The organism is Streptomyces sp. NPDC051738 (assembly GCF_044453205.1).
In the GTDB taxonomy this organism is placed as follows: domain Bacteria; phylum Actinomycetota; class Actinomycetes; order Streptomycetales; family Streptomycetaceae; genus Streptomyces.
Genome location: NZ_JBITCM010000015.1, coordinates 57,672 through 161,015, shown reverse-complemented (window position 1 = coordinate 161,015; position 103,344 = coordinate 57,672). Strand labels below are relative to the sequence as shown.

The window sequence follows — 103,344 nt, the reverse complement described above, 5'->3', positions numbered from 1 at the left end:
AGCTCGACGACCTGCCCACCGCCCCCAACGCCAGGCCCGACGCCCTGCCCAACACTCCCACCGCCGGGCCGGGCACCCAGCCCGACGTGCCCACCAGCAGGCCGGAAACCCAACCGACCACCGACACCACCCAGACCGGCACCCCACCGACCACACCGGCCACCCAACCGGAACCGTCCACCACCACCCAGCAGGAACAGCAGCTCCCACGCCAAGAGCCCGACGAGCGCGCCTCGTTCACCCTGGACGAGCTCGACGACCTGCCCACCGCCCCCAACACCAGGCCCGACGCCCTGCCCAACACTCCCACCGCCGGGCCGGGCACCCAGCCCGACGTGCCCACCGGCAGGCCGGAAACCCAGCCGACCACCGACACCACCCAGACCGGCACCCCGCCGACCACACCGGCCACCCGACCGGAACCGTCGACCGCCGGCCGCCCCGATCCGCTGTCGGACATGCCTGGCACCGGTGCCAGGCCCGATACCACGGTCCCCTCCGAGCAGCGCCCCGTCGGGGACGAGCCGCGCGTGCCGTTGTCCGACGAGGCGGCCGACCGGATCGCCTCCGAGATCGAGGGTCTGCCCAGCGCACCGGTGAGTCCCTTGGCGCGTACGGGCGATGGCCCGGCCGTCCAAGGGCAGTCGGAGACGTCCCGGCAGGCGCAGCCGCAGCGTGGCGAGCCCTCCGCGCCTCGTCCCGGGTCCGACGTGACTCAGACCCAGCGTTCCCGTCCCGCGGCCGAGACGGAGTTGCCCGCCGCGCCGACATCCGGTCCACGCGTCGACCGGGCCACCATGCCCTCGCGTGTCCCGCAGATCGAGGACCTGGAGCGGACCCTCGCGGAGATCGAGCAGCAGGACTCCACCTCTACGCCCGCCCAGGACTCCACTTCTACGCCCGCCCAGGACTCCACCCCTACGCCCGCCCACGACACGTCGACGACGCCGTCCGCGGCTCGGCCCGGTCCGGAGACCGGCGATTCCTTGGATCAGCGGCAGGCCGACGGGGTACGTCCCACGACGCAGGCCGAGGAGCCCTCGACGACCGAGCTGCAGCAGAACGCCTCCGACGTGCCGGGCGTGCAGGACGTCCAGGGCGGAACGACGGAGCAGACGGAACAGGACGTCCACGACGTCGCGCCCGACGCATCCCTGCGCCACTTCGCCGACCAGCAGTTCGGCAAGCTGGAAGAGCCGACGGCCCGTCAGCTCTGGACGGAGGCCTCGCGCGTCACCGCGCAGCACAACCCCTTCCCGCCGACCTTCGGCCGCCCCGGCGAAGGCATGCGGCAGCGTGATCCCCAGCAGTTCTGGTCGATCATGCGCGTGGCGCAGACCCTGCACGAGAACGAGGGAGCGCCGGACCGCATCGCGCAGGCGGTCGAGGTCGCCAAGGGCCTGGCCGCGGAGCGCGGCGTCGATGTCGTACGGGAGATGCTGCGGGGTGGTGCTTCCGCCCGCCCGACGGTGGATCTGACGCTCCCGGGCGACGGCCCGACCCGGCTCGACGAGGCCGGAACGCCCACGGGACAGCGGGTTGACCCCCTCGGCGCCCCTGTCGAGTCCGGGTCGTCCGGGGAAGGCTCGACCGCCGACGCGTCGGGTGCGGCCACTCTCGGCGGTCAGACGCGCACGTCCGAGGGGCCGGCGGAGATGCCTCTGCTCGGGGCCGGGGCATTGTCGGAGCAGGCGGCGCGGATCACGCGGATCCCGGGTGACGCGACCTCCGCGACCCCGGATCGGCTGGAGCTCGTGGGCCCCGACGGTCTGCGGCTCCCCGACCGCTCGGTGCGGGCCGGCGCGGACGGAAGCTTCATCGTGACCCGCACCACCACCGACACCCTCACCGGCACCAGCACCGACACCCTCACCAGCTCCGGCACCAGCACCAGCACCAGCACCAGCACCAGCACCAGCACCAGCACCAGCGAGGAACTGCATTTCGCGGCGGACGGCGGTTTCAGGTACCGGGACGTGCCGCTACCGGGGATCCCCCATGTCGCGCGGTTCGACACCCCGTCCGGTGTGGTCAACGCGCCGCAGCTGATCGACAGTAACGGTTCTCCGGTGCCGGGAGCGGACATCCGGCGCATGGGTGACGGCGGGATGGCGGTGACCCTCCCGGTGCCGGGGCAGGAGGAGACGCGGCTCCGCTGGGAGTTCGGCGAGGACGGAGCGCCGCGCGGCCAGTCGCTGATCGTGCCGGACCGGCTCGCCGCGGCCGTCGACCGCACTCTGGACCTCACGGCTCTGCGTCCGGAGGGCGTCGTCTGGCGCGACTCCTACGAACCTTTGTGGCGGTACGACCTGCGGCCGCCCAAGGTCGTCTTCAAGCACGGCTTCCCGCCCAAGAACACCGGGAACGCCGACATGGCGAGGTACGTCGTCGCCTGGGGCCCTTCGATGTTCGTCAGCACGTCGAAGGACGACAACTACACCCACCCCGCGAAGTTCAGGTACGAGATCCACGCGCCGGGCGGCATCGACGTCAACGAGACGCTGAAGGACCACCGGTTCGACGATCTGCCCGAGGACTTCGGTGCCGATGCGGAACGCGCGAAGGCCGGGAACCCGCACACCGAAGAGCACGAGATCGCGTTCCCCGGTGGTATCCGCCCGCAGTTCATCAAGCAGGCGCAGTACATCAAGGACGCGCAGCACAAGCACATCAGGGGCAAGTGGGCCGCCAATCCCAGGTTCGACCCGACCTCCGTCAACACCGAGGTGACGAGGCCGGTGACCGTCCAGGAGGTCGAGCAGATCCTGGAGCGGGGCAGGACCGCCATGGCCGCCGAGACACCGGTGTCGGGGCCGGTGGAGGTGCCGGAGGAACTGCGGCGGTTCGCCGAGCAGTTGGCGGAGATGACGCTCCGGAAGTCTCACCGCCTCTGGGACAGCGCCGTCTTCATCACCCGAAACTACAACCCGTTCGATCTGGTGGTCGACGAACCCCTGAACTCCGTGGCCGGGCACCGCCTGATCAGTCCGACGCTGCTCAAGCGCGATCCCGAACAGTACTGGCACACCATGCGGGTGGCGCAGGAGATCCACCTGTACGGCGGTCCCAGCCGGGGGGACTACGAAGGCGTGAAGCTGGCCGAGAGGCTGGCCAAGGGCCGGCGCGAGGGCGGTACGACGGAGAGTCTCCTCGGCACCGGGGGCGGACGGACCTCGCAGGCGCCGGTCGGGGCATCGGCCGAACGCAGCGGGGTCGGTCACCCGTCGCAGCAGCTGGTGTTCCCGGCGGCGGATCCGGTGCGGCCCGATCAGTGGCGGCACCGCCGGGCCGACGCGGTCGGCAGCGAGCTGCGGACCGAGCGCTTCGCCCCCGAGCGGGGCCGGCCGGCCGGCGACGGCACGCTGCCCGGCAGCAGCACCCTCATCCGGGCGTGGGTGCGCCGGATCCAGGCCGAGGACAGCCGCTGGGTGCGGAACCTGAGCCTGCATCTGCCGGTGCGGTTCGGCGACGGCTTCGACCAGGACATGCTCAGGGAGTTCGAGGCCCGCTGGCGGCAGGCGCTGGACGGCCACTTCAACACCGGCCTGCGGCTTCCCCGCTCCGGCGACCAGCTCCACATCGACCTCGACCTGAGCCATGTCCCGGACCACCCCGAGGCGATCGAGCTCAGCATGTCCCCCGAGCCCGGCCGCTCCGACCAACTGCACCTGCGGATGCACAGCGAGGCGACCGGGCTCGGCCCCGACGAACTGGTCCGGCGGCAGCGGCTCAACGACCTGCTGGGTCTGCACGAGTTCGGTCACTTCACCGGTCTGCCGGACACCTACTACGCGGCGGACTCGGTCTTCCGCAACAGCGCCGCGAAGTCCAGCGGCAGCGGCATCATGGCCGACGTCGTCGAGGCACCCTCCCCGGGCGTTCCGGCGGGGTACCTGGCAGCCATCGAGAACACCGTGGACTCCGGCCCGGTCGTCCGCGACCACCCGCTGACGGGTCCGACCGCCGCGAGGACGACGGCGGCGAGGACGACGGCGACGAGTGCCCGCCAGACCCCGGTGGACCCTGCGGAGCACCAGCGGTTCGGGCAATTCCGCGACGAACTGAAGAGCATGGTGGTCAGGCCCCACCCTGATCCCGAGCGACTGCGGCAGAGCATCGACACGTTCCTGGACGGTGTCGCTCCGCAGCGCCGGGCGGACTGGGTCCGGGAGACCCGGCGATTGATCGACACCCTGCCCGAGACGCAGTACGCCGACGAGTCGGTCAACGCGGCGCACCGGGCTCTGAACGCCTTCGACACCGACCGGCCCGCCATGGCCGTGCCCGGCACGGAGTACGTGAGCGCGAGCCGTGTCACGGCTCCCAGGGGGGCCGGTGTCGTCCACCGCGACATACCCGAAGTCGTCGTGGTCGAGGGCGAACCGTATGTGCCCATCTACACGGCTGTGTTCGGCGACTCACTGGGCGTCGACAAACCGCCGTTCAAGGACGTCGGTCTGGACGGGAACGGCATCGTCCAGATCCACACCGGCGCCCTCAAGGACACCGACAACGTGTTCTGGGTGAGCATCGGCCAACCCCTGCGCCAGATCAAATGGATCGACAAGTACAGGACCGACCCCGCGGCGACCGAGCCGATGATCCGGTCCTTCCTGGTGCCGCTGCGCACCGCCAACGAGATCTCGCGTGGCGCGGTCACCGAGCACCAGGCCGCGTCCTCCGCGTACCAGGACGGCGAGGTCCCGGACGACCTCAACGTCGACAAGCCGTACGCGTCCAACCAGTTCGGCATCAGGAACCCCCGCTCCCTCGAACTGCTCCGCCAGACCGCGCTGCCCAACTCGCTGCGCACGTACACCGACGGAGAGCCTCAGGGCCGTCCGGATTCCTGGGGCGATGTGCGGCCCCTCGGCGAACTCCGCGCCAGGCTCGGCGTCCCGAGCGAGGGCATGCCCGACTACCCCGTCTTCGTCGAGGGCAACAACTTCCTCGATCCCGCCAGGTACGAGGAGATGGCGAGGACGCTCCGAGAAGTCGTCGCGGCCCACTACAACAACCCGAGCCTGCGCGACCGCGGGGACAGGCACCTGTCGAGGAAGCAGGTGGAGGCGTTCTTCGACCGGCACGCCCCCGAGCGCCTCAAGGCAGGTGTCGAGGGCCGAGCCGACAAGCGGGGGGCCATCGACGCGTTCGTCCGCGACTACGTCAGCCCCTCGGCCACCCAGGTGCGTATCGCGCAGGCGATCCACGACGAGTACCGGCACCTCGACGAAGGCAACCCGTCGGACCGGCCGGTGGCGTACCGCCTCACGGGGGCGCAGCCCACCCTGCGGGGCCAACGCAGGACCGCCGACCGGCAGCTGGGCCAGTTCCACCGTGAGCTCATGGAGGAGCGGTTCGTGATCCGCTCCGACTACGACGCCCTCAAGAAGGGGCTCGTCAATGCCGCGTTGAAGGAGGACCCGCCGCGCGAGGTCCGCCTGGCTCTGACCGAACTGCGCGACAAGCGCGAGGAGATAGTCAACGACTACGAGTTCAAGATCGGCGACTTCTCCACCACCCCGGCCAAGACTGAGGAGTACCGCGGCTTCGCCACCGCCGTACACGGCCGGATCACTGAGGCGTTGGGCGCGCGGCAGCCGGGTCCGCAGCTGGCTCGGGTCCTCGACTCGCTCGACCGGATCCGGTCGGCCTCGACGCAGGAGACGGGTGCCCTCGATCCCGTCTCCAGCCGCTCGGACCTGCCAGACCGCCCCGTCGCCTCCGCACCGGTCGCGCAGGCCACCATGCGCGGTGCAGTCTCGCGACTGGAACCCGTCGCCGAGCACGAGGACATCGCACTGCCCGGCACCGACCACGTCATCCGGGTCGACGCGGAGTCGGGACAGCTGTTGTCCGTGGTGTCCGGCGGGACCGAGGCCGGCACCGACGTACAGGTCGAGCAGACGGCGGACGGCGGGCTGGTGGTGCACGCCGACGGCCTGGCGGACGGCCCGGTGACCTGGCACTACGACGCCGACCGGGTGCTGGAGTCGATGGAACGGCCGCTGACCGCGTACCGGGGCAGTCCGCTCGCCGGTCAGCGCGTACGGCTCCGCTTCGCACCGGACGGCGCCCTGCGCGCGGCCCGGCTCGTACCGCAGGGCGACGCCGGGGCCGGGGCGCACGCCGAGGTCGTGCGCGGTGGCTTCCAAGTGACCGATCCGGACACCGAGGTGACGTACCACTTCGACCGCGCGGCCCGGCAGGTACGGACTCCGCAGCCGGTCACCCGGCACATCCGCTTCGACGGCGGCTCGCACCACCTGTCGGCCGACGCGCGGCGAGACGTGGACGCGCTCGCCGCGAGCACGGCGCAGGAGGGTGTGGCGGCCTTCGAGCGGGGACGGGCGCTGCCTGTCGTATCGATCAGCGGTCACGGCAACGGCACCGTGCTCGGACGGCCCCACTTCGGCCGGGCCATCCGGCGGGGCGAGGAGCGGGCGGAGGCGGTGGCCGAGGCCTTCACCGAGCGCCTGCGCGAGCACCTGCGGGCGGCGGGAGCACCGCCCGAGCTGCACGCCGCCGACTTCCCCGTCGTCGTCACGTCACGCGGCCGCGAGTACCCGCTCGGCACGAGCCCCGCCGACGGCGCGGCCGCCCTCCGCCGCGCGGTCATCACCATCAGCCACCCGAGCCCGACGCTGGCCGACCTCATCGCGACCTCACCCCCACGGGAGGCGGCACAGCCGGATCCGGCCGAGGAGGTACGCGACTCAGGGCACCCTTCCGCCGCCGCTGAGCAGGTCAGGGCCACGGAAGAGCCGAGCGCGACCGAGGCGACGCCCACACCGGGGGACGTACGGGACGCAGAAGATGTGCGTACCGAGGGCGATACGACGGCGGAGCCCCTCGCACCGGTCGGGGTCGGTGCGCCCGCGTCCGAGGAGACGCCCGCCGCCGAAGTGCCGTGGTACGTGGAGCGGGGCGCTCTGGGTGAGGTGACCGTCCACGACGCCCAGGCGTTCGACGAGGACACGGCGCGGCACTGGGCGGAACGGCTCACCTATGAGGTGACACGGCCCGGGGACAGCACCGAGCTGATCGACGGCATCCACAACGCGATACGCAAGCTGCTGGCCGGCGAGGACGCGCACTCCGCCACCCCCGCCGCCGTCTGGGACCGGGCGCTGCAGCAGGGCCTGATGGTGGCGGCCGGTGATCAACTGGTGTGGGTGCGGCCGGTGTTGAAGCAGCTCGCGCCCGCGCCGGCTGACCCCGGGGCGGATACGGCGGTGCGCGAGTACAAGGTGTCGTTCGCCGGGCAGTCGGCCACGACCAAGGCCTCGGTCGAACGGCCGCACGGCGCCGACGTCGTCCCGCTCACGGCCCTGTCGCTCGCCCAGGGCGCCGGCTCCCTGCTGCCCGCGATCCCGCTGGTCGGCGGCCAGTGGAGCCGCCAGCAGGCCACGGAACTCGAACGCAGCGTGGTGGCGGGCCGCAAGGTCTTCGTGCGGGACATGCTCCGGTTCCTGGCCGGCGGGGCGCACCTGCGCGTCTACGTCGACGGCCAGCCGCGCCCGTACCTCTCCGGGGACGAGTCGTTGGTCGTACCGGACGCGGTGACGGTGGACCTGCCCTCGGACTTCACCCGGCCGGGCGGGCCGCGCCCGGAGACGGCGGACGAGCCCACCTCGCGGGGCACCGGTGTGTCCCACCCGCACCACGCACGCGAGGTGCTCAACGCCGTCGACCTGGAGCCGGTGGCGGCCCGGCTGCAACGCAACCTGCGTTCCGCGGGGTTGCCCGCCGAGGCGGTGCGGCAGATCGCGGAGACGGTGCTGTCCCGCCTCAACGAGAAGTCGGCCCGCAACCGCAGCCGGTACCTGCTCGGCAACGGCGTCCTGACCAGCCGGGTGGACGTCCGCGCGGGCGGAGCCCGGTTCCGTGGCCGCTTCAGCATCCGGGCGCGGATCCACGACCTGCAGTACATCGGTGACGCCCCCGGGGTCGCGGTGCGCGAGGACTCCGGTATCGGCATCACCGCCGCCCGTTCGCGGATGGACAAGGGTCGGCTGTCGCTCGGCGTGGCCGGCGGCGGCGGGACCAGCGGCGACGTCCGTTTCATGCCCTCCGCCGCGCTCACGTACGACCGAAGCCGCGACGCCGGGCACGGTCTGGCCGAGGTGGCGATGAGCCACACCGTCCTGAACGCGACCAGCGAGCAGGCCCGTTACCGGGCCGGGCTGCGGGTGACGGTGGAGGCGGAGGTCGAGTCCGGCAGTCACCGCATCGTCCCCGTGGAGCAGGTCGTCGATGCGGAGCTCGGTGTCCCCGGCCGGGAGGCCGCCGACTTCGAGCAGCGGCTGCTGGGCGAGGACGCACCACCGCTGCGCCGGCAGGCGCCCGCCCTGGACGGTCCCGTCGACGCGCAGCCGAACGTGGTGCGGCTGCTGGTCCTGGCCGCGGACCACGGGGTCGGGCTGCCGGAGTCCGCGTATCAGAGGCCGGCCAGGCTGGACACCTGGCGGGATGACGCGCCGCCGCCGCATCCGCGCGAGCCGGTCGCGCTGGCGTCCCGGCTCGGTCAGGGCTTCGGCATGGCCATCGCCCTGCCCGGCTCGGAGCTGGTGCTCCCCCAGGTCCGCACCGCGCTGGCGACGCTGCACCGGCAGCTGACGGGCGGCCGTTCGCCCGACTGGTCGAAGGCGCAGGACGAACTGGTCGCGTGGTTCGACCGCCCGGCGTTGGAGGGCGACCTGCCGCGGCTGCTGGCCGGCGTGACGCACGACATCAGCCTGGGCGGCCGTACGTACACCGTGTCGGTCGGAGCGCGGCTGCTGGAGCGGGTCCACGGCCGGACCGACGTGGACGCCTACCCGATGATCGTCAACGCGCGGGCGCTGGAGAGCGCAGCGACGACGGGCAGCCGGGCGACCTCCTGGAGCGTCGACTTCCAGCTGGGCGGTCGGCTGGCCGTGCAGCTGAAGAAGATCCTTCGCCTGCAACTGGGCAACTTCGGCTTCTCGATCGGCGGTGGGTCCAGCCGGAGCAGCCAGTTCGCCGGTGGCGCCAAGTCGTATCGGCGTACGGAGACCGTCGGCTCCGTCGACGAGCACGACTACAACGTCGTCTACGAGCTGTCGGTGCGCTCGGCCGCCCACTCGCCGCAGCGGTGGTGGATTGACCGGCCCGGCGACGTGGTGGCGCGGATCGTCGTGCCGCACCAGCACGTCCCGGCGCAGCCGGTCACCGCGGACACCGTGGGCGCGGTCGGTCAGGTGCGGGAGCTGGACGCGTTGCCGCAGCCGACGACCGGCTTCCGCCCCGGCAACGTCGCCGGCGTCTTCCCGGCCTTCCTCGCCCCCCGCGACCTGCCGCTCGCCGCGGCGCGGCTGTTCCAGCGGGCCGACGGGCTTCCCGAGAGCTGGCTGGAGGACTGGGGGAACTGGCCCGCGGAGCTGCTCCGGACCTTCTCGTCCACGGAGCTGGCGGCCCACCTCGCGGACCTGGTCGGACCGAGCGGCCTGCGGGTAGACCTGCCCAGCACCGCCGGCGGCTGGCACCACATGCTCCGCGTCCGGATGGTCGTCGCCGAGCCCAGGCACCTCACCGCCCATGCCGAGCAGGGCGAGGAGGTGGAGATCGAGCAGTACTCGCAGGGGCAGGCGCAGCACGAGAGCGGCAGCGGCCAGGAGCGCTCGGTCGGCCTGAACGCCGGTGCCGGGCTGCGTATCGACGCCGGTGACAAGGACGCTACGTGGGGGCATGCCAGGGTCACGACCACCGGCAAGGCGGGCTGGGAGTGGGGTCGCGGCAGTGAGCGGAGCACGAGCGCGGGCCCGGTGGGCATCACCCGTGCCACCTACGGCGGTACCACCCACACCTACCGCGCGGACCCGGTGTTCGAGCTCACCGTGTTCCGGTGGAAGAGCCCCGACCTGGTCGACCGGGTCACCGGTGCCGGCCGCCACATGTCCAGCACGACGCAGGTCGTCCATGTCGCGGACGGAATGGAGTTCCTCGTACCCGAGCGGCGGATCGCGGATCTGGGCCTGCCGGAGCCGGCGGACCTGACCGGGGCGGCGCCGCAGGAGCCGACGGGCCACGTGGACCCCGTACTCCTGCCGGGGGTGGCGCACGCCGAGGTGCTGCGTGCCGACGGTGTGCTGGATCTGATGAAGGGGTGGCTCGGCGAGCAGGGCCTGATGCGGGACCGCGGCGACGGGTACCGGCCGAACCTGCTGCTGCGCGAACTGGAGAAGTCCTTCTCCTCCGAGGCCCTGCTCAGCCAGTACGCGTTGCTGACGGGCGGCGGCGTGTCGCGCTGGCTCGCCGTCCCGTCCGCCTTCGGCGCCCGCTACCTGTGGGTGCACGCCACCGCCGAGGCGGGACCGCCGCGGGAACAGCTCGACCGGCCGGACGTACGGCTGACGCTGCGCAACCAGGCGGTGCGGGCGACCGGCACGTCGACATCGACGTCCTTCGGCTGGCAGGTCGCCCTCGTGGGGCGTGCCCTGTTCGGCGAGGGGATCCATGTCGGCCCGGAGGTCGAGGCCGGCTACAAGCGGGCCACGGAGACCGGGCACGAGAAGTCCGAGAAGGAGATGGAGATCTACCGGGCGCAGACCCGGGAGGGCTCCGTCGAGTTCGCCCACGAGCTGACGTTCCACCTGCAGATGGGTCTCGCGCACGAACTGCCCGACGTACTGCGCGCTCCCCTCGGCCTGGTGCGCGGCGCCGCGCTGACGGTGGCCGGCTGGACCGGGCACCACCAGGACGCTTCCGCGTGGTGGCAGGCGCAGCAGACGTTCGTCAAGAGCTTCCCGGAGCCGGAGAACGCCGACGCCGGTGCCGGCACCGTTTCCGGCGAGGTGCGCCTGCTGGTCCCGGGCCACCTGGTCACCCCCGGCGAGCTGCCGCCCGCACCGGCCCGCGCCTATGGCACCGACCCGGAGTGGTTGCCGGCCGTCGGCGGTCAGCGGCCGTCCACCGGTACGACGCCCACGCCCCTGCTGGACCAGCTGCTGGAGGACGGCCACCCGTGGGCGCTGCCCGCGCACGCGGCGGTGCACCAGTGGGCGGCGCTGGCCGCGGCCCCCTCGCGGGTGCAGCGCGAGAACCTGGCGGCCCTGGCCCCGGCGACCTGGAACGTGCCCGGGCCGCAGATCGCGGCCGGTGTGGAGTACGCCCATTACACGGGCGAGAACATGCTGCGGGCGAGCTTCGAGAAGCTGCTGAAGCACCAGTACATGATGCGGGTCGGCAAGCACGGCGTCACCGTCGGCATGGACGTGCGAGACGTCGCGCGCATCGGCCCGGCCGACCCCGCCGTCTTCAAGGCCCGTCACTACGTCCAGAGTCACGAGGCGCAGAAGGATCCCGTCAAGGAGTCCTCCGGGTGGTTCGTCGGGGCCGGTCTGGAGAGTGGCAAGGACCCGGAGGAGGGCCCTCGGTTCATCAACCGTGCCCCGTACACCTACGGGTGGAACAGCAGCCAGGAGGCCTCGGGTGAGGCCGAGGACGTCGACGAGACCAACCGGGAGCGGGCGAAGCAGCCGTATTACTACTACAAGGCCACGGTCGGCCTGGTCCTGACCGGACGCGACGGACAGCTGCGGGTGACCGTCCCCGACGGCCTGTACTTCATGCTCCCGTCGGACGCGGACCTGAGCGAGTGGCTGACGCCGACCGAACAGCCCGACGCCATGCGGGAGTTGGTGACCGATGCGCCGTCCGAGGGGGCGGTGGACGTCGTACTGCCGCCGCACGAGGAAACGGCGCACGAGGAAACGGCGCAGGAGGAGACGGCACACGAGGCAACGGCTGAAGCGGACTTCGGCCGGGCCGGCGAGGCCCTCGACGCGGTCGAGCGACTGGTCGTGGACACGCGGTCGGCTGGGGCCGGCGTGGATTCGGGTGACCAGGACAGGGCGCTCCAACAGCGGGATGCCGTCTACGACCAGCTGCTCCAGGACGCGGCCGACGCGGCGCGGAAGTGGCTCGACACGCCCAACGGGTCGCGGGGGGCGGATGTCGACGGCGTCACCGTCTCCGCGCTGGAGGGCGGCGGCGTCGCCGCGGTGCATGCGGGGCTGCGTACCACCTTCGACCTGGTCGACGGCAGGCTCGAATGGACGTCGCGCGAGTTCCGGCTGGTGGACGCGCCGCCGGAGATGGCCGCCCTGAAGGTCGTCGTGCAACGGGAGTTGGACGAGGACGGACAGGAATCACTGCGCAACGTCCTGGCGGGTGAGCCCGGAGAAGGGGCGAACGTCCGGTTCTTCGCCCGACTGCAGGAGGAGAGCGAGCTCCCAGGGGGCTGGCTGGAGATCGTCGACGATGCGTACGGCCACCGCTACACGCTCGACCACACCGCTGTGGTGATGGATCGTCAGATCAGTGTGGCTGGCGGACTGGGCCGTCTCGTCCACGACGCGACGCGCCCCGGCGAATCCCCCGAGGTGTGGGAGGAGGACGGTTCGCCGTCGCAGAACTGGAGCGCGACCCTCCTGGACGGCGGCAGGGTGGGCCTGATGCGTTCCGGCGCGCCGGCCGACTCGGCCGAGCACCTGGAAGTCGACGGGCTCACCGGCAAGCTGCTGACGGAAACCGTCGCGATCCGCGGCAAGCACGGGCAGATCACCGGCTTCTGGGAGATCGACCACCAGCGCACCTCGGCCGTGCACCGGGACCGGACCGGGCATCCGGTCACCGCGGACGGCTCCTCGAACGTATCGGTGGTGACGGACCGGGAAGGCGGCCTCAAACTGATGGGGGGACCGGACCAGGCCCTCCTCTTCGAACGCGATCCGCTCGGAGACGTCGCGACGACAGGTCGCAGACTGCCGGTCGGCCCCGGATCGTTCGGCTTCCCGCTCGGCCTGCCGGGCGGCGACCGGATGGTGCGGATCGACGCGCCCCTGGGCGAGCCGGAGGCGCTGCGCCTGGTGGACCAGGACAGCGGTGAGCGGATCGACCTGCCGGTGACGATCCGGCGGGAGCTCGACGTGACCGTCGAGGTCGCCGTGCCCGGCTCGCGGAGTGACGCGACGGCGCTGTACACCTTCCAGCTGAACGGCAAGCCGGTCCACGAGAGCCTGCCGCTGGCGGGCATCGGGGACGCCGACGAGGCGGGCGAGCTGCGGCTCGTCGTAGGCAGCGCCTCATCGAGCCGGCCCGAACTGGACGGCTCCCCCGCCGCGCTGGAACGGTTCACCATCGGGCCGGTGCCCGCGGACCTGGAAGGTGACGCGGAGGCCGCCGTCACGGTCTCCGACTCCCGAACGGGCATGCGCCATCACTACAGCCGCGGTGCCCGGCTCGTGGCGCGGGACATGCCCCTGCGGCTGGGGACGGCCGACGAGCGCGTGCCGAACGAAGGGGACCCGCTGTTCCTGAGGCTCGGTGAGAACGGGCAGGTGGACCTCTTCGGCTCGCAAGGGCCGCTGGACCTGCGGCTGAGCACCGAGACCCTGGACAACGGCCGGATGGCGCTGATCCGCACGGATCACTCAGGGCGTGAGGAGGCCCGGCTCACGGTCGACACCGGGAGTCAGCGCGTGCTGGCGGAGACCGTCGCGGCGCCGCGCGAGCGCGGCGAACTCCTTGGCTACCGGGCCTGGAACCTCGACTACCGGTCGGGGACGGCCGTACGCCTGGGCGAGGACGGAAGCCCTGCCGGCGGTGCACTCGACGACGGCCTGCTGGAGGTCTCCGACGACGGCAGGTTGCGCGTCGTGCGGCCGGGTGCCGACGGCGAGGCACCCGTGGTCCTGTTCGAGCGGCCCGGTACCGGGGACCGTTCTGTCGCCTGGCTGCACCCCGAGCACGTCGGCGCGCAGGCCGGCGACGAGGGGGTCGCGCACATCCCGCCGAACCGGGCCGACCGGGAGCGACTGGCCTTCCAGCGGGAGGCCGAGCGCTTCGAACGCAGGCTGGGCGACTATCTGGTGCAGCACTCCGAGGTGCGGGAGCAGGTCGCTCAGTTCGTCCGTCTCGCCTGGGAGCACGCGGATCCCGCACAGCGGTTCGAGTTCGCCACCCATCGCCGGACCTCGGTCGGTGCCGTGGGCCCGGGTGCGGACCTCGCGGAGCAGGTCGTGCTGCACGGCAATGTCCGTGAGCACATGGGCTTCCTGATGAACGGCAGCTACAACGGCGTCATCCCGCACAGCCTCGACATCGACTTCGAGGACATCCGGGGCGGGAAGGAAGCCGAGACGCGTTGGGAGGACAAGAACCCCACGGTGCCGGATCCGGCCCACGCCGCGTACCGGGAGACCGTCCCGCTGAGCGAACTGGAAGACGCCTGGTCGAGCGGCGGCACGTCGTGGAAGAGCGGCGCCGAGAAGACCGGCATACGGTTCCTGCCGCTGGGTGAGGACGGCGAGCCTGCGCCCTTCGACGACAAGGTGTTCGGGGAGGGGCTGCACGCGGCGGCCCAGCGCAGCGGTGGACTCGTCTCCACCGGGATCTCCGGTACGACCCAGATCTTCCTGAAGGAGGCCGATGCGGCCAACCGTGCCTGGGGCGCGGACCTGGACCTGCGGTGGATTCGGCTCGCCATCGTCGGCGACATGCTCTCGGCCGGTCACCACACGCTGCACGAGATCCTCTTGGGAGCGGACCAGTGGGCGCGCCGGGCGGGTCACCGTGCGCTCGGCTTCCGGTACCAGGACAACTGGGAGCGCTACCGGCACCTGGCCCCGCTGACCGAGCAGGAGCTGCGCGACCACATCACCCCGGACGGTCTCTTCCCGGACGAGCTGGTGCGCGGCCCGGGAGTCGCGGCCTACGACCCGGTGGACGACGCGCGTCAGGCCCTCACCGACCACTTGGGCACCCGGCGACGCGGCCGCTCGAACCCGGACTTCACGATCACGGCGCTGGACGGCGGCGGCCATCAGGTCGTGCACCGGCCCACGGGCCTGGTGACACGGTTCCGTGGCGAGCGGCACGAGGTCGCATACCACGAGGCCGTCCCGGGCTTCGGATCCAGGGCGTTGCGCGGGCTGAAGGTGGCCGTCGAGCAGGTCCGGCAGGAGGACGGCCGGATCGCCACGCGCTACCGACTCCTCGGCGACGACGCGGCGACGGATCGATTCGAGATCCGTCAGGCCCCCGCTGACCTTCGGGAGGGCCGGCAGGCGGAGTTCAGCGTCCTGGAGAAGGACAGCGGTCGGTGGCTGCACTACCTCTCCGACGGCAGGGTGATCGCCAGGGACCTGCCGCTCGCGGACGGGCTCGGGTCTTTGCGGTTCGACATGTTCCGGCCGGGCACGGAGCCGCAGCCGCTGGACGCGGCGGGCGCGCCCTCGGTGCGGTACCGGGCGGAGGACCTGGGCGGCGAGCGGGTGGCCCTGGTGCCCACCTGGGCCGACGCCGCGCCGCTTGAGCGAATCGTGGTCGATGCCGAGACCGGGCGCCGCCTGGAGGAGATCGTCGCGGCACCGGACGCCAACGGCGAACTCCCCGGCAACTACTGGAAGTTCGACCACCGATCCGGAATCGCCGTCCGTGTCGGCGACGACGGCAGGACGGTCGCCTTCACCGGTGGCCGGTTCGACCATGCGGTGTTGGAGACCACCGAGAGCGGCGTGCGGGTGGTGCTTCCGGGGCAGGAGGGCGTGGCGCCCCGGGTGCTGTTCGAGCGGGGCGGCGCGCGGCAGCCGGAGTCCGTGGCGGTCGAGGCCGGGCCCGAGTCCGGGCACGCGACCGCTACCGCGACTCCGGTCGCGGAGCACGAGGACGAATCGCCGCGCACGGAGGACGATGACGCCGCCGCCGATCCGGCGACGCGGGCACGGGTGGTGGAGGAGCCGCTGCGCAATGCCGGACCGCTTGCCGGGTACCGGCTGCGGCGGACCGACACCCCGGCGACCGAGACGTCCCCAGTCTCCTCCCGCCTGGAGCTGCTGGACGCTGCGGGTGAGGTCGTCCCGGACCGGACCGTGCTGCCGCGTGAGGACGGCGGGTTCGTCATCCAGGGCCCCGAGGGCAACCTGTACCTGGACTCCGCCAACCGCTTCGAGTACCGCGAACTGGAACTGCCGGGCCCCGACCACGTGGTGCGACTGTCGGTGCCGACGGGCATCGAAGGACCGCTTCAGCTCCTGGACCGTCAGGGCGACCCGGTCGAGGGCGGACGGCTCGCCCGCTTCCCGGACCGCCTCACCGTCACCGTCCCGCTGACCGGCCCGAACGAGGGCACCACGGCCGAGTGGCACTTCAACAACCGAGGCGCACTGGTCCGTCAGGTCCTGCCCCAGACCGGCCAGCCGTCCGGCAGCACGGTCACCGGCCGCGGAAAGGCACCGCTGGACACCGCGGAGACGGCGGAACGGGCGGGAGAACAGGCTGCAGAACGGGCTGCAGATCGGGCTGCGGACGAGTCGGCCGACACGGGTGACCGGCCGGCGGAGTCCGAGGCGGATTCGATCCGGTCCGACAGTGGGTCGGCGGCCCAGGTCGACGACCAACTCCCCCACTCCGACACGGAGTCGACCGAATCGGACACGCACTCGGCAACCCGGGCCGACGACCAACTGCCCGAGTCCGACGCCCAGGCGTTCGTTGCCGACGACGTCCCCGACCAGACCGCAGCGGACGCACGCCTCCTCGCCCTCAGCACCGGGTTCCCTCAGGTGATCGACATGTCCCTGGCGTCGGTCGGGCTCCCCGGCGTGCGGCTCGTGGGCATGATCGATCCCTCGCCCACAGCGACGCCGACGGTCGAGCTGACGTATGTCCATGCGCCGACGGACCTTGACATGCACGAACGGGCCAACGGCGGGATCAGCATCATCGACCGGGCGGGCGAGTCCCGTTGGTACCTGGACGCGGACCTGCGCCTGGAGGTCCGGGACGTCCGGCTTCCCGGAACGGGCTGGTTCCTGCGCCATGGACGGGACGGCGAACCGCTCCCCCGCGTGGTGCGCGGCAACGGGGAGGCGATCGGTCCCGAGTCGATCGTCGTCGAGCCGCTGCGGGACGCCTCCGGTGACCTGACCGGCTACACGGTGCGCATGCGGCAGACCGACCCGTCCGGGCAGAGCATGCCGCCCGCATGGCGCTACGACGCCGCCCGCACCCCCGACGACGCCACCCCCGCCCCCGGTGAGCTGCGCGAGGCGCTGCTGCCGCTGCGCAGTACCACGTACCGGATGCAGCTCCAGGTGAGGAGCAGCTCCCCGTACAGCATCGGCCACTCGTGGCTGGCCCTGTACAAGTCGGGGCCGCGAAGCGACCAGTGGAAGACGTACACCTACGGGGCCGTGACGAACCCCATGGGCGACGGCGGTTTCCTGAACGTGGTGCGCGCGCCCTTCAAGACCGTGGAGGGGGGAGTCACCGCCCAGGGCTACGATCCGGAACGGGCGACCAGCAAGTTCACCGTGGACCTCACGCGCGAGCAGGTCAACAACGCTGAAGCCTTCATCGCCGAGATCGGGAACCACGACTACAACGCGATCACGTACAACTGCGCCACGTTCGTGGGGAGCGTCTACGAGACGGTGACCGGAGAACGGCCTCCGGGGCGGCCGACCCTTCCGATTCTCGACACTCCGCTCGCCATGCAGCGCGCGATCAGAAGGCTCAACCGTGCGGCAGGCAAACCGGCGGCGGGCGAGGACATCGAGGCCACGCAGGGCTGGAGCGACGACGAAGCCGACACGGGCACGAACGGTGACGCCGCGGCGCGGCTGCCGCAGGGGTTGGCAGTCAGGGTCCTCCTCGAACCCGGCACCGGTTCCAGGCCGCCCACGCGTACGGTCCAACTGGAGGGCCCCGACGAGCTCATCGGGCATCTCGCCGTCGACGAACTGACCGGCGAGGGGCCACAGGGCCTGCCGGCCGGCTTCGGCCTCACGGACGTCTCCACCGGAAGGCGGTGGGAGGCCGACTCCGACGCCTTCGTCCGCCGCCCGGCCGACGAGCCCCTGGCGGACCCGACGACCGGGACACCGGAGAGGGAGTCGGAGGCCGAAACCCAGGACGTCACCGTTCCGGACGAGGAGCGAGTCCCGGAGATCACCGCCGCACAGCAGACGCCCGAGCCCACTCAGCAGCCCACGGCCGAAGGCAGCCGACCGACGTTGAGCGACCTGTTCGCCGCAGCCGACCTGGAGGACGTGCTCGGCCACGGCGACACCCCGCTCGACCCCGCCGAGTTGGTACACCGGGCGCGTGCCGAGCAGCCCAAGGTGACCGGCGAGGTCGACGGCTTCGAGGTGCGCACGGCGATCGTCCGGATGGTCGGGCGTGCCGCCGCCGAGCGCGGTACGTACGCGCTGATCGACAACGCCTTCTCGGACGAGCAGCTCAAGGCGAACTTCCACCGCGCCCTGGACGGCGGTCACATCGTCGACTTCAGTGGCCGGGCGAAGGGCGGGCCACAGGTGGTCGTGGAGGCCGTGGGCCTCGGCACACCGCACGGTGTGACGGACGGCAGCGACGACTTCACCTTCAACCGGACCCAGGTGGTGGAGGAGCACAGTTCGTCGGCCACCCGCCAGCCGCCGTCCCTCGAACCGGCGGCGGGCCGCGTCCCCATGCCGTGGGTTCAGGTCCAGGCGAAGATCGCGGGGATCTTCAACGCACGGGACTCGAATCAGTCCGCGAAGACCAAGCGCAGCATGAAGACGAAGGTCGTCGAGACCGGGGTGCCGGTCACGAAGGCCGGGCACGACGTGACGTACCGCGTCTCGGTGCGCAAGCCCGGCCGCTGGCCCTGGAGCAAGGCCAGGGTCCAGGAGGACATCGTCCACGTACCGGTGCAGCTCACCTGGCCCAAGCCGGCCGAGGACACCGCCACGCGGAGCGACGGCCCGCAGGGCACCGAGCGGCTGCGCGCCGAGGAGGTGCTGCACGCCGAGTTCACCAGTGTCGAATCCGGTGTCGTCCGCGAGGTGGAGAAGGCGCTGGGCCGTGAGTTCGACGTGACCGACCCCGTGGCGCGGGACCTGCGCACCTGGCTGGACCGGCTGCCCGAGCACGCGACGGAACTGTTCGGCGGTCAGCCCGTCCGCAAGTCCTTCCCGTTCAAGGGCCGTTGGGGTCGGACCCAGGTCATGCTGGCAATCGCCCAGGATGTCGTCGTACAGGACCTCCCGGACGCGGAGGGCACCGTCACCCGCACCCACGAGATCAGCGAGGAGAACACCTCGGGGCAGGGCGTGACCCAGCGCTGGGGTGCCGGCGTCACGGTGGGCGTGGGCAACACGACCCACGCGACGGGCACGGTCGGCCCGGTCGTCCTGGGCTACGGACTGACCAAGAACACCACCGATGTCACCGACAAGCGCGAGCGCACCGAAGCCGAGAAGCACAGCGGGGCGATCCACAAGCGCCGGGCGGAGTTCACCCTCGTCGTCCGGGTGGGCGGCCCGGACGGCCAGGCGCAGCGGGTCGACGGCGGTGTGGCGACGCTGTGGACGCGCGAGCGCGACGCGGTGGCGCCGGCGGACGACGCCCAGGACACGACGGCCCCGGCGGACGGCGCCCAGGACGCGGTGTCCACCAACGACCCCGCCGAGACGGAGGAGTCCGGCACGCCGCGTGCTGCCGTCGAGGAGCCGGCGGGGGTGAGCCGGTTCACCGTGGCGGACCGCCTGGACTCCGTGTACCGGCTCGCGGACGAGACGGTCGAGGACATCGCCGGCCGGGTGCTGCACCGTCTCCACGCGGAGGGCCTGCTGGACGCCGCCCGGTTGCCCAGGACGGCGACGCGGCTGCGCACCTTCCTGCGGGAGCACGCGCGGGAACTGACGAACGGCGGGGACGGGGTGCGGTTCCCCTTGAGCGCGTGGTCGAGCGGCGCCCCGGATGTGTTCGTGCGCGGTGTGCTGCGCCCCGCGGACGGCCGGTACGTGCCCGGCGGGGCGGCGGACGTGACGCTGACCGGTTCCACCTCCGCGAGCCACGCCCAGAGCACCTCGCTCACCAGGCGCCGGGACAGCTCCGTCGGCGTGGCGGCGGGCGGGTACCTCGTCGACGGCGATGAGATCGAATACGCCTCGACCGGGCTGGCGTACAAGTCCAACCAGGTCGACACCCACAAGGTGACGCAGCTGCTGGGGTCCGAGCGGTCGCTGGGCGGCGGCACGGGCGCCCACCGCTTCGACTTCCCGGTCGACTTCGAGGTCCGGGTGGGTGGCCGCTGGTCGTTGCCGGGTGAAGTCGAGCGGTGGCGGGACACCGCGGGCGACGGGTCGCCGAGGATCCACGGCCGGGTCGAGGTGGCGGTGCCCGAGCGTGCCGCGGTGCCGTTGGCGGAGCCGTCGCGGGACACGGCCGAAGCGTCCGCCCCTGTGTGGCAGGACGGGAGCGCGCCGGAGTCCGACCAGCGCGTGGGACACCTGCCGGCCGACTACCAGCTGGACTCGCTGAAGCCGGTGCCCGGGCTGCAGAGCACGATGGCCGAGATGCTGGCGGCACCGCCAGGAACGAGCTGGCGGGAGTTCTACCGCCGGCCTCTGACGGGCAGCGCCCCGGCCGACTTCGATCAGCACCAGGGCAAGAACTGGCTGGAGCGGAAGCCGGACGAGATCAGCGAGCGCAACGCCGCGCTGGACGTCCTGGAGAGCTTCGCCGGTCCGACGGCCCGGCTGGCCGGTTTCCAGCAGACGGTGGGACTCGGGGACACCGTCCCCCTGAAGAGCCACAACCGGGCGGGACTCGCCGGCAACCGCGAACTGTTCGCACGCGTGGGCCTGTCGGCCCGGCTCGGTGACCCGCGGATCGTGGCGGTCGACGAGGAGCACCGCTTCGGCGGCACACGCCACGGGCAGGTCGAGGGGGCTACGGACGCCCAGCAGGGGTGGGCCGTCAAGTTCAAGCTCGGCGGCGGCATCCTGACGCCGATCCCCGACGCGCACATCAACGTCGGCGGCGAGATCGGCGGCTCGCTGAGCTATGTCGCGACGGAGGGCACGTCCGCCGGGCGTACGGCCAAGGATGTGGCCGCCGAGGAGTGGGTCGCGCGCGGCTACCTCGTGAGCTTCGACGCGACCTACCAGGCACACACCACCAGGGACCAGGCCTGGCAAGACCTTGCGAAGCGGCTCCATCGGGACCCGACCCAGGAACGGACGTCCTGGGTGCAGGTGCCCGACGCGGTCACCGTGTGGGTGCCGGCCGACGAGATCCACCGAGTCGGCGAACTGACCGAGTCGGACATCGCCAAGCTGGCGGCGCGCGAGGCGGAGCGCTACCGCGCGACGGTGGCCGAGGCCGAGGCCGACGTGGACACCGAGACGCGGCAGGATCCGGACACGGCGGTGGAGGAGTCGCCGGAGGCGGACTCTCCGGTGGCGGAACCCCCGGCTCAAGAGTCCCCGGCACCGACCGAGACGCCGGATGTACCGGCGGTGCGGGCGCCCGCCAACGTGGGCCGGGGCAGCGGCAGCGTCGACCTGTACCGGCTGGAGGCCGGCGGAGAGCTGGTCCAGCAGATCGCGCGTCGGCTGGACGAGTGGTCGGTGGCGAACGGGCGGCCGACGAGGTTCGACCGGATCAACGAGCGGCTGGTGCACGACGTGTTGGGCCCGGTGCTGTCGGGGCCCACCTCCGGTACGGCGATCGAGCAGATGCTGAACGGCGGGCGGCCCGTGTTCCTGGAGGGCGACACGGCCTTCGGCAAGGTGGAACAGCTGGTGGTGCTCAAGGCAGAGCTGGGCGAGGGGACGTACCACGCCACGCGCTCCCGCCACACCTCACGCGGCGGCCTGGACACGACCGAGCGCACGGCCGACACGACCCAGTCCGGCGTGTCCGCTCTGTGGGGCGGGTACTTCGTCGCCAATCCGGGCGCGACGGGCAAGCCGGGCGCGATGTTCATGGCCGGAGTCGGCGGTTCCCACTCCTGGACCACGAAGGGCGAGGTGTCGAAGGAGCACGCCGACTCGCTCACCGGCTCCGAGTCCGGGGTGAGTGTGCAGTTCCTCCACGATCTGCGGGTGACGATGGAGGTGCATCCGCACGCGAGTCCGGGCACCTACAGCAGGCGTCTGCCGGACTGGATGCCCAAGCCCGGCGGCCGCTCGTACGACGGCTCGTGGACCGAGCGGTTCACGCTGCCCGGTGCGGCTCGCTCCACCGTGCCCACGGAGGAGGTGCTCCCGGCGGACGAGGCAGGTCCGTCGACCGGGGCGCCGGTCCAGGGTTCGCTGTCGCAGTGGCAGCGGGACGCCGGACTGCCGGTGGGCCTGCCCGCGAAGACGCTGGTACGTCCGTTCGGCGCACCGCAGCTCCACGAGGTGCTGCACGACCTGGCCTTCCAGGGCCGGGACGGGCGGCCGGTGCTGGGTCCGAACGCGGGCTTCAAACTGCTCTCGCAGACGGGTTCCGAGCTGCTGCGGTCGAGGTTGCCGGAGGCCCTCTCCGAGCAGGGCCAGGTGATCGACGTCGCCGGGGACGCGCTGGCGCAGGTGACGGTCAAGGCCGACGTGGTGGATCGGGAGGTCGTCCGGGTGATCCAGGGCGGCTCCCTGACCAGGACCGCCACCGACACCTCGAAGTCCGAGACGACCTGGACGAGCGCGGGCGAGCTGGGCCCGGAGTGGATCGCGGACTTCCGCCAGCCGACGATCGAGGTCGAGGACGAGACCGCGGCCAACCGGCCCAACGTGCTGCTCGCCGATCCGTACAGCACCTGGCTGACGTACGGGGAACCGAAGTCCGTGGCGGCGGACACGACCCGCGAGGTTCCGAACCCGGCGGAGGAAGCCGAAGCCGGCCCCCACTACCTGGTGCGGCTGACTCCGAAGTGGACGGTCACGCCCGCCTACCGCGAGAAGAAGATTCCTGCGCGGAGCCGCCCCGCCCTCGCGGAGTGGCAGACACCGATCACCACCGAGCCGGACGAGCCCATCCTGGTGGTGGTCGACCAGGAGGGACTGGCCCGGCTCGGCCTGCGCGAGCCCGGTGACGACGACACCCGGACCTCGTTGCCGACGGTTCCCGAGGAGTTCGAGGAGCCCGCGGAGCACGCGAGCGACGTCGCGGAGCTGCGGCGGACCGACACCCCGGCGGAGCAGCCCGCTCAACAGGCCGAGCAGACCGAGCAGGACCAGCAGACCGAGCAGGACCAGCAGATCCAGCAGATCCAGCAGGCCGAGTTTGACGATGTCACCCAGGAGCCGGAGGAACTGGCAGAGGAGCCCGAGCAGACGGTAAGTCGTGGCAGGGAGCGGCGGGCGCGGTGGCAGCCGGGGCTGCCGACCGTCTCCGAAGGGCTGCACGCGACTCCCCCGTTCCGGCTGCTGGTGCCGTCGCCGGAGGTGATCGCCCGCTACGAGCTGCTGGGCCTGCCGGCGGTCCCGGAGGTCGTGGACGCGGGCGGGAAAGCCATGCCGGGCTGGACCGTGACGTCGCGAGCGGACGGCGGATACACCGCGTCCGACGCGTCGGGCGAGACCCGCTGGCAGTTCGGTGCGGACCGAGTGCCGCAGGCGCTGGACGTGCGGTTGGCGGGGACGGCGGACTTCGTGCGGTTCGCCGCCGGTGCCGATGGTTCCGAACTGTCCGTGGTGGACACGGAGGGCGCAGAGGGCACGAACCAGTACGAGATCGGCGAGGTCCGCGACGCGGCGGGCGCGCTGACCGAGGTGTGGGTCAGCACTCCCAGCGACGACCTGGGATGGCGTTTCGACGGAACCGGCGTACCCCGCGATGTCGAGGTGCCGCTGACCGGCGCGGGGCTGCCCGATCACCTGGCGGGTGCGCTGATCCGCAAGCTCCGGGTCCCGGTCTCCGAGACCGCGCCCTCGGGCTGGGTCGCCGAACTCGTCGCCGACGACCCGTGGGTCGTGGCGTCCCATGGCCTGGAGACGACCTCGGATGCGTTCGTCCTCACGGACCGGGTGACCGACGAGGCGCTCAGCTTCGGCGCGGACGGGGTCCTGGTACCGGTCCGCGCCCACAGTGATGCACCTTGGCGGGCGTTGCTGCACCGGCTGAACGAGGGGCTGTTCGCGAAGCGTCCGCCCCGGGTGGAGCCACAGAACCACCTGGGCACCATCGGCTTGGAGTACGACCCCGAGCTGGCCCGGATCTTCGACGAGACGCTGCCCAAGGCGCGGCAGAGCGGCACGCGCGGTGCGACGCCTCCGTTGCTGACGTCGTTGATCGCCGGCGATGCCACGGACTTCCTGCAGCGGGCCGGACTCGACCCGGCGGCTGACCGCGAGGAGCTCTCCGAGCTGCGGGCATCGGTCCATGAGGCGCTGTGGACGGACGCCCGGCGCGCCCTGGACGAGGCCGGGCCGGTCACGGACGCGGCCGGACGTTCCGTGAACGGATTCATGGTGCTGCCCGCCCGGCAGGACGGTCTGCGCCCGGTGGTCCACGAGGCCACGGGGCTGGAGACCGTGTTCGGGCGCGCGGGCCAAGTGGTTTCACACCAGATCTACTTGCACGAGGCCTCCGAGGAGCTGGTGGGCCGGCGGATGCTGGTCACCCACGGTCCGAGCGGGGAGTTCGTGTTCGAGTGGGCGGACGGGCCCGAGGGCGCGGACCACCTCACCGTGGCCTGGGCGGGCGACGAGAACGAGGCGAGCACGGACGACCCTCTCCGTCAGTTCCTCATCGGGAACGGGCGTACGGGGGCGACGTACTACTTCAGCGCGGACGGCACGCAAACCGAGGCTGTTGGCGAGCCGGAGGTCTCGTCGCCACGGGCGGACGAGACCGAGCAGCCCCAGAGGGCGTCCGGCGTATCCGAGGTATCCGAAGTATCCGAGGCGTCCGAGATCGCCGTGGAGTCGCCCGAGAACGAGCAGTCCCAAATATCGACCGACACCGACACCGACACAGACACCGACGCCACCGACACCGCACAGCCGCACGAGCTGCAGCACGAGCAGCAGCCGGACACCCCCACGGCCCCTCCCGAGCCGCAGCCGCAGCCACAAGCTCAGCCCTCACACGCCGAAGCCCCTTGGTACATGGGCCAGGACGACATGGACGCGCACGGTGAGCTGAACGTCATCGCCGTCGACCCCTGGGACGAGGCGCTGATCCGGCAGTGGGCCAACAACATCGCCTACGCGGTGAGCAGCGACGGCGACAGTGCCGAGCTGGCGACGGGCATCCGCGAGGGGCTGCGCACCCTGCTCCGGGACGGGACCGTACCCGAGGCGTTGTCCGCCGCGGACAAGGACAAGGACAAGGAGCGGCGCCTGGACTTCTGGGAGGCCGCCCTCCAGCGCGGGCTGCGTCTCACCGCAGGCAGTCATGTGGTGTGGCTACGGCCCGTGCTGCGCGATGTCGCGCCGTTGCCGGCGACCACGCCCGCCGTCGAGCAGTACGCCCTCAACTGGACCAAGCCGGCCACCACGCACAAGTCGGCGTGGGAGCAGGGCTGGGGCGGCGGGACGTCCGTGCTGACGGCGATCTCCACGGGCGCGAAGGTCGCGTCGTCCGTCACACCGGCGCCGGTACTCGCCGTGGAGGCGCACCGCACCGGCGAGACGCAGACCAACCGCACGGTGGTCTTCGACCGCAAGGTCTTCATGCAGCAGAGCACGCCCTTCGGCGCGGGTCTGAAGCTGCGGATCTTCGTCGACGGCGAGGAGCGTCCCCACGACGTGGTCACGCCTGCCCGCCTCACCGTGCAGCTCCCCAAGTCGCTGACCGCGCCGGGCGCTCTGCGGCACGTCCCCCACGACTCGTCGCGCGACGGCGAGCCCTCGGTCGCCGGGTACCAGCGGGCCCGGACCATCATCAACGCGATCGATCTGATCCCGTCGGCCGCCGAGTTCGAGCGTCGGCTTCACTCGGCGGGGCTGTCGGCCGATGTCGTACGAGCCCTGATGGACCGGACTCTCACCCAGTTGAACGAGCGGTCCGCCATCAACCAGAGCAAGAACCTGCTGACCAGCGGGCTGGTGACGGGGCAAGTGTCCGGCTCCCTGGGCATCGGCAGCTCCTTCAAGGGCCATGTGGCGATCCACGCGACGGTCGAGGGCCTGCGGTATCTGGGCGACACGAGCAAGGTCCCCGTACGTGAGGACGCCGCGAACACGCTGGTCGTGCACCGCAAGCAGGGCGCACGCACCGGTTTCTCGCTGGGCGCGCGGGTCACCGCGGGGCCGGCGGAGTTCTTCTCGCTCACCGGCGAGATCAACCGAGGCACCGGTCACGGTCTGACCCTCGCGACGGACACCCACACGATCGTCCAGACCTCCGAGGACCATGCGCGCTACCGCGCCTCGCTCAACGTCACCATCGAGGTGCGTTCCACCACCCACCGGATCGAGCCGGTCACCGTGACCGTGCCGGCCGAACTCGCCGTCCCCAGCCATGAGGCCGCCGACTTCGAGCACCGCGTGCTCGGTCCGGACGCCACGCTGCTGCGGCAGCCACTGCCGATGCCGGACGGCCCGTTGGAGGCCCACCCGTATGTGCGAGCGCTGCTCGCCGAGGCCGCCGAGCTGGACGTAGGCCTGCCGGAGACGGCGTTCCGGCGCCCTGAGCGGCTGGACGCGGAGCTGCCCGATCCGCACGAGCGCGAGCCGCTGGCCCTGGCGGCGCGCAAGGGCCCGGGCTTCGGCGTCCTCTTCGGGCTGCCCGGCGCCGAACTGGTCCACGACCAGATCCGGACCGTCATCGAGCTGACGCACCAGCAACTGACCGGTCGCCGACCGAAGTTGACGTTCGAGCCGCCCTTCGTCAAGCTGCGCCGCCCCCGGGTGAACTGGGCGGGCGCGGACGCGGACCTGCTCACCTCGTTCGGGCGGGCGTCCCTGGAGACCGACCTGGCGCAGCTGATGTCGGGCATCGAGCACTCGGTGCGGCTGGGCGGCCGTACGTATCACGTGTCGATGGCGGCCCGGCTGCTGGAGCGCGTCGGCGGCGTCACCGGTGACGCGGCGCGGCCGATGTCGCTCAACGTCCGCACCAATCAGGGTGCCACCGTCACGGGAGAGCGGAAGAACAGCTGGAGCGTGCGGGGCTTCCTCGGTGCGCGCGGCCGGGTCGAGCTGGCCGAGGTGCTGCGACTGCAGCTCGGGCAGGCGGGTCTGACCGGCGGGATCGGGAGCGGAACCAAGCACGCGTTCTCCGGTGGAGCGGCGTCCGGCCAGCGCGCGGACATGAGCGGCAAGGTCGACGAGCACGTCTACAACGTCGTCTACGAGCTGTCCGTACGCACGGACGGTCACCCGGAGCAGAGGTGGTGGATCGACAAGCCGGACCAGGTGGTGGCCCAAGTGGCTGTGCCGCACCTGCATGTGCCGGTGGAGAGGATCTCGCGGGAAGCTCTGCGCGAGGCCTACGGGACGCGGCCGCTGCCGTCGCTGCCGGCCGTGGACCGGCAGGTGAACTTCGCCGGCCATGGCGCCACCGCCGTGTTCCGGTCGGTCATGGCCCCGCCCGAGGTGGTGCGTGCGGCGGCGGAGTTGTACCGGAAGGCAAACGGCCATCCGGACACGTGGCTGGCGGACCCGGCGAACTGGCCCGCGGAGATCAGGGCGCTGTTCTCCCCGAATGAACTGGTGGCGCGTTTCCCGTCGTTGACCAGCGCTCAGGGACGGCTGATGGAGCTGCCCGACGGCGCCGACGGGTGGCACCAGGCCCTGCGGCTGCGGATCGTCGCGGTCGACCCGCACCATGTGCGCGCCCACGGCGGTTCCGACTTCAAGTTGTGGCAGAACAGCAGCGGCTCCGCCAAGTACGCGCACGCCGACGACCGCACGCGTGCCCTGGGCCTGGCGGGCCGGCTGGGTCCGGTGCTGCACCTCGGCCACGGTGCGGATGAGGGCGAGGAGTCGGCAGCGGCAGGCGGGGAGTCGGCCGCGTCCGGCGGGGAAGGGTCCTCGGCCGAACAGCACCAGGGCCTGACCGCCCAGCTCGGCGGCACCCTCGGCGGCGGGTTCCAGTGGGGCTGGGAGACCGGCGACAGCACGGCCGTCGGGCCGATCGGCATCACGCGCGGCACATACGGCGGGCCCAAGCACACCTACCGGGCCGACGCGGTGTTCCAGATCACTCTCGACCGGTGGCGGGGGCGCCATCTGACCGACGCCGTGACCCGCGGCACCTCCGGCACGACCAGCGACGAGCTGACCCTGGAGGTCAGGCACGGCCTGGACTTCGTGGTCCCCGAGCGCCGGATCTTCGATCTGGACCTGCCGGTACCGGACGGCGTGGGCCACGTCGGACCGCACGCGCCGACCCACCACTTCGACCCGGCGCTGCTGTCCGGAGGGAGCCACCCCGAGGTCCTCAAGTCCGACGGCGTGCTGGACACGATGAAGCAGTGGCTGACCGAGCAGCGTCTGCTGCGGCCCGGCCCCGACGGCGTCGGCCACCTGCCGAGCCAGCTGCTCAGCGAGATCGAGGCCTCCTACTCGCCCGCGGCGCTGCTCGACCAGTTCACCCTGCTCAACACCACCGGGGTCGTGCGGTGGTGGCCGATTCCGTCGGCCTTCGGTGCCACCCGCTACCTGTGGACCAAGGTCACCGCCGAGACCCTGGAGCCGATGTCACAGCACGACCGGCCCGAGATGACGATGCTGCTGCGCGGCAAGGCGATCACCGAGAACACGACCAGTACCTCCCGCTCGACCGAGGTCGAGGCCCACGCCGAACTGCACGGCAGGGCCGGCACCTCGACCACCGGTGGACTCCAGGTCGCGGGCGGCTGGTCCCGCGAGGCGAGTACGGCACACGAGCAGCACGCACAGGGCGTGGGCGTCTACTGGGGCCAGACCAGCAACCCGTCGGTCGAGTTCCAGCTGCGCCAGCGGTTCGACATCGAGATGGCCATTTCCAAGGAGATGCCCGAGATCCTCGCCGCACCCGTGCGGGGCTACCACGGCGTCACGCTCGCCACGTCGAGCCTGTTGGGGCACCGCCGTCACGCGGCGGGACGCATCCAGCGGCATCCGTCGTTCGTCGCCCGGTTCCCGCGACGGCCGGAGGACGGCTCCGTCGACGGCTGGGTCAGGGTCGTCATCCCCAAGCACACCGTCCGGCCGCGCCGGGCCCCACAGCCGACCGCGCAGCCCTCCCAGAACACCGTCGCGCGGTGGGAGTCCGAGGAACGGCCGTCGAACGACGCGTTGGTGGACCTGATGGCCGAGCACGGGCATCCCTGGGCGCTCCCCGCCGCGGCCGCCGTGAACCGCTGGGCCGTACTGCCCGCTGCCCCGACCACCTCGCGTCCCCAGCCGACGACGCCGGAGGCCTGGCGGCCGGACGGCGCCACGCTCTTCGGGATGCTGTACGACCACCTCACCAACGAGGTGCACATGCGGCTCAGTCTGGAACAGCTGCTGCGGCACAAGTACCAAGTGCTGGTCGGCGGCGAGAAGGTGACCGTGGGCATGCGGATCACCCGCGCCTCCGCGCTGCCCGGGTCCGAAGTGAAGATCCTCTCGCGCCACTTCAACCAGGGCCGCGACACCGAGGAGCACGTCAGCGGCACGGCCAGTGCGTGGTTCGCCGGCATCGGCCCGACCGTCGGCGGGGAGGTCGACGGCCAGTCGCTGCGGGACTCGCTGCCGCTGCGCTACGAAAGCCATGACTCCGGGGAACAGGCCGGGGAGTCCGAGGAGATCCTGGAGCGCAACACGGCCTCCACCCGGCAGTTCCGCTACTACCGGGCGGACGTCGAACTCGTCCTCTCCGGCCCGCACGGGAACCTGCTCGTCGACGCCCCCGGCGGCCTGTACCTCATGCTCCCCACGGACCTTGAGGACTCCCCCGCCCTGCGGGACATCCTCGTCACCGAGCCGGAGCCCCAGCACGCGGACACCGGCGACGGAGAAACGCCGCACACCGACCCAACCTCCCGCGCCGAGCGCCCGGTTGATCCCCAGGTCGAAGCGTTCCTGACCCGCATCAACGGTGATGCCGCGTCGGACGGCCGCCGACCAGGACCTGCCGTTTCTCCAGCTCCGCCCCAGACATCGGCACCCGAGAACGAGTCCGACGTGGTGGCGCACCAGTCGGACGGAGCGGAGAGCGCCGAGGCCAGCGCGGAAAGGTTTCTCACGCTGATCAACGATGACCGACGCGCGGCCGACACAGGCAGCCGTACCGATACCGACGAGGAATGAAGAAGGGAACGAGGCCCAGATGAGACCAGGAGAACACGCCTCCGAGGAAGTTGGCGCAACGGCCGCTTCCGCCGGGCAGGCAGGAGCGCAGGTCGCGGTCGCGCCGGCACCCGCCGCTCAGGGGGACGACGGCAAGGCCGGTCAGCCGGGCGGCGCCGTGTGGGACCAGCCCCTGCCTTGGGCCACGCCGCAGGTCGTGGGCGAGGACCGGAGCTCCGAAGAGCCCACGTCCTCCCAGGCCGCCGAGTCGCCCGCGGCCGAGGCAGGCCCGGCAGCACAGGCGGCCGCCGTCCGCGAGGAGGGCGGAGACGAGGCGAAGGGCGAGGCGGAGAGCGACGCGGAGCAGAGCGCGGAGCAGAGCGCGGAGATCGCGGCGAGCACCGAGGCCGCCGCCGCCAACGACTCCTCCGTCGCACTGTGGCAGGCCGCTGCCGCCGACCAGCAGCGCGGTGCGCACGCGGCGCCGACTCCCGTGGGGGCCACCGGCGTGGCCGGCCACGCCGTCTCCAAGTGGCTGCTCGGCGCGGCCGTCGCGGTCGGCGGTCTGGTCGCGGCCGCGGGAGCGGTCAAGGGAATGAGTTCGCCACCCGCCGCGACGGCCAAGGAGAAGCCGGAGCCGATTCTGGCTCCCGGCCAGGGCCTCGACGAGGACGGCAGCCCGACGCCGAGTTCGACTCCGACGACGCCTGAGAAGAAGCGCGCCGCTGGGGCCGGGAAGGCGGCCGCGCCTGCTGCCGCCGCGGCGGCCCACGTCCCCGGCACTCCCACCCCCACGCCGACGCACACCTCCGAGGGCGCCTCCCAGCGGGCGGGCGCCAAGGCCTCGGTGGCCGGGCAGAGCAGCTATGTCTCCGTCCAGACCGCCCTGAAGTCCCCGAACGACTACTGGAGCCAGAGCTCCGTCACCGTCACGACCACCAAGAAGGTCACCGCGCTCAAGGTCGTTCTGCATGTGGCGCAGACCGGTGGCGTGGCGAACACGGGTGTCTGGACGTCGCTCGGTGACCAGGTCACGGTGCACACCGGAAAGGCCTCGGACGGAGGAGCGGACTACGTCGTGGTGCTCAACGAGGGCATCACGCTCAACGCGGGAACGTACGTCTTCCAGTTCGGGTACAACCACGACAAGGGCGCCCGTGAGACGGTCCATGACATATGGGGCGTGGTGACCACGGCCGTCGGTGACAGCGCCGAGGTGTACCGGAACGGACGTTACTGACGTCACCTCGGTCCAGGCCCGCCCAGGCCTGCCCGAACAGTGCGAGTGCCCGTCCAGGCCGGCCTGGACGGGCACTTGCATGAGGGCGTCGAAGCCGACCCCTCAACAGGCACCGGCGGCGCACGCCGTCAGCCACTCGTCGAAGTCGGCGTCGTAACGGGTGCCGATGTCGGAGGTGTAGACGGCGTAGCCACCCTCGTAGTCCCCGACGCGGAAGCGGGCCAGCATGCGCTGGATGTCCGCCGGGTGTCGCTCGACCATGTACCGGACCGCGAGGTAGCCCCACGGGTAGGTGCGGGTCACGTCGCTGTTGGCGTACGTGTTCTGGAACAGCGTGCTCAGCCGGTACGTGTGCCTGCCCGCCTCCGTGACGGCCTGGTCGTAGGTGATGCGCCGGTAGCCGTAGGAGACGTACTCGGCGACGCCCTCGATCCACCAGACGTCCGGCACCGACGTCTGCTGCCCGAAGTCGCCCTTCAGGTTGTAGCGGGCGTCGAGGTAGTGCGTGTACTCGTGGTTGAGGTTCCAGATCCGGGCGGCGTGTCCGGTGTCCTGGCTCTTCTGGTACATGACCGCGAAGGGTTTGTTGGCGGGGTCCGTCGGGTCGCCGATCACGGTCATGCCACCGTTGTCCGTGTTGATGCCGAAGATCGCTCCGGCGTACGTCCGGTAGTCCTGAGCGCTGGCGAAGACGGCGAGGTCGAGGGTCGACAGGTACTGGCCCGGGATGGGTCCGTCGTCCTTGACGACGTCGTGGACGTATGCGTCCTGGCCCAGCACGCTGGCGCACGCCGCGGCGAGGTCGGCCGAGGTGAGCGACTGGGCGTGGATCGTGCGCGTGGTGTCGCAGTCGTGGGTGATCGGCAGGGCCGCGCGCGTGAGTTGGCCGGTCAGGTCGCAGACGCCGTAGTAGGCGCAGTCGGCCCGGTCGTAGGCGTCGGCCTGCGTCGCCACGGCCACCCAGAGGCCTGCCGTGGGTCCGGTGATGCGGGACGAGTCCAGGAGGTCCTTGGCCTGAGGGCGGACCGTGGGCCGCAATTCGGCGTGCTCGACGTAACGGGCCAGGTTCATCCCGGCGTTGGAGGTCAGGTAGGCGTGGTCGGTGCCGAGCAGGTCGAGGTGGGCCAGCGCGAAGGCGTGCAGGGTCCGGGTGACGGACGGGTCGGCGGTGACCGCCTTGACGTACTCCGGGTTCCAGTTGCCGCGCCACAGCGGGGTGTGGACGGCGTTGACGGCCGCCAGCATGCTGCGGATGCCGTCGTAGGAGCTGTCGTAGTCCTGCAAGGTCCGCTGGTAGACGCCGAGATAGCGGGCCTGCTGGTCGGCGCTGTCGGTCAGGACGACGACCTCGCCCAGCACGTCGCCGTTCTCGGCGGTGACGTCCCTGGAGTGCGGGCGGGCGAAGAAGGTGTCGAGGCCGATGGTGGTGGCGCGGGCGAGCGATGTGCCGTAAGGGCCCACGTCGTCCGGGTAGTTGGACTGCACGTAGTACCCGGCGCGCAGGAACAGCACGAGTTGCAGCACCTGGGACGAGTTGTCGCCGTCGTAGGTCTGGGCCGTGCTCGTGAACGCCTGCGCGACGGTGATCATCTGGGGCTCGCGGAAGACGGCGTGGGCGTCCGAACCCGTCACCGCGAACAGGGTGTTGACGCATTCGGTGGTCGACGCCTTCACGAACGTCACGAGTTCCGCGCCGTTCCGCCCGCCGAAGTCACCCGGACTGCACGCCTTCGCCTTGGCGGCGGCTCCCTTGGGCGGCGGGTCCTGGGCGGGCGTCGGTGTCAGGGGCGGGAGTCGGTCCGGGGTGAGTGCCTGCTTCTGTACGGCGGTACGGGCGGCGGGGTCGGTGAGCGAGGCGGTCGGCGGTGGGGGTGGGGTCGTCGTGCGGGGCGTGGTCACGGAGGGCGTGCCGTCCGGGCCGGCCGGTGGTGCGGCGAGCGCGGGCGTGGACAGGAGGCCGGAGAGGGTGGCGCAGACGGCGAGCGCGCCGAGCATGCGTCTGGGCAGCACGAAGCGGTAGCGCATCGGGATTCCTCCAGGGAGTTGATGCGCCTCGATACGGGTGCTGAGGCGTGTGAGGCACTGTCTCAGCGCCACCGCGCGCCAACAATGCCGTGTGACATAGCACATGGCACCGGCCGGTCATAACACCGGCCGCAGCGCCACGGCGAGGCGGCCCTACACCCCGGTCGCACTCCACGTGCGGGCGGCCCAGGTCCTCAAGTGCGGGGACTGGCCGACCAGTTCACGATAGGAGGCGGTGGCGCACTGCGTCAGCGTCTCCACCACGCCCTCGGCGACGGCGTCCCGCCGCCACGCCAGCACATAGCGGCACCACAGCGGTGTGCCGGTCAGCGGTTTGACGACGACCTGCGGGATCGGCCGCAGGGTTCCCTGGACGACGGACACACCGAGGCCGTCCGCGATCATGCCCTGCAACTGCAGCCGGTCGCCGAGGAACTCATGCACGGCCACCGGCGTGAATCCGGCCGCCGCACATGCCGTGTAGAAGACGCCCGGCCAGCCGGCCCCGTCGTCCGGCGTCACGAACCAGGCCTCCTCGGCGAGATCGACGAGCGCGACCTGGGCGCGGTGCCGGAGCGGATGCCGGGCCGGCATGGCCACGAAGTTCGGCTCGGTGACGATGCCGCGATGGGCCACCGCATCGGAGTGCTCCAGCTCCCGTCCGGGGTAGTCCGCGGCGATCGCCGCGTCCACGGCCCCCTCCTCCAGGAGTTCGACGATGCGCGAGGAGGCGTACACACTGCTCACCGCGAGCGACACATCCGGCAGCCGGGCACGGAGCCTGGACACCATGCCGGCCAGCACCGGGGAGTTGGTCGCCGCCACGCGCAGGGTCCGCCGGGCCGGCCCGGCACCGGCGGCGGGGCGGCGCCCGATCGCCTCGGCGCGGGCCAGCACGTCGCGGGCCTGCGCGAGCACCTCGACGCCGTACGGAGTCGGCCGCGCCCCCGTCGCCCTTCGCTCGAACAGCGGCTCACCGAAGTGGCCTTCGATGCGCCGGAGTTGGGTGCTCACGGCGGGCTGCGTGTACCCCAGCTCCGCCGCGGCCCGGCCCACGCTCCCCGCGTCCGCGATCGCGCACAGCACCCTCAGGTGCCGTAGCTCCAGCTCCATCCACCCCTCCAGTCCGGCAAATCACCTCAATACGGGGTATTCACGTACCCCGAGACCCTGCTTGAACGATCGTCGCACCCTGCGGTTAGCATATGAGCGCCTCCTAGCTCGAAAGATAGGCCCGTGACTGTCAACGACGACTCGTTCACCAACTGGAAGAACCGCGAGGAGATCGCGGAGTCGATGATCCCGCTCATCGGGAAGCTGCACCGGGAGCGGGACGTCACCGTCCTCCTCCACAGCCGCTCCCTGGTGAACAAGTCGGTGGTCAGCATCCTGAAGACCCACCGGTTCGCCCGGCAGATCGCCGGTGAGGAGCTCTCGGTCACCGAGACGCTGCCCTTCGTGCAGGCCCTCACCTCGCTCGACCTGGGCCCGTCGCAGATCGACATCGGCATGCTGGCCGCGACGTACAAGGCCGACGACCGCGGTCTGTCCGTGGAGGCGTTCACCGCCGAGGCCGTCGCCGGTGCCACCGGCGCCAACAAGATCGAGGGCGGCGAGGGACGCGATGTCGTCCTCTACGGCTTCGGCCGGATCGGCCGCCTGGTCGCCCGCCTGCTGATCGAGAAGTCCGGCTCGGGCAACGGCCTGCGGCTGCGCGCCATCGTGGTCCGCGGCGGCGGGGACGAGGACATCGTCAAGCGCGCCTCGCTGCTGCGCCGTGACTCCATCCACGGCCAGTTCCAGGGCACGATCACCGTCGACGAGGCGAACAGCACGATCTTCGCCAACGGCAACGCCATCAAGGTGATCTACGCGAACGACCCGTCGGAGATCGACTACACGGCGTACGGCATCAAGAACGCCATCCTGATCGACAACACCGGCAAGTGGCGCGACCGCGCGGGCCTGTCCGAGCACCTGCGCCCCGGCATCGACAAGGTCGTGCTGACCGCACCCGGCAAGGGCGACGTCCCCAACATCGTGCACGGCGTCAACCACGACACGCTCAAGCCGGACGAGCAGATCCTGTCCTGCGCCTCCTGCACCACCAACGCCATAGTGCCGCCGCTGAAGGCGATGGACGACGAGTACGGCGTGCTGCGCGGCCACGTGGAGACCGTCCACTCGTTCACCAACGACCAGAACCTGCTGGACAACTACCACAAGTCCGAGCGCCGCGGCCGGTCCGCGCCGCTGAACATGGTCATCACCGAGACGGGCGCCGCCTCCGCCGTCGCCAAGGCGCTGCCCGACCTCAAGGCGAAGATCTCCGGCAGCTCGATCCGTGTGCCGGTGCCGGACGTCTCGATCGCGATCCTCAACCTCCAGCTGGGGCGCGAGACGACCCGCGAGGAGGTCCTCGACTACCTGCGCGACGTGTCGCTGACCTCGCCGCTGCGCCGCCAGATCGACTTCATCACGGCGCCCGACGCGGTCTCCAGCGACTTCATCGGCTCGCGCCACGCCTCGATCGTGGACGCCGGCGCCCTCAAGGTCGACGGTGACAACGCGATCCTCTACCTCTGGTACGACAACGAGTTCGGCTACTCCTGCCAGGTCATCCGCGTCGTCCAGCACGTCTCCGGGGTGGAGTACCCGACCTTCCCGGGACCGGCGGTCTGATCCCGCCGACGTCGACCCGCCTGCCCACGGCGCATGTGAGGGGGCGGGCGGGTCGACGTCGCGGGCTTCGAGCCCGTGCTCAGTGGCCGCGGAACGCCTCCTCAAGCCACCAGGACCCGCGATCGGCGACCACCTTGGCGTCGATGAGCAGCGGCGCGGAGCGCGGCCCCGCGACCCAGTCCACCACTGCCTTCAGATCGGCCCGCGTCCGCACGGTCACCGCCTCGAAGCCATAGCCCCGGCCCACGGCTGCGATGTCCGTCGGAGGGAAGCGGACGGTGTCCAGCGGGTGCCCGTCGGGTCCGAAGTGGTGCACTTCGGCGCCGTACGCCTCGTCGTCGTACACGACGACCACCATCGGCAGCCCGAGCCGCCGCACCGTGTCGAGCTCGGCGGCGCCCATCAGCGCACCGCCGTCCCCGAGCGCGGCCACCGGCAGCCGGTCCGGCTGGGCCAGCGCCGCGCCGATCGTGGTCGCGAGGCCGAGGCCGATCGACTGGAAGGCCTGCGTGAAGCAGAAGCCCTTCTCGTCCGGCACCGACAGGTACGCGCTCGGGTAGCCCATGAAGTTGCCGGAGTCCACGCCGACGACCCGCTCCGCGGGCAGGATGTCGTCGAGCGCGATGCTCAGCGTCCGCGGGTCGATCCGCTCGCGCGTGCTCGTGTCCTCGTGCCGCACGTCGCGCAGGCGCGCCCGAGCCGCGATCGCCGCCCCGGTCTCCGGGCTCCGGTAGCCCTGCCGCTGCTCGCCGCCCGCGTCGAAGACCTGGCGCGCGGTGAGCCGGACGTCGCCGGTGACTCCGAGGTGGACCGGCCGGTGCGCGCCGAGTGCCGACGGGTCGTCGTCGACCTGCACGACGGTGGCGTCGGCGCCGATCAGGTGGCCGTGCCGCATCGTCCACATGTTGAGCGCGCAGCCCCAGCCGACGATCAGGTCGGCGCCCTGGATGAGTTCGGATGCCAGGGGCGAGGCGAAGCCGCCGGAGATGTCCAGTGACCAGGGGTTGCCGTGGAAGAGGCCGCGCGCGACGGTCGAGGTCGCGAGCAGGGCGCCGTACCGCTCGGCGAGTGCCTCCAGTGCCGCCCGGCTGCCGGGACCGCGTGATCCCCGGCCGGCCACGAAGACCGGCCGCCGGGACTGCCCGAGCAACTCCGCCAGGGCCGCCACGCCTTCGGCCTCCGGCTCGACGGCGGCCCGTTCCGCCGGTGGCGCCGCCTGCGCCAGGGCGCCGTCGGGGACGTCCAACGCCTGCACCGGCAGCGGGAGGTTGAGCAGGACGGTACGCCGCTCCCGCACCGCCAGCCCCACCGCCGCGCATGCCTGCTCGACGGCGTCCTCCGCCGACGTAACCCGAACCGTGACCGCCCCCACCGCGCGCGCCAACGCCTCTTGGTCGACGTAGAAGTTGGACCTGGGCTCGGTCACCTCGGCGGCGAGCACGACGAGCGGCGTACGGCTCTTGGCCGCCTCCGCGATCCCGGTCATCGCGTTGGTCAGCCCGGGACCCTGGTGCACGCTCACCACGGCGACCGTGCCGCTGGTCCGGGCGTACGCGTCGGCCATCGTCGCCGCGCCGCCCTCATGGCGTGCGGCGACGAACCGTGCCCCCGCCGCGACCATCGCGTTCGTGACGTGGAAGTTGCCCGAACCGACGACCCCGAAGACCTGGCCGACCCCGGCCGCGCACAGCGCCCGGCCGACCGCTTCCGCGACCTTCATGAGCGCTCCACCAGCGCGAGCACGCGCGCGGGGGCCCCGGAGCCGGTGACGATCGGCAGCGGTCCCGCGACGACGACGGAGCCGGTGGGCGGCAGTGCGGCGAGGTTCCGCAACTGCGTCAGGCCGTACTTGTCGCTGCCCATGAGGTAGGAGTGGCAGGGATAGGCGGGGTCGAAGGAGTGCGCGCCTCCGGCGTCCGTGCCCACCGTCTCCACGCCGAGCCCGATCACCGGTGACTCCTCGGCGACCCAGCGGGCGCACTCCGCGGACAGACCGGGGGTGTGCGGGCCGTTCTCGTCGGCGTTGAGGAACGCCTCCTGGGAGTGCGAGTGGGTGTCCCAGCCGGTGCGCAGCAGCAGCCAACCGCCTTCGGGCAAGGGGCCGTTCTCGGCTTCCCACGCCTTCACATGGTCGATCTCGACGACGAAATCGGGGTTCTTGGCCACCTCGGCGGTGAAGTCCAGCACGGCCGCCGGTGCGATCAGCCTGCCGGCCGGCACCGAGGCCACGTCGGTGAGGTCCTTGCCGGTGACCCAGTGGTTCGGGGCGTCGAAGTGGGTGCCGGTGTGCTCGCCGCTGCGGAAGTTGTTCCAATACCAGGCGGGGCCCCGGTCGTCGTACCGGCTGATCTCCTCCAGCTCGAAGACGGCGGTCTGCCCGAACTGGGGCGGCAGTTGGATCACCGGTGTCGACGACGACAAGGGCGACGTGAGGTCGACGACTTCGATCGATCCACCCCGCAGACCGGACACCAGCGCGGCAAGGACGGACGGCTCGGACATGGGCGTCTCCTCGGTCGGACGGTGCTCGCACTCACAGCATCTCAGTCCCGCCCCCACCTCTTGACGCGTCAATGACAATATGGGCTTGATGTGTGCATGGGAGCGCTCCCACCACGCTCGGGAAAGGTGGCGAGGTCACGGTGACCAACGCGGACTGGAACGGCGCCCTCGCGCCAGGTGCGAGCGCCTCGTTCGGATTCATCGCCGGTACCCCGGCAACGACCAACGCCCCGTCGGCGACTGTCACTTGCACGGCGCGCACCACGTTCTCCTGACGCATCGTCACCCCATCGAATCTTGGGAGCCGCCATGAGATCCCGCACCCGCACCGCCCCACGAGTGGCCGCCGTAGTGGCCGCCCTCCTGGGCCTGCTCCTGCCGTTACTCTCCTCCGCCACGCCCGCCCAGGCGGCCGCCACCGGCATCCACATCAGCGACGGCCGTCTGGTCGAAGGCAACGGCAACGACTTCGTCATGCGGGGCGTCAACCACGCCCACACCTGGTACCCGAACCAGACCCAGTCGCTGGCCGACATCAAGGCGCTGGGCGCCAACACCGTCCGGGTGGTCCTCGCCGACGGCCACCGCTGGACCGCGAACAGTGCCTCGGACGTGGCGAACGTCATCGCCCAGTGCAAGGCCAACCGGCTCATCTGTGTCCTGGAGGTGCACGACACCACCGGCTACGGAGAGGAGGCCGCGGCCGGGACCCTCGACCAGGCGGCCGACTACTGGATCGGCCTGAAGAGCGTGCTGGAGGGCCAGGAGAACTACGTCGTCATCAACATCGGCAACGAGCCCTGGGGCAACACCAATCCGGCCGGCTGGACCGATCCGACCATCGCCGCGATCAAGAAGCTGCGCAACGCCGGCTTCGCCCACACGATCATGGTGGACGCGCCCAACTGGGGCCAGGACTGGCAGGGCGTCATGCGGGACAACGCCAAATCCGTCTACGCCGCCGACCCCACCGGCAACCTGATCTTCTCGATCCACATGTACAGCTTCTACGACACGGCCCAGGAGATCACCGACTACCTGAACACCTTCGTCAACGCCGAACTGCCCATCCTCATCGGCGAGTTCGGAGGCCCGCCCGACCAGTACGGCGACCCGGACGAGGACACCATGATGGCCGCCGCCCAGCAGCTCCGGCTCGGCTATCTGGCCTGGTCCTGGAGCGGCAACACCGACCCGATCCTCGACCTGGCGGTCAACTTCAATGCCGACCAGCTGAGTTCCTGGGGTCAGCGCGTCTTCAACGGCGCCAACGGAATCGCCGCCACCTCGAAGGAAGCCACGATCTACGCCTCGGGCGGCGGCGACACCACTCCCCCGACCGCTCCCGGGACACCGACCGCCTCGGAGGTGACGTCGTCGTCGGTGAAGCTGGTGTGGGCCGCCGCCACCGACGCGACGGGCGTCACGGGCTATGACGTGGTGCGCATGGACGGCACGAGCGAGGTCGCGGCCATCAGTACGACCGCCGCCTCCGCCACGGTCACCGGCCTCGCCCCGGCGACCTCGTACACCTTCGCCGTCTACGCCCGCGACGCCGCCGGCAACCGCTCGCAGCGCTCGGGCACGGTGAGCGTCACGACGTCCTCCGGCGGCTCGTCCACGGCATGCGGTGTCGCCTACCGGGTGACGAATGAGTGGCCCGACGGCTTCCAGGGCGAGATCGTCCTGCGCAACACCGGCAGCTCGGCGATCAACGGCTGGACGCTGCGCTGGACCTTCCCGGACGGCCAGCGCGTCAGCAACCTGTGGGGCGGCACCGCGGCCCAGAGCGGCGCCGAGGTGAGCGTCACCTCCGTGTCGTACACGGCGTCGATCGCCCCGGCCGGTTCGGTCACCCTGGGCTTCACGGCCACCAAGAGCGGCACGAACCCCGGCCCCGCGGCCTTCACGCTCAACGACTCCGCCTGCTCACTGACTTGACCCTCGCCGGCACCCGACCTCCTTGGCGCCCTGTCGGCACAGGGCGCCAAGGAACCGCACGTCTGCACCACAGGACCGTGACAGGGACCACACAGACTCACATGTAGGGCACACGAAAGATCCGGATAAGGTGAGGCTGGCCTAATGGCCGACCCATGTATCTCCAAGGGAGCCTTGCCATGCTTCACCGGCGCCGCGGCACTGCCGCCGTCGCTCTTGCCGTCGCCGCCGCCCTGTCCCTCGCGGCCTGCGGCGGTGCCAACGACAGCGCGGACAACAAGGGTTCCGCGGCCGGAGCCGCCGACAAGAAGGACGTGGCCAAGGGCGGCAAGGACTTCGCCTCCGCCGCGAAGAAGACCGCGGCGATGGGAACCGACGCCAAGCCCGGTCAGTGGCCGCGCACCATCGAGCACGCCATGGGCGAGACGGTCATCGAGGCCCAGCCCAAGCGTGTCGTGGTCCTGGACGTCGGCGAGCTCGACAACGTCGTCTCGCTCGGCATCAAGCCGGTCGGCCTCGCCCCCACCGAGGGCTCCCCCGAGCTGCCTTCCTACCTGAAGAAGGACGCGGGCACCCCGGCGAACGTCGGCACCATCAACAACCTCAACCTGGAGGCGATCGCCGGCCTCAAGCCGGACCTGATCCTCGGCAGCCAGCTGCGCGCCGCGGACAAGTACGACGAGCTGTCCAAGATCGCGCCCACCGTCTTCTCCATCCGCCCGGGCTTCACCTGGAAGGAGAACTACCTCCTGAACGCCTCGGCCTTGGACAAGACCGCCGAGGCCAAGGCGAAGCTCGCCGCGTACGACAAGAAGGTCGACGCACTCGACGCCGAGCTCGGTGCCGACAAGCCGAGCGTGTCGATGGTGCGGTTCATGCCCGACGGCGTGATCCGGCTCTACGCCAACGCCTCGTTCATCGGCACGATCCTCAAGGACGCCGGCATCCCGCGCCCGAAGAACCAGGACATCGAGGACCTGGCCGCCGAGGTCAGCGCCGAGAACATCGACCAGGCCGACGGGGACTACATCTTCACCGGCGTGTACGGCGACCCGAAGGCCACCGACAAGTCCCGCGCCCAGGGCAACCCGCTGTGGAAGAACCTCAAGGCGGTCAAGGCCGGTCACGCGTACGACGTACCGGACGAGACCTGGTACCTGGGCCTGGGCGTCACTGCGGCCGACGAGGTCGTCGCGGACCTGGAGAAGTATTTGGCCGAGTAAGGCCAGAGCGAGCGACCGGCAAGAACGAGAAACAGCAGAAGGAACCGCATGTCCCGTGCCACCCGGCGACGCCTCGCCTGGACGGTCGCGGGCATGCTCCTGCTGCTCCTGGCCGTCCTGCTCAGCCTCGCCCTCGGCAGCCGCCAGATCGCCCCGGGCGAGGTGTTCGACGCCCTGCTGCACGGCGGCACCGGTGACAACGCGCAGGTCGTGCGCGCACTGCGCGTGCCCCGCACGGTCATCGGCGTGATGGTCGGGCTCGCCCTGGCGGTCGCCGGGGTGGTCATGCAGGGCATCACCCGCAATCCGATCGCCGAACCCGGCGTCCTCGGCGTCAGCCAGGGCGCCTCGCTGGGCGTCGTCTGCGCGATCGCGTTCCTCGGGGTTCACACGCCCGCCGGCTACGTCTGGTTCGCGTTCGCCGGTGCGGGGCTCGCCGCGGTGGCCGCCTACGCGGTGGCGGGCAGCGGACGCGGCGGCGCCTCGCCGGTCAAGCTGGCGCTGGCCGGGGCCGCGATGAACGCGTTCATCGCCTCCGTGGTCTCCGCGATCGTCACGACCGACGCCCGGGCCCTGGACGAGTTCCGCTTCTGGGACGTCGGCTCGATCGCCGGACGGGACGGTGCGATCGTCGCGCAGACCTGGCCGTTCCTGCTGGTGGGGCTGGTGCTGGTCGCCGCCGTGGCCCGGGGTCTGGACGCCCTCGCGCTCGGCGACGACGTGGCCAGGGGGCTCGGTCATCGGGTGGGCCTGGTGCGGGCCCTGGGCGCGCTCGCCGCGACCGTGCTGACCGGGGTCGCCGTCGCGGTCGCCGGTCCGATCGCGTTCGTCGGGCTCGCCGTCCCGCACATCGCGCGGGCGCTGGTGGGCGCCGACCACCGCTGGGTCCTCGCCCTGTCCGCGCTGCTGGGTCCCACGGTGATCCTGGTGTCCGACGTGCTGGGCCGTCTCGTCTTCGCGCCCTCGGAGGTGCCGGTGGCCGTGATGACCGCGTTGCTCGGCGTGCCGTTCCTGGTCGCGCTCGTACGCAGGAAGGCGACGGTGGCGACGTGACCCTGCCTCTTGAGCGAACGAGCCCCGCGCCGGGGCGGCTGCGCCCCTCCGGCTACAGCGTCGTCCGCGTCGGGGACCGCAGTTTCCTGCTGCACCGCCGGGCGGGTGCCGTCGTGGTCCTGCTTGCCGTCGTACTGGCGGCGACGGTCGTCGTGTCCCTGTGCGTCGGGGAGTCGTACGTCTCCCCGACGGAGGTCGTCCGTGTGCTGCTCGGGCAGCCGAGCCCCGACGAGCTGGTCGTCGGCACGTTGCGTCTCCCCCGCCTGGTGACGGGTCTGCTGGTCGGCGCGGCCTTCGGTGTCTCCGGTGCGCTGATCCAGTCCGTCGCGCGCAACTCCCTGGCCAGTCCCGACGTCATCGGCGTCACGCATGGTGCGGGCGCGGCGACGGTGACGGCGATGACCTTCGGGATCACGTCGTACGCCGCCCTGCCGTACGTCTCCGTCGTGGGCGGGCTCTCGGCCGCCGCGCTCGTGTACGTCTTCGCCTGGCGGGGCGGCCTGCACGCCACGCGTTTCGTCCTGGTCGGCATCGGTGTGTCGATCGCGCTGGGTTCGCTGACCCGGCTGTTCCTCACCAAGGGCGACTATCTGGTGGCCCAGCAGGCCAAGGTCTGGCTGACCGGTTCGCTCAACGGCCGGGGGTACGACCAGGCGGCGCCCCTCGCCTGGGTCCTGCTGGCGCTGGTCCCGGCCCTGCTGTGGGCGGCGTACGCCCAGCGCATGGTGTCCCTGGACGACAGCATGGCGACCGCGCTGGGCGTACGGCTCGGTCCGGTCCGGCTGGGGCTCACCGCGGTCGGGGTGGTGCTGGCGTCGGTGGCGACCGGCGCCGCGGGCCCGGTCGACTTCGTGGCGCTGCTCGCCCCGCAGATCGCCCACCGGCTGACCCGTACCGCCCAGATTCCGCTGCTCTCCTCCGCGCTCACCGGCGCCACGATCGTCCTCGTCGCGGACCTGCTGGCCCGCCGTCTGTTCTCCCCGGTCGAGCTGCCGGTGGGCGTGCTCACGGCGGCGGTCGGGGCGCCGTATCTGATGTGGCTGATCGCCCGGACCCGGGCTCGCTCGGGCAGGGGTGCCTGACCTTCGGGGCGGCCACCGGCCGCTCGGCGGATGACCTGCGGCGTGGCCGCCCATGGAGGCAACCTGTAAGAGTGCGGAAGCGTCTTCCGTGGGGAGCGGGGTGGGTCGGCCGCCTGCCGACATCAGGAACGAGGGTGGCACGATGAGTGAGAAGGCCCGGAAGCTGTTCGAGGCGCTCGACCTCGACCACAACGGGACCCTGACCCGCGCAGAGGTGATCATCGCCCTGCGCACGAAGGGCCCGTCCCTGGCCGCGTCCGGCGACCTGCCGTTCTGGGCCGTGGGAGACGAGAACGCCTCCTCCGCGTTGTTCGACGCCGCCGACCAGAACGGGGACGAGGTACTGACCCTGGAGGAGTTCACCGCCGTGATCGACCGCCGGTTCGGCTGGCACTGACGCCCGGCGTTTCCCAACACCCCGCTCGGGCGGGGATGTGGCGCGGCCCCATGCGGAGTGACTTATTCAGGTAGTGCGAATGATCTTGCCCTGACTAGGGTCGGATGCCGGTACCGGGCGACTGCCCGCGTGCCGCCGACGCAGCCGATGCAGTTCAGGCCAGAGAGTGAGCAAACAGATGCAACCGACCTTCGTCCTGGTGCACGGTGCCTTCGCGAACTCCTTCTCCTTCGCACCCCTCCAGGCCGAGCTCGGCCTCCTCGGGCACCGCTCGGTCGCGGTGGACCTGCCCGGTCACGGATTCGCGGCGACCTACCCGCGCGCCTATCAGGCGCCGCAGGATCTCGAAGGACTCGCCACCGCGCCCGGCGCGATCAAGGGCATGACGCTCGCCGACAACGCGGCGCACCTGATCGGGATCCTGGAGCGGGCCAAACGGAACGGCCCGGTGATCCTCGTCGCGCACAGCCGCGGCGGTGTCACAGCCACCGCGGCGGCCAACGCGCGACCGGACCTCATCGACCGCATCGTCTATGTCTCGGCCTGGTGCCCGGTCGCTCTCGACGTCGGCGACTACTACGCCGAGCCGGAGATGGCCACGGTCGACCCCGCCTCCCTGGCTCTCGCGATGGCCGGGAACCCGGCCGAACTCGGCCTGCTCCGCGTCAACTTCCGCACCGCGGACCCGGCAGCCCTCGCGGCGTTCAAGGAGGCCTTCTTCGCCGACGGCACCGACGACGAGTTCCTGACCTTCCTCAACACCTTCCAGCCCGACGAGAACCTGGACGTCGGCACCTCCGCCGACCGGGCGCAGGCCGCGACCTGGGGCCGTATCCCGAAGACCTATGTGCGGCTGGCCGGCGACACGAGCCTGCCGCTCGCCCTGCAGGACCGGCTGATCCGCGAGGGTGACGCGCTCACCCCGGACAACCCGTACGACGTCCGCACCCTGGAGGGCAGTCACCTGAAGTGGCTGGTCGACCCAGCACCGGCGGCGCGGGTCCTGGGCGACCTCGCCGGGCTCCTGACGGACGCGGAATGACCCGAAGAGGCCGAGGTCACAGCCATGGAGAGGGCAAGGTCACAGCCGTGCCCTCTGCTGCTCCTTTGCGCCCGCCGACTAGCATCCGAGCATGACGGTCCTGCCTGACGACGGGCTTGAGCTGGCCGCCGAGTTCCCTGACGTGTCCCACGAGCAGTGGCAGCGCCTTGTTGCGGGCGTGCTGCGCAAGTCGGGCAAGGACGTCGAGGGAGCTCAGGCCGAGGAAGCCCTGTCCACCGCGCTGGAGGACGGGTTGCGCACCCGTCCTCTGTACAGCGCGCACGATGCCGCGCCCGATCCCGGCCTGCCCGGATTCGCCCCCTTCGTACGCGGCAGCCGCGCCGAGGGGAACACGGTCGGCGGGTGGGACGTACGCCAGCGGCACACGACGGCCGACGGCGCCACGGTCCTCGCGGACCTGGAGAACGGCGTGACGTCCCTGTGGCTGGCCGTCGGCGAGGGCGGCATCCCGGTGTCGTCGCTCGGCGGGACCCTGGACGGCGTCTACCTCGACCTGGCCCCCGTCGTCCTCGACGCAGGGCGTGAAGTCGATCCCGCCGCCCGTGAGTTGCTGCGGCTGTACGAGGAGCGCGGCGTCGCCAAGGACGCGGCGCGCGGCAACCTGGGCGCCGATCCGCTCGGCCACGAGGCCCGTACGGGGCAGTCGTACGACTTCTCAGCGGTGGCCGCTCTCGCGCGGCTGTGCGCCGAGGAGTACCCGGGGCTGCGGGCCCTGACGGTGGACGCGCTGCCGTACCACGAGGCCGGTGGGTCGGCCGCGCAGGAGCTGGGCTCCTCGCTCGCGACCGGTGTGGCGTATCTGCGGGAGCTGACCGAGGCCGGGCTGAGCGTCGAACAGGCCTGTGCGCAGCTGGAGTTCCGGTACGCGGCGACCGCCGATCAGTTTCTGACGATCGCCAAGCTGCGGGCCGCGCGCAGGCTGTGGGCGCGGGTGGCCGAGGTCTGCGGGGCCCCGGGCGCCGGGGCGCAGCTCCAGCACGCCGTGACCTCGCCGGTGATGATGACGCGCCGCGACCCGTGGGTGAACATGCTGCGCACGACCATCGCCACGCTGGCCGCCGGGGCGGGCGGCGCCGACTCGGTCACAGTTCTGCCCTTCGACCACGCCCTCGGTCTGCCGGACGCGTTCGCGCGGCGCATCGCCCGCAACACCTCGACGATCCTCATCGAGGAGTCGCACCTGGCCCGGGTCATCGACCCCGCGGGCGGCTCCTGGTACGTGGAGCGGCTCACCGACGAACTCGCGCACGCCGGCTGGGAGTTCTTCCAGCGGATCGAGCGCGGTGGCGGCCTGGCCACCTCCCTTCGCTCGGGGCAGCTGGGGCAGGACCTCGCCGACACGTGGCAGGCCCGCAGCGGCAGGCTCGCCAAGCGGCGCGAACCCATCACCGGCGTCAGCGAGTTCCCGCACCTGGCCGAGAAGCCCGTGGTGCGGGGGCCCGCGCCCGAGCGCCCGTCCGGCGGGCTGCCTCGCGTCCATCGCGACGAGGCGTACGAGGAGCTGCGCGCCCGCTCCGACGCCCATCTCGCCGCGACCGGCTCCCGCCCGCGGATCTTCCTGGCCGCCCTGGGACCGGCGGCCGCCCACACCGCCCGCCTCACCTTCGCTTCGAACCTCTTCCAGGCGGGCGGCATCGAGCCCGTCACCGAGGGCACCTTCGAGGACAGCGGTGCCACGGAGGTCTGCCTGTGCTCCAGTGACGCCCTGTACGAGGAGCGGGCGGAGACCGTGGCCGCCGAGCTGAAGGCCGCCGGTGCCTCGCACGTGTTCCTGGCGGGCCGTCCCGGGCAGTACCCCGGTGTCGACGCGTACGTCTTCGCGGGCTGCGACGCCGTCGCCGTCCTGTCCGCCACCCTTGACCGCATGGGAGTGTCCTGATGTCCGCCCTCTCTGGCCCCTCCGTCCCCGACTTCTCCGGGATCGAGCTGGGGACTCCGGCCGTCGACGGCGGAGCCGACGAGTGGCGTACGGCCGTCAAGAAGGCGGCCGGCGGGGACGACCTGCTGTGGGAGACCCCGGAGGGCATCCCGGTCAAGCCGCTCTACACCGGGCAGGACCTGGAGGGCCTGGACTTCCTGGGCACCTACCCGGGCGCCGCCCCGTATCTGCGCGGCCCGTACCCCACCATGTACGTCAACCAGCCGTGGACGATCCGCCAGTACGCGGGCTTCTCCACCGCCGAGGAGTCCAACGCCTTCTACCGGCGCAACCTCGCCGCCGGCCAGAAGGGCCTGTCGGTCGCCTTCGACCTGCCCACGCACCGGGGTTACGACAGCGACCACCCGCGCGTGACCGGTGACGTCGGCATGGCGGGCGTGGCCATCGACTCGATCTACGACATGCGCCAGCTCTTCGACGGCATCCCGCTGGACAAGATGACCGTGTCGATGACGATGAACGGCGCCGTGCTGCCGGTGCTCGCGCTCTACATCGTGGCGGCGGAGGAACAGGGCGTGCCGCCCGAGAAGTTGGCCGGGACCATCCAGAACGACATCCTCAAGGAGTTCATGGTCCGCAACACCTACATCTATCCGCCGAAGCCGTCGATGCGGATCATCTCCGACATCTTCGCGTTCACCTCGCAGCGGATGCCCCGCTACAACTCCATCTCCATCTCCGGCTACCACATCCAGGAGGCGGGCGCGACGGCCGACCTGGAACTGGCGTACACGCTCGCGGACGGCGTGGAGTACATCCGGGCGGGCCGGGAGGCGGGCCTGGACGTGGACGCGTTCGCGCCCCGGCTGTCGTTCTTCTGGGCGATCGGCATGAACTTCTTCATGGAGGTCGCCAAGCTGCGCGCGGCGCGCCTGCTGTGGGCCAAGCTGGTCAAGCAGTTCGACCCGAAGAACGCCAAGTCCCTCTCCCTGCGCACCCATTCGCAGACCTCGGGCTGGTCCCTGACCGCGCAGGACGTGTTCAACAACGTCACGCGCACCTGCGTCGAGGCGATGGCGGCGACGCAGGGCCACACCCAGTCGCTGCACACCAACGCCCTCGACGAGGCGCTCGCGCTGCCCACCGACTTCTCCGCACGCATCGCCCGCAACACCCAGCTGCTGATCCAGCAGGAGTCCGGCACCACCCGGGTCATCGACCCGTGGGGCGGCAGCGCGTATGTGGAGAAGCTGACATACGACCTCGCGCGCCGGGCTTGGCAGCACATCGAGGAGGTCGAGGCGGCGGGCGGCATGGCCAAGGCCATCGACGCGGGCATCCCCAAGCTGCGCATCGAGGAGGCCGCGGCCCGCACCCAGGCCCGCATCGACTCCGGCCGTCAGCCGGTCATCGGCGTCAACAAGTACCGCGTCGAGACCGACGAGGCGATCGACGTCCTCAAGGTCGACAACTCCTCCGTACGCACCCAGCAGATCGAGAAGCTACGGCGGCTGCGCGCGGAGCGGGACGAGCAGGCGTGCCAGGACTCGCTGGACGCGCTGACCCGGGCGGCCGGCGGCGAGGGCAACCTGCTGGAGCTGGCGGTGAACGCGGCCCGCGCCAAGGCCACCGTCGGCGAGATCTCCGACGCCTTGGAGAAGGTGTACGGCCGGCACGCGAGCCAGATCCGTACGATCTCCGGCGTGTACCGCAACGAAGCAGGCGAGTCCCCGTCCGTGGAACGCACCCGCGCTCTGGTGTCCGACTTCGAGGAGGCCGAGGGCCGCCGCCCGCGCATCCTGGTCGCGAAGATGGGCCAGGACGGCCACGACCGCGGCCAGAAGGTGATCGCCACCGCCTTCGCCGACCTCGGCTTCGACGTCGACGTCGGCCCGCTGTTCCAGACCCCGGCCGAGGTGGCCCGCCAGGCCGTCGAGGCGGACGTGCACATCGTCGGGGTGTCGTCGCTGGCGGCCGGCCACCTCACCCTCGTACCGGCGTTGAAGGAGCAGCTCGCCGAGGAGGGGCGCGAGGACATCATGATCGTGGTCGGCGGGGTGATCCCGCCGCAGGACGTGCCGACGCTCCTGGAGATGGGTGCGGCGGCCGTCTTCCCGCCCGGGACGGTGATCCCGGACGCGGCGTACGACCTGGTGCGGCGGCTGTCGACCGGACTCGGGCACGACCTGTGATCGATGTCGACGCCTATGTGAAAGGCGTGCTCGACGGGAAGCGGGCGATCATCGCACGCGCCATCACCCTCGTCGAGTCCACTCGTCCGCAACACCGGGCGCTGGCACAGGAGTTGCTCACCGAGCTGCTTCCGCACAGCGGCCGGGCGCGGCGGATCGGTGTCAGCGGGGTGCCGGGCGTGGGCAAGTCGACGTTCATCGACGCGTTCGGCTCGATGCTCACCGCGCTCGGGCACCGGGTGGCCGTGCTCGCCGTCGACCCCTCCTCCAGCCGTACCGGCGGCTCGATCCTCGGCGACAAGACGCGTATGGAGCGTCTGGCCGTGGATCCGGCGGCCTTCGTGCGGCCGTCCCCCACGGCGGGCACGCTGGGCGGGGTCGCCAAGGCCACGCGCGAGTCGATCGTGGTGATGGAGGCGGCCGGCTACGACGTGATCCTGGTGGAGACGGTCGGCGTCGGCCAGTCCGAGACCGCGGTCGCGAACATGGTCGACTCCTTCCTGCTGCTCACTCTCGCCCGTACCGGCGACCAGTTGCAGGGCATCAAGAAGGGCGTCCTGGAACTGGCCGACGTGCTGGCCGTCAACAAGGCGGACGGCCCGCACGAGCGCGACGCCAGCGCCGCGGCACGGGAGTTGGCGAGCGCACTGCGGCTGATGCACGGCAAGGATCCCGTCTGGACGCCGCCGGTGCTCAGTTGCAGCGCCCGCGAATCGACCGGTCTGGACACCGTCTGGGAACGCCTCGAACAGCACCGCACCCTGCTGGACTCGACCGGGCGCCTCGCCGCCAAGCGCCGCGACCAGCAGGTCGACTGGACGTGGAGCATGGTCCGCGACGAACTCCTCGGCCGGCTGCACGCCGACCCGGCGGTGCGGGCCCTCGCACCGGCTCTCGAACAGCGCGTCAGGGACGGCGAGTTGACGCCCACGCTGGCTGCCGAGCGCATCCTGCGGGCACTCGGGAGCACCGAGCCCTCCTGAGCACCCGAGGTGGGCCCCACCTGGGAGGTTGAGGCGCCTGTGGTAGCTTGCCGAGGCCAGTCGTACCCGTGTGCGTACCCGTACGTACACGAGTCAGGGAATCCGGTGGGAATCCGGAGCTGACGCGCAGCGGTGAGGGCGACGGGCGGGGCAACGGCCACTGGACGGTGAACACGGTCCGGGAAGGCGCCTCGTCCGGGCGACCCCGAGTCCGAAGACCTGCTGGCACCCTCCGGCAGTGTCAACGGCCGGAGGGAGCACCGTACGACCGGGCTTCGCGCATGAGCCCTCGACGCCGAAGGAAGTCCCGTGCCGTTCGCACGCCCTGTCCGTCCTGCCGCCGTTCTCCTGACCGGTGCCCTCCTGCTGACCGGTTGCGGCGGCTCCTCCGACTCACCGACCGGGAGCGCGACCAGGAGCAAGCCCGCCGGATATCCGGTCACCCTCGACAACTGCGGGCAGAAGGTCCGCGTCGAGGCGCCTCCGCAGCAGGCCGTCTCCCTCAACCAGGGCACCACCGAGATCATGCTCTCCCTCGGTCTCTCCGACCGCATGGTGGGCACCGCCACCTGGACGGACCCGGTGGCGAAGGGGCTGGAGAAGGACAACGCGAAGGTGCGGCGGCTGGCGGACAACGCCCCGTCCTTCGAGAAGGTCCTGGACACCGAACCCGACTTCGTCGCCGCGTCCTTCGCCTCCACGCTCGGCAAGGGCGGGGTGGCCACCCGCGAGCAGTTCGAGAAGCTCGGCGTGCCCACCTACCTCTCCCCCTCCGACTGCGTGGGCAAGGACAACAGCGGCGACGGCGACGGCTCGCGCACGGAACCGCTCACCATGGACGCGGTCTACGGCGAAGTCACCGACCTGGCAAGGATCTTCGGCGTCGAGGAGCGGGGCGAGAAGCTCGTCGCCGACCTCCGGGCCCGGGTGAAGAAGGCCACCTCCGGACTCGACGCCAAGGACGTGACCCTCCTGTACTGGTTCGCCAACTCCCAGTCCCCGTACCTCGCGGGCTGCTGCGGCGCACCCGGCGTCATCACCCGCGAACTCGGTGCCGAGAACGCCTTCGACGACACCCACGAGGAATGGCCCCAGGTCAACTGGGAGACGGTCGCCGACCGCGACCCCGACGTCCTCGTCATCGGCGACCTGTCCCGCAAGCAGCAGACAGCCGAAACGGCCGCGCGGAAGATCGAGTTCCTGGAATCCGACCCGGTGACGAAGAACATGTCCGCGGTGCGTGAGAAGCGGTATGTGCTGCTGTCCGGGCAGGCCATGAACCCGACCATCCGGACCGTCGAGGGCGTGGAGAAGGTGGCGGCGGCCCTGCGCAAATACGGCCTCGCCGGGTGAGCACCGCCCTGTCGGAGGTCGCCCCGGCGGCACTGCGCGGCCTGCGCCGCACGCTGCTGTGGGCGGCCGGTCTCGTCCTGCTGGTCCTCTCCGTCGCCGTGGCGATCACCATCGGTCCTGCGGACATCGCCGTCGGGGACGTCTGGGCGACGGTGGCCGCGCATCTCGGCTGGGGCCAGGGCGAGTTGACGCCCATCCGGGACGGCATCGTCTGGAACCTGCGCCTCCCGCGCACGCTGCTCGCCGCGGTGTGCGGTGCCGGGCTGGCCGTGTGCGGGGCGGTGATGCAGTCCCTGCTGCGCAACCCGCTCGCCGACCCCTTCGTCCTGGGCGTCTCCTCGGGCGCCTCGACCGGCGCGGTCGTGGTCGTCGTCCTCGGCGCGGGCGGCGGTCTGCTGTCGGTCTCCGGTGGCGCGTTCCTGGGCGCGGTCGTCTCCTTCGGGCTGGTACTGCTGCTCAGCCACACCCTCGGCGGCACCACGGACCGGGTGGTGCTCGCCGGGGTCGCCGCGATGCAGTTGTTCTCCGCGCTCACCTCCTTCGTGGTGATGACGGCGGCCGACGCGGAGACCACACGCGGTGTGCTGTTCTGGCTGCTCGGCTCGCTCAGCGGGGCCGGCTGGACCGATGTGGGCGTGGGGCTTGCGGCCCTGGTGGTGACCCTGCTCGTGTGCGCCGGTTACGCCCGCGCGCTCGACGCGTTCGCGTTCGGCCAGGACGCCGCCGCCTCGCTCGGCGTACACGTGGCCCGCTCCCGCATGGTGCTGCTCTGTACGACCGCCCTACTCACGGCCGCTCTGGTCAGCTCCGCCGGGGCGATCGGCTTCGTCGGCCTGGTCCTCCCGCACGCCGTCCGCCCATTGACCGGCCCCGGACACACCCGCCTGCTGCCCGCCACCGCCCTCACCGGGGCGGTGCTCCTCGTCTGGGTCGACACCCTCGCCCGCACCGCCCTCGACCCGCAGGAGGTGCCGGTGGGCGTGATGACCGCGCTGATCGGCGTCCCGGCGTTCGTCCTCGTCCTCTACCGGGAGCGGGGCAGCCGATGAGCAAGCACCCGATGAGCGACCCCACCCCGGCCACGGGACTGCGCGCCGACCGCGTCAGCCGCAAGGCCGACGGCACCCTGATCCTGGACGGCGTCAGCCTCACCCCGCGTCCCGGCACAGTCACCGGTCTGCTCGGCCCGAACGGCTCGGGCAAGTCCACGCTGCTGCGTCTGCTCGCCGGCGTCATCGCCCCGGACTCCGGTGCCGTCACCCTGGACGACCACCCGCTGGACCGGCTGGGCCGCCGCACCGTCGCCCGACGCGTCGCGGTCGTCGAGCAACAGGCCGACACCCAGGTCGCGTTGACCGTCCTGGACGTCGTACGCCTCGGCCGCGTCCCGCACCGCCGGGCCTGGAGCCCCGCGACCTCGGCGGACGAGGCCGCCGTCCGCTCGGCCCTCGCCCGCACCCACCTCACCGACAAGGCCGACCGGCCCTGGCACACCCTCTCCGGCGGCGAACGCCAGCGCGTCCAGATCGCCCGCGCCCTCGCCCAGGAACCCCGCGAGCTGCTGCTCGACGAACCCACCAACCACCTCGACATCCAGCACCAGCTCGCCCTGCTGGACCTGATCACCGAACTCGAACTGACCAGCGTCGTCGCCCTGCACGACCTGAACCTGGCGGCCATGTACTGCGACCGGCTCGTGGTCCTGAAGCAGGGGCGCGTGGTGGCGAACGGCACGCCGACGGATGTCCTCACGGAGTCCCTCATCGCCGACGTCTACGGCGTACGCGCCACCGTCAGCGTGCCCAACGGCCCTGACGACAGCCCTCACATACGTTTCCTGGGCACCCTCACGACCTCACTCCACCGGGCGGCGGCCCCAGGCGGAGATCATCGGTGAGGTCGCCAGATCGAGGCCGCCCGCGGTGACGTTGGCCAGGTGGCGGTCGATCTCCTCGTCCGTGGCCAACCCCGCGGCGACGAGCCTGCCGCGGACCTGGCGGACGGTAGCCGCCTCCAACTCGGCGCACGCGGGTGAGGTGATCGGGAAGTAGGCGTCGGCCTCGACGTCCACCAGTCCGGCCTCGCGCAGCAGCCTGGGCAGCCTTCGCCCGTACGCCAGGTCCGCGCCGCGCTCCCGAAGCAGCTCGCGGAAGCCGCGGCGCAGCCTGTTGGCCAACTCCTGCTCGGGGCCGTATTCGTCGGGACAGATCAGCGGTTGCAGCGCCGGGTCGGCGTCCTCCAGCAGCAGCCATCCGACGGGGCGCAGCGCCTCGATCATCGACCGCAGGGCCTGGTCGCGGTCGGCGACGTGGACGAGCACGAGCCGGGCGTGGATGAGGTCGAACGATCCCCCGGCCGGGAGCGCTTCGGCCGCCACGTCGTGGCACAGCACCTCGAAGCCCGCCGCCTCCCGCATCCAGGAGGTGTCGATGTCGGTGGCCACGACGTGTCCGCTCGGGCCGACGCGCTCGGCCAGCCAGGCCGGCACGGTGACCCCACCGGCACCGACCTCCCAGCAACGCCACCCCGCGCCGACCCGACCGACTCGAAGTGCCGGAACGTGGACGGGTCGAAGAGTGCCGACAGCGCGGTGAAGCGGTCGCCCGCCTAGGCCTGGCGGTTGTCCAGGAGATAGCCCTCGCCGGAAGCGTCCCGCGTGTCTCGCGCCATGGGCCGATCATCGCACGGGGTTGTGGCCCGGTTGTGTGAGGGGCTGAGCCATTTCGTTGACATGCCCAAGACACGTGATTAGCATCCGGGCAACTCGGGAAAGCGCTTTCCCTCTTCCACCTCCGTAACCACCGTCGCCCCCACATACGACGGCCAACCCCCCACAGGAGGACCCCCGATGAGTTCACGACGAGCCACGATGCCCACCGGACGCACGCCCATACCCTGGCGCAACAAGGCGGCGGTGGCCGCCCTCGCGGCCACCCTGCTGGCAGGCCCGGGCATCGCGCAGGCGACCCCGCAGACCGCGTCGGTGTCCCAGGAACAGGTGTCGGCGGCTGCCACCATCACCTGGACCCTCGAACGGGCGAGCAACCCCACCCAGGACCAGCTGACGGCCTACGACCTCATCACGAGGGCCATGAACGCCGCGGTGGCCCGCTACAACAACCTCAGCGACCTGGGCAAGGCCCTCACCGTCCGCTACGACCCGGGCGTGCCCACCGCCGACGGCAACATCAACGGCACCATCCGCTTCGGCAACCGCAGTTACATGACCGAGCGGACGGCGCTGCACGAGATCGCCCACACCATCGGCGTGGGGACGAGCTCGGGCTGGTCCCGGCTCGGCGGCAGCGGTACCTGGACGGGCGCACAGGCCACGGCGCTGGTCCGGCAGTTCGACGGTTCGAGCGCCAAGATCTCCACCGGCGGCGGCCACTTCTGGCCGTACGGCCTGAACTACGACAACGAGTGGTCGACCACGGCGGCCGACCGCCACGTCCAGATCGTGGCCGCGATGGTGCGCGACGGCCTGTGAGCCGAGCCCCCTGCACGCCTTACCGGGACATGCGCGTGCCCGCGCCGCTGACCCGGACCTTCGGGTCGTCCGCGTGCAGGGTCACGGTCAGCACGCCCGGCCTGCCCATGTCCTCGCCCTGATGCAGGGTGAGCACCGACTCCGGTGGTACCAGGGCGAGTTCACGGGCGTAGGCGCCGAAGGCGGCGGCTGCCGCACCGGTGGCCGGGTCCTCCACCACACCGCCGATCGGGAAGGGGTCGCGGACATGGAAGACGGTGTCCGCGGCCCGCCACACCAACTGCACGGTCGTCAGGTCCAGCTTCCGCATCAGGGCGGCGAGCCTCTCGAAGTCGTACGAGAGGTCCGCGAGCCGTTCCCGGCTGCCGGCGCCCAGCACCAGATGCCGGGCGCCGGCGAAGGCGATACGGGGCGGCAGCAGCGGGTCGAGGTCGGCCGACGGCCAGTCCAGCGCCGCCAGCGCCTCGGCCAGTTCCTCCGGGGCGATCTCCTCGATGCGGGGCTCCACGCTCGTCAGCGTGGCCCGGAGCGTGCCGTCCGCATCGGCGGTGACGGTCACCGGCACCGTGCCCGCCCGGGTGGCGAAGACCAGGTCTCCCGGGCCGATCCGCTCGGCCAGGGCCACGGCGGCGGCGACGGTGGCATGGCCGCAGAAGGGCACCTCGGCGAGAGGACTGAAGTACCGAACGGTGAAGGCCCGACCGGGCGTTCCGGCCAGTCCCCCGGGTTGCCCGGTCAGTCCCGCGGGTTCCCCGCCCGGCCCCTCGGGCGTCCCGGTCAGGAACGCCGACTCGCTGTATCCCAGCCGGGCGGCGATCGCCAGCATCGCCGCGTCGTCGAGCCCGGAGGCGTCCAGGACCACGCCCGCCGGGTTGCCACCGTCCGGGTGGGACGAGAAGGCGGTGTAGTGCAGTACATCGGTGACCTGCTCATGGGTCGTCATGCCGTACGACAACCGGCGCGCTTGAGCGCGGATTCCCGGCGGTGCGTCAGAACCTGGCCGAAGCCGCTCTGGCCCATGAGTTGTGGAACGTTCAATAATCCGTGGCGGCGTTTCCGCTCAGCAGTTCGCCAACCGTTTCGGCAACCGTTTCGAGGCACCCCCACTCCGGCGCAGCGAGCGCCGGAGCCGAGAATCCGGAGTTCTTCATGCGTCTTCGTCCCGCTCTCCGTCGTACCCGCGCCACCCGCGTCTCCGCCCTGGCCGCAGGGCTCGCCGCGGCCGGCGCGCTGACCCTGACGGCCCCCGCGTCGGCCGCGGCCCAGGCCGATGTCACCGCCACCCTCCGCGTCACGATCACCGACGGCGACTCGGTCATGACCCAGACCGCGGGCGTCTACACCTGCCACAGCGGCTTCACCGTCGGCCAGGTGAAGGACATCTCCGTCACCGTGCCCGCCGGCCAGTGGGTCCAGGTGTTCAGCAGCCACGGCTGCTACGACTCCCTCAACATCAGCGGCGCCACCATCGAGACCGACGGACAGGTCATCAGCTTCACGTTGTGACCACTCAGGCGGGGGCCTGAGCACCGCCGGGCGCACAGGTGCCCCGCACTCAAGGCGGCTAGCGCCCCACCGCGTTAGCCCCCGCCTGCGCGAACTTCTCGTCCAGCGCCCCGGACGGAGCTCCCGCGACGCCGATGCCGGCGATCGGGGCGTTGCCCGCGATGACGGGGACGGCGCCCGCGAGGAACAGGGTGCCGGGGATGTCCTTCAGGTTCGGGGCCTGCTCCAGGCGCTCGGCCAGCTGGGAGGTGGGGGCGTTCCAGGAGACCGCGGTGAACGCCTTGCGCTCGGCGGACTCGTAGGACTGCGGGCCGGCGCCGTCGCCGCGCAGGGTGACGATCGTGTTGCCGTTGCGGTCGACGACGGCGACCGTGACGCGCTGGTTCTCCTTCTCGGCGGCGTCCAGCGCGGCCTGCGCGGCCTTGGTGGCGGCGTCGATCGTCAGGTGGGTGGAGGTCGTGGTGGCCCGGGCCGAGGCGGCCGCGACGGTGGTGGGCTGCGCGGCGGGCGCCGAGGCGTTCGCGGACACCGCACCGAAGCCCGCCAGGGCGACGACGGCGAGTACGGCACCGCCGGTGGCGACGCGAGCGCGGCGGGAGAACTTCTCGTGCACGGGGTTCATGGGTCGGTCCACTCCTTCGGTGGGCGGGCGGCCCGGTTGCCGCCCCGCTTCGTCCGCTCTCCACCCTCGGCCCGGAACAGGGCCCGCACGGTCGACGTTCCGGCTCTCCCGCCGTCGCCCGTCGGACGACACCGGGGTCATCCGATCGGTTGACCTGCCCGACCCCCGCCCCGGGTCACAATGGAGGTGTTTGCCCAGTTCAGCGCCCGCGAGCGGGAAGGGAGGCGGGCCCCGGATGGGGAACCGGCCGTACGAACCGAGCACCGTGGACACCCGGTGGCTCGGCGTCGTGATGCACGCGGCGTTCTTCCTGCTGCTCGGCGGAGCGCTCGCCCGGTTCGTGCTGCGTCATCCCGGTGAACCGCGCACTCCCTGGATCATCGCGCTGTGCGTGGTGCTCGGCGCGCTGCATCTGCTGGGCCCGCGGACCGGCGACACGCGCCCTCGGCCCTCCCGGCGGCACTGGGCCTGGCTGGCGTCGGTCGTCGTGGTGTGGATGGTCCTGGTCGTGCTCGCGCCCAGCTTCGCCTGGTGCGCGGTGCCCCTCTTCTACACCGCCCTGCGCACCCTGCCGGCCCGTGCCGCCCTCGTCCTCGTGGCGGTCCTGACCGCGTTCGTCGTCGCCGCGCAGCTCCAGCTCGCGGGCCGCTTCGACCCGAACCTGGTCCTGGCGCCGCCCGCTGTCGCCGCCCTCGCCACCGCCGTGTTCCTGCAGATGGAACGGCACACCGAGCGCCAGCGCGTCCTGATCGACGACCTGATCCGCACCCGGCACGAACTCGCCGCCTCGGAACGCCGCGAGGGCACCCTCGCCGAACGCCAGCGGCTCTCCATGGAGATCCACGACACGCTCGCCCAGGGCCTGTCCAGCCAGCAGATGCTGCTGCAGGCGGCCGACCGGGTGTGGGACACGGAACCGGACAAGGCCCGCGGCCATGTGCGCACCGCCGCGTCCGTCGCCGCACACAACCTCGCCGAGGCCCGGCGCTTCGTGCACGATCTGACTCCCGCGGACCTCGCCGGGGGCGGCCTCGACCAGGCGCTGCGCGCGCTCGCCGCACGGGAGTCGGGCGCGGACCTCACCGTGGACGTCCACATCGACGACAACGGCCGCCTCCCCCACCTGCCCGACCGAGTCCAGTCCGCGCTGCTGCGCATCGCCCAGGGCGCACTGGCCAACGTCCGCGAGCACGCGGCCGCCACGCACGCGGCCCTCACGCTCACCCTCCTCGACGACGAAGTCGTCCTGGAGGTCTCCGACGACGGCCACGGCTTCGACCCCGCCGCACCGCCCGCCTCCCCCGGCGCGGACCGCGGGCACGGGCTGCCCGCCATGCGGGCCCGGCTGCGGGCGCTCGGCGGAACCCTGACCGTCGACTCCACGCCCGGCGAGGGCACCGTCCTGTCCGCCGCCGTCCCCCTGGAGGCACCCCGATGACCCCCGACCGTGCCCCCGTGCGCATCCTGGTCTGCGACGACCACGCCGTCGTACGGGCCGGGCTGCTCGCCCTGCTCGACAGCGCCCCGGACATCGAGGTCGTCGGTGAGGCCGGCACCGGCGAGGAGGCGCTCGCGCTGGCCGCGAAACTCGCCCCGGACGTGGTGCTGATGGACCTGCAACTGGGCGAGGGCATCGACGGCGTGGAGACGACCCGCCGCCTCACCTGCGCCTCCAGCACCTCCACCCACGTCCTGGTCCTCACCACGTACGACACCGACGCCGACATCACCCGCGCCATCGAGGCCGGCGCCACCGGCTATCTGCTCAAGGCCGAGCGCCCCGACGAGTTGTTCGCCGCCATCCACGCCGCCGCCGAAGGACGTCCCGCCCTGTCCGCGCCGGTCGCCGGCCGCGTCATGGCCAACCTGCGCCGCCCGCGCCCCACCCTCACCGACCGCGAACGCGACATCCTCACCCAGCTCGCACGCGGCATCGGCAACCGCGACATCGCCCGCGCCCTGTACATCAGCGAGGCCACCGTGAAGACGCACCTGCGCCGCATCTACGACAAGCTCGGCGTCGACACCCGCGCGGGCGCGGTGGCGGTCGCGAAGGAGCAACGTTTGCTGCCATGACCTCGGAGCCGGTGACAGGCTCTCAGGACTCGACGGTGCTGAGGAAGATCCGGTACTCGATCTTGAAGAGGTCGGCGGCCTCCGCGCGACGTGGATGGCGCCACCAATGGCGTCCGCGCTGTGCTGCTGCAAGCGAACCGATCGCTCGTGTGCGAGTCGTGCAGGTTGAAACTCGTAGGAATCAAGGGCTTGTAGCGCGATTTAACGAGGGTTAGTTTAACCGTCACTCGAAGCCGGGTCCCGGCTGTAGAGAGCCGCTCCCTGCGCGTTCGCGCACTTCAGCTAGGGGTACAGCCATGCCTGTCGACAAGCTTCAGATGTCCCGCAGAGGTTTCCTCGGCCTGGGCGCCGCGGCCGGAGTCATCACCCTCACCGCCTGCGGAACCTCCAGCGGCGGTTCGAGTGCCGGCCCGCTCGTGATGACGGTCTGGGGTGGCGACCCCGACCGCAAGACGTACCAGGCACGCATCGATCTGCTGGTGAAGAAGCACCCCGACCTGAAGGTCAAGCTCCAGCTGATCCCGGGCGACTCGTACCCGCAGAAGGTCCAGACGATGATCGCCGGCGGCAACGGACCGGACATCATGCAGGTCGCGGAGAGCGTCAACACGTACTCCAGCAAGAGCCAGCTGCTGCCGCTCGACGACCTCGCCAAGAAGGCGGGCCTCGACACCGAGCAGCGCTTCGGCCCGGTCGGCTCCCTCTACACATACGAGGACAAGCTCTACGCGATCCCGGACCGCTCCGGCGCGGTCACCGTGTTCTACAACAAGGATCTGTTCGACAAGAAGGGCATCAAGGCCCCCACCGCGGAGTGGACCTGGGACGACGCCCTCGACGCGTTCAAGGAGCTGACGGTCCCCGGCAAGCAGTGGGGATACAGCGGTGCCGAGTGGTTTCCGCAGTGGTGGAGCCTCGCCTACCAGAACGGCGGCACCATCATCGACGACAGCGGCCGGCCCGCGGTCGACAGCGACGCGGTGGTCGAGGCGCTCCAGTGGGCGGGCGACCTGGTCTTCAAGCACAAGGTGGTGCCGAGCAAGGCGGACTACGCCGACATGGGTCCCGACATCGGCGGCGACCAGGCCTTCCCCAACCAGAAGGTGGCCACCCACGCCAACGGCTTCTGGGTCATGTCTGGTCTGACGAAAGTGTCGTTCGGCTGGGACATCGCGCCGATGTGGCGCGGCAAGAAGCAGGCCGTGTCGGCGTTCGGCAGCGGACTGGCGATCTCCCGCACCTCCAAGCAGCGCGACAACGCCTTCAAGGCGATCGACTTCCTCACCTCCAACGAGGCGCAGACGCAGATCATCGCCTCCGGCCAGGACGTGCCGGCCAACCTGGAGGTGCAGAAGAGCCAGGCGTTCCTCAAGCCCTCGTGGATGAAGACGGACGTCGACATGGGCGTGTTCGCCGAGTCGAGCGAGTTCGTCTTCCGGGCGCCGTTCATCCCCGAGTGGAACGAGATGATCGACACGATCTCCAACGGCCTGGCCGACTTCTGGCTCGGCAAGGAGCGCAGCGCCAAGAAGGCGCTGACCGCCGTGCAGAAGGACCTTGAGGCCCTCATCAAGTCCGGGGCATGACAGGCGATGGCAACCTCGACCGCCCCGAAGGCCGCCCCGGCGGCCGCGGAGAAGCCCGCCTCACCCAAGCCCAGGAAGCAGAAGCTCTCCAAGCGGCGGCGCCGTGAGGCCCTCTCCTTCTACCTGTTCATCTCGCCGTGGGTGATCGGCTTCCTGGTCTTCCTGCTCGGGCCGATGATCGCGTCGATCTACTATTCCCTGACCGACTGGGACTCCTTCAACGCGCCGCAGTGGGTCGGCTTCGACAACTACGTCAAGCTCCTCACGGACGACCCGGTATTCTGGAAGGCCCTGTGGAACACCCTCTACTACGCGGCGATCTCGGTCCCGCTCGGCCTGATCCTCGGCCTGTGGCTGGCGAACCTGCTCAACAAGCAGGTCAGGGCCCGCAAGCTGTTCCGTACCCTGATCTACCTGCCGACGCTGATCCCGCTGGTCGCCACGGCGATGATCTTCCGGATGGTGCTCGCGCCGAACGGCCCGATCAACGACTTCCTCGGTCTGTTCGGCGTCTCCGGCCCCAACTGGCTGTTCGACGGCCCCTGGGTCAAGCCCGCCCTGATCCTGATGTCGACGTGGGGCGCGGGCGCCGCGACCGTGCTGCTGCTCGCCGCCATGAAGGGCATCCCGCGTGAGCTGTACGAGGCGGCCGAGGTCGACGGCGCGAGTGCGATGCGGCAGTTCTGGAGCATCACGCTGCCGCATCTGACGCCCATCATCTTCTTCAACCTGATCATGGGCCTGATCGGCGCGTTCCAGATCTTCTCGCAGGTCTACATCCTCGTCTCGAAAGGCAAGAACCCCGCGGGCTACGACGCGGCCCAGACGATGGTGCCGTTCCTGTTCGACCAGGCGTTCAGCTACTACCACATGGGCTACGCCTCGGCGATCTCCTGGCTGCTGTTCCTGGTGATCCTGGTCTTCACCGTGATCGCCTTCCGCACCACCCGGCGCTGGGTGTTCTACGAGACCGAGGTGAAGTGATGGCGACCCTGGCGACCCCCGTCAGCAAGAAACGCCAAGAGGCCCCCGCCGCACGGGCGTTCCGCGCGACCCCGTTCACCTACGGCACCCTGCTGATCGTCGCGGCGGTCCTGACCGCCCCGCTGGTCTTCGTCGGTTCGATCGCCCTGTCCAGCGACGCCACCGTGAACTCCGGCTCGTTCACGGTCATCCCGCGCGAGTTCCACTGGGACAACTTCTCCCGGGTGTTCGGCACCGAGCTGCCGGTGGGCACCTTCCTGCTCAACTCGGTGCTCATCTCGCTGTTCTCGGTGGCGGGGCAGGTCCTCTCCAGCGGCCTGGTCGGCTACGCCTTCGCCCGGCTGCGGGCGCCGGGCAAGAACACGATGTTCCTCGTCGTCATCGCGACGATGATGATCCCGACGCAGATCACGATGATCCCCCAGTTCATCCTCTTCCGGGACCTGGGCTGGGTGAACACCTTCCTGCCGCTGATCGTGCCGAACTTCTTCTCCAACGCCTTCAACGTCTTCCTGGTACGGCAGTTCGTCTCCCGGCTGCCCAGCCAGCTCGACGAGGCCGCCATGATGGACGGCCTGGGCTTCTTCGGCATCTATCGGCGGATCATGTTCCCGATGCTCAGGCCGGTCCTGATCGCCATCGGCATCTTCACTCTCACCCACACCTGGGGCGACTTCATGGGCCCCCTGATCTATCTGAACGACGAGTCCAAGATGCCCCTCGCCCTGGGCGTGCAGTACATCACCGCCACCTCGCAGGCGGGCCAGGCCCCGCCCTGGAACCTGGTGATGGTCGGCTCGATCCTGCTCGCCGTGCCCATGATCCTCGTCTACTACCTGGGCCAGAAGTACCTGTACGAAATGGACATCAGCGGCGGAAGCGCGGGAGTGAAGTGAACCGTACGGAGACCATCGAAGCCGTCCGCCTCGACAGCCGGGGCGTGTGGATCGACGGCCGGCCACGCACGCTGCTGTGCGCCTCGCTGTTCTACTTCCGTCTGCCCCGGGAGCAGTGGCGCGAGAGGCTCGATCAGGTGCGGGCTTCCGGATACACCTGCGTCGACGTCTATCTCCCGTGGAATTTCCACGAGTTGGCGCCCGGCCGCTGGTCCTTCGAGGGCCGCCGGGATGTCGCCGCCTTCCTGGACCTCGCGCAGGAGGCGGGCCTGTACGTCATCGCACGGCCGGGCCCGTACATCTGCTCCGAGTGGGACGGCGGCGCACTGCCCGCCTGGCTGGGCCTGGATCCGGAGTTGAGGGTCCGTCAGAACGAGCCTCGCTATCTGGAGCAGGTCACCGCGTGGTTCGACCAGGTGCTGCCGCTGCTCGCCGAGCGCCAGTACCCGGCGAACGGCCCGGTCATCATGGTGCAGTTGGAGAACGAGCTGGACTTCTTCGACTGCGCCGACCGCACCGGATACGTAACCTCCTTGCGGGACACGGCACTTCGGCACGGCATCACCGTGCCGCTGATCGCCTGCTCCGGACAGGGTGACCTCGCGGGCGCCACCGGCGATGCCGACGGTGTCGTACCGGCCTGCAACTTCTACCCGGACGACGACTCCCCGGACATCGAGGCCGAGGTGCGCCGCTATGCCGGGCTGGTCGCCGAGCGCGGGGTGCCGCTGCTGGTCACCGAGACCAACCGGCGCCATCGGACGCTACGGCGGCTGCTGGCGAGCGGCGCCAAGTTGATCGCGCCGTATCTCCAGTCGTCCGGCTGGAACTTCGGGTACACCCCGTCGACCGGCAACTGGGGCCGCCCCGGCAACTTCATGAGCCACGGCTACGACTTCGGCGGCTATGTCACGTCGACGGGCGTGCAGCGACCGGAGTTCGCCGAGGCGCAGGTGTTCGCGCGGGTCGTCGAGGTGTGGGGCGACCGACTGGCACTCGCCGTGCCGGGCGCTCCGGACACCGAGGTGGCCTGCGACTTCCCGACGAGCTCGGCGCTCGGGGCGCTGGACCTTCCCGAGGGCGGCCGGCTGGTGGCCGTACCGCATCTCGGAACGGAGCCCGGTACGGCGGTCGTTCGGGGGGTGCCGGTCGCTGTCGTGCCGGGTTCGTGCCCCCTGATGGCGGTGGACGTACCGCTGCGGCCCTGGGGCATGGACGCGACGCTGACGCTCGCCTCGGCGGATCTCGTGGCGGCGGCGGACGGGGTGCTGGTGTTCTCCTCCGACGTGCCGGTCACCGTCGTACTGGACGGGCAACGGAGCGAGATCCCGGTGTCCGAGCGGCGGACCGTGGCGGGAGTGACGCTCGTCGTGCTGCCGTCGGCGGACGCGGCACGCCTGCGCACGGTCGACCCCGACGGCACGGTACGCCTGGGTGAGGCGCCGCACCGGCCCGACAAGCGGGCACCGACCGCCGTGGACCAGGTGCGGCGGCGGACCGACACCCCGCCCGAGCAGCCTGCCGGCCGTCACGACCTGCCGCCGACGCTGGAGTCGCTCGGGGTGTACCGGGGACGTGGCGCCTACCGGACCACCACGGACCTGACGGGCGTCGACGAGCTACTCCTCACCGGCGCGGCGGACATCGTCGACCTGTCCGTCGCGGGTCGGACGCACCCGCCGATCGCCGGGTTCGGGGCGACGCGGCGCCTCGACGTGCGGGAGGTGACGGGCAGCGTCGCGGTCGAGGCCGTGGTGGAGATCTGGGGCCACACCAACTTCGACGATGCCCGCCTGCCCGCGCTCCGCCTCGGCGCGCTGCGCGGCCTGGGCACCCTGTGGAAGGTGCGCGAGACGACGGACGTCTCGGCCCTGTGGACCGTACACGGACATTGGGCAGGCGCCCTGGCGCCCACCCGGGTACTCGGCGGCTGGAGCAGCACGCGCGTCGGGGTGCCGGTCACCTATGGCCGTACGGTCCACTCCCCCACCCCGTCGGCGCTGCATCTGCGGGGTGTCGTCGAACCGCTGCGGGTGAGCGTGGACGACGGCGCGCCGGAGACCGTCCACACCGAGAACCCGTGGGTGCTGCTGCCCTCCGGCACCCACCAGGTCTCGGTCACGCTGCCGCACCATCCGAGCGGCCTCGGCCTGCGCGCCGAACTGCTCGCGCTCGATGCCGTACGGGACTGGTCGTGCGCGGTGCAGGACGACGAGTCGCTGACCGCGTTCGCCGACCGGTCCGGCCGCACGGAGGAGGTACGGCTCCCGCTGGCGCTGAAGCCGGGCGAGGAGGCGTGGCTCGACGTCGACCTGCCGGCGTCCCCGTCCCCGGACGGGTACCTCGTCCGGTTGGACGCCACGCAGGTCCGGGTGACCGGATGGGCCGGCGGAGAGTGCGTGGGACGTGTCTGGGCCGGTGACCGGCCCGACTTCTCGGGCGGCGATCCCGACGCGCTCTGGGTACCGCCGGGATGGCCGGGTCTGACCCTGTTCGTTCAGGGTCTGGAGGGGCGGGACACTCCGGAGATCCGTACGCTGCGGCTGGGGGGACCGACCGGCTGAGGTGCCGCGTGGCTCGTAGCCGCCGTACGGGACGGACTCCTCCGCCACGTGCTGCCGTCGCGTCAGTGGGACCATGGCCCCGTGGACGGAAGTCCGGTCTTCGGCGGAGCCGAGCCGGTGGATGCGCTCGCGGTGGCACCGACGGCTCGGACGGCGGTGGCGTGGTTGCCTCCGCGCGAGCTCTGGCCGGCCATTCAGGACATCCGCTGGGAGCACGATCCGCAGGTGCGACGGTGGCCGCCGCATGTGAATCTGCTGTTCGGCTTCGTGCCGGAGGACGAGTTCACGCGGGCCGTACCGCTGCTCTGCGCCGGGGCCGCGCAGAACACGGCGTTCACGGCCCGCCTGACCGGCGTGCGGTACTTCCGGCACCGGCACTACGCGACGGTGTGGCTCGATCCGGCCGCGGCGGATCCGGCGCCGTGGGCACGTCTCCGCCGGGAACTGCATCTGCGGTTCCCGCTCTGTCGTGGGCGCGGCGGCCGGTTCACCCCGCATCTCTCCCTCGGCCGCACCCAGGACCCGGGGCGCCTGGCCGCCGAGTGCGCCGCCCGGCTCGGCACGCTGTCGGCGGCGGTCGAGGAGGTCGTCCTGCTCTCCCGACGCGGCGAGGAGCCCATGCGGCCCCGGGCCGTGATCGGCCTGGGCACGGGAGAGGTCCGCCGGCCGCACTGACCCACGCCGCCGAACGGACCTGCCACCGCGTGGCCTCAGCCGGCCCACGAACGACCGAGGCCACGACAAGCGGAAGGAATCGGGCCCGCCGGGCCGGGGTGACTGCTGGTCAGCAGGTGCGGTTGAGGTAGTGGGCCCCCTGGATCTTGCTGGCGGAGCCCAGCCAGGTCTTGCCGGGCGCGACGCACCGCTCGTAGTCGGGGGCCAGCGCGACCTCGACCTTGATGACCACCCTTGAGCCGTCGGAGGTGCAGTGGTTGTAGAAGGCGTCGGCGCTGGTCTCGAAGAAGCCGCAGGGGTCGGCCGCCGCGGGGGTCGCGTGGGCGGTCAGGGCACCGAGGGACGTGAGCACGAGGGCGGCGGAAGCGAGAGCGCCGGTCACCGTACGACGAACACGCAAGGGGAACTCCTTGGGCAGTGGCGGACACCATGCCTGGACAGGCCTTTGTCCGCCGATCAGTTGGATACCGGAACCAGGATCGCCGCGCCGCCCGACGCGATTGATCGACTGTCGTCCCGTTCACCTGGCGAATCGTTTGGCCTCTCCCTCGATGAGGTGATCGTGCCCGGTTCTCCACCCGCCCTTGAGCTGCCTGGTTTCCATCTGGTTCCCCAGTCACCGAAAAGTGCGTTCTTCCAGGCCAGCGCACACTCTCCTATGGTTTCCAAGGAACGGGAAGTGACCAGGAGCGTCCTGGTTCGAGGAAGGAGAGGTGCGGCATGGCCATCACCTTGGTGAACCCCGCCGGACTGCCGGAGATCGACGCCTATCGGCAGGTGTCGGTCGCGTCCGGCTCGAAGCTGGTCTTCATGGCCGGGCAGGTCGCCTGGGACACCGACGGCGTCACGGTCGGCGAAGGCGACCTCGCCGCCCAGGTCGAGCAGTGCTACGTCAATGTCGCCACCGCCCTGGCCGGAGCCGGCGCGTCCTTCGACGACGTGGCGAAGCTGACCGTCTACGTCGTCGACTGGACCCCCGACAAGATGCCCAGCCTCATGGACGGCATCGCCCGCGCGGGCAAGCGACTGGGCGTCACGCCGGTGCCGCCCGCGACACTCATCGGTGTCGCGGCACTGGACGTACCGGAGCATCTGGTCGAGATCGAGGCCACCGCGGTGCTGGACTGACGCGGAAAGGACTCGGCGGGCGGCCGGTCACCCGCAGGCACACGAGGAACTGCGCGGACAGTTGGCGCAGTTCACTGCCGGAGTTCTTGGTGGCAGCGCGTGAACCGGTTGTCCGCATCAGGCCGCCTCTGGTGGGCCTGCAGGGCGACGCTCGCCAGGGTCAGGAGCAGGTCGATGTCCGCGTCGCATTGCAGGTGGATGGTCACCCAGGGCGAGTCGGGCACCAGCCGGATGGCGGTCGAGTTCTTCAGTTCGTCCTGGAAGCGACGGATCGTCCTGACCGTGAGGTGCAGATCGACGCTCCGGTCCGAGTGGAAGTGCACAATCTCGACGCCGGCCGAGCGCAGCGCCCGACCTGTGCCGCAGCTGGGCGGGGCCTCCGAGAGGTCCGGCCAGCTCGTCAGTTGTGTCATGGCACGTGAGGCCGTGGTCATGGCTCCATCATCGGGCGCTCATGGCCAGTCCACTAAGGCGTGAGCAAGCCTTAACCGGTCCGTAGCACCTGGCAGCAGGACAGCCGCTGGCATACCCGCCCAGCGCCCTCAGAGCCCGGTCGCACGTAGCGTCTCGCAGTCGCACGCCGGCCGGTCGGACGGTCCCCCGCGCCATCCGACCGGCCACCGGTTGTACAGCGGGGACGCTATCGTCCGGCCGTCGGTTCGGTCTTGGACGAATTTGCACTCGCCGCGAGAGCCAGCGCCCCTTCCACCCGGCGAGAGGCCACCATCTGTCCGGGCGTGGTGCCTGCGATGGCCCGGAACTCGCGGTTGAGGTGCGACTGGTCGTAGAAGCCGCAGGCCGTCGAGAGGTCGGTCAGGCTCACGGCCCCGCGACCGAGCAACGCCACAGCGTGGCGAAAGCGCAGCACCCGCGCGGACGCCTTGGGTGTCAGCCCGATCTGCTGGGTGAACCGCCGGATCAAGTACCCCTGGCTCCACCCCACTTCGGCGGCGATACGGGCGATCGGGACGGCGCCCGCGCTGCCGGAGAGCAGTTGCCAGGCGTGGCCGACCTCGGGCGCGGGTTCCGGGCCGTACCCGAGCCGGGCGAGCAACGCCGCGTCCAGCAGATCGAATCTGGCCGCCCAGTCCGGGGTCGACGCCAACCGCTCCACCAGCGTCCTGGCTTCGGGACCCAGAACGTCCCGGATCTCGATGGCCAGGTTCGTCAACTCGCTCATCGGCATGCCGAACAGCCGGTAGGCGCCCAGCGGCGTGAACTCGACCCGGATCGCCTCCTGGCCGCCGGGATGCACGCAGATCGCGGGCCGGTCCTCCAGCCCCACCACCAGCGAGCCGATCTTCCCGCTGCCCCCGCCCCGTACGCCCAACCGCCGCACCTGGGAAAAGGGCTCCGCGAGGCTGATCAGCAGGGTCGCGCACCCGGTCGGCACCAGCCGCGCCTCATACGGCGTGGTCACCGCTTCCCAGTAGCCGACATAGCTGCGCAGAAACGGCCGCAACCCCGGATGCCAGGGGCGCGTGACCCGCCACAGACCCCCCAGCCGCGCGACCTCGACCGCACCCGCACCCGCCGTGCCGCCCCGAACACCATGAACCACCAAGAGGCTCACCCCTCGTCGGCTGCCCGGTGCGACAGCCGGTCATTCCGCTTGCTGCACAGTATCCACGTCGCCGCACCCGGCTCGTGGGCGAACGCGGTGGAGTTGAGATGCGGATGGGTGCAGATCCGATGAGGGGGTTGCGCCCGAAGGGCAACGGGGGTCGGATCCGTGCCCTACCCCGCCCGATCCTCGGCAGCCGTCTCGTCGACGCGTTCGGCCACCCAGGCCAGGAATGCCTGTACATCGGTGGTGGGCAGTGCGGTCGCCGCAGCGCGTGGGCGTTCGTAGCTGCGCAGTGCGGCCGTCAGGAGGGGGCGGAAGCGTTCCTCGGACGCGGCGATCGCCTGCGCCGCCCGGCGTTTGGCCTGCCAGCGGCCCGTACGGCAGAAGTGCACCGAGCGGCAGCCGTTGAGGACCCGGTTGTCCGCGAGATGTCCCTCGCCTCCGCTGTGCTCACGGACCGAGGCACGGAGCGCCGTGAGCAGGTCGGCTCGGGCCGGTTCGGCGATCACCGCCCGCGCCGGGCTGCCGTACAGCGCTCGTCCGGCCTGATGAGCGACGGAGCGGTCGATGACGTACCAGAAGGCCGGGGAGTCCGTCGGGTCGAAGCTGACCCGGTCGGGCAGCAGGGGTCCGGTGTTGAGGTCCAGCAGGTAGCCCGCCTCGCCGGACGGCCGGGCCGCGAAGTCCTTGTCGTAGACCACCAGTTCCAGTCCCGCCGCCGGGCAGGGCAGGGCGGGATGCGCGAGTGCGGCGGCCAGGTCGGACAGCGCTCGCCCGGGGAGGGGCGCGTCCACGACCACCGTCACGTCGGTGTCGCTGCGCCCGTGCCGGTAGTCGCCGAGCGCGACGGAACCGACCGCGATGACGCTCACCAGACGGGATCCGCACACGGCCTGCGTGCGGTGGACGACCTCCTGGAGGTAGGGGCGGAGTTCGGCGGGGACGGAGCGCGGGTCCGCGAGGGTCCGGGTCATACGGTCAGTGTCCGTCGAGACGGGAACGAGGCGGGAAATCGACGCATGCCCGAGAACCTCCGGACCTGGTGACGTGTCGTGGCTCCCGGGGCATCCGAGATCACGCCAATATCGGCTTGTGCGGCCTTGCCGGGGGCGGGCACTCCGCCACCCCCGCGCGCTGCCGCCGGCCTCCCGGTGTCGTGCGCGGATGCAACCCAGACCCTCACTTCACAGACTCAACACATGGTCATCACATCAGAGACACATTCGGCCGTTTCGCCGTCGGTGCGCGCATCGAGGGGCAGACGACGTGTGCGCCGGATGCCTAGCCTCCCGGGCCATGCGATCAACACGTATGAGACGCGTGGGTCTCACCGCCGTCCTCGGTCTCCTGCTCACCGTGTTCGGGCTGGCCCCCGGCGCGAGCGCGGCGGACCCCGCACCGGCCGGCCTGACGTTCACCACCGATGCCGCCACCGCGACACCCGGCGGCTCGGTGCAACTCTCGATGACGATGACCAACAACAAGACGTACGACGTCCTGTTCGTCTACCAGACGATCGAGCCCACCTGGCTCACCACCCAGCGCCCCGACCTGAAGTACAGCTTCACGGGCTGCACCCTCGCCACCGCCGCCGGCAGCACGCCCTGCTCCGGTACCGGCCCCAACAACCTCGGCCCGAACTACGGCGCCACCATCCCGCCCGGGCAGAGCCGCACCGTGACGCTCACCCTCCAGGTCGCCGCCGATTCGGGCTGCAACGGCAACATCGGCTTCTACTCGTACTACTACGCCGAGTTCAGCGACGCGACGAACACCAGCGGCGGCCCGGTCTTCACGCCGGAGACGCGGGTGGTCTGCGCCTGACGTCCGACCGTCGGACCGGCCGGCCTCCGACCGGTGGTCCGGCCAGGTCCGCGAAGCCCCGCGCAGGTACTTCTCCTGCGCGGGGCCAGACGTCGGGCGGCTCAGGCGAGTTCGACCAGAAGGTCGCCGCCCTCGACCTGCTGGACGCGGTTGATGGCCAGTCGCGCCACCGTGCCGGACCTCGCGGCCGTGATGGACGCCTCCATCTTCATCGCCTCGATGGTGGCCACCGTGGCACCGGCCGCTACCTCCTCCCCCTCGGCGACCGTGAGGGTGACCACGCCGGCGAACGGCGCCGCGACATGCCCGGGGTTGGCCCGGTCGGCCTTCTCCGTCACCGGGACGTCGGAGGCCGCCGCCCGGTCGCGGACCTGGATCGGCCGCAGCTGGCCGTTCAGGGTGGACATCACGGTGCGCATGCCCCGCTCGTCCGCGTCGCCGACGGCCTGCAACTCGATCAGCAGCCGCACACCGCGTTCGAGGTCGACGGAGTACTCCTTGCCGGGGCGCAGACCGTAGAAGAAGTCCTTGCTGTCCAGCACGCTGGTGTCGCCGTAGGTGTCACGGTGCGTGTCGAACTCGCGCGTCGGGCCCGGGAACAGCAGCCGGTTGAGCGTGGCGCACCGGTCCTTCGCGAGCCCTTCGCGGTCGTCGGCGGTGAGCTCCTGCAGCGGCTTGGCCTCGGCGCGGCCCCGCAGCGCCTTGCTGCGGAACGGCTCGGGCCAGCCGCCGGGCGGGGTGCCCAGCTCGCCGCGCAGGAAGCCGATGACGGAGTCGGGGATGTCGAACCGGTCCGGGTCGGTCTCGAAGTCCGCCGGGGACACGCCGGCGCCCACCAGGTGCAGGGCCAGGTCGCCGACCACCTTCGACGAAGGGGTGACCTTCACCAGGCGGCCGAGCATCCGGTCGGCGGCTTCGTACATCGCCTCGATGTCCTCGAAACGGTCGCCCAGTCCCAGCGCGACCGCCTGGGTGCGCAGGTTGGAGAGCTGCCCGCCGGGGATCTCGTGGTGGTAGACGCGGCCGGTCGGTGAGGCGAGACCCGCCTCGAAGGGGGCGTAGACCTTGCGGACGCTCTCCCAGTACGGCTCCAGGTCGCCGACTGCCTGGAGGTCCAGGCCGGTGGGCCGCTCGGAGTGGTCGGTCGCGGCCACGATCGCCGACAGCGACGGCTGCGAGGTGGTGCCCGCCATGGACGCCACCGCGCCGTCGACCGCGTCCGCGCCCGCCTGGATCGCGGCGAGGTAGGTGGCGAGCTGGCCGCCCGCGGTGTCGTGGGTGTGGATGTGCACCGGCAGGTCGAACTCCCGGCGCAGGGCCGACACCAGCTTCGCCGCGGCCGGTGCCCGCAGCAGCCCGGCCATGTCCTTGACGGCCAGGACGTGGGCGCCCGCGGCCACGATCCGCTCGGCCAGGCGCAGGTAGTAGTCCAGGGTGTACAGGCGCTCCGCCGGGTTCGACAGGTCGGAGGTGTAGCACAGGGCCACCTCCGCGACGGCCGTGCCGGTCTCCCGTACGGCCTGGATGGCCGGCCGCATCTGGTCGACGTCGTTGAGGGCGTCGAAGATGCGGAAGATGTCGATGCCGGTGGCCGCCGCCTCCTGCACGAACGCGTCGGTCACCTCGGTGGGATACGGCGTGTAACCCACGGTGTTGCGGCCGCGCAGCAGCATCTGGAGGCAGATGTTCGGCGCGGCCTCCCGCAGGGCCGCCAGGCGCTCCCACGGGTCCTCGGCGAGGAAGCGCAGGGCGACGTCGTAGGTCGCGCCGCCCCAGCACTCCAGGGACAGCAGCTGGGGCAGGGTGCGGGCCACCACCGGGGCGACGGCGAGCATGTCCTTGGTGCGCACGCGGGTGGCGAGCAGCGACTGGTGGGCGTCGCGGAACGTGGTGTCGGTGACGCCGATGGTCGGCGACGCGCGCAGCCAGCTCGCGAAGCCCTCCGGGCCCAGTTCGGCCAGCCGCTGCCGGGACCCGGCCGGCGGCTCACCGGCCGGCAGCGCGGGCAGCTTGGTCAACGGGTCGATCAGATCGGGCCGTTCGCCGTGCGGCTTGTTGACCGTGACGTCGGCGAGGTAGGTGAGCAGCTTCGTGCCGCGGTCGGCGGAGTGGCGGGCGGTGAGCAGGTGCGGGCGCTGCTCGATGAACGACGTGGTGACCTTGCCGGCCCGGAAGTCGGGGTCGTCCAGCACCGCTTGCAGGAACGGGATGTTGGTGGCCACACCCCGGATGCGGAACTCGGCCACGGCGCGCCGGGCGCGGCCCACCGCGGCGGTGAAGTCCCGGCCACGGCAGGTGAGTTTCACCAGCATGGAGTCGAAGTGGGCGCTGATGTCCGTACCGGCGTGGGTGGTTCCGCCGTCGAGGCGGATGCCCGAGCCGCCGGGCGAGCGGTAGGCGCTGATGCGGCCGGTGTCCGGGCGGAAGCCGTTGGCCGGGTCCTCGGTGGTGATACGGCACTGGAGCGCGGCGCCGCGCAGGGTGACGGTCTCTTGGGCGAGGCCGAGGTCGGCGAGCGACTCGCCGGCGGCGATGCGCAGTTGCGACTGCACCAGGTCGACGTCGGTGACCTCCTCGGTGACCGTGTGCTCGACCTGGATGCGCGGGTTCATCTCGATGAAGACGTGGTTGCCGTCGCGGTCCAGCAGGAACTCCACGGTGCCGGCGTTGCGGTAGCCGATCTGCCGGGCGAACCGCACGGCGTCGGCGCAGATGCGGTCGCGCAGCTCCGGGTCGAGGTTCGGTGCGGGGGCGAGTTCGATGACCTTCTGGTGGCGGCGCTGCACCGAACAGTCCCGCTCGAACAGGTGGATGACGTTGCCCTGCCCGTCGGCGAGGATCTGCACCTCGATGTGGCGGGGCTCGACGACCGCCTTCTCCAGGAAGACCGTGGGGTCACCGAACGCGGACGCCGCCTCCCGCGATGCCGCCTCGATGGACTCGCGCAGCTGGGCGCGGTCCTCGACACGGCGCATGCCGCGCCCGCCGCCGCCCGCGACCGCCTTGACGAACACGGGAAAGCCGACGTCCTCGGCGGCACGGACGAGCTCGTCCACGTCGTTGGACGGCTCCGAGGAACCCAGCACCGGCACGCCGGCCGCGCGGGCCGCCGCCACCGCGCGCGCCTTGTTCCCGGTCAGCTCCAGGATCTCCGCGCTCGGTCCGACGAACGTGATGCCCGCCTCTTCGCAGGCCCGGGCCAGATCGGGGTTCTCGGACAGGAATCCGTACCCCGGGTAGACGGCGTCGGCTCCCGCCCGGCGTGCCGCGCGGACGATCTCCTCCACGGAGAGATAAGCCCGCACCGGGTGCCCCGGCTGACCGATCTCATAGGCCTCGTCGGCCTTGAGCCGGTGCAGGGAGTTGCGGTCCTCGTGCGGGAAGACGGCGACGGTGCGCGCGCCCAGCTCGTAGCCTGCGCGGAACGCCCGAATCGCGATCTCGCCGCGGTTGGCGACCAGCACCTTGCGGAACATTCTGGATCCCTTCAGCCTGCCGGTGACGGAGAGCCTGTGTCATGTCTCCGGCCGGGCGCGCGACGCCTGGCACGCACGCTCCCCCACGCTCGAACAACCTCGCGCGGGGGACCCCCATGACGCCGCGCGCTGATCCGGCCGGAGACATCACACAGGCTCTGCGCACCCATGGTGTCGGCGGTGCCCCGCTCACGCCATGTGAGCCGGGCCACTTATCGATGATCGATCAACGGCCCTCGCGCGGCCGGACGGGCCTAGGCTGTCCTTGAGCCTTTTGTGGTCAAGGGCGGTGTGAGCGAGGTGCCCCTATGACCAGCGCGAGTCACCGCGGTGCGGATGCCCACGACGCGATCGGCGAAACGCCGGATCGGCGCCCGTCCGCGGCGGGCCATGCGGGGGTGTTCCAGGACCTGCTCCCGCTCGCGCTCTGGGTGGTCGATGCCGATGGGCGCCTGGTGCAGTGGTCGCTCGCGGCGCAGGACCTGCTCGGTCACACGCCGGAGGAGATGGTGGGTCAGGACGCCAGGCGTGTACTCGTACCCGAGGAGAACCGGGAGCTGGCCGACCGGCTGGGCCGGACGGTGCGGACGGGTGCGGCAGTGGTCGCACGGCTGCCGGTCCGGCATCGCGACGGGTCCGTGGTCGACATGGAGATGTGGCACTGTCCGTTCGCGGATGCGCGGGGACGTCCAGGTGTGCTGGCGATCGCGGCCGAGACCTCCGCCGTGGAGCGGATGCGGGATGCGCTGGCCGCGCTGGAGGGGCTGTTCACCCAGTCCCCGATCGGCCTGGCCATGCTCGGCCCCGACCTGCGTTTCCTCCGGGTCAACGAGGCTCTGTCCCGGATCGACGGTGTCCCGGTGGCCGAGCACGTCGGCAGACGCGTGACCGAGGTCGCCCCTGGCGCGGGCGCGCTGGAGACGGTGATGCGCCAGGTCCTCGACCGAGGTGAGGCGGTGGTCGACTTCCGCTACACGTCCGGCACGTCGGACCCGCAACGGATGCGGACGTGGTCCTGCTCCTACGCCCCCTTGCTCGGCGGGGCCGGCCAACGGGTGGGTGTGATCGCCTCGCTGATCGACGTCACGGAGGGGCAGCGGGCCCACCTGGAGGCGGAACGGGCACGGCAGCGCCTCGCGCTGCTGGTGGAGGCGGGTACGCAGATGGGTTCCACCCTGGACCTGACGCAGACGGCGCAGGAGGTGGTCCGCGTCCTGGTGCCCCGGCTCGCGGACTCCGCCGACGTTCAGTTGCTGGAGGAGGCGATGGCCCCGGACGAGACCGCCGCGTCGGCGCACGGTGTGGTCCGGCGTGTCGCGGCGACCTTCACGGATCCGGCCGCGCCTGCCGACTACCTCGCGGTCGGCATGACCCTTCAGCTCCCTCCCGGCTCGATGTACGAGCGGCTCATCAGTGCCGGGCGTCCCATGAACCTCTACCTGAACGACATCGGCCCGCTGGTCACCACCCCCGGCGCCGACTGGCTTCGCGAGTACCTGCGCGCCCGCGTGGGCTCGGCGCGCCTGATCCCGTTGGTGGCGCGGGGCACGGTGCTCGGCGCGGTCGCGGTGACCCGGACCCGGGACCGAGAGCCGTTCGACGACCAGGACACGCTGCTGATCGACGAGTTGGTCGCCCGAGCGGCGCTGAACATCGACAACGCGCGCATGTACAGCCGGGAACGCGACGCGGCGCTCACCCTCCAGCGCAGCCTGATGAACCCCTCGCTGCCCACGGTCAGGGGGCTGGAACTCACCGGGCGCTATCTGCCGGCCGGTGATCACGAGGTCGGAGGCGACTGGTTCGACGCCATCGCCCTGTCGGGCGGCCGGACCGCGCTGGTGATCGGGGACGTGATGGGGCACGGCATCCACGCGGCGGCGGTCATGGGACAGCTGCGCACCGCCGTACGGACCCTGGCACGCCGGGACACTCCGCCCGACGAGGTGCTGCGCGCCCTGGACGCCGCCGTGGCGGACCTCGGCGACAACGAGATGGCCACCTGCCTGTACGCCGTCCACGACCCGGGCACCGGTCACTGTCTGATCGTCAGGGCGGGCCACCCGCCCCCTTTGGTCGCCGACGGGCGGGGAACGGTCGCCTTCCTGGACGGATCCGCGGGCCCGCCCCTGGGCGTGGGCAGGCAGGACTGCCAGGTCCAGCGGGTGCCCCTGCCGCCGCACAGTCTCCTGGTGATCTACACCGACGGTCTGATCGAGACCCGCGGCAAGGATCTCGACCAGGGCATGCGCCGGCTGGCGCAGGCGCTACGGCATCCCGGGCATCCGCTGGAACAGGTCTGCGACGACCTCCTGGCCCACGTCATGCCCGAGGCGGCGGACGACGACGTGGCGGTGCTCCTCGCCCGGGCACACGATGCCCGTACAACCGATACTGGGGGTGAGCCGCAGCAAACCAGGCACTCGGATCGGTAGGAGCGCCCCGGGGCGCCGTTCTGCGGGCCCCGCCAACGGCGCGAGATGGGTGGGCGATGCACAACACATCCCCGAAGACGCTCAGTGAAAGCCCGGAGGACCCGTTTTCGATCCACCAGTCCGCGTCCGCCGTTCTGGACCGCCGCGGAAGGATCGTCGCTTGGAGCGAACAGGCCACCACGCTCCTCGGGCACCGGCCCGACGAGGTGCTGGGCCGGCCGGTACGGGAAGTCCTGGTCGAGAGCGGGGACGAGGCCCTGATCGCCGAAGCGACCACGGCGTGCCTGCGGGAGCGCGGCTGGTTCGGGTTGCTGCCGGTCCGCAACCGCGCGGGTGACCGCGTGTACGTGGGGTTCAGGGCCCGGAGAGTGCAACGTGTGGACTCCACCGTCGAGTGGCTCCTCGTCGGCGCGCTCGCCGAGGACATCACCCAGTGGGAGATCGACCGGTCCGTGCTGGACGGCTTCTTCCGCCGGTCCCCAGTGGGAGTCGCGGTGCTCGGCCCGGACCTGCGCATCCTGCGGGTGAACCGGGCCATCGCGCGGTTCGGCGGGCTGTCGGCCGAGGCGTACCGCGGGCTTCGCACCTCCGACTTCCTGCTCGGCCCGGACTCGGAACTGATCGAGCGACGGCTCCGGGGGGTTCTGGAGACGGGCCAGCCCTTGATCTTCGCCGAGCAGACCTGCCGATTGCTGCGGGACTCCCAGAAGGAACTGATCGTCTCCGTGTCCGCCTTCCGGATGCAGGACCCCTCCGGCAGGGTGCTGGGCGTCACCGAGATCGTCGAGGACGTCACCGACCGCCATCGGGCCCGTCAGCGACTCCAACTGATCAACGAGGCCGGCGCCAGGATCGGCAGCACCCTGGACGTGGCCAGGACGGCGCGCGAACTGGCCGAGGCGGCGGTTCCCGCGCTGGCCGACGCGCTCTCGGTGGATCTGCTGGAACCCGTGCCCCGCGGGGAGGAACCGGCCCCCGACGCCATGGGCCCGCTGCGCAGGATGGCGGCGCACAGCATCCAGCCCGAGGCTCGGCAGGTGATGTATCCCGTCGGCCATCTGTTCTCCTTCCCCGAGGACACGGCGCCGTCACGTTGCCTGGCCGAACGGCGTCCGGTCCTCGAGCCCCTCCTGGAGGGCAATCGCGGATGGTTCACCGCCGAGCCGGAACGGACCGCGAAGGCACTCGCGATGGGTGTCCACTCCCTGATGGTGGTGCCGCTGGCCGCCCGCGGTACCGTCCTCGGCCTGGTGTGCCTGTGGCGCTCGCAGCGGCCGGAGCCGTTCGAGGAGGACGACCTGACCCTGGCGGAGGAGTTCGCCGCCAGAGCCGCGGTCTGCATCGACAACGCCCGCCGCTACACCCAGCAGCACAACGCCGCCGAGGCCCTCCAGCGCAGCCTGCTGCCCAGTGAGGTGCCCGAGCACCCGGCGGTCGAGACAGCGCACCGCTACCTGCCCGCACACGCCTCCGCCGGGGTCGGCGGCGACTGGTTCGACGTGATCCCCCTGTCCGGACTGCGCGTCGCCCTGGTCGTAGGCGATGTCGTAGGCCATGGCATGCACGCCTCGGCGACCATGGGCCGGCTGCGCGCCGCCGTACACACCCTGGCGCACCTCGACCTGGCGCCGGACGAGGTCCTCGCGCGGCTCGACGACCTGGTGGACCATCTGGACACCGAACAGCGGGCAGCCGACCGGAGCACGCCCCGGATCGTGGGCGCGACCTGCCTGTACGCGGTCTACGATCCGGTCTCCCGGCACTGCGCCATGGCCCGCGCCGGGCACCCGCCGCCCACCGTGCTGGGCCCTGACGGCGGGACGCGCCCGATCGACCTCCCCGCCGGACCACCGCTCGGCCTGGGCGGCCTGCCGTTCGAGACGGCCGAGATCGAACTGGCCGAGGGCAGCCTGATCGCCCTTTACAGCGACGGCCTCCTCCTGGCCGACCACCGCGACATCGACCAGGGACTGGCCCAGCTGCGTTCCGTGCTGGCCGGTCCGTTCCACTCACTGGAGGACACCTGCAAGGCGGTGGAGGACTCGATGCTGCCCGACCGGGCCGCCGACGACGTCACGCTGCTGCTGGCCCGGACCCGGGTGCTGGCGGCGCAGAACGTGGCCACCTGGAAGCTGTCGGCCGAGCCCACCGCGGCGGGCCGGGCCCGGACGCTGGTGAGGGACCGGCTGGCCGAGTGGGGGCTGGAGGAGTTCGCCTTCACCACCGAGCTGATCGTGAGCGAACTGATCACGAACGCCTACCGGTACGCCGGTGGCCCGGTACAGCTGAGGCTGATCCGGGACGGCCATCTCATCTGCGAGGTCTCCGACACCAGCAGCACCTCCCCCCATCTGCGCCAGGCCCGCGGCACCGACGAGGGAGGACGTGGCCTGTTCCTGGTGGCCCAGCTGTCCGAACGGTGGGGCACGCGCTACGGCCGCAACCGAAAGACCATCTGGGCCGAGCAGTCACTGACGGCACCTCAGGAGGACTCGGGCGCCTGACCCTTGTCGAAGTCCCCGCCCGGACATCCGTATGCCCGCTACCGGCGGCTGCGCACGAGGAGATCGAGGAAGTACGGCGTGCCGATCACCGCCGTCATCAGACCGGCGCCGAGTTGGGCCGGTGCGATCACGGTACGGCCCAGCAGGTCGGCAGTGCAGACCAGCGCGGCGCCCAGGAGTACGGCGACCGGGACCACGCGGACGTGCCGTCGGCCCACCAGCGCCCGGGCCGCGTGCGGGGCGACGAGGCCCACGAAGCCGATCGTGCCCGCCGCGGCCACGGCGGTGGCGCTCAGCAGGACGCTGAGGACGAGGAAGCCGAACCGCCCCCGCGCCAGGCCGAGGCCGAGGAGCCTCGGGGTGTCCTCGTCGAGCGACACGAGGTCCAGTTCGGTGCGTCGTAGGACGGCGACGGCCAGCCCCAGGACGAGGACGGCCGCGAGCGGGGCGACGTCGGGCATGGTCCGTCCGTAGGTGGAGCCGGACAGCCAGGTGAGGGCCTTGGTCGCGTTGAAGGGGTCGGTGAGGACGATGAGCAGGCTGATCAGGGCCGTGGATCCGGTGGCGACTCCGATGCCGACCAGGACGAGCCGGTTCTGTTGGAACCCGCCGCGCGCGGCGAGTCCGAAGACGATGACCGAACTGATCGCGGCGCCCAGGAAGGCCGCGCCCGCCATGCCCCACGAGCCGGCCAGGGGCACGCTCGTCACCAGGAGGACCGCACCGAGCGCGGCCCCGCCGGAGACGCCGAGGACGCCGGGCTCCGCGAGCGGATTGCGGGTCACCGCCTGGACGAGCGTTCCCGCCAGGGCGAGCGCCGCGCCCGCGAGGAGCGCCGCGAGGACCCGGGGCACCCGTGTGTCGAGGACGAAGGAGACGGTCCGACCGGCGTTGCCCTGCGCCCAGTTCACGACGTCGCCCAGCAGCAGCTTGCTGTCGCCGAGCAGCACGGCTGCGATCGTCACGCCGACGACCACCGTGACCAGGACGGCGGTGGTGGTGAGGAACACGGCACGGCTTCTGATGCGCAGCCGATCGGGTGCGGTGGCCGCGGCCGTGTCCTTCAGCCGCGTGGCCATGACGACCAGGAACACCGCGCCCACGAGGCTGGTGACGACACCCGTGGGCACGGCGACCGCCAGGTCGGCCGGTACGAGGGCGCGCAGCAGCACGTCCGAGCCGAGCACCAGCGCGGCGCCGGTCAGCGCCGCGATCGGAAGCCGCGTCCGCGACCGGGTGAAGGCGCGGAACCTGCGGGCGAGGGAGCGGACGAGGGCGGGGGCGCACAGGCCGACGAAGCCGATCGGTCCGGCGAGGGTGACGGCCACCGCGGACAGCAGTGAGGCGAGGACGACCGCCGTGACCCGGGTGGCACGGACCGGCACGCCGAGGCCACGAGCGGCGTCGTCGCCGAGGGCCAGGGCGTCGATCCGGCGGGCGACCAGCAGCAGTCCGAGCAGCCCGGCGAGGCAGATGGGCGCCATCTGGACCACGCCGTCGAAGCCGCTCTGCGCGATGCTGCCCTGGTTCCACCGGTAGAGGCCTTCGGTCTCCTGGGGGAAGAGCAGGAGCAGCCCTTCGGTGACGGCGGTGAGTCCGAGGGCGAGGGCGGTGCCGGCGAGCACGAGCCGGACGGTGCCCGCGCCGAGGCCCGACAGTCCGAGGACGACGGCCGCCGAAGCGAGGCTTCCGACGAACGCGACGCCGGAGGAGGCGAGCAGGGGCAGCGAGACGCCGGTGACGGCGACCAGCCCGAGCGCCAGGTAGGAACCCGCGTTCACCGCGAGGGTGTCGGGCGAGGCGAGCACGTTGCGGCTGACCGCCTGGAGGACGGTGCCGGCCATGCCGAGCACGGCCCCGACGAGGAGTCCGGCGGTTGCCCTCGGCAGCCGGGAGGCGATGACGACGGACGCGTCGGAGGCGTCGGCCCGGCCGGTGAACGCCTTCCACACCTCACCGGCGCCGACGGCGGCGGTGCCCTGCGTGATGTCGACGACCGCGAGGGCCGCGACCAGCAGGACCAGAAGGGCCGTCACCACGGCCGCGCCCGCCCGGGACGTGGTCTCCGCCGGCGTACGGGTGACGGGGGGTGTCGCGGTGACGGCCATGGCGCTACTTCGTCAGCTCGGCGACGACGGCGTCGATGTACGCCTCCATCGACTGGGGACCGCCGAACATCCAGATGCCGTCGGGCAGTCGGTGGACGTTGCCCTTCTCCACGAACGGCAGGGAGGCCCACACCTTGTCCTTGGACAGGGCGCCGTTCGCGGTGAACGGTGTGCTGCTCTTGTCACCGTCGTTGGCGATGTAGGCGAACCGCACGTCGTCGCCCAGCTTGGTGAGGCCTTCGACGTCGGTGGTGCCGAGCCCGTAGTCCTTGTCGCCCTTGACGGTCCAGGCGTTCTTCAAACCGAGCTTCTCGTTGACCGCGCCGATGAGGGAGCCGCTGGTGAACGGCCGGATCGATCCCTGGTTGGAGATGTCGTAGCCGTCGGCGAAGGCGTACGGCGCACCGCCGAGCTTGGCATCCGCGAGGGCCTTCTTGCCCTCGGTGACCTTCGCGTCGAAGTCCTTCTTGAGCTTGTCGGCCTGCTCGGTGATGCCGGTGGCCCGGGCGATCAGGTCGAGGTTCTCCGTCATCTGCCCGATCGGGTCGGCGGCGTTGGCGGAGCGCACCTCCAGGACCGGGGCGACCTTGCGCAGCTGCTTCACGGCGGCCGGGGGCAGGTCGGTGCTGGCGACGATGAGGTCCGGGGACAGGGCGGCGATGGTGTCCATGCTGGGCTCGCCGCGGGTGCCGATGTCCTTGGGCTCGTTCTTCAGGGGGACCGCCTGGTCCCAGGTCTTGTAGCCCTTGACGTCCGCGACGCCGACCGGTTCGACGCCCAGCGATACCAGGAGCTCGACCTCGTGCCACTCGGTGCCGACGACCTTCTTGGCCGGCCCGTCGAGTTCGACCTTCGCGCCGGAGGCGTCGGTGAGGGTGATGGCCTCGTTCGTCTTCTTCGCGTCGTCGCTGTCGGCGGCGGGCTCGGTCGTACCGCAGGCGGTCAGGGCGAGCGCCGCGGCGGTGGCGACCGCCGCAGTCATCATCAGGCGTCTCATGAGGGTGTGCTGAGCCTTTCGGTTCACGAGTGATGGCGGCCGATCGCGCGGGTGCGCAGATGGCCCGTGAGCGGGTCGGTGCCGACTTCGATGCGGATGCCGTAGATGTCGGTGAGCCGCTGGGCGGTCAGTACGTCTTCGGGGACGCCGTCAGCGACGACGCGCCCCTCCTGCAGCAGCACGATCCGGTCGGCGAGGGCCGCGGCCTGGTCGAGGTCGTGCAGGACGGCGCCGACGGCGATCCCGTGGTCGTCGGCCAAGTCGCGGATGAGGTCGAGGAGTTCGACCTGGTAGCGCAGGTCGAGGTAGGTCGTCGGCTCGTCGAGGAGCAGTACGCCGGTCTCCTGCGCGAGGCAGCCGGCGAGCCACACCCGCTGGAGCTGACCGCCGGACAGGTGCTCGGCGCCGCGCTCGGCGAGTTCCGCGACGCCGGTCATGGCGAGCGCGCGGTCCACCGCGGCCCGCCCGTCCGGGTCCGCCCTGCCCCAGCGGCCCCGGTACGGATAGCGGCCGAATTCGACGACGTCGCGCACGGTCAGCCCGCTGGGCGTGGGGCGACCCTGCGTCAGCAGCGCCACCCGGCGCGAGAACTCACGAGGAGTCAGCGCGAGGCCGTCGGTGTCGTCGATGACGAGTGTGGCGGTCCTGGGCCGTTGCAGCCGTGCGATCGTGCGCAGGAGTGTCGACTTCCCGCTGCCGTTCGGGCCCACCAGCACCGTCACTTCGCCCGGCCGCAACGCCAACGACGCCTCGTGTACGACGTCGACGCCTTCGTACGCCACGGTGACTCCCGTGGCCGACAGTTCATGACCGCGGGGATGCTCCGCCGCAGAGGTCTCTTCACCCGCACGCACGGGGCACAGGTTAGCCTAACCTAAGTGGAATCTGTGAAGGGAGTGGACGACCGAACGCAAGTGACACTTCGGCCAAGGTCGGCCCACGGCAGGAGGCCGACTTCCCTCGTAGGCTGAATCCCGCCCGCGAACGGACAGGAGACCGAGGTGTCCGAGACAACGCCGACCGAGACGACGGTCGCCGAGGTGATGGCCGAACTGGCCGAGCTCGAGGACCCGAAGGCACGCGAGGTGAACGAGAGACACGGTGACGATCACGGTGTGAACCTCGGCAAGCTGCGCGCGCTCGCGAAGCGGCTGAAGACGCAGCAGGAACTCGCGCGCCGGCTCTGGGAGACGGGTGACACCGCGGCCAGGCTGCTGGCGCTCCTGATCTGTCGCCCGAAGGCGTTCACGCGTGACGAGCTGGACGCCATGCTGCGCGAGGCGCGCACACCCAAGGTGCACGACTGGCTCGTGAACTACGTGGTGAAGAAGAACCCGCACTCCGAAGAGCTACGCCTGGCCTGGCTGGCCGACCCGGATCCGGTGGTCGCGAGCGCCGGCTGGGCGCTGACCACCGACCGCGTTGCGAAGAAGCCCGAGGACCTCGACCTGGCAGGACTGCTCGACGTCGTCGAGACGGAGATGAAGGACGCCCCGGATCGCCTGCAGTGGGCCATGAACCACTGTCTGGCTCAGATCGGGATCGAGCATGCCGAGCACCGCGGCCGCGCGATCGACATCGGCGAACGCCTGGAGGTGCTCAAGGACTACCCGACTTCACCTGGCTGCACATCCCCGTTCGCGCCCATCTGGATCACGGAGATGGTGCACCGACGGCAGGATTAGATGCCGGTGATGCAGATCAGACCTCTTGCGCATTTTGTCCGGATGACGACACCATACATTCGCCGAAACCCCAGACGGAGATCCCCGACGATCGGCTCCAGTCCCTATGTCCACCAAACCGCCCCCGGCCAAGGTCCACACGCCCACCGCCCTCCATCCCCTGGCCAACGCCGTTCTGACTACCGACCGCGATTGGCAGGTCACGTTTTTCAACAGACCCGCTGAACGCCTTTTGGGCCTGTCGGAAGAATGGCTCGGCCGCGTGCTGTGGGATGTGGTCCCCCACCTCCACACCACAGGCGTGAAGCTCGCATGCCAGCAGGCCACGACCGCCGGTAAGCCGACCGGCTTCAGCGTCGCCTGGCCCCTGGGCCGGCGCTTGCTCCGTATCCAGGTGTTTCCCGCCCCCACCGGCATGACTCTCTGTTTCAGTGACATCACCCGCCGACACCACAACGGGGAGAAAGCGCCGCAGAAAGCGCCGGAGGAAGCGCCGGCCGAGGACACGGTCGCCAAGTACGCCGACAGGATCGTCGAACTCACTCAGGCGCTGGCCATGGCGGTGACCGGACTGGACGTGGTGAGCGTCGTCGAGGATCACGCCCGGCACTTGTTCGGCGCCGACGGGGTCGGTTTCTGGTACCGCGACGGGGAGCAGTTGACGTCGTTCGGCAATTCCGGAAACCCAGTGGAATTCGTCAACTGGATGAAGGAGACCCCGCCGCCACCGTTCGATCGATGCCCGGCCGGAGAGGCACTGATCGAACGCGCCCCGTTCTTCATCTCCTCGCCCGCCGAGTACGTCGGCCGCTACCCGCACATGGCCCATATGCCGACCGCCAGCGGCAAGAAGGCCTGGGCGTTTCTTCCCCTGGTCACCTCCGGCGAGCCCATCGGCGTGTGCATCTTCTCCTACAGCCGGCCCCACACATTCAGCCCCGAGGAACGCAACCTGTTCACGGTCCTGTGCGGTCTCATAGCCCAGGCCCTGGCCCGAGCCCGTCTCTACGATGCCGAGCACCGCCGGTCCCATGAGCTGCAGCGCGGTCTCCTCCCCCGCGTCCTGCCGTCCCTCCCCGGCGTCACCACGACCGCCCGCTACCTTCCGGCCGGCGACGGAGCCGAAGTCGGTGGCGACTGGTACGACGTGATTGCGCTGCCGTCGGATCGCGTGGCCCTCGTCATCGGTGACGTCATGGGCCATGGTCTGCGCGAGGCCGCGATCATGGGCCAACTGCGCACCGCCGTACGCACCCTCGCCGATCTCGGGCAAGCGCCGGACGAACTCTTCTACCATCTCAACAGCCTGGTCGGAGATCTCGGCGACGACTATTACGCCACCTGTCTGTGCGCCATCTACGACCCGACCAGCCGCCTTTGCACCCTCACCACGGCCGGCCATCCCCCACCCGTCATCGTCCATCCCGACGGCTCCCGCTACTTCCCGGATCTGCCCGACAATCCGCCCCTGGGGACCGCGTCCTTTCCGTACGAGACGGCCACCCTCGAACTCCCCGAAGGCAGCCTGTTGGTGCTGTACACCGACGGCCTCATCCAGGATCCGACGCGCGACATCGACAAGGGAATGGCCGCGCTCTCCCGGCGCGTCGCAAGAACTCCAGAACCCGGCAGTGCCGATCTCGAAGCCCTGTGTGACAGCCTGCTGAGCGATTTCTCCGACACCGACACATCACGTTTCCGGGACGACGCCGCGCTGCTGATAGCACGCACCCGCGCGTCATCCCCACAGGACATCGCGTCCTGGCAATTGCCCGAAGATCCCAAGGCCGCCGGACAGGCCCGCAAACACGTCCGGGATCAACTCAGCGCGTGGGGACTGCAAGAACTGGTGATGACCACCGAACTCCTCGCCAGCGAACTGGTCGGAAATGTGATTCGCCATGCCAAGGGCCCGATCACCCTTCGTCTGCTGCGCAGCCGCACGCTGATCTGCGAGGTGACCGACCGCGGTCTCACCATGCCGCGCATTCGTCATGCGGCGGACACGGACGAGGGCGGCAGAGGCCTGCAGTTGGTCGCCGCTCTGGCCGACCGGTGGGGCGCGCGGTGCACCGACTCCGGCAAATGCATCTGGACCGAGCAATCCCTTGCGGCGGAGAATCCGGCAGCTTTGTGACGGCCGGTCAGGCAGACCGGGAATCCGTCGTCGTACTGCCCCTGACGAGCAACCGGTGCGGTGCCTTCGCGTCCGCCGGCGGCGATGCCGTGCCGGCGATGATCCCGACGAGTGTGCTGACGGCCGTCTCCGCGATGCGGGCCTTGTCGGGCGCGATGGTGGTGAGGGTCGGCGAGCTGTACTCGCCTTCCTGAATACCGTCGATGCCGATGACGGCGATGTCCTCGGGAACACGGACTCCGGCGCGCGCCAGCGCGTGCATCGCGCCGATGGCGAGGAGGTCGTTGTAGCAGAAGACGGCGTCCGGTGGCTCGGGCAGGGCGAGGAGCCGGGTCATGGCCTCGGCACCGAGGTGCCGGTGGAAGCGGGGCGTGGGGATGATGAGGCTCTCGTCGAGGGCCAGGCCCGCGCCCTCCAGGGCCTGGCGGTAGCCGATGGTGCGCAGTTGCGCGGTCTCGCCGGTGCTGTAGGGCTGGTCACCGATGGCGGCTATGCGCCGGCGGCCCAGGCCGATGAGGTGTTCGGTGGCCTCGCGGGCAGCCGCGACGTTGTCGATGGCCACGTGGTGGAAGCTGCCGTTGAAGATGTGCTCGCCGAGCAGGACGACCGGAACCCGGTTGGTGCGGCCGCGCAGTTCGTCCTCGGAGATGGCGAGCGGACTCAGCAGCAGTCCGTCGAACATGGTGGCGCGCGACTCACGGCCGAGTAGCTCCCGCTCCCGCGCCACGTCGCCGTCGGTCTGGTCGAGCATCACGACGTACCCATGGGCACGGGCCGCGGTGATGACCTCACGGGCCAGTTCGGCGAAGTAGGGGACGTCGAGTTCCGGCACGACCAGGGGGCCCGCCGCTGGTCCCCGGACTGCGCGTGGAGAGCGTCACCGTCGTGCGCGGCCCGTACGAGGTGCGGGTCCACCGGGTTTCCGGGGGACCGTACGGCGCTCGGGCCGAGCAGACCGGATGGGCGACCGGACCGGACGAGCCCCCGCTGTCGCGGCTGCATCCGCTGCTGGGCTGGACGGACCAGGATGCTGTCCGCGCACCTCAGGGCACCGCGTTCGCCCCCTGGGCATTGGCGCCACGACTGAGCGCGGACGCCACCGGCAACCGTGTGTTCGCGGCCGTCGCCACACTCACCGTCGAACCTCCCGCCGTCCCCGTATCCATGGCGGTCACCGAGGCCACCGTCGCGGACGGAGTGCTGCGTCTGCACTGGTACGACGACACCGTCACCCACGTGGCCTTCGCCCCCGACACGGGAGTGACGTGGTCCTGACCTGCTAGAGGTGCGGGTTGCGCAGCGGCACGACCCCGACGCAGCGGCCGTCGCGGTCCAGCAGTCGGCCCATGTGCTTGAGCGTGCGCAGCACCACCGAGCGGTCGGCGACCGTGAGATGCGGGATCCTGCCCGACAGGTGGGCCTCGAAGGTGTGCACGTCCCGCAGTTCGCGCAGCCACACGTCGAGCACCAGGTTGTAGGGACCGGCCGTGATGGCGCACGAGCGGACCTCGCGGACCCCGGCGAGCACCCTGGTGGTCTGCTCCACGTACTGGGCGGGCACCGAGGCGAAGTAGACGGCGGACAGCGGCCAGCCCGACAAGGGACGGGCCAGGTCGCAGCGCAGGTTGAGCCGTGCGGACACCAGCGACTGGACCCTGCGGCGCAGGGTCGTCTGGCTCGTGCCGGTCGCCGCCGCGAGGGCGCGCAGCGACATCCGGCCGTCCACGCTGAGCAGTTCCAGCAGCCGGGTGTCCAGGTCGTCCCAGTGGGCCTGCTCCGGCGACAGGGGCCGGGCCACCGGAGGAACCGAGGCCTCGATACGGGCGCTCTGCATGTCGTCCAGGCTGCGCAGCCGCCACCGGCTGCCCTCGGTCGGCACGCCGGTCGACACATGGGTCCGCGTGGCCCGCACACCCGGTGTGCGCTGGAACAACGACGTGGTGAGCCGGGCGAGTTCGTCCAGGCTGCGGGCCTGTACGGCGACCACGATGTCCCGGCCGCCCGCGGTGAGCTTGATGTTGGGGACGGCCGGGTCCTTGGCGAAGGCCCGGGCCACGTCCTCGGCGACGCCCGGCTCGGTGTCCACCTCGACGGTCGCGGTCACCACGATCCGCGGGTCGGACAGCCGGGGATAGGCGGTGACCCAGGCGAGGCCCGCCCGCGCCAGGCGGTGCCAGCGCCGGGCGGCGGTGACCGGGTTGATGCCGAGGACCTCGCCGACGAGTTTCCAGGGCGCGCGGGGATGGATCTGGAGGGCGTGGACGATGCTGCGGTCCAGCTCGTCGAGTTCCACGGCTTCCGGTTCCGGCACGGCGGCGGAATCCTGCACCGTGTCCGCCGGAGGACGTGCCCCCAGCGGCACTTCTCTGCATGCCTCGCGGGAATCCGGCGAGATTCCTGCATCGTCGCACCAGGTTCTCCTCCGCATTCCACACTCCTTTCCCTCGCTGCCGACAACTCAGGAGTGACCGCACCCCATGACGGATGCCAACCCCCGGACCGCTCTTCGCGTCCACCACGCCCGGCTGATCGACGGTACGGGCGCGTCCCCGGTGGACGACGCCGTAGTCACCATCGATGCCCAGGGCACCCTCACTTACGCCGGTCCCGCCGCGACCGCGCCCCCGGCCGGCGGGGCGGACCGGGAGATCGACGCCGGCGGCCGCACCGTGCTGCCCGGCTTCTTCGACTGCCATGTCCATCTCGCCTACGCCCAGGGCTCGCCGCCCAGCCGCCGCGCGGAGCTCGACCCGGTCCTGGTCACCCTGGACACGGTCACGCGGCTGCGCCAGACCCTGGACGCCGGCATCACCACCGCCCGCGACCTGGGCGGCCTGTCGGCGGGCTTCCGTACGGCGGTCGAGTCGGGCCGGATCGTGGGGCCCCGGCTGCACACGGCCGTGCGGATCATCAGCCACACCGGCGGGCACGCGGACGTACGGTTGCCCGACGGCACCGATCTGAGCGCCGGGATGTCGGAGATCGCCGACGACACGGCGGCGGCCCGGCTCGCGGTGCGGCGGGTGCTGCGGGACGGCGCCGACCTGGTGAAGGTGTGCGCGACGGGCGGCATGGGCAGCCCGTACGACGACCCCGACGACGAGGGTCTGCTGGAGGAGGAGATCCGGGCCGTCGTGGACGAGGCCGGCCGGCACGGCGGCAAGCCGGTCGCCGCGCACGCCCAGGGCAACGCGGGCATCCTCAACGCCCTGCGCGGCGGGGTGACCAGCATCGAGCACGGCTACGGCCTGGACGAGCGGGCGTTGGACATGGCGGGCGAGCGCGGCGTCTTCGTCGTCCCGACACTGTCCACCGTCTACGCCGGCATCAACAAGGAGACGATGCCGGACTACCACTACCAGAAGAAGACCCGCTGGTCCGGCGTCACCAAGGAGAACATCGCCCGGGCCATCGATTACGGCACCCGGATCGCGCTCGGCACCGACGCCGCCGTCGGCCCGCACGGTGTGAACCTGATGGAGCTCAGCTATCTCGTGGACCTGGGCATGGACTCCATGGCCGCCATCGTCGCCGGCACCCGCACCTCCGCCGAACTGCTCGGTGTCGCCGACCGGTTGGGCACCCTCACCGCGGGACGCACGGCCGACCTGGTCATCTGTGACGGAGACCCGCTGCGGGACATCGGTGTACTCGGCGATCCCGCGAACATGGTCTGCGTCGTCCAGGACGGCGTCGTACGCAAGGACCTGCTGCCAACAGGGGGGCGATGCTGATGAGTTCACTGACCGACCTCCCGGACGCCGAGGCCCCGGACGAGCGCCGGCCGAGCGGTGTCGACCGGGTGCTGTCCCTCATCGAGCGGGCGGGCAACGCGCTGCCCCACCCGATCCTCCTGTTCACCGGCCTGTTCGTGATCCTGGCCGGCGTCTCCACCGGCCTCGCGCTGGCCGACGTGACGGTCACCGTCCCCGGCACCGACGAGACCAAGGCCGTCACCGGGCTGTTCACCGGCGAGGGCGTGCGCTGGCTGACGGAGAACCTCGTCACCAACTTCTCCACCTTCCCGCCCATCGCCGCCGTGCTGCTCATGGTCATGGCGGTGGGGGTCGCGGAGAAGGCGGGGCTGCTGGACACCGTCATGCGGTCCACGCTGGCCCGTGCGCCGCGTCCGGTGCTGCCGTATCTGGTGGCGCTGGTCGCCTGCCAGGCGCACATGATCAGCGACGTCGCCGCGATCGTGCTGCCGCCGCTGGCGGCCGTGGTGTTCCGCAGCGCCGGACGCCATCCCGTGGCCGGGCTGATCGGCGGCTTCGCGTGCGTCGGCGCGGGTTACGCGGCGGGCTTCACCATCGGCTCCCTGGACGCCCTCTACATCGGCATCACCCAGCAGGCGGCCGCGGTCCTGCCGGCCGCCGACGGCCTCGACCTGCACCTCCTCGTCAACTACTACTTCACCGCGGCCAGCAGCCTCGTCCTCGGCCTGCTCGGCGGCTTCCTCATCGCCCGTGTCCTGGAACCGCGCCTGGGCACCTACGAACCCGGGGAGGACGAGCCCGAGAGCCAGGACCTCACCCTCCCCCCGATCCAGCGCCGGGGCCTGCTGTTCACCACCGTGGTCCTCGTCCTCTACGCGGGCGCCGTCCTGTCCCTGTGGCTGCCCGAGGGCGCCCCACTGCGCGGTGAGGGCGGAGCGCTCGTGCCCTCGCCGCTGCTCACGGGCATCGTCCCGGTGCTGTTCACCGCGTTCATGCTGGCCGGGCTCACCTACGGCTTCACCGTCAAGGCGCTGTCCGGCTCCGAGGGCGTGGTCACGGCGATGTCCGACGCCGTGAAGAACATGGCGGGCTACGTGGTGCTGATGTTCGTCGCCGCCCAGGTGATCGCCCTGTTCAACTGGTCCAACGTGGGGATCCTGCTCGCCGTGAAGAGCGCGGCGGGACTCGACTCCATCGGCCTGACCGGCTTCTGGGTGCTCCTGGCGTTCGTCGTCCTGGTCGCCTGTCTGAACCTCTTCATCGTCTCGGGGTCCGCCCTGTGGTCGCTGGTCGGACCCGTCTTCGTCCCGGCGTTCATGCTGCTCGGCATGAGCCCCGCCCTCAGCCAGGCGGCCTTCCGCATCGGCGACTCGGCCACCGGCATCATCACCCCGATGAACCCGTACGTCTTCCTGCTGCTGGCGCTGCTGCGCCGGTACGAACCCGACGCCCGGCTGGGCACGCTCATCTCCCGGCTGGCGATCTTCACCGTGCCGTTCCTGGTGGTCTGGCTGGCGATCCTCGGGATCTTCTACGGCTTCGACCTGCCGCTCGGCCCAGGTGCGCACATCGGCCTCAAGTGAGTGCTGAAGCCGCGTTACGCGGCTGCCGCCCAGTCCAGTACGACCTTGGCGAACTCCCCGGGCAACTGCTCGGGGAGTGGCACGTGGCCGCCGGACAGGACCCGGGTCTCGCAGCCCAGCGCCGCGGCGAACTTCTCCAGGGCGGGCAGGTAGTAGTGGTCGCCGGGAGCGCAGACCGCGAGGGTGCGGGCGGTGATCTGCGGCAGCCTCCGGTCCATCCCGTCGCTCCGCACGGCCACATGGCCCTCCTCCACGCGGTCCAGGACGGTCAGCGCGTCGACGAGGAAACGGTTGAGCGCGGCTTCCTGCCCCTCCTCGTAGAAGCCGCGGCGCCGGTTCCACAGCTCGACGAGGTGGGATCCGTCGGGCCTGGGATCGACGTGGTCGACGGGCTTGCGCTCGGCCGCCGTACGCCTCTTCTCGTCGTCGATGAAGGGCGTGGCGGACAGGAGGAGGCTCGCGACGCGGTCTTGGAGGCGGGCGGCGAGTTCCACCGCGATCACGCCGCCGGTGCATCAAGGACGTCATCCGGCGGAGGACGAGGTCATGGCCGCCGTCCTGGATCCGGCGGACCTGGCCAGGCACTGTGCTCAGGAGCTCCCGGCATGCGCGGTACCGCGGTACGTGGAGGTGGTCGAGTCCCTGCCGCTCACCGAGACCGGGAAGGTACGCAAGGCGGTACTGCGGGAACGGGGTGTCACGGCCGTGACGTGGGACCGCTGCCTACGGCGTCCTTGACCGTGCTGCCGGACGAGTCAGGCAGGCCGGTCCGAGGGGCGGTCAGCGCGCGTCGATCGAGGCTTCGGCCGCCGCCTTGATCCGGGCACCGAAGCTGTCGGCATCCTTGCGGGCGGCGGCGAGCGCCAGGCCGACGAGGAGCTTGCCGAGGCCGTGGCCTTCCAGAACGTTGAAGAGATGGACCCGCGTCCTGCCGTCGGCCAGCGGCTCCAGGTCGTAGCCGCCCTCGCTGGCCGTGACGCTGTTCTTCGACACCTCGGCCCACCGGATCCGCACCGGGGCTTCGAGGTCGGTGATGCGGAACTCCCTGGCCGTCTTCATCCCGGCGTCCTTGACCGTGCTGCGGAAGACCGTGCCCACCGTGGTCGGGGTTTCGGGAACCCGCTCGATCCTGAGTACGCGGGGGCTGAACTGCGGATCGTTGCGTCCGTCGGCGAGGTAGTCGAACACCGCCTCGACAGTTCGATCAACCTCGACCGTCGCTTCAAACTGCCCTGACATGAGCACTCCTCAATCGCTTGAGCCGCTCCGTGCCCGCGACTCTATGGGGCCACCGGGCATACCGCGAGGCGAACGGCGGCCAGGATGCTCGCTCAGGCCGGTTCGAGGTCGGTGTGCACCAGGTGGTGGTCCGAGTACGCGCTGGGATGCACACCGTGCCCGCTCGGGACGAAGCCCCGTACGAAGATGTAGTCGAACTTGCTCTGCCAGTCGGTGGTCGGCTCGCAGGTGCCGGTCTGCGAGGGGTCACACTGGGGGGCCGTGTCCGCGGCCAGTGCCCACATCCGGGCGAGTTCGGGAGCGTCCGGCACGGCGTTGAAGTCGCCGAGAACGATGACGCGGTCATGCTGGGCGACCTCTGCCGCGAGGACCCGGACCTGCTCTGCTCGGAACGCCTCTTGACGGCGATGGGCGAGATGGGTGTTGAAGACCCGGACGGGCCGGTCACCCACCTTGGTGGTGACCGCCATGTAGCCACGGTCCTCGGATCCGCCGTCGGGGTATTCCACGTTGACGCGGTCCGTCATCGGTGCCGCCGAGAGAATTGCCTGACCGAAGGCCCCCGGATTCCACGGCACTCCCCCGCAGCGCCCCCAACTCCGAAGAACCGAACCGTACTCGACGTGGTAGACCAGCCCGTGCACGTTCTCCAGATAGTCCCGGATCCTCTCGACGTCACGCACACACGCTTCTTGCATGCCTATGACCTGGGGCGCATACGTGGCGATGTCCGCCGCCCGGTCGACGTTGCTCACCTCGCACGGGTTGCAGATGTTCCACGTCATGACCCGGTTCGGAACGACGTCCTTGACGGCTTCGACCGGCTGTGACCTGCCGAAGAGGCCACCGCTTGGCGCACTGGGGCCGACGAGCACCATGCAGGCCACGACCACCGCGCCCGCGAACAACCGCGTGCCCCTTGCGAACACCATCGCCTCCTCAGTGGATCCCCATGGCATCTGACATCTCCATGCACGAGGTTATGGGACGGGGTTGTCAGCAACGCATCAGTTCCGCCGCCAGCCGCCCTACTCGAAGCGCCGCCACTCACGGCCGCCGTCGCGCGAGATCCACAGGCCTTCGCCCGCCACCAGGTCGTACGTCGCCGTCGTCGCGTCCGCGATGCCGTAGAGCGTCGTGCCGTCGACGGTGAACGACGTGAACTTCGCCGGTGTCTTCAGCTCGCGGAAGGCGCTGTTGGTGCGGTCGTCGGCGAGCCAGTAGCGGCCGCCTTCCTCGCCGACGAGCAGGCGCCCGTCCGCCAGCAGGTCCATGACCAGCCACTCCGGGCCGCGCTTCAGGTCACGCCAAGGGAGGCCGCCGCCGAGGACCGTCTGCCACTGCCCGCCGCCGTCCGTCGTCACCAACACGCCGCGTACGCCCTCGCCCCGGACGAGGGACAGCGCGGCGGTGCCGCCTCGCGCGGCGAGGATGCCGCCCGTGTAGGGCTTCGGGACGGTCGTGGAGCCGAGGGTGCGACCGTCGCGCTGCCATACGACGCGGTCGGGGTCTTCGGTCAGGGGTTGGTCCAGGCTCCACACCGTGCCCCGCTCGTCGACGGCGAGGCGGATGGCGCTGTCCGGCACTCCGGCCGGGGGCGCCACCGCGCGCGTGGCGGGGCGGTAGACGAGGGTCGGCTCCAGTTCGGCGAGCAGGGTGTCGCCGGGGCGGGTGCGCACCGGGGTCTCGGCGGTGACGACCCTGTGCCGCTTGCCGTGCGGGTCGAGGGCGTACGTTCCCCCGGCCCCCTCCCCCGGCGGCACCCGTACGAAGCCCCCGCGCACCCCCTTGAACGCGGCCCGCGCAGCCTCCGCGTCCGTGTGTTCCGCGTACTCGGCGACCGTACGGCCGTCCGGGCCGACGATGCGCCAGGCCATGGCGGCGGGCCCCTCGTCGTCCTCGACGTTGCCCGCCTCGTACGTCAGGAGCAGCGAGCCGTCGTCCGCGCGTGCCACGCCGGTGGGTGCGCCGGCCGCCTCGATGACGTCGGCGGGGTGAGGGTGAGGGTCCTCGATGACACGTCTGTACTTCGCCTCGCGGTTCCCCGCGTCCCCGTCGTCGGAGCCGCCCGGGCTGCACGCGGTCAGAGCCAGCGCCGCACTCGCCGCGGCCACGAGCCCGACCGTCTGCTTCCCGCGTTCCGTTCGCCATGCCATTGCCACATCCTCCCCCGGAGGAGCGACAACACGACGTCACCGTCCCGGCCGCTACCTTCGCGTGGCCGGGACGGTGACGTCGCAGGCAAGGATTCGTGACGGGCTACCGCCGCACGGAGGCCCTACCCGGCCTGTGAGCCGCCGTCGGCCGCGGCACCGGCCGTCACATCGGTCACCTTCCAGCGCTGGTTGGCGCCGGAGTTGGGCTGCCACACGCCGACCGCGGCACCTTCGTTCGTGGACTGGCCGCCGACGTCCGGGAGTTGACCGGTGGCGGCGTTGACGAGGGTCCAGGTGCCGTCGCCGGTGGTGGACATGATCCACTGGGCGGCGTTGTCGCGACTGCCCTCGTCGGGCTCGGCCACCAGCTTGCCGTCACGGACGGCGAGACGCTTGTCCTGCGTCGCCTCGCTGAAGACGTACCGCTTGCGGTTGTCGTTGCCCCGGCTGGTCTGCTCCAACCGCCACTGCTGACCGCTCGGGTCGGCGGCGTCGGCGCTCTTGATGACGAGACCGGTGCCGTTGTCGGCGATCGTGAGGTCCTTGCCGCTCTGGACGCCGGTCAGCCGGTAGGTGTGGCCCTTCTGGAGCTCGGCCGCGTCCTTCGCCACGCCGGACACGCCCTTGACGAGGAGGGACGTCACGGACTGGGCGGGCACGGTGACCGTGGCCTGCTTGCCGGTGACCCGGACCGGCTGCTGCCGCTCCAGCTTGCCGTCGGCGCTGGTCACCACCGGGGTGACGGTGGCGCGGGAGGAGACGCTCCCGAACTTCGAGAGGTCGAGGGTGACGTCGCGGGCCTCGGTGGTGCTGTTGACGTGGACGACGGTCGCCGCGTCGCCCTTGCGGGAGATCGCGGCCGTACTGGAGGTGTCGTTCGTCTTGATCAGCCGGTCGCCGGGCTTGATGTAGTGCGTGAAGTTGCGGGCGGTGTCGAACTTGGTGTTGGTGTAGATCGGGCAGCTTTCGAGGGTGTCCTTCGAGGTGCAGCTGAAGGAGAGCTGGATCGAGCCCCAGTTGCCGCCCTTGGCGGACTCGCCGCCGGGCTTCATGTTGTCGTAGTCCTCGACGGGCTGCCAGAACACCCAGGCCTTGGGCTCCAGTTCACGCAGGTCGTCGACGATGCGCTGGGCCAGGCCCAGGCCCGGCCGCATGTCCGTGAAGCTCTGGCCGTCGCCCCAGTCGCCCTCGACCTCGCTCATCCACAGCGGCTTGTCCGCGGCCTTGGCCAGGTCGCGCACGGTGGTGCGCTGGCCGGTGCCGTAGGTGTGGACGTTCATCTGGTCGACGAGGTCGCGCACCTCCTGCGGGTAGGAGTTCCAGTTCGTCGCGAAGGTGCCGGGGTTGGTCTCGTCCATGGCGGAGATCTCCGCGTCGCTCCTGGACTTCTTCAGCACCGGGCCCAGCGCGCGGAGCACCTTCTGCTGGAGTTCGGGGCCGATGTGGGCGCCCTCCTGCCGGCCGCCGATCGGCTCGCCGTCCGCTCCGAGTTTGGTGCCCCAGTAGTTGGTGTTCGGCTCGTTGAACGGGTCCAGGGTGTCGACGTCGATGCCGTGCGCCTTCTCCAGCCGCTCGGTGGCACCCACCAGGTACTTGGCGAAGTCGTCGACGGACTCCGTCTTGAGCTGGTCCTTGCCCGCGTCGAAGTTGCCGGAGACGTAGCCGCTCTCGGTCATGAACCACGGCGGCGAGTTGCTGAACGTCTCCCAGTGGGTGATGTCCTTCTTGATGCGGTCGACCCACCAGCGCTGCGTCTTGTCGGCGTTCTTGTTCCAGTCGGCGGAGTCGTCGGCGTCCCACCAGTCGACGTCCTCGCGGGTGGTGCCCGCCGGGGCCTTCCACCAGCCCTCGACGGCGCCGCCGGCGCGCAGGTAGTCCTTGACGTCCGGGGCGTTGCCGCCGCCGATGTTGTAGCGGGCGATGTTCAGGGCGAGGCCGTCGTCCCCGAAGAGGAGTTTGGCCAGCTTCTCGCGTATCGCGGGCGGGTAGTCGCCGGTGGCGTTGGCGAACCAGACCAGGCTGGTGCCCCAGCCCTCGAACTTCTCCTGCTGGTAGGAGGGGTCGGGCCGGACGGTGACCGCGGCGGCGGCCGCGGCCGGGTCGGCGTGTGCGAGGGGCAGCGTGGTGGCGGCCAGGAGGGTTCCGGTCGCCAGGGCGGTGACGCCGATGGCCCCGAGGAGCCTTCTCTTGCGGGTGCGGTGTGCCATCTCGAGTACTCCAGCTCTTCTGTGTGCCGCGCGTCCCGGCGGGACACAGAGATCGGGGTCCGCACAGGGCGGTCTGGTGCGATTCGGTGCGTTCTCGTATGGTTTCGACTAGCTAATGTTTACGTAAACATCCACTGGCGCGATGTCTACACTGTGCGAATCTCGGCGGTCAAGGAGTCGTCCGGGACAGAAAGTTGCGTGGCTTGGGGGACGGGATGGACACGACGGACGACGGTGGCCGCACACCGGCGGGAACGCGCAGGTCGGACACCCGTACGAGACGGCGCGCGGCCCGTCCCCGGCAGGGCGCCTCGATGGCCGACGTCGCCCGCGTCGCCGGCGTCTCCTCGCAGACGGTCTCCCGCGTCTCCAACGGCTTCCCCGGCGTCACCGACGAGACCCGTCAACAGGTCCTGGCCGCCATGCGGGAGCTGGGCTACCGGCCCAACAGCGCCGCGCGGGCGCTCAAGCGCGGCGAGTTCCGCACCCTCGGCGTGATCACCTTCTCCCTCTCCACCATGGGCAACATCCGTACCCTTGAGGCGATCGCCACGTCCGCCGCCCAGCAGGGCTACGCCGTCACGCTCCTGCCCGTCGCCGTGCCGACCCAGGACGAGGTGCACGGGGCCTTCTCCCGGCTGGGCGAACTCGCCGTGGACGCCGTCATCGTCATCATGGAGATCCATCTGCTCGACGCGGCGACCGTCTCACTGCCGCCCGGCGTCCAGGTCGTCGTGGCCGACTCGGACGCCGGTGACCGCTACACCGTGGTCGACACCGACCAGGTGGGCGGCGCCCGCGACGCCGTACGGCATCTGCTGGACCTCGGCCACGACACGGTGTGGCACCTGGCCGGGCCGGAGGACTCCTTCGCCGCCCAGCGCCGCGCCAACGCGTGGCACACCACCCTCACCGAGGCGGGCCGCCGCCCACCGCCCCTGGTGCGCGGCGACTGGTCGGCCGAATCCGGCTACCGGGCCGGCCTGCGGATCGCCGAGCAGCGGGACTGCACGGCCGTGTTCGCCGCCAACGACCAGATGGCGCTGGGCCTGCTGCGCGCCCTGCACGAACGCGGCCGGAGAGTTCCCGAGGACATCAGCGTCGTCGGCTTCGACGACATCGCCGAATCCGCGTCCTTCCTGCCTCCCCTCACCACCATCCACCAGGACTTCGCCGAAGTGGGACGGCTCTGCGTCGAAGGGGTCCTCGGCAAGATCCGCCGCCCCGCACAGGACCCGACGGAACACGGCACCACCCTCGTACCGACCCGCCTCGTACTGCGCGACAGCACCGCACCGCCGCCGCCCGGCGGGGACGGTCACGCGGTGTGAGGCGGTTACGGGGTGTGAGGCGGTTTCGGGGCGCGACCGTGATCATGAACGGGCGCTACCCGTACGCCCCGCCCCGCGCCTCGACTCGGCCCAGCCCGTCAGCATGAGCGTCGTCCTGGGGTGTGGTGAAGTGGGGATCATGACGACGAGTGACGCGATCGTGGTGCCCGAGCTGTACGTCGGCTACCCCGAGGTGGCCTTCGGCGGCTACGTCGCGGGCGTGCTGGCGGAGAGGTCCGGGGCGCGGACGGTACGGGTGGACTTCCGTGGGCCGGTGCCGGTCGAGGTGCCCGTGCGGATCGCCGAAACGGCGGACGGTGGCGTGGAGTTGGGCGACGCCGAGCGGCCCCTTGCCTCCGCGCGTCCCGCCGAGTCGCCGTTCGACGCGCCTGCCGCGCCCTCCTGGGACGACGCGGTCGCCGCGGCCGAGAGGTTCCGGGCGGAGCCGCCATCGGGTGTGGTCGACTGCTTCGGCTGCGGCCTGCGCGCCGCTGACCGCGGTCTGCGTGTGCACTGCTCCCCGGTGCCGGATCTCGACCTCGTGGCCTCCGCCTGGATCCCGTCGCACACGTTCGCGGGCCCGGACGGCCTGCTCCCCACCCACCTGGTCTGGGGCGCCCTGGACTGTCCGGGAAACTGGGCGGGCCGCTTCCTCGGTACCCAGCGCCCGGGAGCGGTCACCGCGGCCCTCACGGGCACGATTCTGCGGCCGGTCGCCGCGGGTGAGCCGTACATCGCGTACGCGTGGCTGCTGTCGGAGTCCGGCCGCAAGCACACGATGGGCGCGGCGGTCGCCACGGCAGAGGGCGAACTGTGCGCCGTCTCCGAGGCGTTGTGGATTGATCCCAGGCCTGCCTCTTGAGCCACGCAGGCTCGTGAAAGGGATTGGCCCGCCTCGATCCTGACACCTGCCTTCAGGGGGATTTGTCACGCGAACATCTAGACCTCTCCGGTTCACTGGTTCACGGTGGTCCCTCCTATCCGCCTGTACGCCTGTACGCCTGGAGGGGGACCCCGCAGTGAGACGAAGGCGATTTGTGGCAGGGGCGATCGGAGCGGTCTCGGGGATCGCGCTCGGCCCGTCCGCGGCCTTGGCCGACGCAGCGACGCCACGGACGCAAGGCTGGCAGCCCGTGCCGGCACCCGGCAGCACTCCGGCCGCGCAGCTGCGCCGTATCGCCGCCGCCGGACCCCAACTGGCCTGGGCTGTGGGCGAGGAAGGCCGCGCCGGGGCGTCGCAGGGGCGGGGGCTGGCCATGCTGTGGAACGGCAGCGCCTGGACTAAGACCGACCTGTCGCATCTGAACCACACCCGGTTGAGCGATGTCGCCGGTGTCTGCGCCACCTCGGCGTGGAGCGTGGGCCAGCCTGCCGGAACCGGCAGCCCGCTGCTGCGCTGGGACGGAGTCACCTGGCGCGAGGCCACGTTCCCGGGCATGGGCGAGCCGGACGTTCGCCTGAACGCGGTGGCGGTCGGCCCGGACCGGCAGGTGTGGATCTGCGGCAGCCGAGGCGGCGCCGCCCGTCTGCTCCACGGGGACGGGCAACAATGGCAGTGGCTGGACCCGCTGCCCGTCGAGAGCGCAAGTCTGTACCGGGTCGTCCTGCGCTCCCCGGGCGAGGTCTGGGTGGGCGGTGACCAGTCGAACGGCGGAGGATGGTCGGGACTTGTGGCCCGCTGGGACGGCGCATGGACGGTCCTGCCCCCGATAGCGGGCTTGCGCCTGGGCATAGCCGATCTCCACTCGGCCGGTCCGGACGACGTATGGGCGGTGGGCACCGAGGCCGGCATCGGCGGTCCGCCGGGCCGCCCCGGCAACCCTGCCCTGGGCCACTGGGACGGCACGTCCTGGACGCGGGAGGAAGTGGGCTTCACGGTCGGGTCGTTGAGTGCAATCGCGGGCGACGCACAGGGCCGCGCCGCATGGATATCGGGCTGGAACTACCAGGACCAGAGCCGCAGTACGTATCTGCACCGCGACGGCGGCACCTGGACCGTCGTGCGAGGCCCGGTCGGCGCGGCGCCGGCGCCGTACCTCAACGACGTGACGTCCGTTCCCGGCACCACGGGGTTCTGGTCGGTGGGCATGACCAGTCCCACACCGGCACCTCCGACCGGGGCCTACACGGAACACCTCGAAGCCTGACTCGGCCCCGGAAGTCAGTTGAAGGGGTCGAGCGTGAGGTAGGCCTGGAGCGGGCTGCCGTCGTGCACGAGCGACTCGTGATGGCCGACGTCGTCGAAGGCGAACGCGTACGCCTTCCCGTCGGCCATCTGCGCGTGGATCGCGCGGGCGTAGTGGTTGGTGACGCCGTCCTTGTAGAAGGCGTCGGCACTGGAGTCGGGCTGGTTGGGGTTGGCCAGGAGTGTGGAGCGGTTGAACCCCGCGCACAGCGTGCGCGAGATCGGGCCGCGTACGAGGTCGTTCGGTGCGTCGAGCTTTCTGTGGCAGCCGAAGATGGAGGAGGCGTCCGGCTTCTCGAAGCTGGTGACGACGGCGCCGGCACTGTTGGTGAAGTTCATGACGCCACCGGAGACCCGGCCGTAGTACTTGGTGTTGGGCTGGTCGGCGAAGGGCGTGACCGTCAGTGTCGAGGTGGTGTACTGCTGCCAGACGCGGTTGACGTAGTCGTCCATGACGGACGTCGGCAGCGCGCCGGTCTCCACTCCGTACAGCGACGACAGGGCGCGCAGCATGGTGCCGTCGGGGCCGGTCTGGATCAGGTTGGCCCAGCCTCCGGGTTGCCCCCTGAGGGCGTTGAAGAAGCCGTTGTATCCGCCGGACTTGAGCCGGCCGGTACTTGCGGTGCTGCCGTCCGCTCGCTGCACTCCGACCGAGTACGGCGCCGAGAACATGTCGACCTGTGTGCTGTTGAGCCACAGGCCCGAGTCGTTCAGTGTGTACTCGGACCAGTTGAACAGGATGTTCCGGTTCGGGTCGGTCGGGTTCTGCACGGCGGGCTGAACCAGGCCTCCGGTGGTGAGCTTGAACACCAGTTTCTGGCCGTAGGAGAAGTACACGCGGCCGGAGAACTTCGGTATGCGGATGGTCGTCGACTGCCCCGCCGCCGGGCCCGGTATCGCGGCGTCCGGCGCGGGAGTCGGCGGGTTCCCGCCCGCCGGCCAGGGATGGAACGTGCCGCCCGCGTCGGCCCAGCCCTGTCGTCCGGTCGACAGTTCCGTGCCCAGGTTGTAGATGTACACCTGCTCGCCACGGGCCGAGTTGTTGGTGATCTGCAAAGGGATCGTCGCCGGGACGGCGGCGTGGGCCGGTGCACCCGTTCCGGTCCCGAGCAGTGCACCGGCGAGGGCCGTGGCGAGGGACAACCTCACAGCTGCGGCCCGGTGTCTGAGTGTCCGTAACATGCTCTGTCTCCGTTCGACAACGGCCGATTCGAGAAATTCTGAGAGCGCTCTCAGAGTGCCGCCTTGGTACGGACCTGTCAATGAACCGGAATGAAGTAGACCGGCAAGGCACCTCGACTCGTCGACCTGGAACTGGCACCGTAAACCGACGTGAAGGTGAACAAAAGCGGGCAAACAGAAAGCTCGGTGCGCTGGAGGCTCGTCCTGGCCAGCACCACCATGCTCTTCGTCGAGCTGGCGCTGATCAGATGGGCGGGCGCCAACGTCGTCCACCTCAGCTACTTCTCGAACTTCATCCTGCTCGGATCGTTCCTCGGCATCGGCATCGGGTTCCTGATCCCCGCCGCGCGTGGACAGTGGCTCAAACGCTGGACACCGATCCCCCTCGCGCTTCTCGTCATCCTCGTCCGCGCGTACCCGGTGCAGGTACGCCAGAGCAGCAGTGAGGTCATCTACTTCACGGCCGTGAAGACCACCGGCCTGCCCCAGTGGGTGACGCTGCCGGCCATCTTCCTGCTGACCGCGGTGATCATGGCCGGGATCGGCAAGATCACCGCAGACCTCTTCCGCCAACTCCCCTCGCTCGACGCCTACCGCTACGACCTGCTCGGCAGCATCACCGGCTCGGTCGCCTTCGCCGCACTGTCCTGGGTCCGTGCCCCCTCGGTCGCGTGGGGCGTACTCGCCGCCGCGGCCCTGCTGATCCTGGGCGGGCGCCGCAACACCCTGCTGTACGGCATCCCCCTCACGGCGATGGTCGCCGCGCTGCTCCTGGAGACGACGACGGCCGGTATCTCCTGGTCGCCCTATTACAAGATCGAGCTCAAGGCCTCACCGACCACCACCCGGACCTACCACATCTCCGCCAACGGCGTCCCGCACCAGAGCACCGCGCCGCTCCCGGTGCTGATGCGGGAGAACTCGCCCTATCGGCAGGCGTACGAGCAGACGCCCCGCAACCCGCACAAGCGTGTGCTGATCATCGGGGCCGGCAACGGCAATGACGTCGCCGTCGCGCTGGCGCACGGAGCACAGCGCGTGGACGCGGTCGAAATCGATCCCCGTCTGCAGGAGATCGGCGCGGAACTGCACCCCGCCAGGCCGTACGACGACCCCAGGGTGCACGTCCACATCAACGACGGCCGGGCGTTCCTGGAGCGGACGAACGCCAAGTACGACCTCATCGTGCTGGCGCTCCCGGACTCTCTGACGCTCGTGTCAGGCGCGAGCAATCTGCGGCTGGAGAGCTACCTGTTCACCCGGCAGGCGTTCGAGGCCGCACGCGATCATCTGACGCCGAACGGCGCGTTCGCCATGTACAACTACTACCGCAAGAGCTGGTTGGTCGACCGCTTCGCCGGCGACCTCGACAGCATCTACGGCCACGCCCCCTGTATGACGACGTTCAAACGGAACGCGGCCGTGCTGGTGGCCGGGATGACCCCCGCCGACCAGTCCTGCAAGCAGATCTGGCAGGCCAGCGGCCCGGTCCCGGCTGCCGCGACCGACGACCACCCCTTCCCGTACCTGCTGCACCGGAACATCCCCACGCTGTATCTGGGCGCTTTGGGCGCGATCCTGCTGGTGACGCTGCTGTCGGTACGCCTGGCCGGGGTTCGCATCCGAAGCACCGTCCGCTACACCGACATGTTCCTGCTGGGCGCGGCGTTCATGCTGCTCGAAACGAAGAACGTGATCGGCTTCGCGCTGTACTTCGGTACGACCTGGCTGGTCAATGCCCTCGTCTTCTTCGGTGTGCTGGTCTCCGTCCTGGCCGCGGTCGAGGTCCGACGCAGGTTGCGGCGGGTCAACCAATTGCTGCTTCAACTCATGCTCTTCGGCTCCCTCGCGGTGGCCTGGCTCGTCCCGGCGCAGGCCGTGCTCTC

The 103,344-nt window shown here is 71.0% G+C and carries 61 protein-coding genes, 1 pseudogene and 1 riboswitch (1 of these 63 cut by a window edge); of the genes and pseudogenes, 39 read left to right on the top strand and 23 right to left on the bottom strand.

Annotated features, from left to right (window positions below; all coding sequences use genetic code 11):
* Nucleotides 1-86 precede the first annotated feature (86 nt).
* Nucleotides 87-30,005: a hypothetical protein gene (locus ACIA8X_RS31410; protein WP_399459707.1), complete on the top strand. Its 29,919-nt coding sequence runs from the start codon at nt 87-89 to the stop codon at nt 30,003-30,005.
* A 19-nt stretch (nt 30,006-30,024) separates the two neighbouring features.
* Nucleotides 30,025-31,224, top strand: a complete 1,200-nt coding sequence (locus tag ACIA8X_RS31405) for a hypothetical protein (RefSeq protein ID WP_399459706.1) — start codon at nt 30,025-30,027, stop codon at nt 31,222-31,224.
* 102 nt (nt 31,225-31,326) lie between these two features.
* Here the strand turns inward: ACIA8X_RS31405 and ACIA8X_RS31400 are convergent, their stop codons facing one another.
* Nucleotides 31,327-33,249 carry a collagenase gene (locus ACIA8X_RS31400; RefSeq protein ID WP_399459705.1) on the bottom strand — a complete coding sequence of 641 codons (1,923 nt, stop codon included), beginning with the start codon at nt 33,247-33,249 and terminating at the stop codon, nt 31,327-31,329.
* 153 nt (nt 33,250-33,402) lie between these two features.
* Nucleotides 33,403-34,362, bottom strand: coding sequence for a LysR family transcriptional regulator (locus ACIA8X_RS31395; protein WP_393444145.1), 960 nt, complete (start codon nt 34,360-34,362; stop codon nt 33,403-33,405).
* Between the two features lie 123 nt (nt 34,363-34,485).
* Between ACIA8X_RS31395 and ACIA8X_RS31390 the strand changes: the two genes are divergently transcribed.
* Nucleotides 34,486-35,931, top strand: a complete 1,446-nt coding sequence (locus ACIA8X_RS31390; RefSeq protein ID WP_393444147.1) for a glyceraldehyde-3-phosphate dehydrogenase — start codon at nt 34,486-34,488, stop codon at nt 35,929-35,931.
* 79 nt (nt 35,932-36,010) lie between these two features.
* On the opposite strand, the gene ACIA8X_RS31385 is transcribed toward ACIA8X_RS31390, so the two are convergent.
* The gene (locus tag ACIA8X_RS31385; protein WP_399459704.1) at nt 36,011-37,651 is read right to left on the bottom strand and encodes a thiamine pyrophosphate-binding protein; all 1,641 of its coding nucleotides are present in this window, start codon (nt 37,649-37,651) and stop codon (nt 36,011-36,013) included.
* Complete coding sequence (locus ACIA8X_RS31380) at nt 37,648-38,433, bottom strand: cyclase family protein (protein ID WP_393444151.1); 786 nt, start codon at nt 38,431-38,433, stop codon at nt 37,648-37,650. The genes ACIA8X_RS31385 and ACIA8X_RS31380 overlap by 4 nt, the downstream gene beginning before the upstream one ends.
* Before the next feature lie 92 nt (nt 38,434-38,525).
* On the opposite strand from ACIA8X_RS31380, the gene ACIA8X_RS31375 reads away from it, so the two are divergent.
* From ACIA8X_RS31375 to ACIA8X_RS31315, 13 genes are all read left to right on the top strand, one after another.
* Entirely contained in the window at nt 38,526-38,708 is a 183-nt protein-coding gene (locus ACIA8X_RS31375; protein ID WP_399459703.1) for a cellulose binding domain-containing protein, read from the top strand.
* A 34-nt stretch (nt 38,709-38,742) separates the two neighbouring features.
* Complete coding sequence (locus ACIA8X_RS31370) at nt 38,743-40,374, top strand: cellulase family glycosylhydrolase (RefSeq protein ID WP_399459702.1); 1,632 nt, start codon at nt 38,743-38,745, stop codon at nt 40,372-40,374.
* A gap of 179 nt (nt 40,375-40,553) precedes the next feature.
* Nucleotides 40,554-41,597 carry an ABC transporter substrate-binding protein gene (locus ACIA8X_RS31365; protein WP_393444158.1) on the top strand — a complete coding sequence of 348 codons (1,044 nt, stop codon included), beginning with the start codon at nt 40,554-40,556 and terminating at the stop codon, nt 41,595-41,597.
* A gap of 48 nt (nt 41,598-41,645) precedes the next feature.
* Nucleotides 41,646-42,650 carry a FecCD family ABC transporter permease gene (locus ACIA8X_RS31360; RefSeq protein WP_393444160.1) on the top strand — a complete coding sequence of 335 codons (1,005 nt, stop codon included), beginning with the start codon at nt 41,646-41,648 and terminating at the stop codon, nt 42,648-42,650.
* Nucleotides 42,651-42,652: 2 nt separating this feature from the next.
* Nucleotides 42,653-43,732: a FecCD family ABC transporter permease gene (locus ACIA8X_RS31355; protein ID WP_393444385.1), complete on the top strand. Its 1,080-nt coding sequence runs from the start codon at nt 42,653-42,655 to the stop codon at nt 43,730-43,732.
* 142 nt (nt 43,733-43,874) lie between these two features.
* Nucleotides 43,875-44,129 carry an EF-hand domain-containing protein gene (locus tag ACIA8X_RS31350; RefSeq protein ID WP_393444162.1) on the top strand — a complete coding sequence of 85 codons (255 nt, stop codon included), beginning with the start codon at nt 43,875-43,877 and terminating at the stop codon, nt 44,127-44,129.
* Between the two features lie 178 nt (nt 44,130-44,307).
* Nucleotides 44,308-45,171 carry an alpha/beta hydrolase gene (locus ACIA8X_RS31345; protein WP_399459701.1) on the top strand — a complete coding sequence of 288 codons (864 nt, stop codon included), beginning with the start codon at nt 44,308-44,310 and terminating at the stop codon, nt 45,169-45,171.
* Nucleotides 45,172-45,262: 91 nt separating this feature from the next.
* Nucleotides 45,263-47,071 (top strand): methylmalonyl-CoA mutase family protein, encoded by a 1,809-nt coding sequence (locus ACIA8X_RS31340; RefSeq protein ID WP_399459700.1) that lies wholly within the window; start codon nt 45,263-45,265, stop codon nt 47,069-47,071.
* The gene (gene scpA, locus ACIA8X_RS31335) at nt 47,071-49,263 is read left to right on the top strand and encodes a methylmalonyl-CoA mutase (protein ID WP_399459699.1); all 2,193 of its coding nucleotides are present in this window, start codon (nt 47,071-47,073) and stop codon (nt 49,261-49,263) included. The genes ACIA8X_RS31340 and scpA overlap by 1 nt, the downstream gene beginning before the upstream one ends.
* On the top strand, nt 49,260-50,246 hold the full coding sequence (gene meaB / locus ACIA8X_RS31330) for a methylmalonyl Co-A mutase-associated GTPase MeaB (protein WP_399459698.1): 987 nt from the start codon (nt 49,260-49,262) through the stop codon (nt 50,244-50,246). The genes scpA and meaB overlap by 4 nt, the downstream gene beginning before the upstream one ends.
* A 55-nt stretch (nt 50,247-50,301) precedes the next feature.
* Nucleotides 50,302-50,488, top strand: a riboswitch (cobalamin riboswitch).
* Nucleotides 50,489-50,555: 67 nt separating this feature from the next.
* Nucleotides 50,556-51,599 (top strand): ABC transporter substrate-binding protein, encoded by a 1,044-nt coding sequence (locus ACIA8X_RS31325; RefSeq protein WP_399459697.1) that lies wholly within the window; start codon nt 50,556-50,558, stop codon nt 51,597-51,599.
* Complete coding sequence (locus ACIA8X_RS31320; RefSeq protein ID WP_399459696.1) at nt 51,596-52,648, top strand: FecCD family ABC transporter permease; 1,053 nt, start codon at nt 51,596-51,598, stop codon at nt 52,646-52,648. The genes ACIA8X_RS31325 and ACIA8X_RS31320 overlap by 4 nt, the downstream gene beginning before the upstream one ends.
* Nucleotides 52,645-53,496, top strand: a complete 852-nt coding sequence (locus tag ACIA8X_RS31315; protein WP_393444177.1) for an ABC transporter ATP-binding protein — start codon at nt 52,645-52,647, stop codon at nt 53,494-53,496. Before ACIA8X_RS31320 ends, ACIA8X_RS31315 begins: the two co-directional genes overlap by 4 nt.
* Here the strand turns inward: ACIA8X_RS31315 and ACIA8X_RS31310 are convergent.
* Nucleotides 53,455-54,185: pseudogene (locus ACIA8X_RS31310) on the bottom strand (methyltransferase domain-containing protein). The gene ACIA8X_RS31315 and the pseudogene ACIA8X_RS31310 sit on opposite strands and share 42 nt — an antisense overlap.
* 283 nt (nt 54,186-54,468) lie before the next feature.
* Between ACIA8X_RS31310 and ACIA8X_RS31305 the strand changes: the two are divergent.
* Entirely contained in the window at nt 54,469-55,089 is a 621-nt protein-coding gene (locus ACIA8X_RS31305; RefSeq protein ID WP_399459728.1) for a hypothetical protein, read from the top strand.
* Between the two features lie 19 nt (nt 55,090-55,108).
* Here ACIA8X_RS31305 and ACIA8X_RS31300 read toward each other — a convergent pair whose 3' ends face one another.
* A complete protein-coding gene (locus ACIA8X_RS31300; protein WP_393444179.1) occupies nt 55,109-56,032 on the bottom strand; it encodes a PhzF family phenazine biosynthesis protein in 924 nt (307 codons plus the stop codon).
* A gap of 206 nt (nt 56,033-56,238) precedes the next feature.
* Between ACIA8X_RS31300 and ACIA8X_RS31295 the strand changes: the two genes are divergently transcribed.
* Nucleotides 56,239-56,595 carry a hypothetical protein gene (locus ACIA8X_RS31295; RefSeq protein WP_393444181.1) on the top strand — a complete coding sequence of 119 codons (357 nt, stop codon included), beginning with the start codon at nt 56,239-56,241 and terminating at the stop codon, nt 56,593-56,595.
* 58 nt (nt 56,596-56,653) lie between these two features.
* On the opposite strand, the gene ACIA8X_RS31290 is transcribed toward ACIA8X_RS31295, so the two are convergent.
* Nucleotides 56,654-57,217, bottom strand: a complete 564-nt coding sequence (locus tag ACIA8X_RS31290) for a heme-binding protein (protein ID WP_393444183.1) — start codon at nt 57,215-57,217, stop codon at nt 56,654-56,656.
* A gap of 235 nt (nt 57,218-57,452) precedes the next feature.
* On the opposite strand from ACIA8X_RS31290, the gene ACIA8X_RS31285 reads away from it, so the two are divergent.
* The 7 genes from ACIA8X_RS31285 to ACIA8X_RS31255 all read left to right on the top strand — a co-directional run bounded on the left by ACIA8X_RS31285 (nt 57,453) and on the right by ACIA8X_RS31255 (nt 65,998).
* On the top strand, nt 57,453-58,655 hold the full coding sequence (locus ACIA8X_RS31285) for a sensor histidine kinase (protein WP_399459695.1): 1,203 nt from the start codon (nt 57,453-57,455) through the stop codon (nt 58,653-58,655).
* Nucleotides 58,652-59,293, top strand: coding sequence for a response regulator (locus ACIA8X_RS31280; protein WP_393444187.1), 642 nt, complete (start codon nt 58,652-58,654; stop codon nt 59,291-59,293). The genes ACIA8X_RS31285 and ACIA8X_RS31280 overlap by 4 nt, the downstream gene beginning before the upstream one ends.
* Nucleotides 59,294-59,589: 296 nt before the next feature.
* Nucleotides 59,590-60,879, top strand: coding sequence for an extracellular solute-binding protein (locus ACIA8X_RS31275; RefSeq protein ID WP_393444189.1), 1,290 nt, complete (start codon nt 59,590-59,592; stop codon nt 60,877-60,879).
* A gap of 6 nt (nt 60,880-60,885) precedes the next feature.
* Nucleotides 60,886-61,863, top strand: a complete 978-nt coding sequence (locus tag ACIA8X_RS31270; RefSeq protein WP_393444191.1) for a carbohydrate ABC transporter permease — start codon at nt 60,886-60,888, stop codon at nt 61,861-61,863.
* Complete coding sequence (locus ACIA8X_RS31265) at nt 61,863-62,759, top strand: carbohydrate ABC transporter permease (RefSeq protein ID WP_393444193.1); 897 nt, start codon at nt 61,863-61,865, stop codon at nt 62,757-62,759. The genes ACIA8X_RS31270 and ACIA8X_RS31265 overlap by 1 nt, the downstream gene beginning before the upstream one ends.
* The gene (locus ACIA8X_RS31260) at nt 62,756-65,323 is read left to right on the top strand and encodes a beta-galactosidase (protein ID WP_399459694.1); all 2,568 of its coding nucleotides are present in this window, start codon (nt 62,756-62,758) and stop codon (nt 65,321-65,323) included. The genes ACIA8X_RS31265 and ACIA8X_RS31260 overlap by 4 nt, the downstream gene beginning before the upstream one ends.
* A gap of 81 nt (nt 65,324-65,404) precedes the next feature.
* Complete coding sequence (locus tag ACIA8X_RS31255) at nt 65,405-65,998, top strand: 2'-5' RNA ligase family protein (RefSeq protein WP_399459693.1); 594 nt, start codon at nt 65,405-65,407, stop codon at nt 65,996-65,998.
* 109 nt (nt 65,999-66,107) lie between these two features.
* Here ACIA8X_RS31255 and ACIA8X_RS31250 read toward each other — a convergent pair whose 3' ends face one another.
* The gene (locus ACIA8X_RS31250; RefSeq protein ID WP_399459692.1) at nt 66,108-66,398 is read right to left on the bottom strand and encodes a DUF6355 family natural product biosynthesis protein; all 291 of its coding nucleotides are present in this window, start codon (nt 66,396-66,398) and stop codon (nt 66,108-66,110) included.
* Nucleotides 66,399-66,718: 320 nt separating this feature from the next.
* On the opposite strand from ACIA8X_RS31250, the gene ACIA8X_RS31245 reads away from it, so the two are divergent.
* Complete coding sequence (locus ACIA8X_RS31245) at nt 66,719-67,126, top strand: RidA family protein (RefSeq protein WP_393444202.1); 408 nt, start codon at nt 66,719-66,721, stop codon at nt 67,124-67,126.
* Nucleotides 67,127-67,197: 71 nt separating this feature from the next.
* On the opposite strand, the gene ACIA8X_RS31240 is transcribed toward ACIA8X_RS31245, so the two are convergent.
* The 3 genes from ACIA8X_RS31240 to ACIA8X_RS31230 all read right to left on the bottom strand — a co-directional run bounded on the left by ACIA8X_RS31240 (nt 67,198) and on the right by ACIA8X_RS31230 (nt 69,667).
* A complete protein-coding gene (locus ACIA8X_RS31240) occupies nt 67,198-67,560 on the bottom strand; it encodes a luciferase family protein (protein WP_393444204.1) in 363 nt (120 codons plus the stop codon).
* Nucleotides 67,561-67,766: 206 nt separating this feature from the next.
* Nucleotides 67,767-68,687, bottom strand: coding sequence for a helix-turn-helix domain-containing protein (locus ACIA8X_RS31235; protein ID WP_399459691.1), 921 nt, complete (start codon nt 68,685-68,687; stop codon nt 67,767-67,769).
* A 176-nt stretch (nt 68,688-68,863) separates the two neighbouring features.
* Complete coding sequence (locus ACIA8X_RS31230) at nt 68,864-69,667, bottom strand: aminoglycoside adenylyltransferase domain-containing protein (protein ID WP_393444208.1); 804 nt, start codon at nt 69,665-69,667, stop codon at nt 68,864-68,866.
* Between the two features lie 337 nt (nt 69,668-70,004).
* Between ACIA8X_RS31230 and ACIA8X_RS31225 the strand changes: the two genes are divergently transcribed.
* A complete protein-coding gene (locus ACIA8X_RS31225) occupies nt 70,005-70,517 on the top strand; it encodes a hypothetical protein (RefSeq protein ID WP_399459690.1) in 513 nt (170 codons plus the stop codon).
* Between the two features lie 101 nt (nt 70,518-70,618).
* Here the strand turns inward: ACIA8X_RS31225 and ACIA8X_RS31220 are convergent, their stop codons facing one another.
* Nucleotides 70,619-73,993 carry a pyruvate carboxylase gene (locus ACIA8X_RS31220; protein ID WP_399459689.1) on the bottom strand — a complete coding sequence of 1,125 codons (3,375 nt, stop codon included), beginning with the start codon at nt 73,991-73,993 and terminating at the stop codon, nt 70,619-70,621.
* A 308-nt stretch (nt 73,994-74,301) separates the two neighbouring features.
* Here ACIA8X_RS31220 and ACIA8X_RS31215 point away from each other — a divergent pair, with 308 nt between their 5' ends.
* Nucleotides 74,302-76,428, top strand: coding sequence for a SpoIIE family protein phosphatase (locus ACIA8X_RS31215; protein WP_399459688.1), 2,127 nt, complete (start codon nt 74,302-74,304; stop codon nt 76,426-76,428).
* Between the two features lie 56 nt (nt 76,429-76,484).
* Nucleotides 76,485-78,932, top strand: a complete 2,448-nt coding sequence (locus ACIA8X_RS31210) for a SpoIIE family protein phosphatase (protein WP_399459687.1) — start codon at nt 76,485-76,487, stop codon at nt 78,930-78,932.
* Nucleotides 78,933-78,970: 38 nt separating this feature from the next.
* Here the strand turns inward: ACIA8X_RS31210 and ACIA8X_RS31205 are convergent, their stop codons facing one another.
* From ACIA8X_RS31205 to ACIA8X_RS31195, 3 genes are read right to left on the bottom strand one after another with little or no spacing between them, the layout of a single operon-like run.
* Nucleotides 78,971-81,040: an iron ABC transporter permease gene (locus ACIA8X_RS31205; RefSeq protein WP_393444218.1), complete on the bottom strand. Its 2,070-nt coding sequence runs from the start codon at nt 81,038-81,040 to the stop codon at nt 78,971-78,973.
* Nucleotides 81,041-81,044: 4 nt separating this feature from the next.
* Entirely contained in the window at nt 81,045-82,037 is a 993-nt protein-coding gene (locus tag ACIA8X_RS31200) for an iron-siderophore ABC transporter substrate-binding protein (protein ID WP_399459686.1), read from the bottom strand.
* A 23-nt stretch (nt 82,038-82,060) separates the two neighbouring features.
* Complete coding sequence (locus tag ACIA8X_RS31195) at nt 82,061-82,891, bottom strand: ABC transporter ATP-binding protein (RefSeq protein WP_399459685.1); 831 nt, start codon at nt 82,889-82,891, stop codon at nt 82,061-82,063.
* Between the two features lie 189 nt (nt 82,892-83,080).
* On the opposite strand from ACIA8X_RS31195, the gene ACIA8X_RS31190 reads away from it, so the two are divergent.
* A complete protein-coding gene (locus tag ACIA8X_RS31190) occupies nt 83,081-83,722 on the top strand; it encodes a DNA alkylation repair protein (RefSeq protein ID WP_399459727.1) in 642 nt (213 codons plus the stop codon).
* Between the two features lie 106 nt (nt 83,723-83,828).
* A complete protein-coding gene (locus ACIA8X_RS31185) occupies nt 83,829-85,859 on the top strand; it encodes a SpoIIE family protein phosphatase (protein WP_393444226.1) in 2,031 nt (676 codons plus the stop codon).
* Between the two features lie 7 nt (nt 85,860-85,866).
* Here the strand turns inward: ACIA8X_RS31185 and ACIA8X_RS31180 are convergent, their stop codons facing one another.
* A complete protein-coding gene (locus ACIA8X_RS31180; RefSeq protein WP_399459683.1) occupies nt 85,867-86,691 on the bottom strand; it encodes a LacI family DNA-binding transcriptional regulator in 825 nt (274 codons plus the stop codon).
* Between the two features lie 35 nt (nt 86,692-86,726).
* Here ACIA8X_RS31180 and ACIA8X_RS31175 point away from each other — a divergent pair, with 35 nt between their 5' ends.
* Complete coding sequence (locus tag ACIA8X_RS31175) at nt 86,727-87,134, top strand: hypothetical protein (RefSeq protein ID WP_399459682.1); 408 nt, start codon at nt 86,727-86,729, stop codon at nt 87,132-87,134.
* A 4-nt stretch (nt 87,135-87,138) separates the two neighbouring features.
* Here the strand turns inward: ACIA8X_RS31175 and ACIA8X_RS31170 are convergent, their stop codons facing one another.
* Nucleotides 87,139-88,170, bottom strand: coding sequence for an Lrp/AsnC family transcriptional regulator (locus tag ACIA8X_RS31170; RefSeq protein WP_399459681.1), 1,032 nt, complete (start codon nt 88,168-88,170; stop codon nt 87,139-87,141).
* Nucleotides 88,171-88,336: 166 nt separating this feature from the next.
* On the opposite strand from ACIA8X_RS31170, the gene ACIA8X_RS31165 reads away from it, so the two are divergent.
* Both ACIA8X_RS31165 and ACIA8X_RS31160 read left to right on the top strand, forming a co-directional pair.
* Nucleotides 88,337-89,593, top strand: coding sequence for an amidohydrolase family protein (locus ACIA8X_RS31165; RefSeq protein WP_399459680.1), 1,257 nt, complete (start codon nt 88,337-88,339; stop codon nt 89,591-89,593).
* Nucleotides 89,593-91,158, top strand: a complete 1,566-nt coding sequence (locus ACIA8X_RS31160) for an AbgT family transporter (protein WP_399459679.1) — start codon at nt 89,593-89,595, stop codon at nt 91,156-91,158. The genes ACIA8X_RS31165 and ACIA8X_RS31160 overlap by 1 nt, the downstream gene beginning before the upstream one ends.
* Before the next feature lie 14 nt (nt 91,159-91,172).
* Here the strand turns inward: ACIA8X_RS31160 and ACIA8X_RS31155 are convergent, their stop codons facing one another.
* Nucleotides 91,173-91,661 carry an alpha/beta fold hydrolase gene (locus tag ACIA8X_RS31155; protein WP_399459678.1) on the bottom strand — a complete coding sequence of 163 codons (489 nt, stop codon included), beginning with the start codon at nt 91,659-91,661 and terminating at the stop codon, nt 91,173-91,175.
* Nucleotides 91,662-91,704: 43 nt separating this feature from the next.
* Between ACIA8X_RS31155 and ACIA8X_RS31150 the strand changes: the two genes are divergently transcribed.
* Nucleotides 91,705-91,896, top strand: coding sequence for a hypothetical protein (locus tag ACIA8X_RS31150; RefSeq protein ID WP_399459677.1), 192 nt, complete (start codon nt 91,705-91,707; stop codon nt 91,894-91,896).
* A gap of 42 nt (nt 91,897-91,938) precedes the next feature.
* Here the strand turns inward: ACIA8X_RS31150 and ACIA8X_RS31145 are convergent, their stop codons facing one another.
* The 4 genes from ACIA8X_RS31145 to ACIA8X_RS31130 all read right to left on the bottom strand — a co-directional run bounded on the left by ACIA8X_RS31145 (nt 91,939) and on the right by ACIA8X_RS31130 (nt 96,760).
* On the bottom strand, nt 91,939-92,397 hold the full coding sequence (locus ACIA8X_RS31145; RefSeq protein ID WP_393444242.1) for an SRPBCC family protein: 459 nt from the start codon (nt 92,395-92,397) through the stop codon (nt 91,939-91,941).
* Nucleotides 92,398-92,489: 92 nt separating this feature from the next.
* Nucleotides 92,490-93,329 (bottom strand): endonuclease/exonuclease/phosphatase family protein, encoded by an 840-nt coding sequence (locus tag ACIA8X_RS31140; RefSeq protein ID WP_399459676.1) that lies wholly within the window; start codon nt 93,327-93,329, stop codon nt 92,490-92,492.
* Between the two features lie 96 nt (nt 93,330-93,425).
* The gene (locus tag ACIA8X_RS31135; protein WP_399459675.1) at nt 93,426-94,553 is read right to left on the bottom strand and encodes a hypothetical protein; all 1,128 of its coding nucleotides are present in this window, start codon (nt 94,551-94,553) and stop codon (nt 93,426-93,428) included.
* 122 nt (nt 94,554-94,675) lie between these two features.
* Nucleotides 94,676-96,760: a glycoside hydrolase gene (locus tag ACIA8X_RS31130; RefSeq protein ID WP_399459674.1), complete on the bottom strand. Its 2,085-nt coding sequence runs from the start codon at nt 96,758-96,760 to the stop codon at nt 94,676-94,678.
* Between the two features lie 215 nt (nt 96,761-96,975).
* Between ACIA8X_RS31130 and ACIA8X_RS31125 the strand changes: the two genes are divergently transcribed.
* From ACIA8X_RS31125 to ACIA8X_RS31115, 3 genes are all read left to right on the top strand, one after another.
* Nucleotides 96,976-98,091: a LacI family DNA-binding transcriptional regulator gene (locus tag ACIA8X_RS31125; protein ID WP_399459673.1), complete on the top strand. Its 1,116-nt coding sequence runs from the start codon at nt 96,976-96,978 to the stop codon at nt 98,089-98,091.
* A 139-nt stretch (nt 98,092-98,230) separates the two neighbouring features.
* Nucleotides 98,231-98,953, top strand: a complete 723-nt coding sequence (locus ACIA8X_RS31120) for a PaaI family thioesterase (RefSeq protein WP_399459672.1) — start codon at nt 98,231-98,233, stop codon at nt 98,951-98,953.
* 175 nt (nt 98,954-99,128) lie between these two features.
* A complete protein-coding gene (locus ACIA8X_RS31115) occupies nt 99,129-100,238 on the top strand; it encodes a hypothetical protein (RefSeq protein WP_399459671.1) in 1,110 nt (369 codons plus the stop codon).
* 14 nt (nt 100,239-100,252) lie between these two features.
* On the opposite strand, the gene ACIA8X_RS31110 is transcribed toward ACIA8X_RS31115, so the two are convergent.
* On the bottom strand, nt 100,253-101,458 hold the full coding sequence (locus ACIA8X_RS31110; RefSeq protein ID WP_399459669.1) for a glycoside hydrolase family 64 protein: 1,206 nt from the start codon (nt 101,456-101,458) through the stop codon (nt 100,253-100,255).
* A gap of 186 nt (nt 101,459-101,644) precedes the next feature.
* Here ACIA8X_RS31110 and ACIA8X_RS31105 point away from each other — a divergent pair, with 186 nt between their 5' ends.
* On the top strand, nt 101,645-103,344 hold the 5' portion of the coding sequence (locus ACIA8X_RS31105) for a spermidine synthase (protein WP_393444261.1). Its footprint extends 310 nt past the window's final position; 1,700 of the gene's 2,010 nt are visible here — the first part of the coding sequence; its start codon is at nt 101,645-101,647; its stop codon lies off the right edge, out of view.

Excerpts from the sequence above, each read along its gene's own strand:
- ACIA8X_RS31150 (WP_399459677.1), top strand. The coding sequence starts at position 91,705 with ATGGCCGCCGTCCTGGATCCGGCGGACCTGGCCAGGCACTGTGCTCAG.
- ACIA8X_RS31370 (WP_399459702.1), top strand. The coding sequence starts at position 38,743 with ATGAGATCCCGCACCCGCACCGCCCCACGAGTGGCCGCCGTAGTGGCC.
- ACIA8X_RS31240 (WP_393444204.1), bottom strand. The coding sequence starts at position 67,560 with ATGACCACGGCCTCACGTGCCATGACACAACTGACGAGCTGGCCGGAC.
- ACIA8X_RS31315 (WP_393444177.1), top strand. The coding sequence starts at position 52,645 with ATGAGCAAGCACCCGATGAGCGACCCCACCCCGGCCACGGGACTGCGC.
- ACIA8X_RS31145 (WP_393444242.1), bottom strand. The coding sequence starts at position 92,397 with ATGTCAGGGCAGTTTGAAGCGACGGTCGAGGTTGATCGAACTGTCGAG.
- ACIA8X_RS31120 (WP_399459672.1), top strand. The coding sequence starts at position 98,231 with ATGACGACGAGTGACGCGATCGTGGTGCCCGAGCTGTACGTCGGCTAC.
- ACIA8X_RS31110 (WP_399459669.1), bottom strand. The coding sequence starts at position 101,458 with ATGTTACGGACACTCAGACACCGGGCCGCAGCTGTGAGGTTGTCCCTC.
- ACIA8X_RS31190 (WP_399459727.1), top strand. The coding sequence starts at position 83,081 with ATGGCCGAACTGGCCGAGCTCGAGGACCCGAAGGCACGCGAGGTGAAC.
- ACIA8X_RS31405 (WP_399459706.1), top strand. The coding sequence starts at position 30,025 with ATGAGACCAGGAGAACACGCCTCCGAGGAAGTTGGCGCAACGGCCGCT.
- ACIA8X_RS31295 (WP_393444181.1), top strand. The coding sequence starts at position 56,239 with ATGCGTCTTCGTCCCGCTCTCCGTCGTACCCGCGCCACCCGCGTCTCC.
- ACIA8X_RS31265 (WP_393444193.1), top strand. The coding sequence starts at position 61,863 with ATGGCGACCCTGGCGACCCCCGTCAGCAAGAAACGCCAAGAGGCCCCC.
- ACIA8X_RS31160 (WP_399459679.1), top strand. The coding sequence starts at position 89,593 with ATGAGTTCACTGACCGACCTCCCGGACGCCGAGGCCCCGGACGAGCGC.
- ACIA8X_RS31280 (WP_393444187.1), top strand. The coding sequence starts at position 58,652 with ATGACCCCCGACCGTGCCCCCGTGCGCATCCTGGTCTGCGACGACCAC.
- ACIA8X_RS31220 (WP_399459689.1), bottom strand. The coding sequence starts at position 73,993 with ATGTTCCGCAAGGTGCTGGTCGCCAACCGCGGCGAGATCGCGATTCGG.
- ACIA8X_RS31215 (WP_399459688.1), top strand. The coding sequence starts at position 74,302 with ATGACCAGCGCGAGTCACCGCGGTGCGGATGCCCACGACGCGATCGGC.
- ACIA8X_RS31135 (WP_399459675.1), bottom strand. The coding sequence starts at position 94,553 with ATGGCATGGCGAACGGAACGCGGGAAGCAGACGGTCGGGCTCGTGGCC.
- ACIA8X_RS31380 (WP_393444151.1), bottom strand. The coding sequence starts at position 38,433 with ATGTCCGAGCCGTCCGTCCTTGCCGCGCTGGTGTCCGGTCTGCGGGGT.
- ACIA8X_RS31210 (WP_399459687.1), top strand. The coding sequence starts at position 76,485 with ATGCACAACACATCCCCGAAGACGCTCAGTGAAAGCCCGGAGGACCCG.
- ACIA8X_RS31285 (WP_399459695.1), top strand. The coding sequence starts at position 57,453 with ATGGGGAACCGGCCGTACGAACCGAGCACCGTGGACACCCGGTGGCTC.
- ACIA8X_RS31340 (WP_399459700.1), top strand. The coding sequence starts at position 45,263 with ATGACGGTCCTGCCTGACGACGGGCTTGAGCTGGCCGCCGAGTTCCCT.
- ACIA8X_RS31365 (WP_393444158.1), top strand. The coding sequence starts at position 40,554 with ATGCTTCACCGGCGCCGCGGCACTGCCGCCGTCGCTCTTGCCGTCGCC.
- ACIA8X_RS31350 (WP_393444162.1), top strand. The coding sequence starts at position 43,875 with ATGAGTGAGAAGGCCCGGAAGCTGTTCGAGGCGCTCGACCTCGACCAC.
- ACIA8X_RS31200 (WP_399459686.1), bottom strand. The coding sequence starts at position 82,037 with ATGAGACGCCTGATGATGACTGCGGCGGTCGCCACCGCCGCGGCGCTC.
- ACIA8X_RS31225 (WP_399459690.1), top strand. The coding sequence starts at position 70,005 with ATGAGACGCGTGGGTCTCACCGCCGTCCTCGGTCTCCTGCTCACCGTG.
- ACIA8X_RS31385 (WP_399459704.1), bottom strand. The coding sequence starts at position 37,651 with ATGAAGGTCGCGGAAGCGGTCGGCCGGGCGCTGTGCGCGGCCGGGGTC.
- ACIA8X_RS31290 (WP_393444183.1), bottom strand. The coding sequence starts at position 57,217 with ATGAACCCCGTGCACGAGAAGTTCTCCCGCCGCGCTCGCGTCGCCACC.
- ACIA8X_RS31305 (WP_399459728.1), top strand. The coding sequence starts at position 54,469 with ATGCCCACCGGACGCACGCCCATACCCTGGCGCAACAAGGCGGCGGTG.
- ACIA8X_RS31270 (WP_393444191.1), top strand. The coding sequence starts at position 60,886 with ATGGCAACCTCGACCGCCCCGAAGGCCGCCCCGGCGGCCGCGGAGAAG.
- scpA (WP_399459699.1), top strand. The coding sequence starts at position 47,071 with ATGTCCGCCCTCTCTGGCCCCTCCGTCCCCGACTTCTCCGGGATCGAG.
- ACIA8X_RS31125 (WP_399459673.1), top strand. The coding sequence starts at position 96,976 with ATGGACACGACGGACGACGGTGGCCGCACACCGGCGGGAACGCGCAGG.
- ACIA8X_RS31205 (WP_393444218.1), bottom strand. The coding sequence starts at position 81,040 with ATGGCCGTCACCGCGACACCCCCCGTCACCCGTACGCCGGCGGAGACC.
- ACIA8X_RS31130 (WP_399459674.1), bottom strand. The coding sequence starts at position 96,760 with ATGGCACACCGCACCCGCAAGAGAAGGCTCCTCGGGGCCATCGGCGTC.
- ACIA8X_RS31300 (WP_393444179.1), bottom strand. The coding sequence starts at position 56,032 with ATGACGACCCATGAGCAGGTCACCGATGTACTGCACTACACCGCCTTC.
- ACIA8X_RS31395 (WP_393444145.1), bottom strand. The coding sequence starts at position 34,362 with ATGGAGCTGGAGCTACGGCACCTGAGGGTGCTGTGCGCGATCGCGGAC.
- ACIA8X_RS31165 (WP_399459680.1), top strand. The coding sequence starts at position 88,337 with ATGACGGATGCCAACCCCCGGACCGCTCTTCGCGTCCACCACGCCCGG.
- ACIA8X_RS31400 (WP_399459705.1), bottom strand. The coding sequence starts at position 33,249 with ATGCGCTACCGCTTCGTGCTGCCCAGACGCATGCTCGGCGCGCTCGCC.
- ACIA8X_RS31185 (WP_393444226.1), top strand. The coding sequence starts at position 83,829 with ATGTCCACCAAACCGCCCCCGGCCAAGGTCCACACGCCCACCGCCCTC.
- ACIA8X_RS31360 (WP_393444160.1), top strand. The coding sequence starts at position 41,646 with ATGTCCCGTGCCACCCGGCGACGCCTCGCCTGGACGGTCGCGGGCATG.
- ACIA8X_RS31345 (WP_399459701.1), top strand. The coding sequence starts at position 44,308 with ATGCAACCGACCTTCGTCCTGGTGCACGGTGCCTTCGCGAACTCCTTC.
- ACIA8X_RS31140 (WP_399459676.1), bottom strand. The coding sequence starts at position 93,329 with ATGGTGTTCGCAAGGGGCACGCGGTTGTTCGCGGGCGCGGTGGTCGTG.
- ACIA8X_RS31245 (WP_393444202.1), top strand. The coding sequence starts at position 66,719 with ATGGCCATCACCTTGGTGAACCCCGCCGGACTGCCGGAGATCGACGCC.
- ACIA8X_RS31230 (WP_393444208.1), bottom strand. The coding sequence starts at position 69,667 with ATGACCCGGACCCTCGCGGACCCGCGCTCCGTCCCCGCCGAACTCCGC.
- ACIA8X_RS31275 (WP_393444189.1), top strand. The coding sequence starts at position 59,590 with ATGCCTGTCGACAAGCTTCAGATGTCCCGCAGAGGTTTCCTCGGCCTG.